Genomic DNA, 109,685 nt, shown 5'->3' with positions numbered 1-109,685 from the left:
CACGAGCTACACGACGTCGATGGCGTACTGCGTCGCGACGGCGGTGCTGCAGATGGGCCTCACCGTCGAGGAGGCGGTGCGCGCGGCCACCCTCGGCGGTGCGGCGGCCCTCGACCGCGACGCGCCCCGCACGGGCCGCGACGGCCGGCCGCTCGCGCCCCTCGGGCGCATCCGCCCCGGTGCCCGCGCCGACCTGCAGGTGCTCGACGCGCCCTCGATCACCCACCTCGCCTACCGCCCGGGCGTGCCGCTCGTGCACGCCGTCTGGCGCGCGGGCGACCTCGTCGTGGAGCCTCCCCGGCTGCCGTAGCGACGCACAGGCGCCGCCACTACGCTCGCCGCATGACGGTGACGCTGAGGGGCCTGTCCACTGCCGTGCCGCCCACGCGGCTCGTCCAGACCGAGGTGGCGGAGGTGTTCGGCGCGCAGCCGGGCCTGTCGAGGCTCGGCCAGCGCATCGTCTCGACCTCGTTCGGCGTCTCGGGCATCGACCACCGCTACACGGTCGTCGACGAGCTGACGCTCTCGGGCGACGGGCCCGAGGAGCCCGCGTTCTTCGACCGCAGCACCGGCCTCCTGCTCGACCCCGGCACGCGGCTGCGCAACGATCGCTACGCCGAGCACGCGAGCCGCCTCTACGTCGAGGCGGGCGGCGCGGCGCTCGCGGCAGCGCCCGACCTCGAGGCCGCCGACGTCACGCACGTCATCACCGTCTCGTGCACCGGCTTCTACGCGCCGGGGCCGGACTTCGTGCTCGCGCGCGACCTGGGCCTGCCGGCGGGCGTGCAGCGCTACCACCTGGGCTTCATGGGCTGCTACGCGGCGATGCCGGCGCTGCGGCTCGCGGCGCAGCTGTGCGAGGCCGACGCGTCGGCGGTCGTGCTCGTGGTGAGCGTCGAGCTCTGCACGCTGCACCTGCGCACCTCCAACGACCCCGACACGATCGTCGCGACGTCGCTCTTCGGCGACGGCGCGGGCGCGGGCGTCGTGACCGCGCGGCCCACGGCCGAGGGTGAGCGCGCGCTGCGGCTCGACGCGTTCGCGACCCGCACGACGCCGCAGGGGGAGGGCGACATGGCCTGGCGGATCGGCGACCACGGCTTCGAGATGGTGCTCTCGAACGCGGTGCCGTCGCTCATCGGCGAGCACATCGTCGGCGCGATCGAGCCGCTGCTGTCGCAGGAGCCGGCGCTCGGCGCCGCGCTCGGCGAGGGCCGCGCGGGCGACGCGGTCGAGCACTGGGCCATCCACCCCGGCGGGCGCAGCATCCTCGACAAGGTCGAGTCGACGCTGCGGCTGTCCGAGGCGCAGCTCGTGCCGGCGCGCGAGACGCTGCGCGACTTCGGCAACATGTCGAGCGCCACCGTGCTGTTCGTGCTCGACCGGATCCTGCGCTCGGACGCCGCCGACGGCGAGCGCGTCGCGGCGATGGCGTTCGGCCCCGGCCTCACGGTCGAGTCGGCGCTGCTCACCGTCCAGGGATGAGCGTGCCGCGCTGGGCGCTGCGCGATCGTGACCCGGATGCGCGCGAGGCGATGGACGACCCGGGCTGCGACCCAGAGGTGCTCGCGCGCACCTACGCGAGGTTCGACCTCGTCAACGCGGCGGTGTCGGGCCGCGGGGCGCTCTACCGCCGCTGGATCCGGCCGCGGCTGCGCGCAGGACGGCACGTGCGGCTCCTCGACGTCGGCACGGGCGGCGCCGACCTGCCGCGCCGGCTGCTGCGCTGGGCGGCGCGCGACGGCGGCGGGCTGCGGGTGGTGGCGATCGATCCGGATGCGCGCGCGATGGCCTACGCGCGCGGGCTGGACCCCGTGCCCGGTCTCGAGCTGCGCCAGGCGACGACGGGCGACCTGGTCGCCAAGGGCGAGCGCTTCGACGTCGTCGTGTCGAACCACGTGCTGCACCACCTGTCGCCCGCCGAGCTCGGCGCGGTGCTCGCCGACTCCGAGCGGCTGACGGCGCCGGGCGGCGTCGCCGTCCACGGCGACATCGCCCGCTCGCCGCTCGCGTACGCGGCCTTCGCCGCCGCCACCTGGCCGCTGCAGCCGACGCTCCTGCGCGGCACGCTCATCCGCCCCGACGGCCTCGCCTCGATCCGCCGCAGCAGCACGCCCGCCGAGCTCGCGGCCGCGGCGCCGCCCGGGTGGAGCGTGCGGCGCGGCCTGCCGTCGCGGCTCGAGCTCGTGCGGGAGGCCCCGTGAGCGCCCGCCACGACGTCGCGGTCGTCGGAGCGGGCGCCGTCGGCCTGCACCTCGCGTGCCTCCTGGCGCAGCGGGGGCTCGACGTCGTCGTGCTCGAGCGGCGCACCGAGCCGTCGGCGGCGTCGCGCGCGTTCGGCATCCACCCGCCGGGGCTCGCGGCCCTCGACGCGGCGGGCGTCGGCGACGTCGTGCGCGCGGAGTCGGCCGCCATCACCGCGGGCGCGGCGCTCCGCGGCGGGCGGGAGCTCGCGCGGCTGCGCTTCGACGAGGCGCCGATCCGCGCGCTGCCGCAGCACCGCACCGAGGCGCTGCTGCGCGAGCGGCTCGCGGCGCTCGCGCCCGAGGCGCTGCGCACCGGCGCGCGCGTCGTGGCGCTGACGCAGCGGGCGGACGCCGTCGGGCTCGGGATCGAGGGGAGCGCCCCGGTCGAGGCGCGCTGGGCGGTGGGCGCCGACGGCGTGCGCAGCGCGGTGCGGGCGATGCTCGGCGTGCGCTGGCGGCTCCGCCACGGCTGGGGCGCGTACGCGATGGTCGACGTCGACGAGCCGGAGGGCGCCGGCGCTCGCCCGGATGCGCAGCACGGCGAGGCGCACCTGCACCTCGAGCCCGGCGGCATCGTCGAGTCGTTCCCGCTCCCGGGCGGCCGGCGGCGCTGGGTGGTGCGGCTGCGGGAGCCGGAGCCCGGCATCGGCCTCGCTCGGTTCCAGCGCCTCCTCGACGAGCGGCTCGTCGACCCGCCGCGGCTGCCCGCAGGCGCGGAGCCGAGCGCGTTCGTGGCGCGCCAGCACCTCGCGGAGCGCGCGGCGGTCGGGCGCGCGGCGCTCGTCGGCGACGCGGCGCACGAGGTGAGCCCGATCGGCGGCCAGGGCATGAGCCTCGGCTGGCTCGACGCGCTGGCCCTCGACGCGGCGCTCGCCCGGGCGCTCGCCGACGAGCGGCGCGGCGCCGAGGCCCTCGCGGCCTACGCCCTCGCGCGCGGCGAGGCGGCGAAGCGCGCGATGCGCCGCGCCGCCTGGAACATGGGGATGGGCTCGCCCGCGAGCGGCACGGAGCTCGCGGCGCGGATGCTGCTCGTGAGGGCGCTCGCGCTGCCGCCGGGGCGGGCAGCCGTGGCGCGCGCGTTCACGATGCGGGGGCTCTGAGCGCCAGGCCCGCGAGCGCCTCGAGGATCCCGAGCGCCACGAGCCGCACGGTGCGCCCGTCGGGGGCGTCGGCGGATGCGTCGACCTCGGTGAAGTCGATCGACGTCACCTCGGGCGCGGCCGCGAGGGCGCGCACGAGCTGCCGCAGCTGCCAGGCGCTGAGCCCCCCGGGGGTGGAGGCGGGGCAGCCGGGCGCGACGGCGCGGTCGCAGGCGTCGACGTCGACGTCGACGTGCACCGGCCCGCCCGCGGCCGCGGCGATCGCGACGGCGCGAGCGGCGATCTCGTGCATCGGCGCCGCCTCGCACGCGTCACGGGGGATCACCGTGATGCCCGCCGCCTCGGCCCGCTCGGCGTAGGCCGCGGAGTTTGCGAAGTCCTGGATCCCGATCTGCACGACCCGGCGCCCGTCGAGGCCCGCCTCGAGCAGCCGGCGCACGGGAGAGCCGTTGCTGCGGCCGTCGCGCAGGTCGTGGTGCGCGTCGATCGTGATGAGGCCGGCGGAGCCGACGGATGCGCCCCAGGCGCCGAGGGCGGCGGGCACGGTCGCGGCGTTGTCGCCGCCGATCGCGAGCACGAGCCGCGCGCGGGCCGCGGCCCCCGCGACGAGCGCCGCAGCGCCTGCCTCGTCGCCGTCGGGGTCGGCCGCGTCGCCGGCGTCGGCGATCCGCAGCCCCGCGAGCGGCGCCGCCGCGGCGTGCGGCGAGTAGCGGCGCAGCGCCTCGCGCACCGCGGGCGGCGTCGAGTGCGCGGCGGTGGGGCTCAGCGACGTCGCGTGGGTGCCGAGCCCGACGAGCACCGCGTCGACGGACCCCTCGGCCTCGGCGAGCTGCGGCCATCCGCCCGCGCGGGGCCAGCTGGGGTCGTGGGGGAGCGCCATGCCGCGAGCGTAGCGATCGGGCCGGAGCACTGGCGCGATCGCCGCGGGTGTGGTTCGGTGGTGGGCACGCCGCGACCCGCGCGACGAGACAGGAGGCATGCATGGGCATCGATGACTTCGTGAACAAGGCGAAGGACGCGCTCGACAACGAGCAGGGCGAGCAGCACAGCGACCAGGGCATCCAGGCCGCCGGCGACGGCTTCGACCGGCTCTCGGGCGGGCGCTTCGCCGAGCACACCGACGGCGTGCAGGAGCACGCCGACGGCTTCCTCGGCCACTCCGACGCAGACGCTGCCGGAGCGCAGCCGCAGGACGACGAGCCGCGCCAGTAGCGCGGGAGCACCGAGGGGCGGGGAGCGATCCCCGCCCCTCCGCCGTGCGTGGGAGGATGGCGGCGCGGTCGGCCGCAGCCGCGGAACGACGCGGCAGAAGGCGCGACACGCCCGGGTTGCACGGACATCCTGATCCGTGCGAGAATCGACAGGTTGCAAACGCGGCGTCTCACGCCGCTCACTGCCCTGGCAGTGCACAGGACGATCACGATCCTGGGCCGCGGGCAGCCGACAAGAACTTCGCCGAAGCCGAGCGCGGCATGACCGTGCTCAGCGGCGGTGCGCGCCCTCCGGGGCATTGACAGAAGAACAGCGGTGCACTGACAGGTGTGTTGCGAGCAGTCCGAGCGGCTGCGTCGACAGGAAAGAGAGTCAGCCATGGCGGGACAGAAGATCCGCATCCGACTGAAGTCGTACGACCACGAGGTCATCGACTCGTCGGCGCGCAAGATCGTCGACACCGTGACCCGAGCGGGCGCGACGGTGGTGGGCCCTGTGCCGCTGCCGACGGAGAAGAACGTGGTCGTGGTGATCCGTTCTCCCCACAAGTACAAGGACAGCCGCGAGCACTTCGAGAAGCGCACGCACAAGCGACTCATCGACATCATCGATCCGACGCCCAAGGCCGTCGACTCGCTCATGCGCCTCGACCTGCCCGCTGACGTCAACATCGAGATCAAGCTCTAAGGAACGCCATGTCGAAGATCACGACGACTCGCGGCCTGCTCGGCAAGAAGCTCGGGATGACCCAGGTGTGGGATGAGCAGAACAAGCTCGTCCCCGTCACGGTGCTCGAGATCACGCCGAACGTGGTCACGCAGATCCGCACGCACGAGAAGGACGGCTACGCGGCCATCCAGATCGCTGCCGGCCAGGTCGACCCGCGCAAGGTCAACAAGCCCGCCGCCGGCCACTTCGACGCCGCCGGCGTCACCCCCCGCCGCCACCTCGCAGAGGTGCGCACCGACAACGCCGGCGAGTACGAGCTCGGCCAGGAGCTGGCCGTCGACCTGTTCGCCGCAGGCCAGAAGGTCGACGTCGTCGGCACCTCCAAGGGCAAGGGCTTCGCCGGTGTCATGAAGCGCCACAACTTCGCCGGCGTCTCCGCCTCGCACGGTGCCCACCGCAACCACCGCAAGCCGGGCTCCATCGGTGCCTCGTCCACGCCCAGCCGCGTCTTCCGCGGCATGCGCATGGCCGGCCGCATGGGTGGCGAGCGCGTGTCGGTGCTGAACCTCACGGTCCACTCGATCGACGTCGAGCAGGGCCTCATGCTCGTCAAGGGCGCCGTCCCCGGTGCCCGCGGCCGACTCGTCTTCGTCCGCAACGCTGTGAAGGGAGCCTGAGCATGACCGCACAGGTCGCCATCGTCGACGCGAAGGGCAAGCAGGCAGGCTCGGTCGAGCTGCCCGCCAGCATCTTCGACGTCCAGACGAACGTTCCGCTGATCCACCAGGTCGTGGTCGCGCAGCTCGCTGCCGCACGCCAGGGCACGCACTCGACCAAGGGTCGCGGCGAGGTCTCCGGCGCCGGCCGCAAGCCGTTCAAGCAGAAGGGCACCGGCCGCGCGCGCCAGGGCTCGATCCGCGCGCCCCAGATGACCGGCGGTGGCATCGTCCACGGCCCGACGCCGCGCGACTACTCGCAGCGCACCCCCAAGAAGATGATCGCCGCGGCCCTGCTGGGCTCGCTGTCCGACCGCGCTCGCGGCGGCCGCCTGCACGTCGTCGAGACCTTCGGCTCCGCCGAGGCCCCGAAGACGCGCGCAGCCGTCGAGATGCTCGCGGCGCTCGGCGTCGTCAAGAACGTGCTCATCGTGCTCGACCGCTCCGAGGAGACCGCGTTCCTCTCGGTGCGCAACCTCACCGAGGTGCACGTCCTGTCGTGGGACCAGCTCAACGCGTACGACGTGCTCGTGAGCGACGACATCGTCTTCTCGAAGACCGCCTACGAGGCGTTCGTCGCCGCGAAGACGAAGGGCGAGGCCGTCGTGGCCGCCGCTCCCGTCGAGCAGCCGGCGACGGCCGACGAGGCCGCCCCTGCCGCTGAGGCAGAGGTCGCCGAGGGCGACTTCGGCGCCGACTCGGCCGCACCGCTGGCCGACGGCTCCGCCCCCGAGGGCTTCCCGATCAAGGGCAACGCGAACTCGATGAAGTTCCACCGCCCCGAGGGTCGCTGGTTCGAGCAGACCGAGGCCGAGGTGTGGTTCCGCACTGCCGAGGCCGCTGAGGCCGCTGGCTTCGTCGAGGCCGGCAAGGGCTCGAAGGCCGCTGCGGCAGACAAGGACGAGAACTGATGAGCGGTTACAACAAGGACCCTCGCGACATCATCATCCGCCCGATCGTGTCCGAGAAGAGCTACGCGCTCATCGACATGGGCAGCTACACCTTCGAGGTCGACCCGCGCGCCTCGAAGACCGAGATCAAGCTCGCGATCGAGAAGATCTTCGGCGTCAAGGTGGAGCGCGTCAACACCCTCAACCGCGTCGGCAAGACGCGCCGCACCCGCTTCGGCATCGGCAAGCGCAAGGACACCAAGCGCGCGATCGTGAAGCTGAAGTCCGGCTCGATCGACATCTTCACGGCTGTCGGCTGAGGACGGAAGGAACAAGCACATGGCAATCCGCAAGTACAAGCCGACGACCCCCGGTCGTCGCGGCTCCTCCGTCGCAGACTTCGCTGAGATCACCCGGTCGACGCCCGAGAAGTCGCTGCTGCGCCCGCTGCCCAAGACGGGTGGCCGCAACAACGCCGGTCGCATCACGACCCGCCACATCGGCGGCGGCCACAAGCGCCAGTACCGCGTCATCGACTTCCGTCGCAACGACAAGGACGGCGTCAACGCCCGCGTCGCGCACATCGAGTACGACCCCAACCGCACGGCGCGCATCGCGCTGCTGCACTTCGAGGACGGCACGAAGCGCTACATCCTGGCCCCCAACAAGCTCGGCCAGGGCGACATCGTCGAGTCGGGCGCAGGCGCCGACATCAAGCCCGGCAACAACCTGCCGCTGCGCAACATCCCGACGGGAACGGTCGTCCACGCGATCGAGCTCCGTCCGGGCGGCGGCGCCAAGCTGGCCCGCTCGGCCGGCGCATCGGTCCGCCTCGTCGCCAAGGACGGCCCCTACGCGCAGCTCCGCCTGCCGTCGGGCGAGATCCGCAACGTCGACGCGCGCTGCCGCGCCACGATCGGCGAGGTCGGCAACGCCGAGCAGTCGAACATCAACTGGGGCAAGGCTGGCCGCAAGCGCTGGCTCGGCGTCCGTCCGACCGTCCGCGGTGTCGCGATGAACCCGGTCGACCACCCGCACGGTGGTGGCGAGGGCAAGACGAGCGGTGGCCGCCACCCCGTCAGCCCGTGGGGTCAGGCCGAGGGCCGCACCCGCCGGCCGAACAAGCCGAGCGACAAGCTCATCGTCCGCCGCCGCCCGACCGGCAAGAAGAAGCGCTAGTAGGAGAGTCCGATGCCCCGCAGCCTCAAGAAGGGTCCGTTCGTCGACGACCACCTCCTCACCAAGGTGGTTCGCCAGAACGAGGCCGGCAGCAAGAACGTCATCAAGACGTGGTCGCGCCGCTCGATGATCGTCCCGGCCATGCTCGGCCACACGATCGCCGTGCACGACGGCCGCAAGCACATCCCGGTCTTCGTCACCGAGACGATGGTCGGCCACAAGCTGGGCGAGTTCGCGCCCACCCGCACCTTCCGCGGTCACGTGAAGGACGACAAGAAGGGTCGTCGCCGCTAAGCGCGGCGACGGAAGGAGAAGGCAATGGTTGAGTCGATCGCTCGCGTTCGTCACATCCGCGTGACCCCTCAGAAGGCCCGCCGCGTCGTCGACATGATCCGCGGCAAGCAGGCCGAGGAGGCCCTCGCGATCCTGAAGTTCGCCCCGCAGGGCGCCTCGGAGCCGGTCTACAAGCTCGTCGCCTCGGCGATGGCGAACGCCCGGGTCAAGGCCGACGCGACGAACGAGTTCCTCGACGACGCCGACCTGTACGTGTCGCGCGCATTCGTCGACGAGGGCACCACGCTCAAGCGGTTCCAGCCGCGTGCACAGGGTCGCGCGTTCCGCATCAACAAGCGGACGAGCCACATCACCGTCGTGCTCGCGACGCCGACCACGGAGGACGAGAAGTAATGGGACAGAAGGTCAACCCGTACGGCTTCCGCCTCGGCATCACCACCGACCACGTGTCGCGCTGGTTCGCCGAGTCGACCAAGCCGGGGCAGCGCTACGCCGACTACGTGGCCGAGGACGTGCGCATCCGCAGGATGCTCGCGACGAGCCTCGACCGCGCCGGCGTCGCCCGCATCGAGATCGAGCGCACCCGCGACCGCGTCCGCGTCGACATCCACACCGCCCGTCCGGGCATCGTGATCGGTCGCCGCGGCGCCGAGGCCGAGCGCATCCGCGCCGACCTCGAGAAGCTCACCGGCAAGCAGATCCAGCTGAACATCCTCGAGGTCAAGAACCCCGAGGCCTCGGCTCAGCTCGTCGCGCAGGGCATCGCCGAGCAGCTCAGCGCTCGCGTGGCATTCCGCCGCGCGATGCGCAAGGGCCTGCAGTCGGCGCAGCGCGCCGGTGCCAAGGGCGTCAAGATCAAGGTCTCGGGCCGCCTCGGCGGCGCCGAGATGAGCCGCAGCGAGTCGTACCGCGAGGGTCGTGTGCCCCTGCACACGCTCCGGTCGAACATCGACTACGGCTTCTACGAGGCCCGCACCACCTTCGGCCGCATCGGCGTGAAGGTCTGGATCTACAACGGTGAGCTCACCAACCGCGAGCTGGCTCGCGAGCAGGCGAACCAGAAGCCGCAGCGCGAGCGTCGGGGCCCCCGTCGCGACGCGCCGGCAGCAGCAGGAGTCGAGGCGTAATCATGCTCATTCCCCGTCGAGTCAAGCACCGCAAGCAGCACCACCCGAAGCGCCGCGGTCAGGCCACCGGTGGCACGAAGGTCAGCTTCGGCGAGTTCGGCATCCAGGCGCTCACGCCTGCGTATGTCACGAACCGCCAGATCGAGGCCGCTCGTATCGCCATGACGCGCCACATCAAGCGCGGCGGCAAGGTGTGGATCAACATCTACCCCGACCGTCCGCTCACGAAGAAGCCCGCCGAGACCCGCATGGGCTCCGGCAAGGGCTCGCCCGAGTGGTGGGTCGCGAACGTCAAGCCGGGCCGCGTCCTGTTCGAGGTCGCCGGCGTCAACGAGGAGCTCGCACGCGAGGCGATGATGCGAGCCATTCACAAGCTGCCGCTCAAGGCACGCATCATCAAGCGCGAGGAGGCTGACGCATAATGGCGATCGGTTCCAAGGAGCTCCTGCCCGCCGAGCTCGCCAGCATGGACGACGAGCGTCTCGTCGTCGAGCTGAAGCGGGCCAAGGAGGAGCTGTTCAACCTGCGGTTCCAGTCGGCCACCGGCCAGCTGGACTCGCACGGCCGCCTGCGCGCCGTCAAGCGCGACATCGCGCGGCTGTACACCGTGATCCGCGAGCGCGAGCTCGGCATCAGCGCCTCCCCGGCGCCGGTCGAGAAGGCTGCGGACAAGAAGAAGTCGAAGAAGGCCGACGAGGCCGCGAAGGCCCCTGAGGCCCAGGCTTCTGAGGACCAGAAGGCTGAGGACAACTGATGGCTACCACTGAGCAGCCCAAGGACGAGACCGTCCAGCGCGGCTACCGCAAGTCGCGCATCGGCTACGTCGTCTCCGACAAGATGGAGAAGACCGTCGTCGTCGAGGTCGAGGACCGCGTCAAGCACCCCCTCTACGGCAAGGTCCTGCGCAAGTCCTCGAAGGTCAAGGCGCACGACGAGCAGAACGCCGCCGGCATCGGCGACCGCGTCCTGATCGCAGAGACCCGCCCGACGAGCGCCACCAAGCGCTGGCGCCTCGTCGAGATCCTCGAGAAGGCCAAGTAGGCCTCGGCCTCGAAGGAGATCCAGACATGATCCAGCAGGAATCCCGCGTCAAGGTCGCCGACAACACCGGCGCCAAGCAGCTCCTGACCATCCGCGTCCTCGGCGGCTCCGGCCGTCGGTACGCGGGCCTCGGCGACACCATCGTCGCCACGGTCAAGGACGCCATCCCCGGCGGTGCCGTCAAGAAGGGCGATGTGGTCAAGGCCGTCATCGTCCGCACCGTGAAGTCCACCCGCCGTCCCGACGGCTCGTACATCAAGTTCGACGAGAACGCAGCGGTCATCCTGAAGAACGACGGAGACCCCCGCGGCACGCGCATCTTCGGCCCCGTCGGTCGCGAGCTCCGCGACAAGCGCTTCATGAAGATCGTCTCGCTCGCACCGGAGGTGATCTGACCCATGGCCAGCATCAAGAAGGGCGACCTCGTGCAGGTCATCGCCGGCGCGCGCGAGTCGCGCGGCGGCGACCGGGGGAAGACCGGTCGCGTGATCGAGGTCCTGCCCGAGCAGAACCGCGTGATCGTCGAGGGCGTCAACCTCGTCACCAAGCACATCAAGGTCGGCCAGACCAACCGCGGCACCCGCACGGGCGGCATCGAGACCCACGAGGCCCCGATCCACGTGTCGAACGTCGCGCTGATCGACCCCGAGACCAAGAAGCCCACCCGCGTCCGCCGCGAGGTCAAGACCGTCGAGAAGAACGGCGTCACGACCACGACGAAGGTCCGCGTCGCGAGCAAGTCGGGCAAGGAGATCAAGAGCAATGACTGACACCGCTGTGCGCCTGCCCCGGCTCAAGCAGCAGTACCGCGAGACGATCGTGCCGCAGCTCCGCGAGGACTTCGGCTACGGCAACGTCATGCAGGTGCCGGGCCTGACCAAGATCGTCGTCAACACCGGCGTCGGCGAGGCCGCGCGCGACTCGAAGGTGATCGAGGGCGCGATCCGCGACCTCACGCAGATCACCGGACAGAAGCCGATGGTGACCGCCGCACGCAAGTCGATCGCGCAGTTCAAGCTGCGCGACGGCATGCCGATCGGTGCGCACGTGACGCTCCGCGGCGACCGCATGTGGGAGTTCCTCGACCGTCTGCTGACGCTCGCGCTGCCCCGCATCCGCGACTTCCGCGGCCTGAGCCCGAAGCAGTTCGACGGCAACGGCAACTACACGTTCGGCCTCCAGGAGCAGTCCGTGTTCCACGAGATCGACCAGGACAAGATCGACCGCGTCCGCGGATTCGACATCACCGTCGTCACGACGGCGAAGTCGGACGACGAGGGTCGCGCGCTGCTCAAGGCGCTCGGCTTCCCCTTCCAGTCCTGACCCCATCGGCGCCGCCGGCGCCGAGCAGCTTCAAGGTCGCTGTCCGCGGAACGGGCAGCGAAACCAGAACGGAGAACCACCCATGACGATGACCGATCCGGTCGCCGACATGCTGACGCGTCTGCGCAACGCCAACACGGCGATGCACGACGAGGTCACGCTGCCGTCGTCGACCCTGAAGGCGAGCATCGCCGAGATCCTCGAGCGCGAGGGCTTCATCTCGGCCTGGAAGGTCGAGGACGCACGCGTCGGCAAGACGCTGACCCTCAGCCTGAAGTACGGCCCGAACCGCGAGCGCGCGATCGTCGGCCTCAAGCGCGTGTCGAAGCCCGGCCTCCGGGTGTACGCACGCTCGGCCGAGATCCCTCAGGTCCACGGCGGCCTCGGCGTCGCCATCCTGTCCACGAGCTCGGGCCTCCTCACGGACCGTGAGGCCGAGCAGAAGGGCGTCGGCGGGGAAGTCCTCGCCTACGTGTGGTGAGCTGACATGTCACGAATCGGACGTCTTCCCATCGACATCCCCTCGGGTGTCGACATCACGGTGCACGGCGACGTCGTCACCGTCAAGGGCCCCAAGGGCGAGCTCCAGGTCCCGATCGCCAAGCCCATCCAGGTCGAGGTGGCCGACGGCCAGATCCAGGTCACGCGCCCGGACGACGAGCGCGAGTCGCGCTCGCTGCACGGCCTGACCCGCACGCTGATCGCCAACGACATCCTCGGCGTCACGGAGGGCTACTCCAAGTCGCTCGAGGTCGTCGGCACCGGCTACCGCGTGGCGGCGAAGGGCACGGGCATCGAGTTCGCGCTCGGCTACTCGCACCCGATCAACGTCGAGCCGCCCGCCGGCATCACGTTCACGGTCGAGGGCAACAACAAGGTCACCGTCAGCGGCATCTCGAAGCAGGCCGTCGGCGAGGTGGCCGCGAACCTCCGCAAGCTGCGCAAGCCGGAGCCCTACAAGGGCAAGGGCGTCCGCTACGCGGGCGAGCAGATCCGCCGCAAGGCTGGAAAGGCTGGTAAGTGATGGGCATCGGTACCCGAGGCAAGAGCAAGTCGGCTGCCCGCGGTCGTCGCCACGCACGCCTCCGCAAGAAGATCGTCGGCACCGCGTCGGTGCCGCGCCTGGTCGTCACCCGCTCGGCACGCCACGTGTTCGTGCAGGTCGTCGACGACTCGAAGGGCGTCACCGTGGCGTCCGCATCCACGATGGAGGCTGACCTCCGCGGCTTCGACGGCGACAAGACCGCCAAGGCGAAGCGCGTCGGCGAGCTCGTCGCGGAGCGCGCCAAGGCGGCCGGCATCGAGTCGGTCGTGTTCGACCGCGGCGGCAACCGCTACGCCGGTCGCGTCGCCGCGATCGCCGACGGCGCACGAGAGGCAGGGCTGGGACTGTGAGCGAAGAGAACAAGGACACGCAGGTGACGGACACCACGCAGCAGGCTGCGCCCGCTGAGGCCGGCCAGGGCGGCGACCACCGCGACGAGCCTCGCGAGCAGCGCCGCGGCAGCCGCGACCGCGGCACGCGCGGCGAGCGCGGGCGTCGTGACGACCGCGGCACGGAGAACCAGTTCCTCGAGCGCGTCGTGACGATCAACCGCGTCTCGAAGGTCGTCAAGGGCGGCCGCCGCTTCAGCTTCACGGCGCTCGTCGTCGTGGGCGACGGCGACGGCATGGTCGGCGTCGGCTACGGCAAGGCCCGCGAGGTCCCCACGGCCATCTCGAAGGGCGTCGAGGAGGCGAAGAAGAACTTCTTCCGCGTCCCCCGCATCGCCAAGACGATCCCGCACCCGGTGCAGGGCGAGGCCGCTGCCGGCGTCGTGCTGCTCCGTCCCGCTGCCGCCGGTACCGGTGTCATCGCGGGCGGCCCCGTGCGCGCCGTCCTCGAGTGCGCCGGCATCCACGACGTCCTGAGCAAGTCGCTCGGCTCGTCGAACTCCATCAACATCGTCCACGCGACGGTGGCAGCGCTGCGCCAGCTCGAGGAGCCCCGCGCAGTGGCCGCCCGTCGCGGCCTCGATGTCGACCGCGTCGTGCCGGAGCGCCTGCTCCGCGCCGAGGCGGAGCACACCAAGCACGAGGCTGAGATCGCGAAGGCGGCATCCAAGTGAGCAAGCTGAAGATCACGCAGATCAAGTCCGTGATCAGCGAGAAGCAGTACCAGCGCGAGACGCTGCGCTCGCTGGGCCTCAAGCGCATCGGCCAGTCGGTCGAGCGCGAGGACAACGAGCAGAACCGTGGGTACGTCAACACGGTCCGGCACCTCGTCAAGGTCGAGGAGATCCAGAATGACTGAGAAGAACGAGTCGGCCGAGCTGCCGTCGCTCAAGGTGCACCACCTCCGGCCCGCGCCGGGCGCGAAGACCGCCCGCACGCGCGTCGGTCGCGGTGAGGCGTCGAAGGGCAAGACGGCCGGTCGAGGCACGAAGGGCACGAAGGCCCGCTACTCGGTGCGTCCCGGCTTCGAGGGCGGCCAGCTGAACAGCGTCATGCGCGCTCCGAAGCTGCGCGGCTTCAAGAACCCGTTCCGCACGGAGTACCAGGTCGTCAACGTCGGCCAGCTGCAGGCGCTGTTCCCGAACGGGGGCGACGTCACCGTCGCCGACCTGGTCGCCAAGGGCGCCGTCCGCAAGAACGAGCTCGTCAAGGTGCTCGCCGGCGGCGAGCTGACGGTCGCGCTGACCGTCGCCGTCGACAAGGTCTCGGCAGCGGCTGAGCAGAAGATCGTGGCCGCAGGCGGCTCGGTCAAGTAAGTAGGCTGAGGGGCGGTCCGTGCGCGGGCCGCCCCACTTGCCATTCTCGGAAGGTTGCACGTGTTCAGTGCCATCGCACGCATCTTCAGGACGCGCGACCTGCGTCGGAAGATCCTCTTCACGCTCGCCATCGTGGCGGTGTTCCGGCTCGGGTCGTTCATCCCCGCGCCGTTCGTCGACTACGGCAACGTGCAGGAGTGCATCGCAGCGAACCAGACGGCCACCGGGCTCTACCAGCTGGTGAACCTGTTCTCCGGCGGCGCCCTGCTGCAGCTGAGCATCTTCGCGCTGGGCATCATGCCCTACATCACCGCGGCGATCATCGTGCAGCTGCTCCGCGTGGTGATCCCGCACTTCGAGGCGCTCTACAAGGAGGGCCAGTCGGGGCAGGCGAAGCTCACGCAGTACACGCGCTACCTCACGATCGCGCTCGGCGTGCTGCAGTCGACGACCCTCATCACCGTCGCGCGCTCCGGCGCGCTGTTCTCGGCCACCGGCGGCCCCGCGCTGCCGCAGTGCCAGAACCTCCTGACGAACGACTCGTGGTGGGCCATCTCGCTCATGATCCTCACCATGACGGCCGGCACCGGCCTCATCATGTGGCTCGGCGAGCTCATCACCGAGCGCGGCGTCGGCAACGGCATGTCGCTCCTCATCTTCACGTCGATCGCCGCGACGTTCCCCGGCGCCCTCGGCATCATCCTCGAGACGCAGGGCTTCAACACCTTCGTCATGGTGCTGCTCGTCGGCGTGCTCATCATGGGCCTCGTGGTCTTCGTCGAGCAGTCCCAGCGGCGCATCCCCGTCCAGTACGCGAAGCGCATGGTCGGCAGGCGGATGTACGGCGGCCAGTCCACCTACATCCCGATCAAGGTGAACATGGCCGGCGTCGTGCCCGTCATCTTCGCCTCGTCGCTGCTGTACCTGCCCGCGCTCGTCGCGCAGTTCAACATGCCCGCCGACGGCTCCGCGCCGGCCGACTGGGTGCTGTGGGTGCAGGCCAACTTCACGACCGGCGACCACCCGCTCTACATGCTGGTGTTCTTCCTGCTGATCGTCGGCTTCACCTACTTCTACGTCGCCATCACCTTCAACCCGGAGGACGTGGCCGACAACATGAAGAAGTACGGCGGCTTCATCCCGGGCATCCGCGCGGGACGGCCGACCGCCGAGTACCTGGACTACGTGCTCACCCGCATCACGTTCCCCGGATCGATCTACCTGGGCCTGATCGCGCTCATCCCGCTGATCGCGCTCGCCACGGTCGGCGCCAACCAGAACTTCCCGTTCGGCGGCGCCTCGATCCTCATCATCGTCGGCGTCGGCCTCGAGACGGTCCGCCAGATCGACGCGCAGCTGCAGCAGCGCCACTACGAAGGGCTCATCCGCTAGATGCCGAACCTCCTCATCGTCGGCCCGCCCGGTGCGGGCAAGGGCACGCAGGCAGCCAGGATCGCGACCGCGCTCGGCGTGCCCGCGGTGTCGACCGGAGACATCTTCCGGCAGAACATCAAGGAGCAGACCGAGCTCGGCCAGCGCGTGACGGCGATCCTCGACGCGGGGGACTACGTGCCCGACGAGCTCACGAACGAGCTCGTCGACGACCGGCTCGCGCAGGACGACGCCGCTGAGGGCTACCTGCTCGACGGCTACCCGCGCACTGCGGGGCAGGTCGAGTTCCTCGACGGCGTGAACCTGCGCCGCGGCGAGCAGCTCGACGCGGTGATCCGGCTCGTCGCCGACACCGAGGAGGTCGTCCGCCGCCTGCTCGCGCGCGCCGAGCAGCAGGGCCGCAGCGACGACACCGAAGCGGTCATCCGCCGTCGGCTCGAGGTGTACGAGCGCGAGACCGCGCCGCTGATCGCGATCTTCGGCGACCGCGACCTCGTGGTGGAGGTCGACGGCATCGGCGCCGTCGACGAGGTGACCGACCGCATCCTCGCCGGCCTCGCCGAGCGCGGCATCCGCGCCTGATGCGCGGGCGCGGGCCGTACAAGTCGCGGCGCGAGCTCGCCGGCATGCGCGAGCCGGGCCGCATCACCGCGCTCGCCCTCGAGGCGGTGGAGGCGGCGATCGCCCCGGGCGTCACGACGCTCGAGCTCGACGCGATCGCCGAGCGCGTGATCCGCGAGCACGGCGCGGTGCCGAACTTCCAGCTCGAGCCCGGGTACGAGCACACGCTCTGCGTCAACGTCAACGACGTCGTCGTGCACGGCATCCCCGACGACGAGCCGCTGCAGCCGGGCGACCTCATCACCGTCGACTGCGGCGCGACGATCGGCGGCTTCCACGGCGACGCCGCCATCTCGGTCGTCGTGCCCGGCGGCGACCCGGAGACCGCGGCCGCGAGGCAGCGGCTCAGCGACGTCACGCGCGGCGCGCTCTGGGCGGGCGTCGCCGCGCTCGCCGGCGCGAAGCAGCTCGGCGAGGTCGGCATCGCGATCGAGGAGCACATCGAGGCGCACAGCGACTACGGCATCAGCGAGGACTACATCGGCCACGGCATCGGCGCGAGCATGCACGAGGACCCGCCGGTGTTCAACTACCGCACCCGCGTCATGGGGCCGGCCGTGAAGCCGGGCCTGTGCGTTGCGATCGAGCCCATCATCCACGCCGGCAGCATCGAGACCACGGTCGACGACGACGGCTGGAGCGTGCGCAGCGCCGACGGCGCCGACGCGTGCCAGTGGGAGCACTCCGTCGCGGTCCATTCGGGTGGCATCTGGGTGCTCACGGCGCTCGACGGCGGTGCCGCGGGCCTCGCCCCGTTCGGCATCGAGCCGACCCCCATCCCCGACCGCTGAGGCCGTCTGCCCGCTCTCGGGAGCCGGTGGTAGCGTGACTGCACCCGGGCCGGCCGCGGCCCCGTCGCGGAGGAGCAGCATGGCCGAGCGCACCGTCACCGTCGAGTCGTCGCACGGGCTGCACGCGCGGCCCGCCTCCCTCTTCGCGCAGGCCGCCGGGCGCGCATCCGCGCCCGTCACGGTCACGAAGGGCGACAAGCAGGTGAACGCCGCGAGCATCCTGTCGGTCATCTCGCTCGGCGTGAACAAGGGCGACACCGTCACGATCACGACCGACGACGAGACGGCGCTCGACGAGCTCGAGCAGCTGCTCGCCACCGACCACGACGCCTGATCCCCTTCCCAGCACGGAGTCGACGATGACCACCACCGCACCCGCCGGACAGAGGGGCGGGGCGCGCGTCGCCGTCCAGAGGTTCGGCACCTTCCTCTCCGGCATGATCATGCCGAACATCCCGGCGCTCATCGCGTGGGGCATCCTGACCGCGCTCTTCATCCCGGTCGGGCCCCTCCCGAACGAGAGCCTCGCGAGCATCGTCGGTCCGACGATCCACTACCTGCTGCCCATCCTCATCGCCGGCACCGGCGGGCGGATGGTCTACGGCACGCGCGGCGCGGTGGTCGGCGCGTTCGCGGTCATGGGCGCGATCGCCGGCTCCGACTGGCTCATCGCGCAATTCAACGCCGCGCAGCCCGAGGGCAGCGGCGAGCTCGGCGAGGTGCACATGTTCATCGGCGCGATGATCCTCGGCCCGCTCTCGGCCTGGGTCATGCAGCAGCTCGACAAGCTCTGGGACGGCAAGGTCAAGGCCGGCTTCGAGATGCTCGTCAACATGTTCTCGGCCGGCATCGTCGCGTTCGTGATGGGCCTCGTCGGCTTCTACGTCGTCGCGCCGGTCGTGAACTGGATCATGTCGGTCGTCGGCGGCGCCGTCGGCTGGCTCGTCGAGACGGGCCTGCTGCCGATCGCCTCGCTGCTCATCGAGCCGGCGAAGGTCTTCTTCCTCAACAACGCCATCAACCACGGCGTGCTCACGCCGCTCGGCACCACCGAGGTGGCCGCCGACGGCAGCTCGATCCTCTTCCTGCTCGAGGCGAACCCCGGTCCGGGCCTCGGCCTGCTGCTGGCGTTCTCGGTCTTCGGCGTCGGCGCCGCGCGCGCCACCGCCCCCGGTGCCGCCATCATCCAGTTCCTGGGCGGCATCCACGAGGTCTACTTCCCCTACGCGCTCATGAAGCCGATCCTCATCGCCGCGCTCGTGCTCGGCGGCGCCTCGGGCGTCGCGACGAACATGCTGCTCGGCACGGGCCTCGCCGGTCCCGCGGCGCCCGGCAGCATCTTCGCCGTCGGCGCGCAGGCGCTGCTCGTCGGCGGCGGCAACCTCATCGGCGTGCTGCTGTCGGTCGTGATCGCGGCCGCGGTGACCTTCGCCGTCGCCGCCGTCATCCTGCGCGCGAGCCGCAAGCGCGACCTCGAGCGCGAGGCCGCCGGCGACGACGCGCTCGGCGCCGCGGTCGCGCAGACGCAGGCCAACAAGGGCAAGCCGTCCGAGGCGCTGTCGGGCCTCACGGCCGCGGGCGCAGCGGGCGCCGCGACCGCCACCGCGACCGACCGCACCGCACCCTCGGAGGCGCACGAGCCCATCCACCGCATCGTCTTCGCCTGCGACGCGGGCATGGGGTCGAGCGCGATGGGCGCGAGCGTGCTGCGCAGCAAGTTCAAGAAGGCGGGCCTCGAGGACGTCGACGTGAAGAACGTCGCGATCGCCAACCTCGACGGCGGCGAGGACCTCATCATCACGCACCAGGACCTCACCGCCCGCGCGCAGCAGCGCAACCCGCACGCGACGCACGTGTCGGTCGAGAACTTCATGAACAGCCCGAAGTACGACGACGTCGTCAGGCTCGTCGCCGAAGCCAACGCCACCGACTGAGGAGTCCCATGCCCGTCCTGTCCGTCGACCAGATCACCACCAGCCCTCGCGCCACCACGAAGGACGAGGCGATCCAGGAGGCGGCAGACATGCTCGTCGCCGCCGGGGCCGTGACGCCCGACTACGCCGAGGCGATGCGCGAGCGCGAGCGGAGCGTCTCGACCTACATGGGCAACCTCCTGGCCATCCCGCACGGCACGAACGAGTCGAAGGACGCGATCCTCGACTCCGCGCTGTCGGTCGCGCGCTACGAGACGCCGCTCGACTGGGACGGCAACCCCGTGCGGTTCGTCGTCGGCATCGCCGGCAAGGACGGCGGGCACCTCGAGATCCTGTCGAAGATCGCGGTGGTGTTCGCCGACGAGGACGAGGTGGCCAAGCTCGAGGCGGCGCCCGACGCGGCGGCGATCCTCGAGCTGCTCGGCGACGTCAACGAGTGATGCGCGCCGTCCACTTCGGGGCCGGCAACATCGGCCGCGGCTTCGTCGGGCTGATCCTGCACCGCGCCGGCTACGAGGTGGCGTTCGTCGACGTCAACGCCGAGCTCATCGCGATGCTCCAGGCGGCGGATGCGTACCAGGTGCGCGAGGTCGGGCCCGAGGCTCGCGTGCACACGGTCACGGGCTTCACCGGCATCGACTCGAGGGCCGACCCCGACGCGGCCGCGCGGGCGGTCGCCGAGGCCGACGTCGTCACGTGCGCGGTCGGGCCGAACGCGATGCGCTTCATCGCGCCGGTGATCCGCGCGGGGCTCGCGCTCCGCTCCGGCGCCCCGGTGACGGTGATGGCGTGCGAGAACGCGATCGGCGCCTCCGACACGCTCCGCGAGCACGTGCTCGAGGGCGCGCCCGAGCTCGCAGACCGCGCGGTCTTCGCGAACACGGCCGTCGATCGCATCATCCCGCCGCAGGACCCGCACGGGCTCGACGTGGTCGTCGAGGACTTCTTCGAGTGGTCGATCGACCGGCGGCCGTTCGCGGGCCGCGAGCCGAGCATCCCCGACGCCCACTTCGTCGACGACCTGGCGCCCTTCGTCGAGCGCAAGCTCTTCACCGTCAACACCGGGCACGCGACCACCGCCTACGCGGGGTGGATGCGCGGCATCCCGACCATCGCCGAGGCGCTCGAGCACCCCGGGATCCGGCACGCGGTCGAGGCGGCGCTCGCCGACACGTCGCGGCTGCTGGTCGCGAGGTTCGGCTTCGACGCCGCGCAGCACGGCGCATACGTCGAGCGCGCGCTCGCGCGGTTCGAGAACCCGGCGCTGCCCGACACGTGCGAGCGCATCGGCCGGCAGCCGCTGCGCAAGCTCTCGCGCCACGAGCGGTTCGTGGAGCCCGCGGCGCAGCTGCTCGAGCGGGGCGAGCCGGCCGACGCGCTCGTCGCGGCGATCGGCACGGCGCTGCGCTTCGACGCGCCCGGCGACGAGGAGGCGGTCGAGCTGCAGCGGCTGCTCGCCGAGCTCGAGCCGGCGGCCCTCGTCGCGCAGGTGATGGGCATCGAGGCGGGGCACCCGCTCGCGCCGCAGCTCGTGGCCGCGGTCGCCGACGCGCAGGCGCGCTGAGGGGCGCCGGCCGGCTCGCCTCGGCCGGTCGCGCTGACCGGTCGTCCTGCCCGGTCGCCCTGGCCGGGCGCTCCGGGCCGCCGCTAGCGTGAGGCCATGAGCCTCGTCGCGCTGCTGCGCCGGTACCCGCTCGTGGCGGCGACGCTCGCCGTCGCCGCCGCGGGGGGCCTGCTCGCGCTCACGCCCGCGGCGTGGCTCGTGCCGTGGGTCGTCGGCGGCTGGGCGGCCGCGATGGCGGCGCGCGCTGCTGTCGGCATGGTGCGCGACCTGCTCGCCGGGCACGCCGGCATCGACCTGCTCGCGATCGTGGCCGTCACCGCGACCGTGCTGGTGGGGGAACACTGGGCCGCGCTCATCGTCGTGCTCATGCTCACCGGCGGCGAGGCGCTCGAGGACTACGCCGCCCACCGGGCGCGCGCCGACCTGTCGCGGCTGCTCGAGCGCGCCCCGTCGCGGGCGCACATCGAGCGCGAGGGGCGGCTCGACACCGTCGACGTCGGCGAGGTCGCGATCGGCGACGTGGTCGTCGTGAAGCCGAACGAGATCGTGCCGGTCGACGCCGTGCTGCTCGACGTGCCGGCCGAGCTCGACCTGTCGTCGCTCACGGGGGAGTCGCTGCCGGTCGAGGTGGCGGTCGGCGGCGCGGTGCCCTCCGGCGCGGTCAACGGCGCGGCGGCGGTGCGGATGCGCGCCGAGCGCGCCGCCGTCGACAGCCAGTACCAGGCCATCGTGCGGCTCGTCGAGCAGGCGAGCGAGCAGAAGGCGCGCACGGTGCGGCTCGCCGACCGCTACGCGGTGCCCTTCACCGTCGGCGCGCTCGCGATCGCCGGCGCCGCCTGGTGGCTCTCGGGCGACGCCACGCGCTTCGCGGAGGTGCTCGTCGTCGCCACCCCGTGCCCGCTGCTCATCGCGGCACCGGTGGCGTTCATGGCCGGCATGAGCCGCGCCGCCCGCGCGGGCGTGGTCGTGAAGGGCGGCGACGTGCTCGAGCGGCTCGCGCGCGCCCAGACGTTCGTCTTCGACAAGACCGGCACGCTGACCGGCGGCGAGCCGCAGCTCGAGGAGGTGCGCGCCGCGGACCCGTCGCGCACGCTGTCGCTCGCGGCGGCCGCGGAGCGCTACTCGACGCACGCGCTCTCGGGGGCCGTGCTGCGCGCGGCCGAAGCCCGCGCGCTCGCGGTGCCCGACGCATCCGACGCCCGGGAGACGGCGACGAACGGCGTCGAGGCGACGGTCGCGGGGCAGCTCGTCGTCGTGGGCAAGCGCGCCTACGTCGAGCGGTTCGCGGGCGCCGTGCCCGAGCAGCGGCTCGAGCCCGGGCAGGTCGCCGTGTACGTGGCGATCGGCGGCGAGGACGGCGGCGCGCTCGTGCTGCGCGACCGGCTGCGGCCGGAGGCGGCCGCGACCGTGGCGGCGCTGCGCGCGTGCGGCGCCGAGCTGCTCATGCTCACGGGCGACGCGCGCGCGACGGCCGAGCACGTCGGGCGCGAGGTCGGCATCGACCGCGTGCAGGCCGACTGCCTGCCGGCCGACAAGGTCGAGGCGGTGCGCGGCGCGACCCGGCGCCCGGTGGTGATGGTCGGCGACGGCATCAACGACGCACCCGTGCTCGCGGTCGCCGACGTGGGCATCGCGATGGGCGCGCGGGGCGCGACGGCGGCGAGCGACTCGGCGGATGCGGTCGTGCTCGTCGAGGACGTCGGCGCGGTCGAGCGCGTGGCCCGCATCGCGCGCGACACGGTGCGCATCGCGCTCCAGAGCATCTGGCTCGGCATCGCGATCTCGGTCGGCCTGATGGCGGTCGCGGCGCTCGGGCACCTGCCGGCGATCGCGGGCGCGTGGCTGCAGGAGCTCGTCGACCTCATCGCGATCCTCGGGGCGCTGCGCGCCCTCGGGCCGCGCCGTGAGCGGCACCCGGGGCCGGCGGTCGAGCGCCCGGGCGCTCCGGCGGCGAGGTCTGTGAGGATGGAGCCGTGACGATCGGGACGGGGCCGCGATGCTGACGGCGGGGCCGCGATGCTGACGCGCGGCGCGCGCCGCCAGGGGCGCTCGAGCGCGAACCCCCGCCAGCGGCTGCTGCACGGCTGGGACTGGGCGGATGCGGCCATCGAGCTCGAGGAGATCGCGCCCGGGAGCCGGGTGCTCGCGTCGGCGGGCGCGGGCGAGCTCGTCGCGGCCCTCGCGGACGCCGGGCACCGGGTGACCGCGATCGGCGCCAACCGCGAGCAGACCGACTACGCGCGGCGCAGGGTCGCGGGCGGTGCGTTCGAGCCCGGGTCGGCGGAGCGGCTCATGGACGTGGGGCGCGGCATGGTGCGCGCCGCGAGCCCCGCGTGGAGCCGTCGCCGCGTGCGCGCGTTCCTGCAGGAGACGGACCCGATGCGTGCCGAGGCGCACTGGAAGGAGCGGCTCGACAACCGCACGCTCGCCTCGATCCTGAAGACGATGCTCGGCCCGGCCGGGGCGCTGTCGGCCCTCGTGCTGCGCGACTTCGCCACGCCCATCCCACCCCACTTCGACGAGGCGATCCGCGGCCGCATCGCTCGCGCGCTGCGCAAGCACGCGCCCGCCGGCAACCCCTTCGCGTGGCGGCTGCTGCTGGGGGAGGAGCTGCCCGAGCACCGCGCGCCGGCCGTCGACCCGGCGTCGGTCGCGTGGACCGCCGAGCCTGTGCTCGACCACCTCGAGCGGATCGCCCCGGGCACGTACGACGCCATCTCGCTCTCGAACGTCATCGACGGCGCGAACGAGCGGTGGGTGCGCGACCTCCGGAAGGCGGCGCTGCGCGCGGTCGTGCCGGGCGGACCCGTCATCGCGCGCACCTTCGCGACCACGATGGACGACGAGGCGGCGAAGCGGGCGCGGCGCGACCGCTCGATGCTGTGGGGCGCGATCGTCGTGCAACGCGCTGGAGCGTGAGGCGCGGCGACACGCCCGGCTTGCGCGAGCGGGCACTTCCCGCGTAGAGTCGACCGTTGGTGTCATGCGCGCTCTGCGCGTGCCACTCGCACGACCGGCAACCAGTATTGAAGAGGCTATGGCCAAGAAAGACGGCGTCATCGAGATCGAAGGCTCGGTGAACGAGGCGCTCCCCAACGCGATGTTCCGCGTGGAGCTCTCGAACGGGCACATCGTGCTCGCACACATCTCCGGCAAGATGCGGCAGAACTACATCCGCATCCTGCAGGGCGATCGGGTGATCGTGGAGCTCAGCCCCTACGACCTCACCCGCGGGCGCATCGTCTACCGCTACAAGTAACCGGCTGCCGGGCAAGGAACGGCTCGCGCGACCGCGCGAGCACGAGGCCAGCGAGGAAACGAACACATGAAGGTCAACCCCAGCGTCAAGAAGATCTGCGACAAGTGCAAGGTGATCCGCCGGCACGGTCGCGTGATGGTCATCTGCGACAACCCGCGCCACAAGCAGCGCCAGGGCTGAGCCCCGGCTCGCTCGCTGAGCGGCACGCACAACTGAACACGATCCTGCAGCGGTAAGAGCTCTCTTCGAGAGGGACACCTTGGGGGGAGGCCCAGGCACCTCCGCTGCACCACACCTCCCATACTCCTTAGGAGACACACGATGGCACGCATCGCAGGTGTCGACATCCCGCGCGAGAAGCGCGTGGAGATCGCACTGACGTACATCTTCGGCGTCGGCCGCACCCGGTCGGTCGCAACGCTCGAGGCCCTCGGCATCGACCGCAGCATCCGCGTCAAGGACCTGACCGACGAGCAGCTGGTCGCTCTGCGCGACCACATCGAGGGCACGTTCAAGGTGGAGGGCGACCTGCGCCGCGAGGTGGCAGCAGACATCCGCCGCAAGGTCGAGATCGGCTCGTACGAGGGCATCCGCCACCGTCGCGGCCTCCCCGTGCGCGGTCAGCGCACCAAGACGAACGCGCGCACCCGCAAGGGCAAGAAGCAGACGGTCGCCGGCAAGAAGAAGGCCGGCCGCTAGGCCGCTCGGAGGGTAGAGGAACATGGCAGCTCCCAAGTCCGCGGTTCGCAAGCCGCGCAAGAAGGACAAGAAGAACATCGCGGTGGGCCAGGCCCACATCAAGTCGACGTTCAACAACACGATCGTCTCGATCACCGACATCACCGGCGCCGTCGTCACGCAGGCCTCGGGTGGCGCTGTCGGCATGAAGGGCTCGCGCAAGTCGACGCCCTACGCCGCGCAGCTCGCCGCCGAGTCGGCCGCGCGCCAGGCGCAGGACCACGGCATGAAGAAGGTCGACGTCTTCGTCAAGGGCGCGGGCTCCGGCCGCGAGACGGCCATCCGCTCGCTCCAGGCCGCAGGCCTCGAGATCGGCGCGATCCACGACGTGACGCCGCAGGCGCACAACGGCGTTCGCCCGCCGAAGCCGCGCCGCAACTAGTCGCTCCTGCCGGGCAGGCGAATCACGCCTGCCCGGCATTCCGCCGTCACTGAACACGCGAGTCATATAGCGGACTCGCGACCGAAAGGAACCGACACGTGCTGATCGCCCAGCGCCCCACTGTCACCGAGGAGTCCATCGCCGAGCACCGCTCGCGATTCACGATCGAGCCGCTCGAGCCCGGCTTCGGCTACACCCTCGGCAACTCCCTCCGCCGCACCCTGCTGTCGTCCATCCCGGGCGCCGCCGTCACGAGCATCCGCCTCGACGGCGTGCTGCACGAGTTCTCGACGATCGCCGGTGTCAAGGAGGACGTCACCGAGATGATCCTCAACATCAAGCAGCTCGTGGTCTCGTCGGAGCACGACGAGCCCGTGGTCGCCTACCTCTCGCGCCAGGGCGCGGGCACGGTGACGGCCGCCGACATCACGGCTCCGGCCGGTGTCGAGATCCACAACCCCGAGCTCGTGCTCGCGACGCTGAACGACTCGGCGAAGCTGCAGCTCGAGCTGACGATCGAGCGCGGCCGCGGCTACGTCTCGGCGGCGCAGAACCGCGACGAGTTCGCCGAGGCCGGGGTCATCCCGATCGACTCGATCTACTCGCCCGTGCTCAAGGTCACCTACCGCGTCGAGGCGACGCGTGCCGGTGAGCGCACCGACTTCGACTCGCTCGTCGTCGACGTGGAGTCGAAGCCGGCCATCACGCCGCGCGACGCGATCGCATCGGCCGGCCGCACGCTCGTCGAGCTCTTCGGCCTGACGCGCGACCTGAACGCCGAGGCCGAGGGCATCGAGATCGGCCAGGCGCCGGCGGAGGCCATCGGCTCCGGCGAGCTCGCCACGCCGATCGAGGAGCTCGACCTGTCGGTCCGCTCGTACAACTGCCTCAAGCGCGAGGGCATCAACACGGTGTCCGAGCTCGTGGCGCTGAGCGAGACGCAGCTGATGAACATCCGCAACTTCGGCCAGAAGTCGGTCGATGAGGTCAAGGACAAGCTCGTCGAGCTCGGCCTGTCGCTCAAGGACGCCGTGCCCGGCTTCGACGGCGCGCACTTCTACAGCGGTTACGACGAGGACGCTCGCTGAACGCGGGCCGACTGAAGAACTAGAGGGATACGAACCATGCCCAAGCCCACCAAGGGTCCCCGCCTCGGAGGCGGCCCGGCGCACGAGCGCCTGCTGCTCGCGAACCTCGCGGCCGCGCTGTTCACGCACAAGTCGATCAAGACGACCGAGACGAAGGCCAAGCGCCTGCGTCCGATCGCCGAGCGACTCATCACGTTCGCGAAGCGCGGCGACCTGCACGCGCGCCGTCGCGTGCTCGCCGTGATCGGCGACAAGGGCGTCGTGCACGAGCTCTTCACCGAGATCGCTCCGCTCGTCGCCGAGCGCGAGGGCGGCTACACCCGCATCACGAAGCTCGGCTTCCGCAAGGGCGACAACGCCCCCATGGCGCAGATCGAGCTCGTGCTCGAGCCGGTCTCGAAGAAGCCGTCGAAGTCGAAGGCCGCCGCTGCCGCGTCGACCGCCGCCGCCGACCAGGAGGCCGCGGAGGCCAAGGCAGCCGAGGCCGACGAGGCTGAGGTCGACCCGACGGAGGCCGCCGAGGCCGACGCCGCCGCGGCCGATGTCGAGACGACCGAGGCGCCCGAGTCGGGCGACGAGGCTGTCGAGGCCGAGCCCGAGGGCGACGACGCCAAGTAGTCCGTCCGCTCGAGAGGGGGTTCCGCATGCGCGGGGCCCCCTCTCGTCATGCGCCGCAGCGGCCGCGGCTCAGCGGTGCTGCGCGGCCGCGATCTCGGTCGCCGCGAGCACGAGGCCGAGGTGCGAGAACGCCTGCGGGAAGTTGCCCCAGTGGTGGCCGGTGGCCGGGTCGATCTCCTCGGCGAGGAGGCCCACGTCGTTGCGCAGCGCGACGAGGCGGTCCATGAGCGCAGTGGCGTCGTCGAGGCGCCCGCACTGGGCGTAGGCGATCACGAGCCAGAAGCCGCAGAGCACGAACGGATGCTCGTCGCCGGCGAGGCCGTCGAGGCCCGTCGTGCGGTAGCGCAGCGGCAGCCCGTCGAAGAGCAGCTCCTGCTCGATGCGCGCGACGGTGCCGAGGAACCGGGGGTCGTCGGCGTCGACGATCCCGATCGTCGGCAGCTGCAGCAGCGAGGCGTCGACGTCGCTCGTGCCGTAGTGCTGGCGGAACGAGCCGGTCGTCTCGTCGAACCCCTCCGTGAGCACCTCCTCGCGCAGCGCGTCGCGCAGCGCGATCCAGCGCGTCGGGTCGCCGTCGCATCCTCCCTCCTGCACGGCGCGCACGCCGCAGTCGAACGCGGCCCACATCATGGCGCGCGAGTGCGTGAAGCGCTGGGGCTGGCCGCGCATCTCCCACAGGCCGTGGTCGGGTCGCTCCCAGTGCGTCGCGAGCTCGTCGAGCAGCGCCCGCTGCAGGTGCCACGAGTCGTGGGTGTCGTCGAGCCCGATCGCGCGGAGGCGCTGGAGCGTGAGCATCACCTGGCCGAGCACGTCGTGCTGGCGCTGGTCGGCGGCCCCGTTCCCGATGCGGACGGGCGCCGCGCCGCCGTAGCCCGGCAGGTGCGGCAGCTCGCGCTCGAGCAGGTCGCGGCCGCCGTCGCGCCGGTACATGATGCGCATGTCCTCCGGGTCGCCGGCGATCGCCCGCAGCAGCCAGTCGCGCCAGAGCCCCACCCTGCCGGTGAGCCGCACGGCGAGCATCGCGTCGACGGTGAGGGATGCGTCGCGCAGCCAGGTGAAGCGGTAGTCCCAGTTGCGCTCGCCGCCGGGGTCCTCCGGCAGCGAGGTGGTGGGCGCGGCGAGGATGCCGCCGGTCGTCTGGTCGGTGAGTGCGCGGAGCACGAGCACGCTCGTCTGCACGGCCTCGAGGTAGGGGCCCTCGTAGTCGAGCTCGGCGAGCCACTCGGCCGACTCCGCGACCGTCGTCTCGAGCACCTCGGGCTCGCCGACCGGCGCCGCGATCGGCAGCCAGGAGTGCTGCCAGCACAGGTCGAGCACGAAGCGCTCGCCCTCGCGCACGGTGAAGGCCGCGCGGTGCGCGTGCTCGTGCGCCCGCGGCAGCGGGGCGCCGCGCAGCACGAGGCGGTCGGGGCCGGCGACGGCGACGAGCACCTCCTCGCCGCGGTCGTGCTCGCGCCGGAACCAGGGCGGCACGGCGCCGTAGCCGAAGCGCACGACGAGCTCCTGCTCGAGCTCGACCTCGCCCGCGACCCCCTCGATCACGCGCACGACGTCGGCCCGGTCGTCGCCGGTGGGCATCGCATCCGTCACGCGCACCGTGCCCGTCGCCGTCTCGTGCGTCGTCTCGAGCACGAGGCTGCCCGGCAGGTAGCGGCGCGTGGAGGTCGCCTCGCCCGCAGGGCCGATGCGCCAGTGCCCGTGCTCGCGATCGCCGAGGATCGCGGCGAAGCACGCGTGGGAGTCGAAGTGGGGCAGGCAGAGCCAGTCGATCGCGCCGTCGCGGCCGACGAGCGCCGCCGTGCTCCGGTCGCCGATCATGGCGTAGTCCTCGATGGGCTGGGGCATGCGGCGAGGCTATCGAGCGCGCCTCGGCGTCCCGTCCACGCGGCTCCTGCATAGGCTTGCCGCATGCCGCGCATCCGCCTCGACCTCGCGTACGACGGCGGCGGCTTCGCAGGCTGGGCGGCGCAGCCGGGGCTGCGCACCTGCCAGGGCGAGCTCGAGCGGGCGCTCGCGACCGTGGCGCGCGAGCCGGTGCGGGTGACGGTCGCCGGGCGCACGGATGCGGGGGTGCACGCGAGCGGGCAGGTCGCGCACGCCGACGTGCCGGCCGCGCTCGCGCCCGCGACCGCCCAGGAGGGCGAGCGGCTCGCGCTGCGGCTGTCGCGGCTCGCGTCGCGCGAGGGCGACCTCGTGGTGCGGGGCGTCTCGCTCGCGCCCGCCGGCTTCGACGCGCGCTTCTCGGCGGTCTCCCGCTCGTACCGCTACCGGATCGTGACGGGGCCTGCCGACCCGCTCGAGCGGCGCACGGCCGCCCACGTGCCGCAGCCGCTCGACGCCGACGCGATGGCGCGCTGCGCCGAGGCGCTCGTGGGGCTGCGCGACTTCGCCGCCTTCTGCCGCCCGCGCGAGGGCGCGACCACGATCCGCGAGCTGCGCGAGTTCACCTGGCGGCGCGACGGGCAGCTGCTGACCGCGTCGCTCACGGCCGACGCCTTCTGCCACTCGATGGTGCGGGCGCTCGTCGCCGCGTGCGTGCGGGTGGGCGAGGGCCGGCTCGGGCTCGCGCAGGCAGCGGCGCTGCTGCAGGAGCGCCGCCGCTCGGCGCTCACGGGCCTCATGCCCGCGCGCGGCCTCACGCTCGTCGCGGTCGGCTACCCGCCCGACGCCGAGCTCGCGGCGCAGGCCGATCGCGCGCGGGCGCGGCGGAGCGAGGCCGACCTCGACGCCTGAGCGTCGTGCTCGAGCCGGCGTCAGGCGGCGAGGGCCTCGCGCAGCTCGTCGACGGAGTCGACGATCCGGTCGGCGCCGGCCTCGGCGAGCTCGGCGTGGCCGCCGTAGCCGTAGGCGACGCCGATCGAGCGGATGCCGAGCTCGCGCGCCGACGCGATGTCGTTGACGCGGTCGCCGACCATCACGACGGCATCCGCGGGCAGCCCGATCGAGTCGATCGCGCGCGCGATCACCTCGGCCTTCGAATGGCCGGCCTCCCCGTCGATGCGCCCGTGCACGCCGCGGAAGCGGTGGCGCAGGGCGTAGTGCTCGATCACCGCCTCGGCGTCGCGCTGGATCTTGTGGGTCGCGACCGCGAGCTGCCGTCCGGCGCCGTGCAGGTCGGCGATGAGCGCATCCACGCCCGGGTAGAGGGTCGAGTCGACGAGGCCGCCGTCGGCCATCCGAGCTCGGAACGCCGTCAGCGCAGCGTCGATCTCGGCGGGCGAGCGGCCCGACTCCGCGAGCACGGTGACGAGCGGCGGGCCGAGCCAGCGCATGAGCTCGGTCTCGCTCGGCACCTCCCAACCGACGGCCTCGTGCATGTGCCGCAGGCTCGCGAGGAGGCCCTGCTTGGAGTCGGTGAGGGTGCCGTCGAGGTCGAAGATGATGCCGCTGGGAGTCATGTCCCTCCATCATCCCAGAGATCAGATCTCGCCGTCCCGATCCCGCTCGACGCCTAGGATGGAGGGCGGCCGAGGCAGAGCTCGGCAGGAGCCGGAGCGCAGTCATGGCCGAGCAGCCGCACGCATTCGATCAGGCCTTCCGCGGCTACGACCGCGAGCAGGTCGACGCCGCCCTCGCGCAGCTGCGCGAGGCGCTCGCCGAGGTCGAGCGGGGCCGCGAGCAGGCGGCGCTCGACAGCGAGGCGCGGCTGCAGCACCTCACCGAGGACCTCGACGCGGCCGTCGCGCGCGCCGACCAGGCCGAGTCGCGCATGCTGCGCCTCGCCCAGCAGGTGCAGACCCTCGACGACGACGCGGCCTCCGACGACGACGAGGGCGCCGACGCCGCCGACGGGCGGCAGACCCGCGTGCGCTTCGCCGAGATCCTGCGCGTCGCCGAGGACCAGGCGTCGACGCTCGTCACCAACGCCTCGACCTCCGCGCAGCGCGTGCTCGACGACGCGAACGCCGAGCGGGACCGCATCCGCCGCGACGCGCAGGAGGAGGCGCAGCGCGTGCTGCAGGAGGCCCAGCACGAGGCCGAGCTCGCCCGCCGCCGCAGCGAGACCGAGCAGACCGCGCACCGCGCGCGGATCGAGGCCGAGCTCGGCTCGCTCGACGAGAAGGTCGCACAGGCCGATCGCGAGGCGCAGGTGCTGCTCGGCGAGGCCGAGCGGGCCGCCGCCGCGCTGCGCGCCCAGGTCACGCGCGAGACCGACGACCTGAAGCTCGACGCCGACCGCATCGTGCGGGAGGCGAAGGCGCGCAGGGTCGAGCTCGACGCGGCGCTCACCCGGCGGCAGGACGACGCCCAGCAGGAGTTCCTGCGCCTGCACAACCAGGCCGTCTCGCACGCCGAGCGCATCACCGCCGACGCGAACGACAAGGTCGCCTCCGCGCTCGCGCACGCGAAGCACGTCGCCGAGCAGTCGGAGGCCTACGAGCAGCTGTCGAAGGCGCAGGCGGCGCAGATCGAGGCGAGCGCGAAGGCGCGCGCCTCGGCGATGCTCGACGAGGCGCGCCGTCGCGCGCAGTCGATCGTCGAGACCGTCGCGACGCACACGAAGGACGTGCTGCGCGAGGCCGAGGACCGCGCGCGGGGCCTGCGCTACCAGCAGTCGCAGCTGTCGGGCTTCATGGCCGAGGTGCAGTCGCTCATGCACGTCGCCGACGCCGCCGACCCGCGCACCTGGAGCTCGGCCGGCGCCGAGCGCGACGAGCGCCCCGCCGCCGACGCGCGCGATGCGGAGGAGGCGGATGCGCCGTCGGCGGCGCTGCCGACGGTCGCCGCGGAGGACCGGGCCGTCGTGCCCGACGCCTTCACCGCATCCGCTCCGGGCGGCGACCCGCTCGACGACCTGACGCTCGACGTCGACGCGCCCGCCGGCGACCAGGCCGCGGACGAGCCGGTCGAGGGGGAGGCGCTCGAGGAGCCCGCCACGCGCGAGGAGGTCGTCGACGTCGTGTGGCACGAGGAGCGGGACGAGTACGACCCGTCGATCGACCGCTGAGCGGCGGCGCGCCGACGGCTTGACCGCGCGGCCCCGTGCCGCGTATGCTCGATCCTTGGTGCGTGCAGCCTGCGCGTGCCCGAATGAGCCCTCCACCGGATGGTTCGCGCGCATCGCGCCGGCGAACGCCTCGGAGTGGGATTCACGACCATCCATTCGATCAGTGAGGCACCAATGACTCGCACCTACTCGCCCAAGGCGAGTGACGTCCAGCACGACTGGGTCGTCATCGACGCCACCGACGTGGTCCTCGGCCGGCTGGCCAGCCACGCCGCCGCCATGCTCCGCGGCAAGCACAAGCCGACGTTCGCCCCCCACATGGACATGGGCGACTACGTCATCGTCGTGAACGCCGAGAAGGTGGCGCTCACCGGGCAGAAGCTCGCCAAGAAGGTCGCCTACCGCCACTCCGGCTACCCGGGCGGCCTCAAGGCCACCGGCTACGAGGAGATGCTCGCGCGGTTCCCCGTCCGCACCGTCGAGAAGGCCATCCGCGGCATGCTCCCGAAGAACTCGCTCGGCCGCGCCCAGATCAAGAAGCTCAAGGTCTACGCAGGCCCCGAGCACCCGCACGCGGCGCAGCAGCCGACCCCCTACACGTTCGACCAGGTCGCCCAGTAGGGCGCGAGGAGACACCAGACATGGCGAAGATCGCAGACTCCATCGAGGCTCCCGAGAGCTTCTCGACCGAGACGCCGGCAGCTGAGGCTCCCAAGGCGCCCCGCGTCGTCAACATCGGCGGCCAGGCCGTCGGCCGTCGCAAGCAGGCCATCGCCCGCGTGCGCCTCATCCCCGGCTCCGGCTCGTTCACCGTGAACGGCCGCACGCTCGAGGACTACTTCCCGAACAAGCTGCACCAGCAGCTCATCAACGACCCGTTCACGCTGCTCGAGCTCGCCGGCAGCTACGACGTGATCGCCCGCATCTCCGGCGGCGGCCCCTCGGGCCAGGCCGGTGCGCTGCGCCTGGGCATCGCTCGTGCGCTCAACGAGATCGACGTCGAGAACAACCGACCGGAGCTCAAGAAGGCCGGCTTCCTCTCGCGCGACGCTCGCGTCATCGAGCGCAAGAAGGCCGGTCTCAAGAAGGCCCGCAAGGCGCCGCAGTACTCGAAGCGCTGATCCATGTCGCGCCTCTTCGGCACAGACGGGGTTCGAGGTCTCGCAGGCCTCGACATCACGGCGGAGTCGGCGCTGGCGCTCGCACAGGGCGCCGCACTCGTGCTCGGGCGAACAGCCCGGCAGGAGGGGCGGCGCCCTGTCGCCGTCGTGGCGCGGGATCCTCGCATCTCGGGTGAGTTCATCGTCGCCGCGGTGTCGGCGGGGCTCGCCTCGAGCGGCGTCGACGTGCTCGACGCGGGCGTCATCCCGACGCCCGCGGCCGCGTACCTGATCGGCGACATCGACGCCGACTTCGGCGTGATGGTCTCGGCGTCGCACAACCCCGCGCCCGACAACGGCATCAAGTTCTTCGCCAAGGGCGGGCGCAAGCTGCCCGATGCGGTCGAGGACGAGATCGAGGCTGCGCTGGGCGCGCCGCCGTTGCGCCCCATCGGCGCCGAGGTGGGCACGGTCCGCCGCTTCTCCGACGCCGAGGACCGCTACCTCGTGCACCTGCTCGGCACGCTCGAGGTGAGCCTCCAGGGCCTGCACGTCGCGCTCGACTGCGCCCACGGCGCGGCCGCCGGCGTCAGCCCGCGCGCCTTCGCCGACGCGGGCGCGAAGGTGACCGTCATGGGCAACGACCCTGACGGCACGAACATCAACCGCGAGGTCGGCTCGACCCACCTCGAGCAGCTGCGCGACCTCGTGCTCTCGTCGGGCGCCGACCTCGGCATCGCCCACGACGGCGACGCCGACCGCTGCCTCGCGATCGACGCGAACGGCGACGTCGTCGACGGCGACCAGATCATGGCGCTGCTCGCGCTCTCCGGCAAGCGCCGGGGCCTGCTCACCGACGACACCCTGGTCGCGACCGTGATGTCGAACCTGGGCCTCAAGGTCGCGATGGACGAGCACGGCATCCAGCTCGTGCAGACGGCCGTCGGCGACCGCTACGTGCTCGAGGCGCTCGGCGAGTACGGCCTCGCGCTCGGCGGCGAGCAGTCGGGCCACATCATCTTCTCCCGCTACGCCACCACCGGCGACGGCGTGCTCACCGGCCTGCAGATCGCGGCCGAGATGGTGCGCACCGGCAAGACGCTCGCCGAGCTCGCCTCGGTGATGGAGGTCTACCCGCAGGTGCTCGTGAACGTGCCGGGCGTCGACAGGCTGGGCCTGCGCGGCAACCGGCCGATCGCCGAGGCCGTCGCGCGCGCCGAGCACGAGCTCGGCAGCAACGGCCGCGTGCTGCTGCGCCCGTCGGGCACCGAGAAGATGGTGCGCGTCATGGTCGAGGCGCACGAGCGCCACATCGCCCAGACGATCGCCGACGAGCTCGCCGACCTCGTGCGACAGGAGCTGTCGGTCACGTCCTGACGTCGGCCGCGTGGCGGCTGCGGAACGCCGCGACGTTGGTGCGCGACTGGCACGTCGTCGAGCAGAAGCGCCGCGACCGGTTGCGCGACAGGTCGAGGTGCATGCGGTCGCAGCGGCTGTCCGCGCAGCGCCGGCAGCGCTCGAGGTCGTCGGCGCGCACGAGGTCGGCGATCGCCATCGCGGCGTCGACCGCGATCCGGTCGGCGATCGGCGAGCCCGAGGGCAGGCCGTGCAGGTGCCAGTCGGAGCCGTCGTGCCGCACGAGGTGCGGCCGGGCGCCGGTCTCGTCGAAGACGCGGTTCACGAGGCCCGCGACCGCGTCGCGCTCGCCGTCCCACATCCGCTCGACGGCCGGCAGGTGCGCCCACGTCGCCTCGGCGTCCGCGCGCGTCGCGGAGCTCGCGCCGGGGAAGCCCCACTCCGCGCAGATCGCGCGCAGGCTGGCCGCCGAGTCGAGCTCGCCGGCGCGCCTGCGGTTGCAGACGTCGGCGATGAACTCCAGGGAGCGGATCAGCTCTCGGGGGTAGGGGAGCGACACGGTCACCTCGGCTACGATCACGACTGTCAGGGCCAACGGCCGTGACGTGTGCCCGCCGTGGTGAGCACGATGCTAGCCCTTCGCACCCCTGTGAGCCGCCCATGCAGCCCCGTCGCCCCATCGGGCTCGCGTTCGCCCTCGCGAGCTCGGCCTCCTTCGGCCTCTCCGGCATCTTCGCCTCCGCGCTGCTCGCGGGCGGCTGGAGCCCGGGCGCCGTCACGACCGCCCGCATCGCGGGCGGCGCGCTCGTGCTGCTCGTGCCGACGCTGTGGCTGCTGCGCGGCCGGTGGGGCGCGGTGCTGCGGTCGTGGCGGGAGGTGCTCGTGCTGGGGCTCCTCGCGGTCGCGCTGTGCCAGCTCGCGTTCTTCAGCGCCGTCGCCTACATCGAGCCGTCGCTCGCGCTGCTCATCGAGTTCCTGGGGCCGGTGCTGCTCGTCTTCTTCACGTGGGCGGTGAGCCGCCGCGCGCCGGCGATGCTCACGCTCGCGGGCGCGGGCGTGGCGCTCGTCGGCCTCGCGCTCGTCTCGGGCGTCGGCGGTGAGGCGCTGCACCCGCTCGGGGTGCTGCTCGCGCTCGGCGCCGCGGTCGGCAACGCCGGCTACTGGATCGCCGCGTCGAAGGCCGACTCCGAGCTGCCGCCGATCGCGCTCGCCGGCCTCGGGCTCATCGTCGGCGCCATCGTGCTCGTCGCGGCCTCGGCGAGCGGCCTGCTGCCGTTCGTCGCCACGGCTCGGCCCGTCGTCCTCGCGGGCGCCACCCTGCCCGCGTGGACGGTGCTGCTCCTGCTCGTGCTCGTCGCGACCGCCGCCGCCTACGTGCTCGGCATCCTCGGCGCGCGGCGGCTCGGCGCGACGCTCGCGAGCTTCGTCGGCTACTCCGAGCCGATGTTCGGCATCCTCTGGACCGCCGTGCTGCTGTGGCTGCTGCCGAGCGGCATGCAGTGGCTGGGCGCGGCGGCGATCATCGCGGGCGTCGTGCTCGTGAAGCTCGGCCAGGTCGACCGCCCGCGCGTCTCCGACTCCCCGGCGATCGTCGAGGGCATCCCCAGCCCCTAGCCCGACCCGTGAGTGGCGCCTCCCGACATCGAGTGGCGCCGCTGGCGATCGAGTGGCGCCACTCGATGCTGGGACGCGCCGCTCGATGCTGGGACGCGCCGCTCGATCGCGGGAGCCGCCACTCGATGCTGGGAGGCGCCACTCGATGCTGGGAGCCACCGCTCGGGCGCGGGGTCAGACCTTGCGGAGGAGCACCGAGCGGATGGTGTGGTCGTCGTCCTTGCGCAGCACCAGGTCGGCGCGCGGCCGGGTCGGCAGGATGTGCTCGACGAGGTTCGGGCCGTTGATGGAGTCCCAGACGTCGGTCGAGTAGGCCCTCGCCCGCGCATCCGACATGTCCGCGAAGCGGTGGAAGTACGACTGCGGATCCTGGAAGGCGCTCGCCTTGAGCGCGAAGAAGCGGTCGACGTACCACTGGCGGATCGCGCTCGTGCGCGCGTCGACGTAGATCGAGAAGTCGAACAGGTCCGACACGGCCAGGTGCGACCCCGACGGCGGCGGCTGCAGCACGTTGAGCCCCTCGACGATGAGCACGTCGGGCCGCCGCACCACGATCTCCTCGCCCGGCACGATGTCGTACGACAGGTGCGAGTAGACGGGCGCGCGCACCTCGGCCTCGCCCGACTTCACGCGCGAGACGAAGCCGAGCAGCGCCCGCCGGTCGTACGACTCGGGGAAGCCCTTGCGCTGCATGAGCCCGCGCTCCTCGAGCACGCGGTTCGGGTGCAGGAAGCCGTCCGTGGTGATGAGGTCGACCTTCGGCGACCCCTCCCAGCGGCTCAGCAGCTCCTTGAGCAGGCGGGCGGTCGTGGACTTGCCGACCGCGACGCTGCCGGCCACACCGATGACGAAGGGGGTCGGATGCGCCGTGGCGCCGAGGAACTCGGTGGTCTCGCGGTGCAGGCGGGCGGCCGACTCCTGGTAGAGGCTCACGAGCCGCGACAGCGGCAGGTACACCTCGGCCACCTCGCGCAGCTCGAGCCGGTCGCCGGTGCCGCGGAGTCGCCGCACCTCGGCCTCGGTGAGCGGGTTGGGCATGCGGGGCGCGAGGCGCGCCCAATCGCGGCGCTCGATCTCGACGAACGGCGACTGGATCGGCTGGGACATCGCACGGAGCCTACCGCCGGTAGGATCGGAGGCATGTGCGGCATCGTGGGCTATACCGGTGAGCGCAGCACGGTCGACGTGCTGCTCGAGGGTCTCAGCAGGCTCGAGTACCGGGGCTACGACAGCGCCGGCGTCTCGGTGATCGACGGCGACCGCGTCGCGCTGCGCAAGAAGGGCGGCAAGCTCAAGGTCCTCCGCGACAGCCTCTCGGACGCGCCGCTGCCCGAGTCGTCGACCGGCATCGGCCACACGCGCTGGGCGACGCACGGCGGGCCGACCGACGAGAACGCGCACCCGCACCTCGGCGACGAGGGCCGGCTGTCGCTCATCCACAACGGCATCATCGAGAACTTCGCCGAGCTGCGCGCCGAGCTCGAGGCCGCGGGCGAGGTGTTCGCGAGCGAGACCGACACCGAGGCCGCGGCGAAGCTGCTCGGCCGCGCCTACCGCGAGACGGGCGACCTCACGCTCGCGATGCGTCAGGTCGTGCGCCGGCTCGAGGGCCAGTTCACGCTGCTCGCGATGCACGCCGAGCAGCCGGGCGTCGTCGTCGGCGCTTCGCACAACTCGCCGCTGCTCGTCGGCTACGGCAAGGGCGAGCACTTCCTCGGCAGCGACGTGAGCGCGTTCGTGAAGTTCACGCCCGACGCGGCCGCGCTCGACAACGACCAGATCGTCACGATCACCGCCGACAGCGCATCCGTCACCGACTTCGACGGCACCCCGACCGAGCCGAAGCGCTTCGAGGTCAACTGGGACGCCTCGGCCGCCGACAAGGGCGGCTGGCCGTCGTTCATGGCGAAGGAGGTCTCGGAGGGGCCGGAGGCCGTCGAGAACACCATGCGCGGCCGCCTGACCGACCACGGCGTCGACCTGGGCGAGCTGGGCGTGCTCACCGACGAGGTGCTGCAGGGCATCCACCGCATCGTCATCGTCGCGTGCGGCACAGCGAGCTACTCGGGCCTCGTGGGCAAGTACGCGATCGAGACGTGGGCGCGCGTGCCCGTCGAGGTCGACCTCGCGCACGAGTTCCGCTACCGCGACCCGGTGCTCGACGAGCACACGCTCGTCATCTCGATCTCGCAGTCGGGCGAGACGATGGACACGAAGATGGCCGTGCAGCACGCGGTCGCGCAGGGCGCCCGCACGCTCTCGATCTGCAACACGCAGGGCGCCACCATCCCGCGCGAGTCGGAGGCGGTGCTCTACACGCACGCCGGCCCCGAGGTCGCGGTCGCGTCGACGAAGGCGTTCCTCGCGCAGGTGATCGGCCAGCTGCTCTTCGGCCTGCACCTCGCGCGCGTGCGCGGCACGATGACGGAGGAGCAGATCGCCGAGGTCGTCGGAGAGCTCCGCGAGCTGCCCGACGAGCTGCGCCAGGTGCTCGCCGAACAGGAGTCGGTGCACGAGCTCGCGCACTGGATGAGCGACACCCGCTCGGTGCTCTTCCTCGGCCGCCACGTCGGCTACCCGGTGGCGCTCGAGGGCGCGCTGAAGCTCAAGGAGATCAGCTACATCCACGCCGAGGGCTTCGCGGGCGGCGAGCTGAAGCACGGCCCCATCGCGCTCATCGAGCCCGGCCAGGTCGTGTTCGTCGTGGTGCCGAGCCCGCGCAACGAGCCGCTGCTGCACTCGAAGATCGTCTCGAACATCCAGGAGATCCGGGCGCGCGGCGCCCGCGTGATCGCGGTCGCCGAGGCGGGCGACGCCGCGGTGCTGCCGTACGCCGACGTGGTGCTGCGCGTGCCGCTGACGCTGCCGATGCTCGAGCCCGTGCTGCAGGTCGTGCCGCTGCACATCTTCGCGCTCGAGCTCGCCACCGCGAAGGGCCTCGACGTCGACCAGCCGCGCAACCTCGCGAAGTCGGTCACGGTCGAGTGATCCGGCTCGTCGGCGAATGACCGGGGTCGGCTCGTGATCGTGGGGCTCGGCGTCGACGTCGTCGACCTGGCGCGCTTCGAGCGCGCCGTCACGCGCACGCCGCGGCTCAAGCAGCGGCTCTTCGCGCCCGACGAGCTGCTCGTCGACGGCCGCGAGCGGTCGCTGCCGTCGCTCGCGGCGCGCTTCGCCGCGAAGGAGGCCGCGTTCAAGGCGCTCGGCGCGAACTCGGGGATGCGCTGGGTCGACCTGGTGGTCGTGCAGGGCCCGGGCGGCGAGCCGAGCCTCGACCTGCGCGGCACCGCCGCCGAGCGCGCGGCCGCGATCGGCGCGACGCGCGTGCACGTCTCGATGAGCCACGACGCGGGCGTCGCCACGGCGACGGTCATCGCGGAGTCCTGATGCGCATCGAGGTCGACACGGCGGCCATCGCCGCGAACGTGCGCGCGCTCGCCGCGCGGGCGGCGACGCCCGTGTGCGGCGTCGTGAAGGCCGACGGCTACGGCCACGGGGCCGTCGCATCCGCCCGCGCGATGCTCGACGGCGGTGCCGCCATGCTCGGCGTCGTCGACCTCGCGGAGGCGCTGCAGCTGCGCGCCGCCGGCATCGACGCGCCGATCCTCGCCTGGCTGCACGGGCCGGGCGTCGACTTCTCGCTCGCGGCGCGCCACGGCGTCGACGTGGCAGTGAGCTCGATCGCGCAGCTCGAGGCGGCTGCCGCCGCGGGCGCCGTCATCCACCTGAAGCTCGACACGGGCCTCGGCCGCAACGGCATCGCGCGCGGCGACCGCAGCGCGGCGATCGCGCGCGCGATCGCGCTCGCCGCCGACGGCGCGCGCATCCGCGGCGCGATGTCGCACCTCGCCGGCACGAGCCGCGAGGCCGACCTCGCGCAGGTGCGCGACTTCGCGTCGGCGCTCGCCGAGGCCGAGCCGCTCGGCCTGGAGCTCCGGCACCTCGCGAGCTCGGCGGCCGCGATCGGGCTGCCGGAGGCCCGCTTCGACCTCGTGCGCATCGGCATGGCCGCGTACGGCGTCGACCCGAGCGGCCCGGGCGCCGGCGACGGGTCGGAGGCCGCGGCGCTGGGCCTCAGGCCCGCGATGCGCGCGAGCGCCGCCTTCGTCGACGGCGTCGCCGAGGTCGGGCTCGACGACGGGCTGCTGCCCGCGGTCGGCGCGCCCGTGCTGCTCGGCGGCGAGCTCGCGCACGTCGCCGCGGTCGGCGCGCGCAGCCTCAGGATCGAGCCGCCGCGCACCGGCGACGGCGTGCTCTGGGGCGACCCGGCGGCGGGCGAGCCGAGCGCCGACGCGTGGGCGCGCGCGGCGCGCACGATCACCTACGAGGTCGTGACCCGGATGGGCGCGGCCGGCCGGGGCGCGGGCGTCGTCGCCGCGGGACCAGAGACGGCGCCGCGGCGCGTGCTCGAGCTCGGGCTCGACGGCGAGCCCCGCCGCCTCGTCGGCGAGCTCGTCGGCGTCAAGCGGGTGGAGCCCGGCCTCGGCGTCTCCTACGGCGGCGAGTACGTCACGCCGAGCGCGACGACGCTCGCGCTCGTCGGCCTCGGCTACGCCGACGGCGTCACGCGCAGCGCCACCGGCCGCCCGGCCGTCGTCGCCGGCGACGGCGCGCACCCGATCCGCGGGCGGGTGGCGATGGACCAGGTCGTGCTCGACGTCGGCGACCGCCCTGCCCGCGTCGGCGACCCGGTCGTGCTCGAGCACGCATCCGCCCCCGAGCTCACCGGCATGATCGGCCCGCGCGTGGCGGTCGAAGTCGCCGGCTCGGTCGCCGACGCCGATGCGATGGAGCTGCTCGGCGAGCGCATCGGCGCGGTGCTGCGCGCCGGCGACGCCGTGCTGCTCATCGGCCCGCTCGGCGCGGGCAAGACCACCCTCACGCGCGGCATCGGCCGGGCGCTCGGCGCGCGCGGCACCGTGCAGAGCCCCACGTTCGTCATCGCCCGCACGCACCGCACCGCCGCCGGCCCCGACCTGCAGCACGTCGACGCGTACCGGCTGGGCGACGAGGCCGAGCTCGACGACCTCGACCTCGACCTCGACGGCGCCATCACGGTCGCCGAGTGGGGCGCGCCGCTCGAGCACGCGCTCGAGAGCTGGCTGCGCGTCGAGATCGACCGCGGCGAGGCCGACGGCGACGACGAGTCGCCGCGCTCGGTGCGCCTGCGCGGGCACGGCCCCGGCTGGGACGCCGCGCGCGTGCGCTCGCTCACCGCCCCGGGCCCGACGGAGGAGGCACCGTGATCCTGGCCATCGACACCTCGCTCGGCACCTCGGTCGCCGTCGTCGACGGCGACGACGTCGTCTTCCGCGCGCACCAGGGCGACGCGCGGCGCCACGCCGAGCACCTCGGGCCCATGCTCGAGCGCGCCCTCGCGGGCCGCCGCGACCGCATCGAGCTCGTCGTCGCCGGCATGGGGCCGGGCGCCTTCACGGGCCTGCGCGTCGGCATCGCGGCGGCGCGCGCGGCGGCGATGGGCCTCGGGGTGCGGTGCGTCGGCATCGCGAGCCACGCGGGCATCACCGAGGGCACGGCGCAGGTGACGACGGATGTGCGGCGCCGGGAGCGCGCGTGGAGCTCGGTCGTCGACGGCCTGGTCGTCGACGGCCCGCACCTCGCGCCCGCCGACGCGGTGCCGCCGCCCGCCGCCGCGCACGCCGGCGCGCCCCGCCTCGACGCCGAAGCGGTCGACGCCGCGCTGCTCGCCCGCGCCGCGGTGCGCGGGGCGGCCGAGGTGGAGCAGGCGCTGTACCTGCGCGACGCCGACGCGACGCCGTCGGCCGGCCCGAAGCGGGTGAGCCAGTGAGCGTCGTCATCCGCACCGCGGGCGCCGGCGACCTCGACGCGATCATGGCGATCGAGCAGGCGTCGTTCGGCGCGAGCGCGTGGGAGCGCGGCACCATGCAGCAGGAGATCGCGAGCGACTGGGGCCGCTACGTCATCGCCGTCGACGAGGACGACGACGGCCGCACGGTCGGCTACGCGGGCCTGCGCGCCGTGGGCGTCGAGGGCGACGTGCAGACGATCGCCGTCGCCGCCGGCGCCCGCGGGCGCGGCATCGGGCGCGCACTGCTCGCCGAGCTGCTCGCCGAGGCCGGGCGGCGCGGCGTGCGCGAGCTGTTCCTCGAGGTGCGGGCCGACAACCCGGTCGCGCGCGGCCTCTACGAGTCGGTCGGGTTCCGCGAGATCGGCGTGCGGCCGCGCTACTACCAGCCGGAGGACGTGGATGCGGTGGTCATGAAGCGGGAGTCGGCGTGATGGTGCAGGGGCAGCGGCCGCCGGTGGTGCTCGGCATCGAGACGAGCTGCGACGAGACGGGCGTCGGCATCGTGCGCGGCACCGAGCTGCTCGCGAACCGGATCGCCTCGTCGATGGAGCTGCACGCGCGCTTCGGCGGCGTCGTGCCCGAGATCGCCGCGCGCGCCCACCTCGAGGAGCTGCAGCCGACGATCCTCGCGGCGCTCGCCGACGCATCCCTCACCCTCGACGACCTCGACGCGGTCGCCGTCACCGCCGGGCCCGGCCTCGCCGGCGCCCTCATGGTGGGCATCGGGGCCGCGAAGGGCCTCGCCGCCGCGCGCGACCTGCCGCTGTACGGCGTCAACCACCTCGTCGGCCACGTCGCCGCCGACGTGCTCTCGGGCGAGCCGCTCGAGCTGCCGACCGTCGCGCTGCTCGTCTCGGGCGGCCACACCTCGCTGCTGCTCGTGCGCGACCTCGCGGGCGACGTCGAGCTGCTGGGCGAGACCATCGACGACGCGGCGGGCGAGGCCTTCGACAAGACGGCGCGGCTGCTCGGGCTCTCGTACCCGGGCGGGCCTTCGATCGACAGCGCCGCCGTGGGCGGCGACCCGGCGGCGATCCGCTTCCCGCGCGGGCTCACGGCACCGAAGGACCGCGACCGCCATCGCTTCGACTTCTCGTTCTCGGGCCTGAAGACGGCCGTCGCGCGCCACGTCGAGCGGGCCGAGGCCGCGGGGGAGCCGCTGCCGGTGGCGGATGTCGCGGCGAGCTTCCGCGAGGCGGTCGTCGATGTGCTCGTGGCGAAGGCGCTCGACGCGTGCGCGGCGCACGGCATCCCGCGCCTGCTGCTCGGCGGCGGCGTGGTCGCCAACCGGCGCCTGCGCGAGGTCGCGGCCGAGCGCTGCGAGCAGGCGGGCGTCGCGCTGCGGATCCCGCCGCTCGACCTGTGCACCGACAACGGGGCGATGATCGCGGCCGTCGGGGCGATGCTCGTCGCGCGCGGCGACGCTCCGAGCCCCGCCGGCTTCGCGGCCGAGTCGACGCTCGACGCGAGCACCGTGCAGGTCACGGCGTGAGCGGCGCGACCGGGCGGATGCACAGGTCGGCCTGGCAGGATCGCCCTGCGCCGCGCGCCGATCGGCTCGCGCGGCCGCGAGCCGACGAGGAGCGGGCATGAGCATGGCGGGGCAGCAGCCGGGATGGGGCCCGCCGCCCGCGCCGCCGGCGCTCGCGCCCTTCCGCTCGCCCACGCATCCGGGCCCGAGGACCGACGCGCTCGCGATCTGGGCGATCGCCTCGGCGGCCGCCGGCACGACGATCCTCGTCGGCCTCGGCTCGATCGCCGCGATCGTGCTCGGGCTCATCGCGCTGTCGCGCATCCGGCGCTCGGGCGACGACGGCAGGCTGCTCGCCGTCTGGGCCGTGATCCTGGGCGCCGTGACGCTCGTCGCCCTGATCGCCGCGACGGTCGCGGGCATCGCGATGATCGTCACGGTCGTCGGGGGACTGCAGGGGATGCCCGGGGTCTGAGCCGGGGTCTGAGCCCCGACGCGCCGAGCTGCCGTTCGGCCCGCTTCCAGGCTTCGCGCCTCGGCGGCAGGGTACGGTGAACCACGCGCGCAGTCGCGCATCGCAAGGAGGATCCCGTGAGCGACCAGTACCCGCCCGCCGACGACCGCTTCCGTCGCCCCGACCAGGAGGGCGCCGCACAGCCCGGCGATGCCGACACCGCCCAGCCCGCGGCCGACTTCGGGCAGCAGCCCGAGCAGGCCCCGTCGTTCGGCCAGCCGCACGACGCAGCCCAGGGCCAGGGCGACCACGCCCAGCCGCCCGCCTACGGCCAGCAGCCGGGTTACGGCCAGCAGGCTCCGCAGGACGGCCAGGCCGGCTACGGCCAGCAGCCCGCCTACGGCGGCAGCGCCCCCTCCTACGGCGCGAGCGCGCCGTCCTACGGCCAGCAGCCCGGCTACGGCCAGCAGCCCGGCGGCGACCAGGCCTACGGCCAGCAGCCCGGGTACGGCCAGCAGCAGCCGGCCTACGGGCAGTCGACCCCCGAGCAGGGCTACGGCCAGCAGGCCGCCTACGGGCAGTCGGCGCCGGCCGAGCAGGGCTACGGGCAGCAGCCCGGCTACGGCCAGCAGGCCGCCTACGGCCAGCAGGCGCCGGGCTACGGCCAGCAGCCGGCGTACGGCTCGAGCGCTCCCGCCGACGCCGCCTACGGCCAGCAGCCCTCGTACTCGCAGTCCTACGGCGACGCGGCCGCCACCGGCTACGCCCAGCAGCAGCCGTTCGGCGCGGCGCCGGCGGGCGAGAAGAAGCTCAAGGGCATCACGATCGCCGCGCTCGTGCTCACGGGCCTCGGCTTCCTCGGCATGTGGTTCGCCGGCTCCGGCTGGCTGTTCGCGCTCATCGGCGCGATCCTCGGCTTCGTCGCGATGAAGAAGAACCCCGAGGCGAAGCCGTGGCCGATGATCGCCGCGATCGCCGGCTCGATCATCTTCATCATCTGCCTCGTGATCGGCATCATCATGGCCGTGAACTGGATCCCGTACCTCATGGAGATCAGCTCGATGTGAGCCCGGAGCGCTCACCCTCGCGGTGAGCGCGGAGGGCTCAGGTCGAGGAGCGCGCCGCACGCGGCGCGCGTCACGAGACCTCGTCGTCCAGCGAAGCCCCCGGCCCCAGCGGCCGGGGGCTTCGTCGTGCTCAGGCTTCGTCGGGCTCAGGCCCGGTCGGCGAGCACCGCGCGATGCCGCCCGGCGATCCGCGTGAGGATGAGCGTGGCGCGCGCGTCGCCGCGCAGCTTGAGCCGCCTCCGCAGCGCCGCGGGATCGATGTCGGCGCCGCGCTTCTTGATCTCGAGCTCGCCGATGCCGAGCTCGCGCAGGCGCTGCGCGATGCGGCGCTCGTCGAGCGGCAGCGTCTCGCGCACCCGGAACGCCTGCGCGAGCGGCGTCCCGACGTGGCGCGCGGCCGTCAGGTAGGCGATGCCGTCGCTCACCGCGCGGGCATCGAGCCGCTCGGCGAGCGCGCCGATGAGCTCGGCGCGGATGACCGCGCCGGCCGGCTCGTACAGCCACGCGTCGAGCTCGCCGGGCTCGGGGTGGCTCGGGTCGCCGGTGAGCTCCTCGGCGACGCCGTCGCCGAGGACGAGCGCGCTGCGCGCGACGCCGGGCCGGGCGAGCCGGCCGGTCCACACCACCGCCTCGACGGTCTCGAGCCCGTCGGTGACCCACTGGTGCTCCGCGTCCGGCGGCAGCAGGTCGCGGTCGATGCCCGGCGCGAGCTTCACGCCCGCCGGCTGCGCGGCGGCGCGCGCGAAGACGGCGTCGAGCGGCGGCGACCAGTCGGCGGGGTCGCTGAGGCGCCGCGCGCCGTCGCGGCGGGCGGGGTCGAACCACAGCGCCTCCGCGTCGACGGGGGTGTCGAGCGCGTCGCCGTGCACGACGGATGCGTGCCACGCGGCGAGGTTGTACGTCGCGATCGCGGCGGTCACCTCGTCGCGCTCGACGGCCGTGACCTCGAGCCCGAGCGTCGCGAACGCGAGCGCGTCGGCGCCGATGCCGCACCCGAGGTCGGCCACCGAGACGATGCCGGCCCGGCGCATCCGCCCCGCGTGGTGCGCGGCGACGCGCAGGCGCGTGGCCTGCTCGAGCCCGGCCTCGGTGAAGAGCATGCCGCTCGCGAACTCCCCGAACTTCGCCCTGGCGCGGCGGCGCAGGCGGGCCTGGGTGAGCACGGCGGCGACGAGCCGGGGGTCGTGCCCCTCGGCGCGGAGCCGCGTCACCTCGCGCACGACGTCGCCGTCGAGGCCCGCCTCCGCGCGCTCGAGCAGCGCGAGGCCGTCCTTCGACAGCAGCAGTCGCAGCTCCTCGGCATCCATCGCACTCATCCAAGCACCCGCGGCGCGGCTGGCACTCATGTTGACCGAGTGCCAGCCGACCGCCTAGGCTTGCTCAGGTGCCCGGCACTGCCGGGCGCACCCCAGGATCTGACAGAAAGAGGCAACCGTGTCGGTTTCCATCAAGCCGCTCGAGGACCGCATCGTCATCAAGCAGGTCGAGGCAGAGACGACCACCGCCAGCGGTCTCGTCATCCCTGACACCGCCAAGGAGAAGCCCCAGGAGGGCGAGGTCGTGGCCGTGGGTCCGGGTCGTGTCGACGACAACGGCAACCGCGTCCCGATCGACGTCGCCGTGGGCGACAAGGTGCTGTACTCCAAGTACGGCGGCACCGAGGTCAAGTTCGGCGCCGACGAGTACCTGGTGCTCTCGGCTCGCGACGTGCTCGCGATCGTCGAGCGCTGACGCTCCGCTGAGATCGACGGCGGCGCCCCCTCGCGGGGCGCCGCCGTCGCAGTTCCACCACGGATCACGGGCCTCGGGAGGGTCGGATGGGTGAGCACCCGGGCGGGCGCACGCGCGCCGGCATCTGGTACGCGGTCTTCGCGTACGCCTTCTGGGGCGTCGTCCCCGTCTACCTGCAGCTGACGAAGGGCATCGACGGCTTCGAGCTCATCGGCTGGCGGGTGATCGCCTCGGTGGTCGTCGGGTTCGCGCTCGTCGCGGCCACCCGCGGCTGGAGCAGGCTCGCCGGCGTGCTGCGCAGCCGCCGCGACACCGTCTCGCTCGTGCTCGCCGGCTGCGCCGTGCTCGTCAACTGGACGGCCTTCTTCATCGGCGTGCTGAGCGACCGCGTGCTCGAGACGAGCCTCGGCTACTTCCTCAACCCGCTCGTGAGCGTCGTGCTCGCCGTCGCCTTCCTGGGCGAGCGGCTGCGGCCCGTGCAGTGGGTCGCGGTCGGGCTCGGCGCGCTCGGCGTGCTCGTGATGGTCGTCGGCTACGGCGAGGTGCCCTGGATCGGCCTGACGGTCGCGCTCTCGTTCGGCGTCTACGGGCTCATCAAGAAGCGGGTCGGCGGCTCGGTCGACGCGCTCTCGGGCTTCACGATCGAGACGGTCGCGGCGCTGCCGGCCGCGCTCGTGATGATGGGCATCGCGATCTCGCTGCAGGGCGTGACGGTCGGCGCGAACGGCGCCGCCGGCATCTGGGGCACCGTCGGGCTCGGCGTCATCACGGCGGTGCCGCTGCTCGCCTTCGCCGCCGCCGCCCGCCGCATCTCGCTCACGGCGCTCGCGTTCACGCAGTACCTCGCGCCGATCATCTCGTTCCTCTTCGGCGCCTTCGTGATGCTCGAGCCCATGCCGCTCGAGCGCTGGATCGGCTTCGCGCTCGTCTGGGCGTCGCTCGCGCTCGTGTCGCTCGACCTGCTGGGCCGCCACGCGCGCCGCCCGCGGCCCGAGCCCGCCGCGGCCTGACGCGGAGCGCGGGCCCGGGCGCGCAGCGAGCGGCTACGCCGGCTCCGGCCGCTTCTGCCGGAACATCCTGGCCGGGCGGTCCTCGCCGTCCCACACCTGCACGATGCCCCACGCGACGGCCGCGATCGGCACCGAGAGCACGGCGCCGACGATGCCGCCGAGCACCGTGCCGACGGTCAGGGCGATGAGGATGACGAGCTCGTGGATCTGCAGCGAGCGCCCCATCACGACCGGCTGGAGGAAGTTGCCCTCGAGCTGGTTCACGAGCACGACGGCCGCGAGGACCACGAGCGCCACGACGGGGCCGTTCGCGACGAGCGCCACCAGGGTCGCGAGCGCGCCGGCGACGGTGGCGCCCACGAGCGGGATGAACGCGAGCAGGAACACGAGCACCGAGAGCGGGAGGGCGAGCGGCACCTGCGCGAAGGCGAGCACGACGCCGATGCCGACCGCGTCGACGAGCGCGACCGTCGCCGTGCCGCGCACGTAGCCGCCGAGGGTGTCGACGGTGCGGCGGCCGATGCGCTTGCCGCGGGCGTAGCGCTCGCCCTCGAGCGGCCGCAGCAGGAACTCCCAGATGCGCGGGCCGTCCTTGAGGAAGAAGAACAGCACCACCAGCATGAGCACGAGGCCGGTGAGGAAGTTGGCCGCGGCGGCGGCGCCGGCGACGGCGCCCGAGCCGAACTGCGAGCTCGTGAGGAAGTCGACGACGGCGTCGCGGCCCTGCTGGATCTGCTCGTCGGTGGGCGCGAAGGGGAGGGTCGAGACCCAGTCGATCACCTGGTCGATGCCCTCGGACGTCTGCGCCACGAGCTCGTCGAGCTGCGAGCGCACGGCGTTCACGACGAGCCACACCACGCCGCCGAGCGCGAGCGCGATCGCGAGCATCGCCCCCGCGGTCGCGAGCCCGCTCGGCACGCCCTTGCGGCGCATCCAGCGCATCACGGGCGCGAACGCCGAGGCGAGGATGAGCGCGATGGTCACCGGGATGATGACGAGCGTCAGCTGCGTCATCGCGAACACGACGCCGGCGACCGCGACGACGACGATGATGCCCTGCAGCGCCCGCGTCGCGAACCGGCCGAAGGTGTCACCCCACAGCCGTGCCCGATCGCTCCGGTCGGCCAGCTCGACCTCGGTGGCGGTCCTCTGCCTGAACAGTCCCATGTCGCGCTCCTCGCCGTCGCGGCAACGCTACCCGCGCGTGCCTGCGTGCGGGTCGCGAGGCGGCGGGGGAGGGCCGCGCGCACCTGCGTCCCTCAGGGCCGCCCGAGGATAGCCCGAGCGGGGGTCGGATGCGCCAAGACCGTTACCAGGACGTAACGCGGATCGGCCGAAAACGGTCCGCCGCTCGCCTACTGTTGTGCCAATGCACGCGTCAGCGCGCACCTCCAGAGGAATTAGGAGCACAGTGCAGTCCTTCCTTCGCACCACCGGGCACCCCCGTCGTGCCGCGGCGCTCGGCGCCGCGACCGCCGGCGTCCTGCTGCTCGCAGCCTGCGCCGGCGGCGGCACCACGCCGGCGCCGTCCGGATCCGCAGGGCCCGACGAGGGCGGCGAGGTCGACACCTCGTTCGTCGTCGGCACGATCCTGCCCCAGACCGGCAACCTCGCGTTCCTCGGCCCGCCCGAGTTCGCGGGCGTCGACCTGGCGGCGGCCGACCTCGAGGCCGCTGGCTTCGAGTTCGAGGTCGACGTGCAGCACCGCGACTCCGGCGACACCACGACCGACATCGCCACCGCCTCGGCGGGCGAGCTCGTCTCGGCCGGTGCCGACGTCGTCATCGGCGCCGCGTCGTCGGGCGTGTCCTTCACGTTCATCGACCAGCTGATCGACGCGCAGGTCGTGCAGATCTCGCCGGCCAACACGTCGCCCGACTTCTCCGACTACGAGGACGACGGGTTCTACTGGCGCACCGCGCCCTCCGACGTGCTGCAGGGCCGCGTGCTCGGCAACCTCATGACGGGCGACGGCGCCGCGAGCGTCGGGTTCATCACGATCAACGACCCGTACGGCACGGGCCTGCAGGAGAACGCGGCGATGGCGGTCGAGGCCGCCGGCGGCACGGTCACCGGCAACGTGCTCTACAACCCGGGCGACACGAACTTCACGTCGCAGGTGTCGGAGCTCATGCAGGGCGACCCCGACGCGATCGCGATCATCGCGTTCGCCGAGACGGCGCAGATCGTGCCCGAGCTCGCGACGCAGGGCTTCCCGTCCTCCGGCATGTACTTCGTCGACGGCAACCTGTCGAACGACTACAACTTCCCGGAGGGCACGCTCGAGGGCGCCAAGGGCACGCTGCCCGGCAACCCCGCCGACGAGGGCTTCAAGGACCGCCTGCTGGAGCAGGACCCCGAGCTGGGCGACTTCTCCTACGGCCCCGAGTCGTACGACGCCGTGATCCTGGCAGCCCTCGCGGCCGCGCAGGGCGGCAGCGCCGACCCGATCACGATCCGCGACAACATGCAGGCGGTCTCCACCGAGGGCACGAAGTGCACCGACGTGGCCGAGTGCCTGGAGCTGATCGAGGCCGGCGAGGACATCGACTACGACGGCCCCTCGGGTCCGATCGAGTTCGACGAGAACGGCGACCCGACGGAGGCCTTCATCGGCATCTACCAGTACGGCGCCGACAACAAGTACACCTTCCTGAACGCCGAGGAGGGCTCGCTCAACGAGTGACCCGCCCCTGCGACGAGAGGGCCCCGCTCCGGCGGGGCCCTCTTCCGTCCCCCGCCGGTCGAGCCGTGCAGCGCCCGCAGGCGCCGCACCTCCCCGCCCCCGCCGGTCGAGCCGTGCAGCGCCCGCAGGGCCCCGCGATTCCCCCGCCCCGCCGGTCGAGCCGTGCAGCGCCCGCAGGGCGCCGCACGAGTCGAGACCACCACTCCACGAGGAAGGGCCCCGCTCTCTCGAGCGGGGCCCTTCCTCGTGCCGCCGTCCCGGCGCCTCAGACGCCTGGGTCGACCGTCGGCTGCGACGTCGTGCGCGCCTTCTCCTCGACGTCGGTCGCGAGCGTGCCGAGGTAGAGCTGGATGACCTTCGGGTCGTTGAGCATCTCGCGGCCGGTGCCCGTGTAGGCGTCCTTGCCCTGGTCGAGCACGTAGGCGCGGTGCGCGATCTGCAGGCAGCGGCGCGCGTTCTGCTCGACCATGACGATCGTCACGCCGTGGCTGTTGATCTCGGCGACGCGCAGGAACGTCTCGTCCTGGCGCACGGGGCTGAGGCCCGCGCTCGGCTCGTCGAGCAGCAGCACCGCCGGGTCCATCATGAGCGCGCGGCCCATCGCGACCATCTGCCGCTCGCCGCCCGAGAGGCTGCCGGCGCGCTGCTTGCGACGCTTCACGAGCTCGGGGAAGAGGCCGCCGACGAACTCGAAGCGCTCCTTGAACATTCGCGGCTGCTGGAACAGGCCCATCTCGAGGTTCTCCTCGATGGTGAGCGACGGGAACACGTTGTTGTTCTGCGGCACCATGCCGACGCCCTTGCCGACCAGCCGGTCGGCCTTGAGGCCGGTGATGTCGTCGCCGTTCAGCAGCACGCTGCCCTCGCGGATGTTCACCTGGCCGAACACCGCCTTCAGCAGCGTCGACTTGCCGGCGCCGTTCGGGCCGATGATGCCGATCAGGTCGCCCTGGTTGGCGACGATCGAGCAGCCGTTGAGGATGTTGACGCCCGGCAGGTAGCCGGCCACCAGCTCCTTGGTCTCGAGCACGGGGGTCGCGGTCATCGCCTGCCCTCCTCCTGGTCGGCGTCCGTCGTGGACGCGGCCGACGCATCCGTCGTCGGCGCGGATGCGTCGTCGGCGTCGACGTCCGCGTCGGCGTCGTGGTGGATCTGCGCCACCTGCTGGTTCGTGAGCGTGCCGAGGTCGGTGTCGTGGTGGGCGCCCAGGTAGGCGTCGACCACGGCCTGGTTCTGCATGATCGTCTCGGGCGGGCCCTCGGCGACGACCCGGCCCTCGGCCATCACGATCACCCAGTCCGAGATGTGGCGCACCATGTGCATGTCGTGCTCGACGAAGAGCACCGTCATGCCGTCGTCCTTGAGGCCCTTCACGTGGTCGAGCAGCGACTGGGTGAGCGCGGGGTTCACGCCGGCCATCGGCTCGTCGAGCATGACGAGCGTCGGCTCGCTCATGAGCGCGCGCGCCATCTCGAGCAGCTTGCGCTGGCCGCCCGAGAGCGACGCCGCGTAGTCCTCGCGCTTCGTGTCGAGCTTGAAGCGGGCGAGCAGCTTGTCGGCCCGCTCGGTGTTGGCCTGCTCCTGCGCCTTCCACAGCGGCTTCACGAGCGCCGCGAACATCCCCTCGCCCCGCTGGTCGCGCGCACCGAGCAGCATGTTCTGCAGCACCGTCAGGCGGCCGAGCGACTTCGTCAGCTGGAAGGTGCGCACCATGCCGCGCCGTGCCACCTTGTGGCTCGGCACGTGGGCGAGCGACTGCCCCTCGAACGACCAGGTGCCCTTGTTGGGGCGGTCGAAGCCGGTGAGCAGGTTGAAGAAGGTCGTCTTGCCGGCGCCGTTCGGGCCGATGAGCGCGGTGATCATGCCGCGCGGGATCTCGACGTGCTCGACGTCGACGGCCGTGAGGCCGCCGAACTGCCGCACGACGCCGTCGGCGACGACGATCGCGTCGACCTTCTTGCAGCCGGGGGCCACCTCGCCCTCGACGAGCGGATGCGTGCGGGGAGGTGTGGTCGTGTCAGACATGGAACGACAGCTCCTTCTTGTTGCCGAGGATGCCCTGTGGTCGGAAGACCACCAGCAGCATCAGTGCGACGCCGATGAGCACGAAGCGGATCTGGCCGGCCTGCGAGCCGGACATGTCGCCGAAGAGGCCCATGCCGTGGAGCACGTTGATGACGCCGCCGGTGAACGACAGCAGCACCCAGAAGAGGATCGAGCCGAGCAGCGGCCCGAACACCGTGGCCGCGCCGCCGAGCAGCAGCGCCGTCCAGATGTAGAAGGTCATCGTCGTCGCGAAGTTGTCGGGCTGCACCGCGCGGGGCAGCACGAACATCACGCCGGCGATCGCGCCGATCGTGCCGCCGAGCACGAGCGCCTGCATCTTGTAGCTGTAGACGTTCTTGCCGAGCGAGCGCACCGCATCCTCGTCCTCGCGGATGCCCTTGATGACGCGGCCCCACGGGCTGCGCATGAGCAGCCACACGAGCACGAGCGCGACGATCACGAGCGACCACGCGATGATGCGCACCCAGGTGTCGTAGGCGGTCGCCGTCCACGGGCCGAAGCCGTAGGTCGTGCCGGTCAGGGGGTTCATGGCGTCGAAGTCGCCCTTGTAGTCCTGACCGCGCAGGCCCTGCGAGCCGCCGGTGACGGCGGTGAGGTCCTGCGTGCGCACGGTGAAGCGGATGATCTCGGCGGCCGCGATCGTGACGATCGCGAGGTAGTCGCCGCGCAGCCGCAGCGTCGGGATGCCGAGGATGAGCGCGAACACCACCGCCGCCACGATCGCGACGATCACCGCGGTGAGGGACGACAGCCACGCGGGCCAGCCGAGCGTCGCGGTCGGGTCGGCCATCATCGTGAAGATCGCGAACGCGTACGCGCCGATCGCCATGAAACCGGCCTGGCCGAAGTTCAGCAGGCCCGAGTAGCCGAAGTGGATGTTCAGGCCGATGGTCGCGAGCGCGAAGGCGGCCGTGGTGGGGGAGAGGATCTCGCCCGCAGCGGTGTTGAGGATGCTGAGGAAGTCCATGTCAGCCGATCCTTTCCCGTCGACCCAGGATGCCCTGCGGTCGGAAGAGCAGCACGAGGATGAGCACCAGCAGCGCGATCGCGTAGCGCAGGTCGGGTGCGATGAACAGCGTCGAGATCTCGGTGACGAGGCCGATGATCACCGCGCCGACGAGCGCGCCGAAGGCGCTGCCGAGGCCGCCGAGGGTGACGCCGGCGAAGAGCAGCAGCAGGATCGTGAAGCCCACGTCCCACTTGATGTTCGCGCCGATGAAGTAGGTGTAGAGGATGCCCGCGCCGCCGGTGAGGAGGCCCGCGAGCACCCAGACGATGCGGATGACCCGGTCGACGTCGATGCCGGATGCGGCGGCGAGGCTCGCGTTGTCGCTCACCGCGCGCGTGGCCTTGCCGATGCGCGTGCGGGTGAGGAAGAGGCCCACGGCGATGAGCACGACGATCGCGATGACGGTGCTGACGACGTTCGACGTCGTCATGAGCACGGGGCCGATCTGCAGGACCGGGCCGCGGTCGACCGAGAGGCCGTACGTGCCGCCGCCGATGAGGAACTGGTAGAAGTACCGCAGCGCGATGGAGAGGCCGATCGTCACGATCAGCACCTGCACGAGCCCCACGCGGCGGCGCCGCAGCGGCTTGAAGATGCCCCAGTCGTGCAGCCAGCCGAAGGCCGCGGAGGCGGCGAGCGTGAAGACGATCGCGATCCAGGCCGGCCAGTTCACGAGCGTCGTCGTGACGTAGAAGACGATGCCGCCGAAGGTCAGCAGCTCGCCGTGCGCGAAGTTGTTGACGCCGGTGGTGCCGAAGATGAGCGTGATGCCGATCGCGGCGAGGGCCAGCAGCAGGCCGAAGTTGAGGCCCGAGATGATGCGCGAGAGCAGCTGCGAGCCGAAGTCGTTCGAGGAGGTGCCCGTGGAGGTCTCGCCGCCCGGCGAACCCTCGCCGCCGGTCGCGGGCTCTCCGCCCGTGCCGCCCTCGCCGCCCGTGCCCGTGTTGCCGCCGGTGCCGGTGTTGCCACCGGTGCCGCCGGAGCCGCCCGAGGACTCGCCGAACGGGAACAGCACGCCCACCGAGCTCGAGCCGCCGATCTCGAACTCGCGGCTCTCGAACGACGGATCGCGGAGGGTCAGCCCCTCGGGCAGCGTCGACGTGTCGATCGAGACGGTGTAGGTGCCGCGCTCGGGCACGCCGACCGACCACCGGCCGTCCGCGCCCGTCTCGGCCGTCTCATCCACCCCGTTGCCGGTGACGGTGATCGCGACGCCCTCGACCGGCTCCTGGCCGTCCCGGATGATGCCGTTGAAGCTGAACGGGCTGGGCTGCTCGGTCGCGGGGAGGGGAGCGGCGGCGACCGCGGTCGCGCCTCCTGCCACCATCCCCATGACGGCCAGGGCAACGGCGATCGCTCGCCGCAGCCCGCTCCGTCGCGGTCTGCTGGACGTCTTCACATGTCCTCCATGCTGTGGGGCGGGCGGGGCCGCAGGAATGCGGTTCGCAGGATGCCCGTTACATCGGTGGTGACACAGTAGCGGCCGCCTGGACCGCCGATCGTCCAATTGCAGAGCCCTGCGCCGTTCTTCACCGGGATGCCGCTGGACCGTAACCGAATCGATACGATGGAGGCGATGGAGATGCGCAACCCGTTCGGGCCGATCGGCCTCACCTACGACGACGTCATGCTGCTGCCGGGCCGCACGGATGTGATCCCGAGCGAGGCCGACACCGGCACGCGGCTCTCCCGCCGCATCCGCCTCGCCATCCCGCTCGTGTCGAGCGCGATGGACACCGTGACCGAGGACCGCATGGCCATCGCGATGGCCCGCCAGGGCGGCATCGGCATCGTGCACCGCAACCTCTCGATCGCCGACCAGGCCGGGATGGTCGACCGCGTGAAGCGGTCGGAGTCGGGCATGATCACCGATCCCGTCACAACGCACGCCGACGCGACGATCGAGGAGGTCGACCGCATCTGCGGCGAGTTCAAGGTCTCGGGCCTGCCGGTCGTCGACGAGACGGGCGTGCTCGTCGGCATCGTCACGAACCGCGACATGCGCTTCGTGCCCCGCGACGAGTTCGCGACGACGCTCGTGCGCGACGTGATGACCCCGTCGCCGCTCAAGACCGCGAAGGTCGGCATCTCCCGCGAGGACGCCTTCGAGATCTTCCACCAGACGAAGCTCGAGAAGCTGCCGCTCATCGACGAGGACGGGCGCCTCGGCGGCCTCATCACGGTGAAGGACTTCGACAAGGTCGAGCAGTACCCGAACGCCACGAAGGACGCCCACGGGCGGCTCCGCGTCGGCGCCGCGATCGGCTTCTTCGGCGACGCGTTCGAGCGGGCCGAGGCGCTCGCGGAGGCCGGCGTCGACGTGATCGTCGTCGACACGGCCAACGGCGAGAGCCAGGGCGTGCTCGACATGGTGGCGCGCCTGAAGGTCGACGCGCGCTTCGCCGAGATCGACATCATCGGCGGCAACGTCGCGACCTACGAGGGCGCCGCGGCGCTCATCGAGGCGGGCGTCGACGCCGTGAAGGTCGGCGTCGGACCGGGCTCGATCTGCACCACCCGCGTCGTCTCGGGCGTCGGGGTGCCGCAGGTCTCGGCCATCTACGACGCCGCGCGCGCCGCGCACGACGCGGGCACCGGCATCCCGATCATCGCCGACGGCGGCCTGCAGTACTCGGGCGACATCGCGAAGGCGCTCGTCGCCGGCGGCTCGTCGGTCATGCTCGGCTCGCTGCTCGCCGGCACCAACGAGAGCCCGGGCGACCTGGTGCTCGTGAACGGCAAGCAGTTCAAGACGTACCGCGGCATGGGCTCGCTCGGCGCGATGCAGACGCGCGGCAAGAAGACGTCGTACTCGCGCGACCGCTACTTCCAGGCCGACGTGCCGAGCGACGAGCAGCTGATCGCCGAGGGCATCGAGGGCCAGGTGCCGTACCGCGGCCCGCTCGGCTCGGTCGCGTACCAGCTCGTCGGCGGCCTGCGGCAGTCGATGTTCTACACGGGCGCGCGCACGATCGAGGAGCTGCAGCAGAAGGGCCGCTTCGTGCAGATCACCGCCGCGGGGCTCAAGGAGTCGCACCCCCACGACATCCAGATGGTGGTCGAGGCGCCGAACTACCGCCGCTAGCCCGGCGCGCTCGGGCTGCCGCCTCGGCGAGTGGGGCGCTCGCGCCCGAGCGGGGTCGGCGCGCCCGCCCCAGCGGTGCGCAGCCGCCCCAGTCGGCGGCGCCGACGCGGCGCGGGCTCACCAGCCGGGCAGCAGGGCGCCGCCCACGGGCAGGTGCGCCTGCGCGAGCATCGCGCGCAGCAGCTCCGGGCGCTGCGCCGCGTCCCACATCCAGTGCAGCGTGTCGATGTGCTCGCGCAGCGCGTCGTCGCGGCGCTTCTCGGCGATCACCGCGTCGACCGCCTGCACGCCGTTCGACTCCGCGATCACGCCGTACTTCCACGCGCCGTCGAACTCCCCGCCCAGCGGCCGCATCCCGGGCCGCTCCCAGAGGAAGTCGGGGTAGCGGGAGCCGAGCCGCGTCGCGACCTCGACCTGCAGCTGCGGTGCCGGCGCGCCGATGCGGTGGATCGCCACGCGGCTCCACGACTCGCCGACCGACTGCGAGCGCGGGTCGGCGAACGCGACCACCCAGGATGCGCGTCGCCGGCCCCGCGCGCCCTGGCGGCCGAGCGCATCCGTCACCTCGTCCTTCGTGACCGCCTCGAGCCGGAGCGCCTCGTCGAGCGCGCTCACCGCGTCGACCTGGCGTCCGACCCGCGCGAGGTGCGCGAGCGCGTAGGCGGTGGTGCAGCGCGCGATGCCGTCCTCGACGATGACGTCGTCGTCGGCGATGGCGACGCGTGCGCTGACCACGCCGTGGCGGCGACCCGAGGCGCCGGGGTCGCCGATCGTGAACACCTCGCGCGGTCGCCCGTGCGGCAGGCCCGCGAGCGCGAGCGCCGACTCGCGGGCGAATACGGCGCCGGGACGCGTGAGGGCGACGGCGCGCACCGCGACCGCGTGCCGGCCGTGCTCGGGGAGCGCCGCGTACGCCGCCCGGTCGACGTAGGCGCCGCGCCGGATGCGCCGCAGCTCCGGAGCGCGCCGGAGGCGCATCGGCTCCCCGGCGTCGACGGCGAGGATGTCGAGGTCCATGCGCGGCACCATGCCGCATCCGTTCACGCGCGTCGCCGGCTGAGCGCCGCGCTGTGCACAACCGCTGTCTCGCCCCGCGACGACCATCGCTGCCCGGGAGCCCGCCCGGCTCGCCGAGTGGGGCGGCTGCGCCCGAGCGGGGCCGGCGCGCCAGCCCCGCTCGGGCGCACCTGCCCCACTCGCTGCCGCAGGGGCGCGGCGAGAGGCGCATGGCGGATGGGCGCGGGCACGTCTGCGAACTCGGGGTTGTGCGGCGCGAAAACGCGATATATCGTGTGTTGCAGCAGACGCGATATATCGCGAGTGAGCGGGAGGAGCTCAGCATGGAGCAGCAGTGGGAGAGCGGCGACACGAGGCCGCGCAGCGCATCGGGCGCGGGCGCCTCGGGCGCCGACGCGATCACCGAGCGGTGGACGATCGCCGAGGGCCAGAGCCGCGTGATCGACCTCGACGCGGTGCAGTCGCTGCGCGTCGGCGTGGTCGGCGGCAGCGTCGACATCGTCGGGCACGACGAGCCGACGGCGCGCGTCGAGGTGCACCGGGTCGAGGGGCGCGACCTCACCGTCACGCTCGAGCAGGGGCGGCTCTCGATCGCGCACCCGCGCGTGAGCTGGGACGACGTGTGGGAGTCGGTGAAGGCCCTCGTGGGCGTGCGCGCCCGGGTCGAGCTGAGCATCCTCGTGCCCCGGCAGGTGGCGCTGTCGCTCGGCCAGGTGAGCGCATCCGCCCTCGTCTCGGGCCTCAGCGGCCAGGCGACCCTCAGCACCGTGTCGGGCCCGCTGCAGGTCGAGTCGCACCGCGGCGACCTCGACCTCAACACCGTCTCCGGCGACGTCGAGGTCTCGGGCGGCGCGGGCTCCCTCTCGGTGCACGCGGTCTCGGCCGACGTCACCGCGAGCGGCGCCCTCACCGACATCGGCGTCGACACCGTCAGTGGCGAGGTGCTGCTCGACGTGCATGGCTCGCCCCGCAGCATCTCGGCCAACACCGTCTCGGCCGACGTGACGCTGCGGCTCGACGCCGGCCAGGGCGTGCGCGCCACCACGCGCACCGTCTCGGGCCGCGGCAGCGTCGTCGGCCGCTCGCTGCCGAAGCGCGGCGGCAGCGAGACGATCGACGGCGCGAGCGCCTTCGGCTTCTCGGCCAACACCGTCTCGGGCGACATCACCGTCGTGCGGAGGGACGCATGACGCCCGTCTTCGGCCACGGGGCGCTCCGCCTCTACCTGCTGAGCCTGCTCGCCGAGGCGCCGCGCCACGGCTACGAGCTCATGCAGGCGCTCGAGCAGCGCTTCGGCGGCACGTACTCGCCGAGCGCGGGCACCATCTACCCGCGGCTCGCGAAGCTCGAGGAGGAGGGGCTGCTGACGAAGACCGCCGACGGCCGCAAGACCACCTACGAGATCACCGACGCGGGCCGCGCCGAGCTCGCCGCCCGGCAGGGCGAGCTGCGCGACCTCGAGGGCGAGATCACCGACTCGGTGCGGCGGATGGCCTCCGACGTGCGGGCGGGCGTCAAGAGCGCCATGCAGGCGCTGCGGGCCGACCTCGCCGCGGCCGAGCGCGAAGCGCGCAGCGCGCCGAGCGCGCCCTCGTGGTCGAGCGCGCCGCGGCCTCCCGAGCCCGCCCGGCCCGACGCATCCGCGCCCCCCGAGCGGCCGGTGCAGAACCCGTGGAGCGCACCGCGGCCGGAGCCGGAGGAGCGGGCGGATGCGCCGTCGGCGCCCGGGCGGGCGGCCGCGCGCATCGCGATCCACGACGTCGACCTCGCGCTCAACGACTTCCGGCAGCAGGTGCGCGACGCGGTGCGCGCCGACCGCGGCGAGCGCATGTCGGCCGCGGCCGCGACCCGGGTGCGCGACGAGCTGGAGGCGGCGCTGCTGCGCATCAAGAGCGTGCTCTGACCATCGGGCGGCGCTGGGGGCGCTCCCGGGCGGCTCTGGGTCGGCTCCGGGGCGGCCCGGGATAGGCTGGGGAGCGTGACGGAGATCGAGATCGGCCGCAGCAAGCGCGCCCGGATGGGCTACGGCTTCGACGACATCAGCATCGTGCCGTCGCGGCGCACGCGCGACAGCGACCTCGTGTCGCTGCAGTGGCAGATCGACGCCTTCAAGTTCGACATCCCGGTGCTCGGCGCACCCACCGACTCGGTGATGAGCCCCGCCACCGCGATCGCGCTCGGCAGGGCCGGCGGGCTCGGCGTGCTCAACCTCGAGGGCGTCTGGACCCGCTACGACGACCCCGAGCCGCTGCTCGCCGAGATCGCAGGGCTCCCCGCCGACCTCGCGACGAACCGCATGCGCGAGATCTACGCCGAGCCCATCAAGCCCGAGCTCATCCGCGACCGCCTCGCGCAGATCCGCGACGCCGGCGTGGTCGTCTCCGGCAGCCTGAGCCCGCAGGCGGTGCAGGAGCACTACGAGACCGTGCTCGCCGCGGGCGTCGAGCTCATGGTCATCCGCGGCGCGACGGTGAGCGCCGAGCACGTCTCGGCCGAGTCGGGCGCGCCCCTCAACCTCAAGCGCTTCATCTACGAGCTCGACGTGCCGGTCGTGGTCGGCGGCGTCGTGACCTACACGGCGGCGCTGCACCTCATGCGCACCGGCGCCGCGGGCGTGCTCGTCGGCTTCGGCGGCGGCGCCGCCTCGACGAGCGAGAAGGTGCTCGGCGTCGCCGCGCCCATGGCGACCGCGGTGAGCGACGTCGCCGCCGCGCGCCGCGACTACCTCGACGAGTCGGGCGGCCGCTACGTGCACGTCATCGCCGACGGCTCGCTCGGCACGTCGGGCCAGATCGTGAAGTCGCTCGCGTGCGGCGCCGACGCCGTGATGCTCGGCACCGCGCTCGCGCGGGCGACGGATGCGCCGGGCCGGGGCTGGCACTGGGGCCCTGAGGCGCACAACCAGAAGCTGCCTCGCGGCAACCGCGTGCAGGTCGACCAGGTCGGCCAGCTCGACGTCGTGCTGAACGGCCCGTCGCCGTCGGCCGACGGCACCGCCAACATCATGGGCGCCCTGCGCAAGGCCATGTCGACGACCGGCTACAAGGACCTCAAGGAGTTCCAGCGGATCGACGTGGTCGTGGAGGCCAACCCGCCGCGCTAGATCCGCCCGGCACTCGGGCGAGCAACCAAGGAGGAGCCATGTCGGAGACCACCAACAGCGTCAGTCGGTCGAGGAAGCTCGGCCCGGAGGAGCGCGCCGCCGCGATCGCCACCATGCGCGACCGCGAGGTCGACGTGCTCGTGATCGGCGGCGGCATCGTTGGCACGGGCGCCGCGCTCGACGCGGTCACCCGCGGCCTGCGCGTGGGCCTGATCGAGGCGCGCGACTTCGCGTCGGGCACGTCGAGCCGCTCGTCGAAGCTCATCCACGGCGGCATCCGCTACCTCGAGCAGCTGAACTTCGGCCTCGTGCGCGAGGCGCTCATCGAGCGGGGCCTGCTGCTGCAGCGCATCGCGCCGCACCTCGCGAAGCCGGTGCGGTTCCTGTACCCGCTCGAGAAGCCGCTCATCGAGCGCGCCTACATCGGCGCAGGCATGGCGCTGTACGACATCTTCAGCTACACGGGCTTCATGAAGCCGGGCGTGCCCATCCACCGGCACCTCACGAAGAAGCAGGTGCTCAAGCAGATCCCGTCGCTCGACCCCGACGCCTTCGTCGGCGGGCTCACGTACTACGACGCCCAGGTCGACGACGCCCGCTACGTCGCCGAGCTCGCGCGCACCGCATCCTTCTACGGCGCCCACGTCGCGAGCCGCGTGCGGGCGGAGGGGTTCCTGAAGGTCGGCGAGCGGGTCGTGGGCGTGCAGGCGCACGACTACGAGACCGGCGAGCAGTTCGAGATCCGCGCGAAGCAGGTCGTGAACGCGACCGGCGTCTGGACGGGCGAGACGCAGGCGATGGTCGGGGAGCGCGGCGAGTTCAAGGTGCGCGCCTCGAAGGGCGTGCACCTCGTGGTGCCGCGCGACCGCTTCCACTCCGAGATGGGGCTGCTGCTGCGCACCGAGAAGAGCGTGCTCTTCGTCATCCCGTGGGGCCGCCACTGGATCCTCGGCACGACCGACACCGACTGGAACCTCGACAAGGCGCACCCGGCGGCGACCGCGGCCGACATCGACTACATCCTCGACAACGTCAACACGGTGCTGGCGACGAAGCTCACCCGCGCCGACGTCGAGGGCGTCTACGCGGGGCTGCGGCCGCTGCTCGCGGCGGGCGACGGCTCGTCGACCGCCAACCTGTCGCGCGAGCACCACGTCTCGCACACGGTGCCGGGCCTCGTGCTCGTCGCCGGCGGCAAGTGGACCACCTACCGCGTGATGGCCAAGGATGCGATCGACGAGGCCGTGAGCGCCATCGACGGCAAGGTGCCCGAGTCGTGCACCGAGCAGATCCCGCTGCTCGGCGCGACCGGCTACCGCGCCGCCTGGAACAAGCGCGCGAAGATCGCGCGCGCGTTCGGCCTGCACAAGGCGCGCGTCGAGCACCTGCTCAACCGCTACGGCGTGCTCACCGACGAGCTGCTCGACATGATCAAGCAGGAGCCGCAGCTCGCCGAGCCGCTGCCCGGGGCCGACGACTACATCGGCGCCGAGGTGCGCTACGCCTGCACCCACGAGGGCGCGCTGCACCTCGACGACGTGCTCGCCCGCCGCACCCGCATCTCGATCGAGTCGTGGGACCGCGGCGTCGCGGCGGCGCCCGTCGCCGCGCGCATCATGGCGGAGGTGCTGGGCTGGGACGAGGCGCGCATCGAGAAGGAGATCAACACCTACAACAAGCGGGTGGCGGCCGAGCTCGCGAGCCAGCAGCTGCCGGACGACGAGTCGGCCGACCGCGCGCGCACCGAGGCGCCCGAGATCATCCCGCTGAGCGCCCTGCCGACGGCCGACACCGTGGGCACGCGGAAGGAGCCGGCGGCCTGATCCGCCGGTAGGATGGGCGTGCCTATGAGCGCCCCCATCCCCACCTTCCGGCAGGTCGCCGTGCGGCCGCGCTGGATCGCCGCGCTGCTGGGCTGCCTCGCGGTCGCGGCCGTCTTCGCGCTCCTCGGCCAGTGGCAGATCGAGCGGGCCGTCGAGCAGGGCCAGGCCGACGAGCGCGACACCGAGACCGCGGTGCCGCTCACGAGCGTGGCCGAGCCGAACGCATCCCTCACCACCGAGGCGGGCGGCCGCATGGTGTCGTTCTCGGGCGCGTGGGCGCCGGGCGACTTCGACACCCTCGCCGGGCGCACGCAGCACGACGCGCAGGGCACGTGGGTGATCGGCCGCGTGCTCGCCGAGCAGCCCTCGGGGGAGCCCGTCTCGCTGCCGGTCGCGGTCGCGTGGTTCGCCGAGCCGGCGGCGGCCGAGGCGCACGCCGCCGCGCTCGCGGCGGGAGCGGCGGATGCGCCGGCCGAGCTGGTCGGGCGGCTGATGCCGACCGAGGCGCCCACGATGGGCGACATCCAGGGCGACACCCGCGAGGCGATGAGCGTCGCGGCGCTCATCAACGAGTGGGAGGGCTGGGACGGCCGCGTCTACGGCACGTACGCGATCCTCGACGAGCCGTCGGCAGCCGCATCCGGGGCCCTCGACGCGGGCGGCGAGCCGATCGTGTCGATGCGGCCCGTCGTCGACACCCAGCTGAACGCGCTCAACATCTTCTACGCCGTCGAGTGGATCGCCTTCATGCTCTTCGCCTTCTACCTCTGGTACCGGCTCGTCAAGGACGCCCTCGAGCGCGAGGTCGAGGCGATCGAGGACGCGGAGGCAGCCGCTGCCGCCGCCGGCGGCGCACCCGCGCGCGGATAGGCTGGACACCGTGCCGCGCCCCATCGACCAGCTCCCGCAGATCCGCTCCGCGGTCACCTTCTACCGCGTCATGTCGTGGGTGACGGGCGTCTTCCTGCTGCTGCTCGTGGCCGAGATGGTGCTGAAGTACGCGCCGAGCCACGTCGAGGTCTTCTCGGGCGGCTCCGGCGGCCCGCTGTCGCTGCAGCCGGTCGTGCCCGGCGACGGGTGCCAGTGGTACTCGCTGTTCGTGCCCGGCGGCATGGGCTGCGAGATCGTCTCGCTCGGCGACGGGTTCAACATCTCGCTCGCGATCCTCATCGTGCACGGCTGGATCTACGTCGTCTACCTGCTCGCGTCGTTCCGCCTCTGGAGCCTGCTGCGCTGGCCGTTCGCGCGCCTGCTCGCCATGGCCGCCGGCGGCGTCGTGCCGTTCCTCTCCTTCTTCGTCGAGCGCCGCATGCACCGCATCGCGCTCGCCGACGTCGCTCGCCTGGAGGCCGAGAGGGCCGCCCGGGACAGCGCATCCGCCACCGCCTCCGCCCACCGGGAGTCCTGATGTCCGACACCGCCCAGCGTCCCGTGCTCGTCGTCGACTTCGGCGCGCAGTACGCGCAGCTCATCGCGCGCCGCGTGCGCGAGGCCGACGTCTACAGCGAGATCGTGCCCTCGACGATCACCGCCGAGGAGGTGCGCGCCAAGGATCCGGCGGCGATCGTGCTCTCGGGCGGCCCGTCGAGCGTCTACGAGCCGGGCGCGCCCCGCCTCGACGAGGGCATCCTCGAGCTCGGGGTGCCCACGTTCGGCATCTGCTACGGCTTCCAGGTGATGGCGGCGCAGCTCGGCGGCACGGTCGCCCGCACCGGCAACCGCGAGTACGGCTCGACGGCGGTCACCGTCGACGCGCCCGGCACGCTGCTGCACGGCCAGCCCGAGGCGCAGACGGTGTGGATGAGCCACGGCGACTCGGTCTCCGAGGCGCCGGAGGGCTTCACGGTGCTCGCGACGACCGTCGACACCCCGGTCGCGGCGTTCGAGCACCGCGAGCGGAGGATGGCCGGCGTGCAGTGGCACCCGGAGGTCAAGCACTCCGAGCACGGCCAGCGCGTGCTGTCGTCGTTCCTGCACGAGATCGCCGGGCTCCCGGGCGACTGGGACTCGGGGAACATCATCGAGGAGCAGGTCGCGCGCATCCGCGAGCAGGTCGGCTCCGACAAGGTCCTGTGCGCCCTCTCGGGCGGCGTCGACTCGGCCGTGGCCGCCGCGCTCGTGCACGAGGCGATCGGCGACCAGCTCGTCTGCGTCTTCGTCGACCACGGCCTGCTGCGGCAGGACGAGCGCCGCCAGGTCGAGGAGGACTACGTCGCCTCGACGGGCGTCAGGCTCGTGACGGTGGATGCGCGGGAGCGGTTCATGCAGGCCCTGAAGGGCGTGACGGACCCGGAGGAGAAGCGCAAGATCATCGGGCGCGAGTTCATCCGCGTCTTCGAGCAGGCCGAGCGCGACCTCGCCGCGGAGGCGGCCGCCGACGGCGAGCCGATCCGCTGGCTCGTGCAGGGCACGCTCTACCCCGACGTCGTCGAGTCGGGCGGCGGCACGGGCGCGGCCAACATCAAGAGCCACCACAACGTCGGCGGCCTGCCCGACGACCTGCAGTTCCAGCTCATCGAGCCGCTGCGCGCGCTGTTCAAGGACGAGGTGCGCGCGATCGGCCGCGAGCTGGGCCTGCCCGAGGCGATCGTCGGCCGACAGCCGTTCCCCGGCCCGGGCCTCGGCATCCGCATCATCGGCGAGGTCACCGAGGAGCGCCTCGACACGCTGCGACGGGCGGATGCGATCGCGCGCGCCGAGCTGTCGGCCGCCGGCCTCGACGGCGAGATCTGGCAGTGCCCCGTGGTGCTGCTCGCCGACGTGCGCTCGGTGGGCGTGCAGGGCGACGGCCGCACCTACGGCCACCCCGTCGTGCTGCGCCCGGTCTCGAGCGAGGACGCGATGACCGCCGACTGGACGCGGCTGCCCTACGACGTGCTCGCGCGCATCTCGAACCGCATCACGAACGAGGTGCCCGAGGTCAACCGGGTCGTGCTCGACGTCACGTCGAAGCCGCCGGGCACCATCGAGTGGGAGTAGCGCCGACAGGAGCATGATGGGCGCATGACCCGGGACACCGCGCGCACGCGCGCGGCTCGCGCCACGGCGCTGTGGACGCTCGTGATCGGCTTCGTCGCCAGCGTGCTCGTCGGGCTGTCGCCGGCCAGCTACCTGCAGGCGCGGCTGCGCTTCGGCTGCGCGTTCGTCGGCGAGGACTGGGTCTGCGACGACCAGGCGGCGCTCCTGTGGCCCGCGATCGGGATCGTCGCGCTCGGCGCGCTCGCGCTCGGCTGGGCGGCGCTCATCGTGCGCGCCACCTGGGATGCGCCGCGCGAGCGCGCGGGCCAGCTGGCGGCGATCGGCATCATCGCGGTCGCGCCCACGATCATGCTCTTCGCGCTGCTGCTCGTCGACGCGCTCGTGCACGACGCGGGCGGCGTCAGCTACGAGGCGTCGCGCGTCGCCATGTGGGCCGAGCGCGCCATGGTCCCCGCGCTCAGCACCGCCCTCGCGGGCGCGCTCGCGTTCGTGGGCCTGCGCGTGCGGGCGGTCGGCGCGCTCCCGCGCCTCGCGACGCTGCAGCTCGCCGGCGCCATGCTGCTGCTGCTCGGCGCTGCGGCGATGTCGTCGCTCGGCACCCTGCCTTCGGGCATCGTCGCGGCGTCGGCCATCGCCGCGGGGTGGACCGTGGCGGCGGCGACCGGACCCGACCGCCGGGCCCGCCGGAGCGCATCCGCCACCGATGTCGATCCGAGCCGTTCCCGTTCGACGCAGTGAGTGAGAGGGTCGGACGACGGCCCCCGGATCACAGGAGGAACCATGCAGTACATGCTCATCATGCGCGCGGACGACGACGCCGTCGCCACGTATCGCGAGATCCCCTTCGAGCAGGTCATCGAGGCGATGGGGAAGTACAACGAGTCGATGATGGAGGCGGGGGTGCTCATCGCCGGCGAGGGCCTGTCGGATGCCTCGGAGGGCTTCGTCGTCGACTTCTCGGCCGACCCGCCGCTCGTCACCGACGGCCCGTACGGGGAGACGAAGGAGCTGTTCAACGGCTTCTGGATCCTCGAGGTGTCGTCGAAGGAGGAGGCCGCGGAGTGGGCGAGCCGCTGCCCGCTCGGCCCCGGCGCGAAGCTCGAGGTGCGACGCGTGACCGGCCCCGAGGACTTCCCGGCCGACAACGAGTGGGTGCAGAAGGAGGAGGGCTGGCGCGAGGAGCAGGCCGCCCGCAAGGCCGCGGACGCGCCCGGCGGCGTCGCGGGCTGAGCGGCGGGCGAGGAGCGGCTCATGCAGTTCATGCTCATCATGCGCGACGAGGACGCCGCGGCCGTCGAGCGACGCCACGCGCCCTTCGAGGCGATGCTCGAGCGGATGGGCCGGTACAACCGGGCCATGGCCGACGCGGGCGTGCTCGTCAGCGCGCAGGGCCTCGCGAGCCCCGGCACCGGCATCGTCGTCGACTTCTCCGCCGACCCGCCGCTCGTCACCGACGGCCCCTACGGCGAGACGAAGGAGCTCTGCAACGGCTTCTGGGTGATCGACGTGCCCTCGCGCGACGCGGCGGTCGAGTGGGCGAGCCGGGCACCGCTCGGGCCCGGCACGAAGCTCGAGCTGCGGCGGGTGCACGGCGAGGAGGACCTGCGCCGGTGACGGAGCCGGTGATGGAGCCGGCGACCGGCGACGACCGGGCGCGGCGGGCCGACGACTCGGCCCGCCGCGCTGTCGTCGCCGTCTGGCGCATCGAGTCGGCGCGCATCGTCGCGACGCTCACGCGCTTCACGGGCGACTTCGCGCTCGCGGAGGACCTCGCGCAGGAGGCGCTCGCGGATGCGCTCGTGCAGTGGCCGGCGCAGGGTGCGCCGCGGAACGGCGCGGCCTGGCTCACCGCCGTCGCGAAGCGCAAGGCGATCGACCACTGGCGCCGGCGCGAGCGCTACGACGAGCGCCTCGCCGCGATCGCGCACGACCTCGAGCGCGCCGAGCACGAGGCGGCGGATGCGGTGCCCTGGGATCCGGACGCGATCGACGACGACGTGCTGCGGCTCGTGCTCACCGCGTGCCATCCGGTGCTGAGCCCGCAGGCGCGCGTCGCCCTGACCCTGCGCGTCGTCGCGGGCCTCGAGACGGCCGAGATCGCGCGCGCCTTCCTCGTGCCCGTGGCGACGATCCAGCAGCGGATCGTGCGCGCGAAGCAGGCGCTCGCCGAGGCGCGCGTGCCGTTCGAGACGCCGGCTCGCGCCGAGCGGGCGCAGCGGCTGGGGGCGGTGCTCGGCGTCGTCTACCTCATCTTCACCGAGGGGCACGCCGCGACCGCCGGCGACGAGTGGATGCGGCCCGACCTCGCCCGCGAGGCGGTGCGGCTCGCGCGCGTCCTCGCCGCGCTGCAGCCGGAGGAGCCCGAGGTGCACGCGCTGCTGGCGCTGCTCGAGCTCACCGCCGCCCGCTTCCCGGCGCGCGTGGGCGCCGACGGGGAGCCGGTGCTGCTCACCGACCAGGACCGGCGCCGCTGGGATCGCGCGGCGATCCGCCGCGGGCGGGCGGCGCTGCGCCGGGCGGAGGGGTTCGGCCGCGGCCTCGGCCCGTACGGGCTGCAGGCGGCCATCGCCGAGTGCCACGCCGTCGCATCCGACGTCGCCTCGACCGACTGGGCGCGCATCGTCGCCGCCTACGACGGGCTGCTGCAGCTGTCGCCGTCGCCGGTCGTGGCCCTCAACCGGGCCGTCGCCGTGTCGATGGCGGACGGGCCGGCGGCGGCGCTCGCGATCGTCGACGCGCTCGCGGGGGAGCGGGCGCTCAGGGCCGGCCACCTGCTGCCGTCGGTGCGCGGCGAGCTGCTCGCGCGCCTCGGGCGCGACGCGGAGGCGCGTGAGGCGTTCGCGCTCGCGGCCGAGCGGCCGCAGAACGCCCGCGAGCGCGCCGTGCTGCTCGCGCGGGCGGCCGCGGGGCGCTGAGCCCGGGCCGTCCGCCGAGGGCCGCCCTCGCCAGCCCGCCCGCGGCGGCCGGGGCGGCGGCGACTACCCTGGGAGCGTGACGATCGGAACCCAGCCCGCCCTGACCGAGGAGCGCATCCAGCAGCTCCGCGGCGACTTCCCGATCCTCGCCGAGCAGCCCGCGGGCGTGCCGCTCGTCTACCTCGACTCCGGCGCGACGAGCCAGCAGCCGCGGCAGGTGCTCGAGGCCGAGTGGGCCTTCCGCACCCGGCACAACGCGGCCGTGCACCGCGGCGCGCACACCCTCGCGTCGCTCGCGACCGACGACTACGAGTCGGCCCGCGACCGCGTCGCGCGCTTCGTCGGCGCCCGCCCGACCGAGATCTCCTGGGCGATGAACGCCACCGACGCGCTCAACACGGTCGCGCTGTCGCTCGCCGAGGCCAACCGGGCCGGCGACGTCGACCCGGCGCTGCGCATCCACGAGGGCGACGAGATCCTCGTCACCGAGGCCGAGCACCACGCCAACCTGCTGCCCTGGCAGCGGCTCGCCGACGAGACCGGCGCGCGGCTGCGCTGGGTGGAGGTCGACGACGACGGGGTGTGGACGGCGGATGCGGCGCTCGCGCTCATCACGGAGCGCACGCGGGTCGTCGCGGTCGCGCACGTCTCGAACGTGACGGGCCTCGTCGCGCCGGTCGAGCCGATCGTCGCCGCCGCGCACGCGGTCGGCGCGCTCGTCGTGCTCGACGCGTGCCAGTCGGTGCCGCACCGCCCGGTCGACCTCGGCGCCCTCGGCGTCGACGCCGCCGCGTTCAGCGGCCACAAGATGCTCGGCCCCGGCGGCATCGGCGTGCTCTACCTCGCCGAGCGCCTCGGCGCCGCGCTGCCGCCGGCGCGCGTCGGCGGCTCGATGATCACCACCGTCACGATGACCGAGCGCGAGTTCCTCCCCGCGCCGCAGCGCTTCGAGGCCGGCACGCAGCCGGTGTCGGCGATCGTGGGCCTCGCCGCAGCGGTCGACTACCTCGAGGGCGTCGGCATGGCGGCGATCGAGGCGCACGAGGTCGCGCTCGGCGAACGGCTCGCGGCCGGTGCCGCCGCGATCGAGGGCGTGCGGCTCGTGGGGCCGCCGCCCGGCGTCGAGCGCGCCGGGCTCGCGAGCGTCGTCGTCGACGGCGTGCACGCGCACGACGTCGGCCAGGTGCTCGACGCCGCGGGCATCGCGGCGCGCGTCGGCCACCACTGCGCCCAGCCCCTGCACCGCCGCCTCGGCGTCGCGGCGACGACCCGCGCATCCACCTACCTCCACACCACGGAGGCCGAGGTCGACCGGTTCCTCGACGTGCTCTCGACCGTGCGCGGCTACTTCGGGGCGGGGCGAGCATGAGCGATCCGCTGGCGGGGCTCTACCAGGAGCTCATCCTCGAGCACGCGAAGCGGCGCGAGGGGGAGGGCGCGCTCGAGCCGTTCGATGGCGAGCGCTTCCTGCGCAACCCCACGTGCGGCGACGAGATCCGGCTGCGCGTGCGGCTCGACGGCGACGCGATCGGCGCGCTCGGCTGGGAGGGGCAGGGCTGCTCGATCTCGCAGGCGTCGGCGTCGGTGCTCGCCGAGCTCGCGCCCGGCCTCACGATCGCCGACGTGCGCTCGCGCATCGAGGCGCTGCGCGAGCTGCTGCGCTCGCGCGGCGCGGTCGAGCCCGACGAGGCGGTGCTCGGCGACGCGGTCGCGTTCGCCGGGGTCGCGAGGTTCCCGATGCGGGTGAAGTGCGCGATGCTCGCGTGGGTCGCGCTCGAGGAGGCGCTCACCGAGCTCGGGCGCTGACGCCGAAGCCTCCTGCGCGCGAGCGGCATGCATGCTGTGGTTCGCTGTCTGATAGCACCATAGGAGGTCTGCCATGTCCCGCACCATGACGATCGGCGAGCGCGTGGGGCGCGTCGCCGGCACCTGGTTCCCGCTCATCGTCCTCGCCGCCGGCGCGATCGCGATCCTCGTCCCGCAGGTCTTCCTGCCGATCGGGCCGTGGATCAACACGCTGCTCGGCATCATCATGCTCGGCATGGGCCTCACGCTGCAGCCGGTCGACTTCGCCGTCATCGCCAAGAAGCCCAAGGCCTTCGCCGTCGGCGTCGTGGCGCAGTACGTCGTCATGCCGCTCGCCGCGATCGGGCTCGCGCTCGCCTTCCAGCTGCCGCCCGAGCTGCTCGTCGGCGTCGTGCTCGTCGGCTCGGCGCCCGGCGGCACCGCCTCCAACGTGATGGTCTACCTCGCCAAGGGCGACACCGCGCTCTCGGTGGCGATGACGACCGCCTCCACGCTGCTCGCGCCGGTGCTCACGCCGCTGCTCGTGCTGTGGCTGGCCGGCTCCTACCTGCCGGTCGACGCGTGGGGCCTGTTCCAGTCGATCATCATGATCGTGCTGCTGCCGGTGATCGCCGGCCTCGTGCTGCGGATGCTGCTGCCGAAGGTCGTGCGGGCCATCCTGCCGTGGCTGCCGCTCGTGTCGGTCGTCGGCATCACCCTCGTCGTGCTCGCGGTCGTCGCCGGCTCCGCCGCGACGATCCTCTCGGTCGGCCTGCTCGTCGCGCTCGTCGTCATCCTCCACAACGGCATCGGCTACGGCCTGGGCTTCCTCGCCGCGAAGGCCGTGGGCCTCGACGAGAGCGCCCGCCGCGCCGTCGCGATCGAGGTCGGCATGCAGAACTCGGGCCTCGCCGCTGGCCTCGCCCGCACGCACTTCACGCCCGAGTCGGCGCTGCCGGCGGCCATCTTCTCCGTCTGGCACAACGTGTCGGGCTCGCTGCTGGCCTCGTACTGGTCGCGGCGCCCGCCGAAGGGCACGGCCGCGACGGCGCCCGCGCTCGACGACCAGCCGGTCGCCAGCTGAGGCATCCGCTCGGCGTCCCGCGCGCTCCCGCCCCGCCCCGTCGCCCCGTTGTGGGCGGCGGGGCGTAGCGTTGCCCCATCGACTCCGAGGAGGCTGCGATGGCGCTGCGCTGGTATTCGAACGTGATCGAGACGACCGATGTCGTGCGGCTGGCCCGTTGGTGGGCCGACGCGCTCGACTGGGACGTCATCTACGAGACCGACGACGAGTCGGTGGTGATCCCGAAGTGGGCGCAGGAGCTCGGCGAGCGGCTGACGTTCCACCAGTTCCCGCCCGGGCTCGTCTTCGTGCGCGTCGACCATGAGAAGGCGACGAAGAACCGCATCCACATGGATCTCGCGCCGCACACGAGCGACGACCGCGACGCCGAGATCGCCCGGCTCGAGGCGCTCGGCGCACGTCGCATCGACGTCGGCCAGGGGCCGGATGTGTCGTGGACGGTGCTCGCCGACATCGACGGCGACGAGTCTGCCTGCTGTCGTCGCGGGAGCAGTGAGGGCATGAGGAAGGGCCCCCGGGGTGTGCCGGGGGCCCTTCCTGCGGAGCGAGAGATCTCGCTACGCGTGCGACTTCGTCGCGCGCTACTCGATCTAGCGTCCTCCGGGCTCAACGCGGCTGCGCCGCATTGAGCCCTCCGGACGCTAGTTGTTGCCGCGGAGGATCGCGATGATGCGCAGGATCTCGACGTAGAGCCAGATGATCGTCATCGTCAGGCCGAACGCCGCCGACCAGCCGTACTTCTTGTGCACGCCGCGCTTCACGCCCAGCTCGATGCCCTCGAAGTCCATGACGAGCGAGTACGCGCCGAGCAGCACCGCGAGGCCGCCGAGCAGCACGCCCCACGGGATGCCGAAGATCGGGCTCGGCGCCGAGCGCATGCCGAAGGCGAGGTCGCCCGTGGCGCCGAAGAGCATCATGCCGAAGTTGACCAGCGAGAACAGGCCGTAGCCGATCAGCACGATGAAGAAGATCTTGTTCATCCGCGGCGACGTGCGCACGATGCGGAACGCGTAGAGCGCGAGCGTCGCGGCGATCACGCAGGCGGTCGCGAGCAGCGCCTGGAAGATGATTCCGTCGAGGCCCATGCCGAACTCGAGCAGGCCCGAGAAGCCGCCGAGGAAGAGGCCCTGGGCGCCGGCGTAGGCGAGCACGAGCGCCGGGCTCGGCTCCTTCTTGAAGATGTTGACGAGCGCCAGCACGAAGCCGACGAGCGCGCCGCCGTACGTGAGCACGTAGAAGGGCAGCGAGGTGCCCGTCATCAGCAGCATGCCGAGCGTCACGATGAAGCCGAGCGCGGTGACGCCGAGCGTGACCACGGTCTTCGTGATGACGCCCTCGTAGGTCAGCCGCTCGGTCTCGAGCGGCGACGCCGCCGGCCGGTTGAACTGCTGGTCGAGCTGGTCGGGCGAGGGCTGGCCGTAAGGGGCCTGGCCGTACTGCATCGGCTGCCCGTAGGGCTGCTGGCCGTACTGCTGCTGACCGAAGGGCTGCTGGCCGTACTGCTGCTGGCCGTAGGGCGCCTGCTGGCCACCGGGAGCAGCCTGCGCGGCGCGCTGGGTGTTCTCGGTGAACGCGGGCGAGTTGCGGAACGCCGGGTTGCCTGCCAAGGGAAGGTCTCCTGTTCGAGAAGGTCGAGCTGCCGCCGCATGGGCGGACGCGTTCAGCGTAGCGACGGATGCCCAGATCTCCCTGTGGATCCGGGCATGTTCGCGCCAGGCGCAGGCCGTTCACCCGCACCGCGCCGATCGTTCACCCGCGCGCCCTAGCCTGGCGCCGTGCAGCCCACTCGACTCATCGCCCACCGGGGCGCGTCCGGCTGGGCGCCCGAGCACACCGAGACGGCCGTGCGGCTGGCCGCGCGGCTCGGCGCCGACGCGGTCGAGCCCGACCTCGTCGCCACCCGCGACGGCGTGCTCGTCGTGCGGCACGACAGCGAGCTCGGCTCCACCACCGACATCGCCGACCGGCCGGAGCTCGCCGACCGGCGCCGCACGCAGACGATCGACGGCGAGGAGGTCGCCGGCTGGTTCGTCGAGGACTGCACCTGGGCCGAGGTCGCCACGCTCCGCGCCCGCGAGCGCCTGCCGCGGCTGCGCCCGCTCGGCGCGCTGCGCGACGGCCGCGAGGGCGTGCTCCGCTTCACCGACCTGCTCGCGATCGCCGACGAGACGGGGCTCGACGTGGTGGCCGAGCTCAAGCACGCGAGCCACCACGCCGCGCTCGGGCTCCCGCTCGACGCGCTGCTGGCGGATGCGGTGGCCGGCACCCACTGGGCGGGCGACGGGCGGCTGACGGTCGAGTCGTTCGAGGAGGCCGTCCTGCACGAGGTGCGCGACCGCGGCGTCGAGGCGCGCCTCGTCTACCTGATGGGGGAGGGCGGCACCGCCGCCGACCTCGTCGGCCGCGACGGCGCATCCGCCCCCACGTACGCCGAGCAGCGCGGCGACGCGTCGCTCGCCGAGCTCGCCCGGCGCGTCGACGCGATCAGCGTCGACAAGGCGGTGCTCTTCGACCGGTCGGACGGCGCGCTGCGCGCGAGCGACCTCGTCGAGCGCGCCCGCGCCGTCGGCCTCGGCACCATCGCCTGGACGCTGCGGCCCGAGAACGCCTTCCTCGAGCCCGAGCACCGGCTCGGCGAGCACCCGGCCGCGTGGGGCGACTGGACGACCGAGTGGCGCATGCTCGCATCGCTCGGCCTCGAGGCGGTCTTCGCCGACCACCCCGACCTCTGGCGCCGCCTCGAGGCGTAGCCGGCGCATCCGACGACGCCGGCCCGGCCCGGCGCGTCACCGGCCCCTCGTAGACTGGTCTGCTGATGAGCGATCTCTGGGGATTGGGCGACGAAGGCTTCGACTCGGTCCAGCGACCCTCGCCGATCGGGCCGCGCGGCGACGCCGTGCCCGAGCACCTGCTCGAGGGGCTGAACCCGCCGCAGCGCGAGGCCGTGCTGCACCGCGGGCCCGCCCTCCTCATCGTCGCCGGCGCCGGCTCCGGCAAGACGCGCGTGCTCACCCACCGCATCGCCGGCCTGCTCGCGACCCGTGAGGCGTGGCCGAGCCAGATCCTCGCGATCACCTTCACGAACAAGGCCGCCGCCGAGATGCGCGAGCGCGTGCACAGCCTCATCGGCGAGGAGGCGAGCGGCATGTGGATCCGCACGTTCCACTCCGCGTGCGTGCGCATCCTGCGCCGCGAGGCCGAGGAGTTCGGCTTCAAGCAGTCGTTCACGATCTACGACTCGGGCGACGTGCGGGCGCTGATCAAGCGGCTCATCAAGGAGCGCGGCGCCGACATCCAGGGCCTCACGCCCGGCGGCGTCTCGGCGCGCATCTCGAAGGCCAAGAACGAGCTGCACGACGTCGACTCGTGGGCGCGCACGGCCAACCTCGAGAACCCGCTCGACCAGGCGTTCCTCGAGCTCTGGCGCGACTACGACCGCGAGCTGCGGCGGGCCAACGCCTTCGACTTCGACGACCTCATCTCGCAGACGGTCTTCCTCTTCCGCGCGTTCCCGCACGTCGCGGCGCAGTACCGCAAGCGCTTCCGGCACATCCTCGTCGACGAGTACCAGGACACCAACGCGGCGCAGTACGCGCTCATCCGCGAGCTGACGCAGCCCGTCACGCGCGCCGACCTGCCCGACCTGCGCAGCGACCTGCCGGGCGCCTCGCTCACCGTCGTGGGCGACTCCGACCAGTCGATCTACGCCTTCCGCGGCGCCGACATCCGCAACATCACCGACTTCGAGCGCGACTTCGCCGGCGCCCGCGCGATCCTGCTCGAGCAGAACTACCGCTCGACGCAGAACATCCTCTCGGCCGCCAACGCCGTCATCGGCAACAACTTCGACCGGCGCGAGAAGCGGCTCTGGACCGATTCGGGCGACGGGGCCAAGATCGTCGGCTTCACCGGCTACTCGGGCCACGACGAGGCGCAGTTCGTCGCCGACGAGATCGTCGAGCTCACCTCGGGCGGCATGGCCTACAGCGACATCGCCGTGTTCTACCGCACCAACGCCCAGACGCGCGCGCTCGAGGAGGTGCTCATCCGCACCGCCATCCCCTACAAGGTGATCGGCGGCACGAAGTTCTACGAGCGCGCCGAGATCAAGGACGCGATGGCGTACCTGATCACCGTCGCGAACCCCGCCGATCCGCTGAGCCTGCGGCGCATCATGAACGTGCCGAAGCGCGGCATCGGCCCCGCGACCGAGGCGGCGCTGCAGGCGTTCGCCGACGAGCACGGCATCACGCTGCGGGATGCGCTGCGGCGCGTCGACGAGATCGCCCTCGGCCCGAAGGTGGCCGCGGCCATCAAGGATCTGGCGGCGCTGCTCGACCACTGGAGCGAGCGGCCCGAGGCCGACCCGGGAGAGGTGCTGCGGGATCTGCTCAGCCGCTCCGGCTACACCGACCAGCTGCGCCGCTCGCCCGACCCGCAGGACGCCGCGCGGCTCGAGAACGTCGAGGAGCTCGTCGCGGTGACGCGCGAGTACCGCCGCCAGAACCCGGGCGGCAACCTCATCGACTTCCTCACCGAGACGGCGCTCGTCGCCGCCGCCGACGAGCTCGACGACTCGGGCGGCCAGGTCTCGCTCATGACGCTGCACACGGCGAAGGGGCTCGAGTTCGACGCGGTGTTCATCACCGGCGTCGAGGAGGATCTGCTGCCGCACCGCATCTCGGCGAACGAGCCCGGCGGGCCCGCCGAGGAGCGGCGGCTGTTCTACGTCGGCATCACGCGCGCGCGGCAGCGGCTGCACCTGTCGCTCGCGATGACGCGCGCGCAGTTCGGCGAGGTCAACCCCGCGGTGCCGAGCCGCTTCCTCGAGGAGATCCCGGCCGAGCTGGTCGACTGGCGCACGCTGCCGACGACGATGCGGCCGGCGCCCGCGCAGCGCGCCGTGGGGCGCTGGAGCGACGGGCCGCGCGAGTCGTTCGTGACGGGCTTCCGCGACCCGAAGCCGCTCCCGAAGGGCAAGGGCACCTTCGCCAACACCATCACCGAGGTGCGCGACAACTCGGCCCTCGAGCTCTCGCCCGGGGACCGCATCCGCCACAAGGACTTCGGTGAAGGGCGCGTGCAGGCGGTCTCGGGCGCGGGCGCGAAGCGCATCGCCGAGGTGCAGTTCGACCAGGTGGGGCGCAAGCGGCTGCTGGTCAAGATCGCGCCGATCGAGCTGCTCTGAACCATGGTCTCGACTCGGGCGGCCGCCTCCGGCGGCAGCCCGGCTCGACCAGCGGGAGGGCGGCGGCGGCCCGGCTCGACCGGCGGGAGGGCGGCGGCAGCCCGGCTCGACCGGCGGGAGGGCGGCGGCGGCCCGGCTCGACCGGCGGGAGGGCGGCGGCTACAGCGCCTGCGTCACCAGCAGCACCATCGCCACGAGGGTGAGCGCCGCGGCGCCAACGATGAGCGGGCGGAACCGGCGCGCCATCGTGCGCGGCGGCCGGTCGTCGTCGAAGCGCTCGAAGTAGGGGTCGAGCTCGGGCGGGACGCGGTCGTGCTCGTGGCGCTGCTCCTGCATGCGCCCCAGCCTCCCACGAGACGATCAGCGACGCACAGGCAGGGCCGGACTATGGTGCGGAGCATGCGTCGACTGGTCGGAGCGAGCGGCATCGCAGCGCTCGCGCTCGCCCTCGCGGGCTGCGGCCTCACCGTGCCCTCCGACCCCGACGGCACCCTCGAGACCGTCTCGGGCGGCGTGCTCGAGGTGGGCGTGACGCCCAACCCGCCGTTCACCGAGATCGACGACGCCGACGACGAGCAGCCGTCGGGCACCGAGGTGACGCTCGTCGAGTCGTTCGCGGCGTCGATCGACGCCGAGCTCTCGTGGACGGTCGGCAGCGAGGAGGACCTCGTGCGCCAGCTCGAGGAGGGCGACCTCGACCTCGTCATCGGCGGCATCACCGAGCAGACGCCCTGGGCGGCGCACGCCGCGCCGACGCGCGCCTACGCGCAGGCGCTGCAGCCCGACGGCTCGACCACCGGCGTCGTCATGCTCACGCCGATGGGCGAGAACGCCTTCCTCGCCGCGCTCGAGCAGCACCTCGACGAGGCGGCGCCATGAAGCGCATCGGCCGCACCGAGCTGCCCCCGGCCCAGGAGCAGGCGCTCCGCAAGGCGCGCCTCGTCGAGTGGCTGAGCCTCGGCTACGCCGCGATCGCGATCACGCTCGTCGGCCTCGTGATGGGCGGCTCGCAGGCGATGCGCACGGCGTGGATCGAGGACATGCTCTCGACCGTCCCGCAGCTCGCGTTCCTCATCGCCCTCGCGGTCATCCGCCGCCCGCCGAGCCAGAAGCATCCGTACGGGTACCACCGGGCGATGGGCATCGGCCACCTCGTCGCCGGCGTCGCGCTCTTCGCCGTCGGCGCGACCCTCGCGTTCGACGCGATCAGCGGGCTCGCCTCGCTCGAGCACCCGTCGATCGGCACGGTGCGGCTCTTCGGCACCACGATCTGGCTCGGCTGGCTCATGGTCGGCACGATGCTGCTCATCTCGGCGCCGCCCGTGATCCTCGGCATCGTCAAGATGCGGCTCGCGAAGCAGCTGCACAGCAAGCTGCTGCACGCCGACGCCGACATGATGCGCGCCGACTGGACGACGCACGCCGGCTCGATCGTGGGCGTGCTGGGCGTCGGCCTCGGCATCTGGTGGCTCGACGGCGCCGCCGCCCTGTTCATCTCGGCCGGCATCATCTGGGACGGCGTGAAGAACACCCGCGCCTCGGTGCTCGACCTCATGGACATGCGCGCGACGACCGTCGACCAGTCGGAGTCCGACCCGCTCATCGACCGCATCGAGGACACGCTGCGGCGGCTGCCGTGGGTGCGGGATGCGGCCAGTCGCGTGCGCGACGAGGGGCACGTGTTCCATGTGGAGGCGTACGTCGTGCCGCTGCGGCGCAAGGTCAAGGTGGAGGACGTCGACCGCGCGGTCGCGCAGGTCACCGCGCTCGACTGGCGCGTGCAGGACGTCACGATCGCGGTCATGGGCCGGCTGCCGTCGCCGGAGGCCGAGCGGCGCGACGACGACCGCGCCGACGACGGAGCCGCCGCGCCGGAGTGATCCGGGCGGCGGCTCCGATGCGGCTCGCTACGCGTCGCGGCCGCGATCCGGGTCGCGACCCGGGCCGGGCTCCGCGTCCGGGTCGGCGCCGCCGCGCTGCAGCGGCACCGCGCGGGTCGACAGCCGGCCGCGGTCGAGCTCGGGGTGCGGCTCGTGCGACTCGATCTCCTCGTCGACCGCGGCGATCGTGGTCGTGTCGATCGACGGCAGCGCGGCCTCGAAGCGCGCGCGGCGGCGCTTGAGCCACAGCGCGAGCGCGATGATGAGCGCGAGCAGCGCGTAGGCGACGATCGAGAACGGGCTGTGCACGAGGTAGGCGGGGTCGCCCTGGCCGATCTGCATGGCCTTGCGCAGCTGCTCCTCGGCCATCGGGCCCAGGATCGCGCCCACGACGAGCGGCGCGATCGGGAAGCCGAGCCGCCGCATGAAGAAGCCGAGCACGCCGAGCACGAGCAGCACCGCGATGTCGAAGACCGTGAAGTTCGCAGCGTAGGCGCCCAGCCCGGCGAAGACGAGGATGCCCGCGTAGAGGTACGGGCGGGGGATCTGCAGGAGCTTCACCCACATGCCCACGAGCGGCAGGTTGAGCACGAGCAGCATCGCGTTGCCGATGAAGAGGCTCGCGATGAGCGCCCACACGAGCGCCGGCTGCGTGTCGAACAGGCGCGGGCCCGGCTGGATCCCGTACGTCTGGAAGGCGCTCAGGATGATCGCCGCGGTCGCCGTGGTCGGGATGCCGAGCGTCAGCAGCGGCACGAGCACGCCCGCGGCCGCCGCGTTGTTGGCCGACTCCGGACCCGCGACGCCCTCGATCGCGCCCTTGCCGAACTGCTTCCGGTACTCGCCCTTCGCGAGGCTCCGCTCGGTCGCGTAGGAGAGGAAGGTCGCGACGTCGGCGCCGCCGGCGGGGATCGAGCCGATCGGGAAGCCGATGCCGGCGCCCCGCAGCCACGGCTTCCACGACCTCGCCCAGTCGGAGCGGCGCATCCACGTGCGCCATCCGCGCGTGATGGGGATGATCGGGATCTCGCCGCCCCGCAGGCGGGAGCCCACGTACAGGGCCTCGCCGAGCGCGAAGAGGCCGACCGCGACGAGCACGACGTCGATGCCGTCGCCGAGCTGCGGGATGCCGAGCGTGAAGCGCGCCTGCCCGGTGAGCGAGTCGACGCCGATGAGGCCGATGAACAGGCCGATCGACAGCGACACCATGCCGCGCCAGGCACTGTCGCCGAGCAGCGCGCCGACCGTGAGGAACGCGATCACCATGAGCGCGAAGTAGTCGGATGGGCCGAGGCTGACTGCGAGGCGGGCGACGGTGGGCGCGAGGAGCGTCAGCAGCACCGTGGCGATCGTGCCCGCGACGAACGAGCCGATCGCGGCGGTGGCGAGCGCCGCCGCGCCGCGGCCGGCGCGCGCCATCTTGTTGCCCTCGAGCGCGGTGACGATCGACGCGGACTCGCCGGGGGTGTTGAGCAGGATCGACGTGGTCGAGCCGCCGTACATGCCGCCGTAGTAGATGCCGGCGAAGACGATGAACGCCGCGGTCGGCTCGAGCGCGTACGTGATCGGCAGCAGGAGCGCGACCGTCATCGCCGGCCCGATGCCGGGTAGCACGCCCACGGCGGTGCCGAGCAGCACGCCGAGCAGCGCGTACAGCAGGTAGACGGGCTGGAGCGCGGTCGCGAAGCCCTCGAGCAGCAGGGTCCAGGTGTCCATCAGAGGCCGATCCAGGAGGTCAGGGTGCCGGTGGCGGGCAGCGAGAGGCCGAGCAGCGTGCCGAACACGAGCTGCGTGACGACGCCGAGGGCGAGGCCGATCGCGGTGGCGAGCCACCAGCGCTTCGCGCCGAGGGCGAGCGAGGCGCCGGTGAAGAGGATGGCGACGCCGAGGGGCCAGCCGAGGTGGGGGATGGTGAGCATGAGCGACAGGAAGCTCAGCACGACGATGCCGGTCGAGCCCCACGAGGTGCCGTGCTCGAGGTCGATGTCCTCGCCCTCCTCGGCGTGCCCGAAGCGGCCGCGGAGCTGGCCGACGAGCACCACGAGCGACGAGAGCAGCAGCAGGCCGCCGACGGCGTACGGCACGACGCGCGCGCCGAGCGTGTTGGTCGATCCCGGGGGCTCGCGGATGGTGGTGGTCGAGATGAGCACGGCGATCGCCAGCACCACGAGCAGCCCGACGAAGACCATCGCCTCGATGCGGGCCGAGCGCGCCGCGGCCGACGCACCCGTGGGTGCGCCGGCCGGGGCGGTGCTCATTCGATCAGGCCGATCGTGCGCAGCGTCTCCTGGGTGAGCGTGATGTCGTCGGCGAGGAACGCGTCGAACTCGTCGCCCGGCATGAACGCATCCGTCCAGCCGTTGGTCTCGAGCGTCTCGGTCCACGCGTCCTGCTCGTGCAGCTGCGTGACGAGGTCGACGAGCGCCGTGCGCTCCTCGTCGGTGATGCCGCCCGGGGCGATCACGCCGCGCCAGTTCGTGAGCGTCACGTCGATGCCCTCGTCCTGGATCGTCGGCACGTCGGGCAGCGCCTGCGCGGGCTCCTCGCTCGAGACGGCCAGGGCGCGCAGGTCGCCCGAGAGCACGGACTCCGAGAACTCGCCGACGCCCGAGATGCCTGCCTGCACGGTGCCGCCGAGCAGCATCGTGAGCGCCTCGCCGCCGCCGGAGTTGGCGACGTAGTTGAGCGTGGTCGGGACCTCTGCCGCGTCGACGCCGGCCTCGGTGAGGAGCAGGCCCGCGAGGATGTGGTCGATGCCGCCGGCGGAGCCGCCGGTGACGGCGAGGCCCTGGCCCTCGGCGACGATCGCGTCGACCAGGTCCTGCAGGCTCTCGTAGGGAGAGTCGGCCGGCACGACGATGACGAGCGGCTCCTCGGTGAGCTTCGCGATCGGCGTCATGTCCTCGATGCGCACCTCGGAGGCGTTCGTCTCCACGGCGCCGACCATGACGGAGCCGGTGATCATGAGCGTGTTGGGGTCGGTCTCGGTCGCGAGGCTCGCGAGGCCGACGGTGCCGCCGGCGCCGCCGATGTTCTCGACCGGCGCCGAGCTGACGAGGTCGGTGTCGGTCAGCACCTGGCCGATGGCGCGGGCGGTCTGGTCCCAGCCGCCGCCCGGGTCGGCGGGAGCGATGACGCTGACCTCGGTGACGGCGGCCGGCGCCTCGCCCTCGGCGCCGCCGGTCGAGGCGGGGGCGCCGCCGGACGAGCAGGCGGCGAGCGCGAGCGCTGCAGCCCCCGCGAGGCCGATGCGGACGATGGTGCTGGTGCGCGTGCTGTGCGCGGTGCGTGGGTGCATGGATCGCACGTCTCCTCCTTGAGCGCCCGGCGCCGTGCCGGGTCGCGATCTGGGGGTGACGCTAGCGGCGCCGGATGCCCGGTGCGCGGTTGTGGTCGATGTGCACGTTTCGGTCGTTTCGGTCGCCCGCCGCGGGGGCCCGCGCGCGCCTATCCTGAGGGCATGGGGCGGGCGATGACGCTGCGGACGCAGCTGGTGCTGCTGCAGAGCGCCATCATGCTCGTCGTCATTGTCGGCTCCGGCGTCGCCGCCGCCTGGGTGCAGGAGCGCGCGATCCGCGACGCCTACCTCGACCGCATGGTGGGCGTCGCCTCGTCGGTGGCCCAGCTGCCGTCGGTGGTCGACGCGTTCGACGATCCCGACCCCGCCGAGGTCATCCAGCCGATCGCCGAGACGGTGCGCGTCGCATCCGCCGTCACCTACGTCGTCGTCACCGACGTCGCGGGCGTGCGCTACTCGCATCCGAACCCCGACCGCATCGGCGAGGTCGTCTCGACCGACCCGACCGCCGCGCAGTCCGGCGAGCGGTTCGTCGGCACGCAGACCGGCACGCTCGGCACCTCGTGGCGCGTGAAGGTGCCCGTGCACGACGCCGACGGTCAGGTGATCGGCCAGGTCTCGGTGGGCATCCTCGAGGCCGAGCTGCACGCCGACTGGCTCGGCAGCATCTGGGTGCTCGCGCTGTGCCTCGCCGCGGCCGCCGTCGTCGGCGTGCTGCTCGCGAGCTGGGCCGCGTCGCTGGTGCGCCGGCGCATCCACGGCGTCGAGCCCGACGAGATCAAGTCGATGCTCGAGACCCGCAACGCGACCCTGCACGGCATCGGCGAGGGCCTCGTGGTGCTCGACGAGCGGGCGACGATCGCGCTCTGCAACGACGCGGCGCTGCGGCTGCTGGGGCGGGAGGGCGACGAGCTCGCGGGCGTGCCGGTCGCCGAGGTGCTCGACGCGCGGCTCGAGCCGCTGCTGACCGACGCGGGCGAGCAGCAGCTCGTGCTCGCGGGCGAGCGGGTGCTCGTCGCGCGCGCCGACCCCGTGGTCGTCGACGGCCGCACGGTCGGCACCGTGCTCATCCTGCGCGACCGCACCGAGCTCGACGCGGCGCTGCGCGACCTCGCGGGCGCGCAGGGCATGACCGAGACGCTGCGGGCGCAGCAGCACGAGTTCGCCAACACGCTGCACACGCTCGGCGGCCTGCTCGAGCTCGGCGAGGCCGACGCGGCGATGCAGGTCATCGCTCGCGCCGGCGCCGGCGGGGCGCTGTCGTCGCTCGCGCCCGCCGAGGGCGTGCTCGACCTCGAGGTCGCGGCGCTGCTGCTCGCCAAGCGGGCGCAGGCGCGCGAGCACGGCGTCGAGCTCGCCGTCGCGCCCGGGTCGACGCTGCGCCCCGCCGCGTCGACGGCGGGCTCGAGCGACTGGGTGACGGTGCTCGGCAACCTCATCGACAACGCGGTGGATGCGTCGGGCGGCGGGCGCGTGCAGGTCGCGATCGCCGACGACGACACCGACGCCGGCCGGGTCGTCACGATGGCGGTCGACGACGACGGCCCCGGCGTGCCCGAGGAGCGGCGGCAGCGCATCTTCGACCTCGCCGTCTCGACGAAGACGCACGCCGCCGGCCTCACCCGGGGCTACGGGCTGACGCTCGTGCGCCGCGTCGCCGAGCGGCTCGGCGGCGACGTGCGGGTCGAGACGTCGCCGCTCGGCGGCGCGCGCTTCGTCGCGACGCTGCCGGTCGACCGCAGCGAGGTGCCCGCGTGAGGCCGCTGCGCGCACTGATCGTCGAGGACGACAAGGCGGTCGCGATCGTCACCCGCGGCTTCGTCGAGCGCCACGGCGGGTTCGTCGTCGCGGGGGAGGCCGCCACCGGGCGCGACGCGCTCGAGGCGATCGAGGCCGTGCGCCCCGACCTCGTGCTGCTCGACGTGCACCTGCCCGACGCATCCGGCATCGAGGTGCTGCGCGTCGCCCGCGCGCGCGGCTTCGCGGGCGAGGTGGTCGCGGTCACCGCTGCGCGCGACCTCGAGACCGTGCGCGCGGCGCGCGCGTTCGGCGTGCGCCACTACCTCGTGAAGCCGTTCGGGCTCGAGGCGATGCGGGAGCGGCTCGAGGCGATCCGCGCCGAGATCGAGCGGGCGGAGGCGCACGGGCCGCGCGCGCTCGACCAGCGCGCGGTCGACGCGATGCTGCAGCCGTCCGAGCGCTCGGCGAAGCCGGCGCCGGCGGGGTCGCAGCTCACCCTCGACCGCGTCGCGGCGCTGCTCGAGTCGATCGGCGCCGACGTGAGCGCGGCGGAGGTGGGGGAGCGGCTCGGGATGTCGCGGGTGAGCGCCCGCCGCTACCTCGAGCGGCTCGTCGTCGACGGCGCGGCCGAGGTCGCGCCCCGCTACGGCGGCACCGGGCGCCCCGAGCTGCGGTACACCGCGCGCCGCTGAGCGGCGGCGGCCCGCCGCGCTAGTGCACGGGCGTGCCGACGAGCGTGCCGATCAGCCACGTCGCGGCGAGCGCGAGGATGCCGCCGAGCAGCACCCGCAGCATGCCGATGCGCTTGCCGGAGCCGCCGATCCGTGCCGAGACGACGCCCGTGACGAGCAGCGCCAGCACCGTCGCGACGACGATCGGCCAGGGCATCCACGCCGCGGGCGCGACGAGCGCCGCGACGAGCGGCACGAGCGAGCCGAGCGTGAACGCGACCGCCGAGGACGCCGCTGCAGACCAGGGGTTGTTGAGGTCGTCGGGGTCGAGCTTGTACTCGACGTCGAGGTGCGCGCGCAGCGGATCGGCCTCGGTGAGCTCGACCGCCACCTGGTGCGCGGTCGCCGGGGCGAGGCCGCGCGCCTCGTACATGTGGGCGAGCTGGTCGATCTGCCCCTCGGGGTTGCTCTCGAGCTCGGCGAGCTCGCGGCGGATCGCCGCGCGCTCGCTGTCGCGCTGCGACGAGACCGAGACGTACTCGCCGACCGCCATCGAGAAGGCGCCCGCGACGAGCGCGGCGACGCCCGCCGTGAGGATGCCGCCGATGCCCGTGCCGGCGCCGGCGACGCCGACCATGAGCGCCGACGTCGACACGATGCCGTCGTTCGCGCCCAGCACGCCGGCGCGCAGCCAGTTGAGCTTCGACGCCATCGACTCGACCGGCGGGGGCAGGTCGGGACGGCGCTGCATCGCGGGATCCATGGTTCCTCCTGGGTCCATCGTCGGCGGTCGCCGGGACCCCCGCAAGCAAGGCGAGGCTCGTGCGATTCCGGCAAGAAACCCGAATCTTCGGGCTTCGGCGGGCCGAAAGCGGCGGGGGCGGCATCCGCCGGAGGGCTAGGCTTGCCCAGGCGAATCCCCCACCCACACACGGATTGGATGACGCGTGGATCTCTACGAGTACCAGGCAAGGGACCTGTTCGAGCAGCACGGCGTGCCCGTGCTGCGAGGCATCACCGCCGACACCCCCGAGCAGGCCGAGGCAGCAGCCACGGAGCTCGGCGGCGGTGTCGTCGTGGTGAAGGCGCAGGTCAAGACCGGAGGCCGCGGCAAGGCCGGCGGCGTGAAGCTCGCGAAGAGCCCCGCCGAGGCGAAGGCGGCGGCGGAGGCCATCCTCGGCCTCGACATCAAGGGGCACACCGTGCACCGCGTGATGGTCGCCGAGGGTGCATCGATCGAGGAGGAGTACTACTTCTCCGTGCTGCTCGACCGCGCCAACCGCTCGTACCTCGCCATGTGCTCGTACGAGGGCGGCATGGAGATCGAGCAGCTCGCCGAGGAGCGCCCCGAGGCGCTCGCGAAGGTCGAGGTCGACCCCGCCGTCGGCATCGACGCCGCCAAGGCCGAGGAGATCGTGCGCGCCGCGAGCTTCCCCGAGGAGCTCGTCGCCAAGGTCGCCCCCGTGCTCGTGCAGCTCTACGGCGTCTTCGCCGCCGAGGACGCCACGCTCGTCGAGGTCAACCCGCTCGTGCTCACCGCGGGCGGCGACGTCATCGCGCTCGACGGCAAGGTCACGCTCGACGAGAACGCCGCGTTCCGGCACCCCGCGCACGCCGACCTCGAGGACAAGGCCGAGGCCAACCCGCTCGAGGCGAAGGCCAAGGCCGCCGACCTCAACTACGTCAAGCTCGACGGCCAGGTCGGCATCATCGGCAACGGCGCGGGCCTCGTCATGTCGACGCTCGACGTCGTCGCGTACGCCGGCGAGCAGTTCGGCGGCGTGAAGCCCGCGAACTTCCTCGACATCGGCGGCGGCGCATCCGCCCAGGTCATGGCGGCGGGCCTCGACGTGATCCTGGGAGACGCGGACGTCAAGAGCGTCTTCGTCAACGTCTTCGGGGGCATCACGGCGTGCGACGAGGTCGCCAACGGCATCGTGAAGGCGCTCGAGATCCTCGGCGACGAGGCCTCGAAGCCGCTCGTCGTCCGACTGGACGGCAACAACGTCGAGGAGGGCCGACGCATCCTCGCCGAGGCGAACCACCCGCTGGTGACCGTCGTCGGCACCATGGACGAGGCAGCGGCCAAGGCCGCCGAGCTGGCTGCGGCATAGGAGAGCAGAAGATGTCGATCTACCTCAACAAGGACAGCAAGGTCATCGTCCAGGGCATCACCGGCGGCGAGGGCTCCAAGCACACCGCCCGCATGCTCGCGGCCGGCACCCAGGTCGTCGGCGGCGTCAACGCGCGCAAGGCCGGCACGACCGTGACGCACACCGCGAAGGACGGCTCCGAGGTCTCGCTGCCGGTCTTCGGCTCGGTCGCGGAGGCGATGGCCGAGACCGGCGCCGACGTCTCGATCGTCTTCGTGCCGCCGGCCTTCGCCAAGGACGCCGTCATCGAGGCCATCGACGCGGGCATCGGCCTGCTCGTGGTCATCACCGAGGGCATCCCCGTGCAGGACTCCGCCGAGTTCTGGGCGCACGCGAAGGCGAAGGGCACGACCCGCATCATCGGCCCGAACTGCCCCGGCATCATCACGCCGGAGGAGTCGCTCGTCGGCATCACGCCGGCGAACATCACCGGCAAGGGCCCGATCGGCCTGGTGTCGAAGTCGGGCACGCTGACGTACCAGATGATGTTCGAGCTGCGCGACCTCGGCTTCTCGACCGCCATCGGCATCGGCGGCGACCCGGTCATCGGCACGACGCACATCGACGCGCTCGAGGCCTTCGAGGCCGACCCCGAGACGAAGGCGATCGTGATGATCGGCGAGATCGGCGGCGACGCCGAGGAGCGCGCAGCCGACTACATCAAGGCGCATGTGACGAAGCCGGTCGTCGGCTACGTCGCCGGCTTCACCGCGCCCGAGGGCAAGACGATGGGCCACGCCGGCGCGATCGTCTCGGGCTCGTCGGGCACCGCCGAGGCGAAGAAGGTGGCCCTCGAGGCCGCCGGCGTGAAGGTCGGCAAGACGCCGTCCGAGACCGCCCGCCTCATGCGCGAGGTCATCGAGTCGCTCTGACGTGAGCGCTCGCGGGGGGCCCCGGCTGCGGCCGGGGCCCTCCGTCATGCCGGCGTGCGGATGCGGGGGCTAGGGTGGGCGCACCTGACGCGAGCACGGAGGACGACATGAGCCATCACGACGACCACCAGCACGACCACCAGCACGACGCGGGCGACGACGGCACGAGGAAGCCCGGCGGCCTCGGCGACGAGGGCACCATCCCGAACGACCCGGACGGCCTCGGCGCGACGACGACCGATGAGGAGTCGACGTTCGAGCCCGAGGAGGACGAGCAGGCCGACCCCGACCTGCCCTCGCGCTAGCGCCGGCGGGATCGGGCGCTCGCGCGAGCGCCGGGTGCGGGTGCAGAGTGGGCGCATGACCATCCTCTGCGCGACGTGCGGTGTCGAGACCGGCGAGCCGCTCCCCGAGACCTGCGCCATCTGCGCCGACGAGCGGCAGTGGGTGCCGCTGCACGGGCAGATCTGGACGAGCACAGGCGAGCACGCGGAGCGCGGGATGCGCATCGACCTCGTCGAGGACGAGCCGGGCCTGTGGGCGCTCACCTCCGACCCGGCTGTCGGCATCGGGCAGCGGTCGCTGCTCGTGCAGACGCCCGAGGGCAACCTGCTGTGGGATCCGCTCGGCACGATCACGGATGCGGCGGTCGAGCAGGTGCAGGAGCTCGGCGGCCTCGCGGTCGTCGCAGCCTCGCACCCGCACATGTTCGGCGTGCAGTGCGCGTGGGCCGACGCGCTCGACGCGCGCGTGCTCGTGAACGCGCGCGACGCGTCCTGGGTGCAGCGCGAGCTTCCGCGCGTCGAGCAGTGGGATGACGAGCTCGAGGTGCTGCCCGGCGTGCGGCTCATCCGCATGGGCGGGCACTTCCCCGGCGCGGCGGTCGCGCTGTGGGAGCAGGGCAGCGACGGGCACGGCTCGCTGCTGGCGGGCGACACGATGCAGCCGAAGCCCGACCGCGCGAGCGTCGGCTTCATGCGGTCGTACCCGAACAACATCCCGCTGTCGGCCGGCGTCGTGCGGCGGCTGGCCGACCAGGCGGCGACGCTGCGCTTCCGGCGCATCTACGGCAACATCGGCGGGCAGGTGATCGACGACGGCCCCGCCGCGATCGCCCGCAGCGCCGAGCGGCACATCGCCTGGGTGACGGGCGAGCACGACGACCTCACGTAGGGCCCGCGCTGCACCCGCCGCGTCGACCGGGGCGGATGCGCCCGTCTGGGGCCGGCGCGCCCGCCCCGCTCGGGCGCATCCGCCCCACTCGACGACGAAGGGCCCGGCCGGAGCCGGGCCCTTCGAGCGCTGCGTCAGCGCAGCGGCGCGAGGATCGCGTTCAGCGACGCGCTCGGACGCATCGCCGCGTCGGCGAGCTCGGCGTCGACGCGGTAGTAGCCGCCCAGCTCGACCGGGCTGCCCTGCACGTCGAGCAGCTCCTGCTCGATCGTCGCCGTCTGCGCGACGAGCTGCTCGGCGACCGGCCCGAACGTGGCCGCGAGGTCGGCGTCCTCGGTCTGCGCCGCGAGCTCCTCGGCCCAGTAGCGCGCGAGCCAGAAGTGGCTGCCGCGGTTGTCGAGCTCGCCGACCTTGCGCGACGGCGACTTGTTCTCGTCGAGGAACGTGCCGGTCGCCGCGTCGAGCGTCTCGGCGAGCACGCCCGCGCGGGCGTTGCCGGTCGTCTCGGACAGGTGGCGGAACGACTCCGCGAGCGCCATGAACTCGCCGAGCGAGTCCCAGCGCAGGTGGTTCTCCTCGACGAGCTGCTGCACGTGCTTCGGGGCCGAGCCGCCGGCGCCGGTCTCGAACAGGCCGCCGCCGTTGAGCAGCGGCACGACCGACAGCATCTTCGCGCTCGTGCCGAGCTCGAGGATGGGGAACAGGTCGGTGTTGTAGTCGCGCAGCACGTTGCCCGTGACCGAGATGGTGTCCTCGCCGCGCCGGATGCGCTCGATCGAGAGCTTCGTCGCCTCGACCGGGCTGAGGATCGTGATCTGGAGCCCGTCGGTGTCGTGCTTCGCGAGCTCCTCCTCGACCTTCCTGATCAGCTCGGCGTCGTGCGCGCGCGCCTTGTCGAGCCAGAAGACCGCGGGGGTCGACGAGGCGCGGGCGCGCGTCACCGCGAGCTTCACCCAGTCGCGCACCGGCACATCCTTCGTCTGGCAGGCGCGCCAGATGTCGCCGGCCTCGACGTCGTGCGCCATGAGCACCTCGCCGGAGGAGCTCACGACCTCGACCCGGCCGTCGCGCTCGATGCGGAACGTCTTGTCGTGCGAGCCGTACTCCTCGGCCTTCTGCGCCATGAGGCCCACGTTCGGCACCGAGCCCATGGTGGTGGGGTCGAAGGCGCCGTTGGCCTGGCAGTCCTCGATGACGACCTGGTAGATGCCGGCGTAGGAGGAGTCGGGGATCACGGCGAGCGTGTCGGCCTCCTCGCCGTCCGGGCCCCACATGTGGCCGGACTGGCGGATCATCGCCGGCATCGACGCATCCACGATCACGTCGGAGGGCACGTGCAGGTTGGTGATGCCGCGGTCGGAGTTCACCATCGCGAGGCGGGGGCCGTCGGCGAGGCCCTGCTCGATCGCCTGGCGGACGCCCGCGGCGGTCGACTCGTCGAGCTCCGACAGGCCGGAGAGGATCGAGGCGAGGCCGTTCTCGGCCGAGAGGCCCGCGGCCTCGAGCTGGGCGCCGTAGCGCTCGAAGACGGCGGGCAGGAACGCGCGCACGACGTGGCCGAAGATGATCGGGTCGGAGACCTTCATCATCGTCGCCTTCAGGTGCGCCGAGAACAGCACGTGCTCGTCGCGGGCGCGCTGCACCTGCTCGGCGAGGAACGCGTCGAGCGCCTTCGCGCTCATGAACGTCGCGTCGACGATCTCGCCCTCGAGCACCGCGAGGCCGTCCTTCAGCACCGTCGTCTCGCCGTCGGCGACGAGGCGGATCTGGAGGGTGTCGGCGGCCGGCATCGTGACCGACTGCTCGTTGGCGCGGAAGTCGTCGGCGCCCATCGTGGCGACGGCGGTCTTCGAGTCGTCGGCCCACGCGCCCATCGAGTGGGGGTGCTTGCGGGCGTACTCCTTCACCGAGCGGGGCGCGCGGCGGTCGGAGTTGCCCTCGCGCAGCACGGGGTTGACGGCGGAGCCCTTGACGGAGTCGTAGCGGGCGCGGATGTCGCGCTCGTCGTCGGTCGTGACCTCGTCCGGGTAGTCGGGGAGGGCGATGCCCTGCGACTGCAGCTCGGCGATCGCGGCCTTCAGCTGCGGCACCGATGCCGAGATGTTGGGCAGCTTGATGATGTTGGCCTCGGGCGTCTTGGCGAGCTCGCCGAGCTCTGCCAGCGCATCCGCCTCCTGCTGGTCGGCAGGCAGGCGGTCGGCGAACGACGCGACGATGCGCCCGGCGAGCGAGATGTCGCGGCGCTCGACCTCGACGTCGGCCGCGGCGGCGAACGCCTCGACGATCGGGAGGAACGAGTGCGTCGCGAGCATCGGCGCCTCGTCGGTGTACGTGTAGATGATCTTGGCCATGCGGCTCGAACCCCTCGCGGTCTCGGAATGGCGGCGGCCGCGAGTGCGTGCGCGGGCCGCGCCGTGCGGCTCCAACCTACCGCGACCTCGCTCGGGCGGCGCGCGGCGGGGCAGCCCCGACGAGGGCGGATGCGTCGATACAGTTGCCAGCCGTGAGAACAGGGCCCGCAGTGCGCCGCCTGTGGGCCGGGATCGGCCAGGCGGTGGAGTCGGCCGCCATCGTGGCGGTCGGCATCGTGCTGTGCGCGCTCGTGCTGCTCGCCGTCTGGGGCATCGACCAGGGCTTCGCCGGCGACCCGTCCGCGCAGTGGCGCGTCGCGGTGGACGCGTGGCTGCTCGGCCACGGCGTCGCGATCGGCGTGACGCTCGGCACCGACGCGATCGTCGCCGTGGGCATCGAGGAGGCCGGGAGGCCCTTCGTGCTCAGCCTCGGCGCGTGGGGGATCGGGCTCATCACCTTCTGGCTCCACTGGCGCAGCGGCCGCCGGCTCGCGGAGCTGCCGCTGATCGAGACCGGCATCGCCGTGGCGTCGGGCGCCGTCGCGACGGGCCTCGTGGGCCTCGGCGCCGCCGCGACGGCGACGCACGGCATCGCCGCGCCCAACCTCGGTCAGGCGTTCGCCCACCCGGCGCTCGTGGCGCTCGCGGGCATGCTCGCCGCGGTCCTCGCGGTGCACGGCCACGACTGGCTCGCCGCCGCCGCGCGCGGGCTCACGATCGAGGAGGGGTGGATGCGCGCCATCCGCACCGCGATCCGGTCGGGCCTCGGCGGGGCGGCCGGGGTGCTCGGCGCCGGCGCGCTCGTGCTCGGAGCGGGCCTCGTGCTGCGCTTCACCGACGGCATCCTGCTGATGGAGGCGCTGCAGGTCTCGCACGTGGGCGTCGTCGTGCTGTTCCTCGTGCAGCTGGCGCTCCTGCCCGTCGCGGTCGTGTGGGCCGCGTCATGGGCGATCGGGCCGGGCTTCATGATCGGCACCGGCTCGAGCATCTCGCCGCTCGGCACCGACCTGGGGCCGGTGCCGTCGCTGCCGCTCCTCGCCGCGATCGACCCCGAGGCGGCGCCCTGGATGCTCGCGGTGGTGGCGCTGCCCGTGCTCGCGGGCGTGCTCGTCGGGGTGCTCGCGCGCCAGACGATGCTCGCCGGCACGGCCGAGCGCCCGGTGCACTGGTGGGAGCTCGCGATCGCCGGCGTCGGCGGCGGCGCGCTCGCGGGGGCGCTGCTCGGCGTCGCGGCCATGCTCGCCACGGGCTCGGCGGGGCCCGGCCGCCTCGCCGAGACGGGGCCCGACGCGGTGCTCGTCGCGGCGTGGGGCGCGCTCGAGGTGGGCGCCGGGCTGCTGGTCGGCATGGCCGCGGGCGGCCGCGGCGCCGGGGCGCTCGCAGGCATCGCGCTGCCGCTCGCCGGCGAGCGCGAGGGCTCGCGGGTGCGTGACTTCCTCGGCTTGGGCGCGGCGGATGCGCCCGACGGTCGGGAGGCGGCGGCGGATGCGGCCGACGGGCGCGAGGGCGAGGCCGAGTCCGAGGCGGCGGATGCGTCGGCGGACGACGCGCCGGTCGTCGCGCCGAGCGCCGACGACCAGGAGACCGCCGCGATCGCGCCGCTCGCGGACGCGCAGGAGACCGCGGCGATCGCGCCGCTCGCCGACGCCCGGGCCGAGCGCGCGGCCGGGGCCGAGCCGACCCATCCGGAGCCCGCGCCCGAGCAGGGTCGTCCTGCGACGTAGGATGGAGCGCGTGCTGCGCCTCGTCGTCCTCGTCTCCGGCAGCGGCACCAACTTCGCGGATCTGCTCGAGCGCACGCGCGCGGGGCGGGTGCCCGCCGAGATCATCGCCGTCGGCGCCGACCGCGAGTGCGGCGGCCTCGAGATCGCCCGCGCCGCAGGGATCCCCACCTTCGTCGAGCCGTTCCAGCCGCCGCGCGAGGCGTGGTCGATGCGGATCGCCGACCGGATGGCGGCGTTCGAGCCCGACGTGGTCGTGCTCTCGGGCTTCATGCGGCTGCTGTCGGCCGCCGCGGTCGCCCGCTTCGAGCCGGCGATCCTCAACACGCACCCCGCGTTCCTGCCCGAGTTCCCGGGCGCCCACGGCGTGCGCGACGCGCTCGCGGCCGGCGCGACCGAGACCGGCGCCTCCGTCATCATCGTCGACAGCGGCGTCGACACCGGTCCGATCCTCGCCCAGCAGCGCGTGCCCGTGCTGCCCGACGACACGCAGGACTCGCTGCACGAGCGCATCAAGCTCGTCGAGCGCGACCTGCTCGCGCAGGTGATCGGCGACATCGCCGACGGCACGTGCGACCTCGCCGAGCACTGCAGCGAGCGCGGGCGCCACCGACCGACGCACCCCGACCCGAGACCAGAGGAAGCACAGTGAGCGGACCCCAGCACGACCCGAGCCTCTACCGCGAGCGCGACGCGGTGCCCTTCCGCCGGGCGCTGCTGTCGGTGAGCGACAAGACCGGCATCGTCGAGCTCGGCCGCGCCCTGTCCGACGCGGGCGTCGAGCTCGTCTCGACCGGCTCGACCGCGCGCATGCTCGCGGACGCGGGCCTCGCGGTCACCGAGGTGGCCGAGGTCACCGGGTTCCAGGAGGCGCTCGACGGGCGCGTGAAGACGCTGCACCCGGCGATCCACGCGGGCCTGCTCGCCGACCTGCGGCTCGAGCACCACGAGGCGCAGCTGGCCGAGCTCGGCATCGCGCCGTTCGAGCTCGTCGTCGTGAACCTCTACCCGTTCGTCGAGACCGTGCGCTCGGGCGCCGCCGACGCCGACGTCGTCGAGCAGATCGACATCGGCGGACCGGCGATGGTGCGCGCCTCGGCCAAGAACCACGCCAACGTCGCGATCGTCACCGACCCGCGCATCTACCCGCTCATCGCGAAGGCCGCCGCCACCGGGCTGTCGCTCATGCAGCGCCGCGCGCTCGCCCGCGACGCGTTCGCCCACACCGCCGCCTACGACCGCGCCGTCGCGCGCTGGTTCGCCGGCGAGCCGGTCGACGAGGCGGCCGCCGCGCAGCCGGCCGCTGCCGCGGCAGGCGATGCGGCCGCGGCGCCGGCGCAGGAGGCGGCGCCCGCTGCCGCCTCGCCCGCGGCGACCCGCGCGCCCGAGCCGGCCGAGGCATCCGCCCCCGACACCTCGAGCGCGACGGGCCTGCTGCAGGCCGTCGGCCGGGCGACGCTCGTCGCCGGCCTGCGCTACGGCGAGAACAGCCACCAGCAGGCGGGCATCTTCGCGCTGCCCGGCGGCCGCGGGATCACGCAGGCCGAGCTGCTGCACGGCAAGCCGATGTCGTTCAACAACTACGTCGACGCCGACGCCGCCCTGCGCGCCGCCTTCGACTTCACCGAGCCGGCGGTCGCGATCATCAAGCACGCGAACCCCTGCGGCATCGCCATCGCCGCGCCGCGTGCCGACGACCCGATCGCCTCGGCGCACGAGCGCGCCCACGCGTGCGACCCGGTCTCGGCCTTCGGCGGCGTGATCGCCGCGAACCGGCCGGTCACGCGCGCGATGGCCGAGACGGTCAAGGACATCTTCACCGAGGTCGTCGTCGCGCCCGACTTCGAGCCCGAGGCGCTCGAGCTGCTGACGCAGAAGAAGAACATCCGCCTGCTGCGCCTGCCCGAGGGCTACGCGCGCGAGGGCTCCGAGCTGCGGCAGGTCTCGGGCGGCGTGCTCGTGCAGCAGCCCGACACGTTCGAGGGCTTCTCGTCGCACACCTGGCGCCGCGTCTCGGGCTCCCACGTGCCGGATGCGGTGCTCACCGACCTGGAGTTCGCGTGGCGGGCCGTGCGGTCGGTGAAGTCGAACGCGATCCTGCTCGCCTCGGGCGGCGCCTCCGTCGGCGTCGGCATGGGCCAGGTCAACCGGGTCGACTCGTGCCGGCTCGCGGTGACGCGCGCGGGGGAGCGGGCCGCGGGCTCGGTCGCCGCGTCGGACGCCTTCTTCCCATTCGCCGACGGCCTGCAGATCCTGCTCGACGCCGGCGTGACCGCGGTCGTGCAGCCGGGCGGGTCGGTGCGCGACGAGGAGGTCATCGCGGCCGCGAACGCCGCCGGCATCACGATGTACTTCACGGGGGAGCGCCACTTCGCCCATTGACCGGGCGCCTCGGTAGGGTCGCCGGGTGAGCGCGGGGACCATCGACGACGTGCGGCGGGCGCGCCGCGTGCTGTGCTTCGGCGCGACCGGGTCGGGCAAGTCGACCATGGCGACCCGGCTCGGCGAGCGGCTCGGGCTCCCCGTCACGCTCGTCGACGACCTGTGCTGGGATCCGGGCTGGCGGGAGCCGTCGCAGGAGGAGCGCGACCGGCGCGTGCTGCCGCTGCTGGAGCGCGAGGCGTACGTCTTCGACTCGGTCTACGGCCCGCACAACGCGGTGGCGCTCGAGCGCGTCGACGCGATCGTCGCGCTCGACTACCCCCGGCACGTCTCGCTCGCGCGGCTCATCCGCCGCACGGCCCGCCGCATCCGCACGGGCGAGCTCGTCTGCAACGGCAACGTCGAGACCCTGCGCCTCGCCCTCGCGCGCGACTCGATCATCGTGTGGCACTTCCGCTCGTGGCGCTCGAAGCGCGAGCGGATGCGCCGGTGGCACGCGGATGCGTCGGCGCCGCCCGTGCTGCTGCTGCGCCGGCCCGCCGAGGCCGACGCCCTGCTCGCGCAACTCGGCTGAGCCGGCTTCGCCGACCCGCTCCACCCCGGGCGACCCGGTGCACCGGGTCGCGTCGGGTCGATCGGGTCGGGAACCGCGGTGAGGACTGCTCGAGGAAGTGATCGGGAAACGCCGATGGGGGCTGGACGCGGCGCTGTGAGCCTGCTTAGAATCGAAGGCTGTCCGCGCCACCAGGGAGCGGCTGACCTGGAGGATGCCATGAGCACGACGACGACCGCCCCGATCGCTGCCGGCCGTGCCCTCCGCGTCCGCCTCGTCCCCGCCGGACGCCGGTAGCGAGCGGGGCCTCCCGCCCGCCGCGAGCACCGCTCGCCCCGTCGTGTCGGCAGCACCGCCGACGATCGACGCAGCACCACCATCGCGACCCACCCGTCGCACCGCACCATCGCCGATGCACGACGTCGGCGACCTCGAAGGATCCCCTCCCATGTCCTCGACGCCTCCCGATCCCACTCCCACGAAGGTCGCCGGGCACCTGCCCGCGCTCGCGCGCCTGCTGCCGTTCCTGCGCCCGGTGCTGCCGCGGCTGCTCTGGGGCACCGCCGCCGCGCTCGTCTCGGCGCTGCTGAGCCTCGCCACCCCGATCGCGATGCGCGCGCTCGTCGACGGCCCGCTCGCCGAGCGCGACTCCGCCGCCGTGTGGCCCGTCGCGATCGCGATCCTGGCACTCGCGCTCGGCGAGGCGTTCTTCGTCTACATGCGCCGGTTCCTCGTGACGCTGCCGTCGACGCAGGTCGAGGCGTCGATGCGCCGCACCCTCTACGCGAAGCTGCAGGCGCTGCCGGTCGCCTTCCACGACCGCTGGCAGTCCGGCCAGCTGCTCAGCCGCGCCGTGCAGGACCTCGGCATGATCCGCCGCTTCAGCGCCTTCGGCGCGCCGCTGCTGGTCGTGAACGCGATCACGCTCGTCGTGGGCATCGTCATCCTGTTCTTCTGGAGCCCGCTGCTCGCATCCGTCTTCGTCGTGCTCTCGGCGCCGGTCGTGTTCGTGGCGCTGCGCTTCGAGCGCCGCTACTTCGTCGTCTCGCGCGCCGCGCAGGACCAGGCGGGCGACCTCGCCACGACCGTCGAGCAGTCGATCCACGGCATCCGCGTGCTGAAGGCCTTCGGTCGCGGCCGCCACGCGCTCGAGGGCTTCACCGACCAGGCGTCGACGCTGCGCGAGACCGAGATCGACAAGGCCCGCATGGACGGGTACCTGTGGATGTGGCTGACGATCGTGCCGTACATCTCGTACGCCGTCTGCCTCTTCCTGGGCGTCTGGCTGGCCGCGAGCGACCAGATCTCCGTCGGCACGCTCTTCGCGTTCTTCGCCGTCGCGATGGTGCTGAACTGGCCGATCGAGTCGATCGGGTTCCTCTTCGCGTTCCTCATCGACGCGTCGAACGCCTCGCGCCGCTTCCACGAGATCCTCGACGCCGAGAACACGATCGTCGACCCCGAGCGGCCGACGACGATCCCCGCGCCGAAGGGGCGGCTCGTGTTCGACGACGTGCACTTCCGCTACCAGGACGCGCAGCCGCACGAGCGCGACCTCGTCGACGGCGCGAGCCTCGTGCTCGAGCCGGGCGAGACGATGGCGCTCATCGGCGTCACCGGCTCCGGCAAGACGACGCTCACCGCGCTGCCCGCGCGCCTGTACGACGTCACCGGCGGCCGCGTGCTGCTCGACGGCGTCGACGTGCGCGACCTGTCGCTCCAGGAGCTGCGCACGCACGTCGCGATGGCCTTCGAGGACGCCACGCTCTTCTCGGCCTCCGTGCGCGACAACGTGCTCATGGGCGCCCCGGATGCGTCGGAGGATGCCCTCGACCGCGCGCTCGCGATCGCGCAGGCCGACTTCGCGCGCGACCTGCCGGACGGCCTCGACACGCAGATCGGCGAGGAGGGCCTCTCGCTCTCCGGCGGCCAGCGGCAGCGCCTCGCGCTCGCCCGCGCGGTCGCCGCCGACCCCGCGGTGCTCGTGCTCGACGACCCGCTCTCGGCGCTCGACGTCGAGACGGAGGCGCAGGTCGAGGCCGCGCTGCGGCACGTGCTCGAGCGCACGACGGCGCTGATCGTCGCGCACCGCCCGAGCACGGTGCAGCTCGCCGACCGGGTGGCGCTCATGCGCGACGGCCGGATCGACGACGTCGGCACCCACTCCGAGCTGCTCGCGCGCAGCGAGCACTACCGCTACGTGATCTCGAGCCTCGAGGAGGCCGAGCGCGACAGGACGAGCATCGAGGCCGTCACCGGCTCGATGCAGCGCGTCGACCTCGACGACCTCGACGGTCTCGACGCACAGACCGAGGAGGTGTCCCGATGACCGTCCAGGGCGTCGCGGGCGAGGACCGCACCGACTACACGAAGGCCGAGTCGAAGGCCATCCGAGCGCGCTCGCGGAAGCTGCTCGGCGCGCTGCTGCGGCCGCACATCGGCCGCGTCGTCGTGACGATGATCCTGGTGGTGATCGCGGTCGCCGCGAACATCGCCGGTCCCATGCTCATCGCGTACGGCATCGACCACGGCCTGCCGGCGATCGTCGAGCGCGCCGACTGGATGCCGCTGTGGGCGGCGACGCTCGCCTACATCGTCGCGGCGATCCTCGGCGGCGTGCTCATGTACGTCTACACGGTGAGCATCGCGCGCATCAGCCAGACGGTGCTGTTCGAGCTGCGCCGCCGGCTCTTCGACCACGCGCAGCGCCTGAGCCTCGAGTTCCACGAGTCCTACACGTCGGGCCGCATCATCGCGCGCCAGACGAGCGACCTGGAGTCGATCCGCGACCTGCTCGACCAGGGCCTCAACGAGCTCGTGCGCGGCGTGCTGTTCATGTCGTTCACGGGCATCGCGATGGCGATCCTCGACCCGCTGTCGGGCCTCATCATCGGCATCGCGCTCATCCCGGCGATCATCCTCACGCGCTGGTTCCAGGTGCGCTCGACGGTGCTGTTCCGCGAGACGCGCACGACGAGCGCGCGCATGATCGTGCACTTCGTCGAGACGATGACCGGCATCCGCGCCGTGAAGGCGTTCCGCAAGGAGCCCGCCAACCAGCGCGACTTCGACGAGCGGGTCGACGACTACCGCGACGCGAACTTCCGCACCATCAACATCTTCGGCATCTACGAGCCGGGCATCATGGCGATCGGCGCGATCACGGTCGCGACGCTCGTGCTCGTCGGCGGCCTGCGGGTCGTGGATGGGTCGCTGCAGATCGGCGCGCTGCTCGCGATCGCGCTCTACGCCCGCAACTTCTTCCAGCCCATCCAGGGCATCGGCATGTTCTTCAACGGCTACCAGTCGGCCTCGGCCGCGCTCGAGAAGATCTCGGGCGTGCTCGAGGAGGAGCCGACGGTCAAGGAGCCGGTCGCCGCGCAGGCGCTGCCCGCCTCGCGCGGCCAGATCGACTTCGACCGCGTCGAGTTCTCGTACGGCAGCGGCAAGGTCGTGCTGCCCGACTTCGACCTGCACATCCCGTCCGGCCAGACGATCGCGCTCGTCGGCACCACCGGCGCCGGCAAGTCGACGCTCGCGAAGCTCGTCTCGCGGTTCTACGACCCGACGGCGGGCAGCGTCAAGCTCGACGGCGTCGACCTGCGCCAGCTGTCGAACGACGACCTGCGGCGCGCGGTCGTGATGGTGACGCAGGAGGCGTACCTGTTCTCGGGCACCGTCGCCGACAACATCGCGCTCGGGAAGCCCGGCGCGACCGACGACGAGATCGAGGCGGCCGCCCGCGCGGTGGGCGCGCACGAGTTCATCGAGGCGCTGCCCGACGGCTACGACACCGACGTGAACAAGCGCGGCGGGCGCGTGAGCGCGGGGCAGCGGCAGCTGCTGTCGTTCGCGCGCGCGTTCCTCGCCGACCCGCGGGTGCTCATCCTCGACGAGGCGACCGCCTCGCTCGACATCCCCTCGGAGCGGCTCGTGCAGGAGGGCCTCACGACCCTGCTCGCCGACCGCACGGCGATCATCATCGCGCACCGCCTGTCGACGGTCGCCATCGCCGACCGTGTGCTCGTGATGGAGCACGGCCGCATCATCGAGGACGGCTCGCCCGACGAGCTGATCGAGGCGGGCGGCAAGTTCGCGTCGCTGCACCGCGCGTGGCGGGAGTCGCTGGTCTAGCGCCCCAGCTGGTCGAGCCGCCGGCCGGAGGCCGGCGAGTCGAGACCACCCCGCTGCTGCAGGATGCGGGGTGGTCTCGAGACGCCCGCGGCCTGCGGCCGCGGACTCCTCGACCAGCGGAGGGGGCGGACGCGGGGTGGTCTCGAGACGCCCGCGGCCTGCGGCCGCAGGCTCCTCGACCAGCGGAGGGGCGGCCGCGGGCTCCTCGACCAGCGGAGGGGGCGGCGGCCGGCTCCTCGACCAGCGGCGGCCGGAGGGTTACGGCCGCGTGAAGCGGTCGAGCGCGACCGCCTGCCACGGGCCCAGCTCGAGGGCTGCGACACCGTCGACGACCTCGACGACGGATGCGCAGTCGGGCACCACGACGTCGCAGTAGCGGCCGTCGGGCAGCTCGACCGGCACCTCGACGGTCGTCGGCTCGTCGTCGAGCTGCACCGCGAACGCCGCCGTCTCGCCGCGCAGCTGCGCGAGCGCGGTGCCCATGGGCTCGGTCGCCGTCACCGGCGCATCCACGACCCGCGTGCGCCACGCGACGAGCTCCAGCGTGCCGGGCCAGCGGTGCTGGCACACCCACGCGCCGTCGGCCCACTCGGCGTCGGCGGCCTCGTCGCCCGTGCACGACGCATCCGTCACCGAGCCGTCGGCCTCGAGCGCGGGCCCCGCGTCGCGGTCGCTGAAGGCGTAGCCCGAGTAGAGCGTCGGCGGCCCGTAGTCGCTCGCGAGCATCACCGCGGTCGCCGCCGCGAACGCGCCGCCGTCGCGGTAGGCGAGCGTCGAGCCGTTGCGCTCGGTGTCGTGGTTCGCGACGAAGGTGCGCGCCTGCTCGTCGAGCAGCCCGTACGCCTCGGGGGAGAGGTCGGCGAGCGCCCGCGCGGCGCCCGAGCGCACGAACGCGCCGACCCGGTCGGCCCATCCGAACTCCCACACGGTCGAGGAGGCCGTGTACTGCTCGGGCTGCACCGGCTCGCCCGTGCCGCGGATCACCTCGCTGATGACGGGCGTGCCCTCGGGGAGCGCCGCCACGATCGCGGCGACGTCGTCGGGGTCGATGTGCTTCGCCGCGTCGATGCGGAAGCCCGCCACGCCGAGCGCGAGCAGGTCGTCGAGGTAGGCGCCGATCGTCGCGCGCACCCGCTCGGACTCGGTCGCGAGGTCGGCGAGGTTCTCGAGCTCGCAGTGCTGGATCACGAAGGGCTCGCGGTACGCGTCGATGTCGTCGTCGGGCGTGCGGTCGCAGTCGTGGAAGTCGTCGGGCGCGTAGAGCCCGGGATACGCGTAGTGGGTGAAGTCGGTGCCCGCCCAGCCCCTGCCAGACTCGACGCCCGCCATGTGGTTGACCACCGCATCCGCGTAGACGTCGACGCCCGCCTCGGCGCACGCGGCGGTCATCGCGGCGAACTCGTCGCGCGTGCCGAGCCGCGACTCGACGGCGTACGAGACCGGCTGGTACGACCACCACCACTCGGAGCCGTCGGCACCCGCGAGGCCGGCGGTCGCGCCGTCGACGTGCTCCTGCGGCGGCGACGTCAGCACCCAGGCGACGCCCGCCTCGCCGAGCGCGGGGCACTCGGCGGCGATCGCGTCCCACGTCCACTGGAACATCGCGAGCCCCGTGTCGCGGCGCTCGGGGGCGGCGGATGCGCAGCCGGCGACGGCGAGGACGGCGGCGGTGGCGACGGCTGCCGTCAGGCGGCGCGCGGTGCGACTCGCTGGCACGGCAGGCTCGGCGCTCGCCGCGTCAGAGGCTCTTGCGGCCGATGGCCTCGCCGTACTCGTTCTCGCCGATCACCTCGAAGCCGACGGCCTCGAAGAACTTGCCGGGGCCGAGGTCGCCCTCCTCCCAGACGGCGTAGACGCTGTCGAAGCCGAGCCGGCGCGCCTCCTCGCACACCTGGTCGACGGTGAAGCTGCCGACGCCCCTGCGCTGCGCGTCGCCTGCGACGTACATGCGCAGGATGCTCGAGCGGTACTCCTCGCGGTCGACCTCGGGGTCGAAGTTCGCCATCACGAACGCGACCGGGTCGTCGCCGTCGAAGATCACGCGCTGCCAGGCGCTCTGCGTGTTGACGAACTCCTCGAGCCGCGCGTTGCCGGCGAGGAAGGCCTCCTGGCCCCGCTTGAGCGTCATGCCGTTGGCGGCGACGATGTTGGCCGCGTTCAGCTCTTCGAGGCGCAGGTTCTCCATGCGCACACCGTACCAGCGCGCCCACGGATGCCCAGGGGCCTGGGGATGAACGTTCGGCGTCAGCCGATGGGCGTGATGCGGATGTGCCGAGCGAGCTCGCGCGGGTCGGCGATCGTGCCCGCCTGGGCCGCCAGCACGGCCGAGGCCGACCACGCGGTGGCCCGCGCCAGCTGCTCCTCGAGGGTCGCGCCCTCGGGGATCGCCTGCGCGAGCGCGGCGACGGCGGCGTCGCCCGCGCCGGTCGGGTTGCCGTCGAGCACCTGGTGGATGCGCGCGTGCCAGGCCCGTCCGTCGGGCAGCACCGCGAGCATCCCCTCGACGTCGAGCGACGCGAAGACGGTGCCGGTGCCGAGGGCGGCGAGCCTGCGGGCGGCGTCGAGCGGGTCGGCGCCACCCATGGCGTCGAAGAGCTCGTGCCGGTTGGGCTTGACGGCGGTGGCGCCCGCGGCGACCGCGTGGCGCAGCTGCTCGCCGCCGACGTCGACGATCACGGGCGTGCCGGCAGCGACGGCGATCTCGACGATGCTGGCGCACAGGTGCGCGGGCGTCTCGGGCGGCAGCGAGCCCGAGGAGGCGACCGCGCGGGCGCCGGGCGCCTCTTCGCGCAGGATGTCGAGCAGCTGCTCCCAGCCGCGCGCGTCGACCGCCTCGCCCGTCTCGTTGAGGTTGGTGGTGCCGGCGGGCGTGACGATCGCGGTGGTGCGGCGGGTGGGCGCGTCGACCTCGACGAGCCGGTGGCGGATGCCCGAGCGGTCGAGGTCGTGCACGAAGATCGCCTGCACCGGGCCGCCGATCGGGGCGATGACCATGGCGTCCTCGTGCTGCTGGTGCAGCACGCGCGCGACGTTGACGCCCTTGCCGCCGGCGCGGGCGAGGCCCGTGGGCACGCGGTGGCTGACGCCCGGTCGCAGCTCGTCGATCGTGTACGTGATGTCGATCGCGGGGTTGGTGGTGACGCAGAGGATCGGGCCGCGAGGGGCCGAGTCAGCGGTCGGTGCGACGCTTCGGGCATCGGCGTCGGTCGCCATCTGGCCTCCTCGTCGCGGTCGCCCCCGCAGCGGGCGGGGTGGCTCGATCATCCCACGCGGGCCGATCGTCGACACGCCGCCGCCGGTTGACCCGTTCGAACGTGTGTTCGAGAATGGAGGGATGGGGATGGCATCGACGAGGCTCGAGCGCCGCACGGGGAAGGACCGCACGGCGACGGTCGAGGCGCTGCGCGAGCGGCTGCGCGGCATGCAGCAGGCGGGTTCCCTGCAGGTCGAGCCCGCCCCGGTCGAGCCGGCCGCGGTGGGGCTCGCGGAGGTCGTGCGCGCGCTCCGGCCCGGCGCCGCGCACAGCATCGAGTCGCGCAGCCTCGCCCTCGCCTGCCTGGGCGCGGCGATGCCGGCCGGCGCGTGGGGCGCGATCGTGGGGATGCCCGACCTGGGCGTCGAGGCCGCCCGCGACCTGGGCGTGCCGATCGAGCGCATCGCGCTCGTGCCGCATCCGGGCCGCGCCTGGCTCGACGTGGTCGCGAGCCTCGCCGAGGCGATGCCGGTCGTGCTCGCCGCCTCGCCCGGTCGCGTGACCCACACCGACGCGGCCCGCATCGCGGCGCGGCTGCGCCAGGCGTCCTCGACGCTGCTGGTCGCCGGCCCGTGGCCCAACGCCGCGACCGTCGTGCGGTCGCTGCGCGCCGAGTGGGAGGGGCTCGCCGACGGCGACGGCAGGATCGCCGGGGGCAGCCTGCTCGTCGAGGCGTCGTCGGGCGGAGCGCCGCGGCTCGCGCGCATCCCCATCGGCGGCCCGGCGGCCGAGGAGCAGCCGGCCGCGTGAGCCGGGGCGTCCGGCGTCGACACGGCATCCGGTGCCCTGTACGCTCGTCCCGAGCACGGGAGTCCGTACAGCGGGCTGAGAGGGAGTACTCCAACTCCGACCGTCGAACCTGATCTGGATCATGCCAGCGCAGGGAGCGATCAGCAGCCCCGTCGAGCGGGGCGTCCTCCCGAGCTGATGATCGCCCGGGAGGGGAACCATGACCGACACAGCCCAGCGAGCGCTCGCGCCGGAGGAGCTGCGGGAGGATCCGCTGCGGTTCGGCGTCGGCGCCCGCGTCACCGTCGCGGTGATGTCGGACCGCTTCGTCGAGGTCGTCCTCGACGCGCTCCGCCGCACCGACACCACCGGCCTCACGGTGCAGACCGGGGACGTGAGCACCTACCTCGGCGGGGCGGAGCCGCAGCTCCTGCGCGCGCTCACCGGCCTCGCCGAGACGGTCGCGGCCACCGGCCTGCACGCATCCATCACCATCCACCTCTCGCGCGGCTGCCCCGGCGAAGCCGTGTGCGAGCTGCCCGGGGGTGCCGGCCCGCGCGCGGTCGTCGTGCCCGAGGGCCGCCGCACCGGCCGGTTCGCGGCCGCCGAGTGGGCGCTCTACCCGCTCGCCGACACCGCCGGCGCGCAGGAGGCCGATCACATGCGAGACATCCTCGCCGCCATCGAGCTCGCGAAGTCGAACGGCACGTACCGGGCGTCGGAGCACTTCGTCACGCGGCTCGAGGGCGACCTCGGCGACGTCATCGCCACCGCGCTCGCCGGATGGGTCGTGGTCGGTCGCAGCGTGCAGCACGTCACGAGCCACCTCACGATCTCGGTCAACAGCCCGAGCCACGCCCGTGTCGGCTGAGCCGCGCGCCGCCCGCCCCCGGCTGGCGATGCGCGACATCGTGCTGATGGTGATGCTCGGGGCCGTCTTCGGCTTCCTCTACTGGGCGCTCGTGCAGGCGTGGACCGCGCTGTCGATCGCGATGGGGCCGGCGGGCGATCTCGCCCAGCACTTCCTGCTGGGCGGTTGGCTGCTCGTCGCGCCGATCGCCGTCGCGATCATCCGCCGCCCGTTCGTCGGCATCATCGCCGAGGTGATCGCCTCCGTCATCGAGGTGGTCTTCCTCGGCTCGCCCGTCGGGCCGCTGCTGCTCATCGCCGCGCTGCTGCAGGGCGCGGGCAGCGAGCTGCCCTTCGCGCTCGGGCGCTATCGCAGGTTCGGCTGGCTGACCTTCGCGCTCTCCGGGCTCGCCGGGGCGGGCCTGGTGTTCGTCTACTCGGCGTTCCGGTTCGCGTGGTGGGAGCAGGACATCCTGCTGCTGCGCCTGGGCATCCAGCTGGTCTCGGGGATCGTGCTCGGCGGCATCCTCGCCAAGCTGATCGTCGACGCGCTGCGGCGCACGGGGGTGCTGGATGCATTCCCGATCGTCCGCGAGACGGCCGAGGCCGCGCCCGTGCGGCGGCGTGGCTGAGGAGCCGCTGCTCGTCGCGAGCGCGCTCGAGGCGGTCTTCCCGAGCGGCGACGGGGTCGGTCCCATCGACCTCGTCGTCGAGCGGGGGGAGTCGCTGCTCGTGGTCGGGCCGTCCGGCTCGGGCAAGTCGACGCTGCTGCGCATGCTGCACGGCGCCGTGCCGCACGCGGTGCCGGCCCGGACGACCGGCCGCGTCGCCGTCGCCGGGCGCGAGGTGGGCGTCCATGGGATGGCGTCGCTCGCGGATGCGGTGGGCGTGCTCGCGCAGGACCCTGAGAGCGGCGTGTGCATGCCCGACGTCGAGGACGAGGTGGCCTTCCCGCTCGAGAACCTCGCCGTGCCACGCGATCGCATCGAGCCCGCGGTCGCCGCCGCCCTCGAGCGGGTCCGCGCGAGCGGCCTGCGGGCGCGCCGCACGACGGAGCTCTCCGGCGGCGAGCTGCAGCTGGTCGCGCTCGCGGCTGCGACGGCGGCGGATCCGCCGCTGCTGCTGCTGGACGAGCCGACGTCGATGCTCGACGGCGACGGCGTGCGCGCGGTGCGGGCCGCGATCGCCGAGCTGCGCACCCGCACCGGGGCCGCGCACGTGCTCGTCGAGCACCGCCTCGACGAGCTCGCGGGCGACGAGGGGCTGGTCGCGCTGCCGCCGCGCTGGCTCGTGCTCAGCCGCTCCGGGCGCGTGCTGCACGACGGGCCGCCCCGCGAGATGGGCGCGCCGCTGCTGCGGCGGCTGCTCGCCGAGGGGTGCTGGCTGCCGCTCGAGCTCGAGCTGCGCGCGCTGCTCGACGCCGACGCCGCCGAGGGAGCTGACGCGGTCGAGGGCCGGGCGATCGCGCTCGCGCTGTCGGACGCCGCTGCGGCCTCGGCCGCGCCGCCGCCCGCCGCGGCTCCCGTGCTGCGCGCCCGCGGACTCGCTGTCGCCCCGCGCGATCCCTTCGCGCGCCGCTCCGCCCGGCGTCCACCGGTGCTCGAGGGGATCGACCTCGACCTGCGCACCGGCGAGACCGCTGCGCTCGTCGGCGCGAACGGCAGCGGCAAGTCGACGCTGCTCACGTGCCTCGCCGGCATCGCACGGCCCCGGGCGGGCACGGTGGAGGGAGCGCGCGCGGGCCTGGTCTTCCAGCATCCCGAGCACCAGTTCGCAGCCCGGACCGTGCGCGCCGAGATCGCGCACGGCCTCGGCCCTGGTGCGCAGGGGCGCGTCGAGGCGATGCTCGCGCGCTTCGGGCTCGCGGAGCATGCCGATCGCGACCCCCACCGGCTCTCCGGCGGTCAGCAGCGGCGCTTGAGCCTCGCGGCGATGCTCGTGCACGAGCGGCAGCTGCTGCTCGCCGACGAGCCGACGTTCGGCCTCGACCGCCGCGGCACGATCGAGGCGCTGCGGGCGCTGCGCGAAGCGGCCGGCCGCCGCGCCGTCCTCTTCTCCAGCCACGATCTACGGGCCGTCGCCGGGTACGCCGACCGCGTCCTCGTCATCGCCCACGGGCGGCTCGCGGCCGACGTCGAGCCGTTGGCCCTGCTGCGCGATCCTGCGCTGCTCGCCGCCGCCGGCATGCGACCGTCCCGATCGCTGCGGCGGCTGGCGACTGCGGTGCGGCACCCGGCCCACCTGCAGCGGGCGCTCCGCGCGCTCGACGACCGGGCGATGCAGGCGTCCATGGCCGCTGCTGCGGAGGCGCCGCGGTGAAGGACTCCTGGCTCTCGGGCTGCGACCCGACCGTGAAGGCGGGCGTGCTCTTCGCCGCCTCGGTCGCACTGCAGCTCGTGTTCGAGCCGCTGCCGCTGCTCGCGCTCCACGCGCTCGTGCTCGTCGCCGTGCGCGCCGCGGCACGGGTGGGCTGGCGCACGCTCGCGCTCGCGCAGGCGCCCTTCGCGCTCTTCGGGCTCGGCCTCGTCGTGATCAACGCGCTCGCGCGCCCCGGCGAGCCGCTGCTGCCCGACGCGCCGCTGCGCGTCACGGTCGAGGGCCTGTCGGTCGGTGCGGCGCTCGCGCTCCGGGGCCTCGTCATCGGCGCACTCGCGGTCGGCTTCCTGGCGAGCACTCCCCCGAGGGAGCTGATGACGAGCCTCGTGGCGCACGCTCGGCTGAGCCCGCGCTACGCGTTCGCGCTGCTCGCGGGGCAGCGGATGCTCGCCGGGATGCCGCGCACGTGGTCGACGATCAGCGCTGCGCACGCGGTCCGCGCGCCGCTGCGCGCAGACGGCACGCCCCGTCGCGGCATCGTGGGGTTCGCGCGGCAGGCGTTCGGGCTCCTCGTCGCCGCGATCCGATCCGCCGAGCGCGTCGCCCTCGCGCTCGAGTCGCGCGGGCTCCGGGACGGCCCTCGCACCGCCTGGCGCCCTGCTCGCCTCGGGTCGCGCGACGCCGTGCTCGTGATCGTCGCGGTGCTCCTCGCCGCGGCCGTGCTGGCTGGAGACGAGCTGGTGTGAGCGGCGCCTCGGCGGCGAGGTGCGCCTGGCAAGGTCCTGGGAATCGCGGACTGCGCGGCACATCGGGAGTACCGTCTGCACGGTAGAGCCAGGAGATCGCAGCATCGGAGGCACGCATGGCCGAGTCGGGCGCACGTGCAGGCGGCCGCCGTCTGCTGCGCCTGGCCGTCGCCACCGGGGCGGCGTCGATCGGCACCATCGCGATCTCGCTCCTGGTGGGCGGTGCTGCTGCGAGCGCCGCCGAGGACGGCGTCGCGGGTGGTGCGGGCGCAGCCGGCAGCGCTGTCGGCGCAGCGATCCCCCTCTCGCCCGATCCCGACGTCGGACTCGCGGCCGCGATCACGGTGGTCGAGCCGGCCGGGCTGCCGGCACCCGAGCCCGCCGCTCCTGCAGCGGAGCTCGTCGAGACCGTAGCGGTCGCTGCCGAGGCCGTGCCGGCTGCTGTGGCTGAGGTCGTGCCGGCGTTGCCGGATCCACTCGCGTCGGTGACGGAACCGGTCGCATCGCTCGGCGGAGACGCCGTCGAGGTCGTCGCGTCCGCGCTCGAGCCCATCGCCGAGGGCATCGATCCGGCGGTCGATGCCGTGCCGGTCGCCGATGCGCTGCTCCAGGAGCGATCCACGATGGCCGTCCCGACATCCGCAGCCGCGGAGCCCAGCGCTCCGGAGCCTGCGGTCACCGGACTCGTGCTCCGGACCGCGGCCGGCGACGCATCCGTCGTCGCCGCATCGGGAGCGGTCCGCTGGTCGCCGTCGTCCGGGGCTGCCGTGCCTGGGCTGCCGGCGTCGGAGCTGCTCGTCGATCTGTCGCCGGATGCCGGTCCGGATCCTGGTCCCCCGGCGCTCGCGCCCTCCGGCGCGGGCGGCGGCGCCGCCGGGCAGCCGCCGGCGACCCTCGATGCCCGCTCCGAGCCCGAGCTGCCGGGCGGGAGCGCCGGCGCGGTCGAGCACGACCGCGTCCCCGCATCACTCGTGGAGGAGCTCGCCGCGAGCCCTGATTGAGCGATCCCCGGCCGCGCCATGCGCGCGGCACGCGGCCGTCCCGGAGCGGGGCGGCAGATCGACTCAATCAATGGAAGGGCAGAGCGATGAACAAGCTCATCATGCGAGCGCTGTGGACGACAGCGCTCGCGGGCGGCCTCTGGGCCGCTGGCACTGGCGTAGCCAGTGCCGTCGAGGCCGACGCGACAGTCGGCGTCGGAGACCAGGTGGCGGTCGTGACCGTGACCGATTCGGTGGCGGACACGACGGCGGATGCGGTGGTGGACGCGACAGCGGATGCCACGGCGGATGCCACGGTGGACGCCACGGTGGATGCCACGGTGGATGCGGTCGACACGACGGCGGATGCGGTGGTGGACGCGACAGCGGATACCACGGCGGATGCCACGGTGGATGCGGTTGACACGACGGCGGGTGCCACGGTGGATGCGGTCGACACGACGGCGGGTGCGGTGGTGGACGCGACAGCGGATGCCACGGTGGACGCCACGGTGGATGCGGCGACGGACACCACGGCCGATGCCGCAGTCGACCCCGTGCTGGTCGACGCTGCAGCAGCGACGACCACGGATGCCGCGACGGATGCGACGGCCGACGGCACTTCGGCGCCGACGGTGGAGGCGCTGGCCGTCGCGGATGCTGAGGTGCAGGCGGGCGATGCGCTCGCCGTCGACGCGGACGCCTGCCTGGCGGCCGCGATCAACGGCAGCCTGCCGAGCGGCTGCGACTCCGCGGTTGCAGCCGGTGAGGGCTCGACCGGCGACGCGCTCGCGCCGACGGTGGAGGCGCTGGCCGTCGCGGATGCTGAGGTGCAGGCGGGCGATGCGCTCGCCGTCGACGCGGACGCCTGCCTGGCGGCCGCGCTGGGCGGATCGGCGTCGGGCTGCGACACGGCCGCAGCTGGGGCTCCTGCTGAGGGCGGCGTCGATGTCGGAGCCGGAGGCGGCTTCGAGATCGATGGCGGTGTCGTCGTCGGCGACGTCGGGGCCGCTGGCGGCGGTGATGCCCTCGGTGGCGTCGAGGTCGGCGACGCCGGCGGCGACGCCGGGGCCGGCGGCAGCGGTGCCTTCGGTGATGTCGAGGTCGGCGATGCCGGCGGCGACGTCGGCGCCTCCCTCGAGATCGGGGCTGCTGTCGAGCGCGCCAAGGCGACCCGGCCGATGCCGGTGACCGCTGACGCGGGCACGCTGCCGCAGACCGGTGCAGGTGCGGGGGAGACGCTGCTCCCGGCCCTCGCGCTGCTCGCGGCGGGGATGCTGCTGCTGACCCGTCGGCGCATGGTCGCCGTGCAGTGATCCAGACCCGGGTGCGGGGCGCGCAGCGGCGCGTCCTGCACCTCGGCATGCCCCGCCCCGGCCGCCCCGCTCGACACGCCGCATCCGCTTGACGGCATTCGAACGTCTGTTCGATCATGGGGTGTGGCAGCCGAGACGACCAGCAGCAGCGCCCCGCCCCGCGCGCGGGTGGGCGGCGGTCGCGTGGGCGTGCTGCGGGTGCCCGACTGGCCGGTCGTCGTCGCGCGCCAGACGGGCGCGCTGCCCGCCGGCGGCGAGCAGGGCGCGCCCGGCGCGATCGTGCACGCGCTGCGCCTCGTCGCGTGCGACGAG

General features: G+C 73.2%; 118 protein-coding genes, 1 pseudogene and 1 riboswitch (2 of these 120 only partly in view). Of the genes and pseudogenes, 97 read left to right on the top strand and 22 right to left on the bottom strand.

All coding sequences use genetic code 11. The annotated features are described in order from the left end of the window. The 4 genes in view from hutI to J2X49_RS02700 are tightly spaced (at most 32 nt apart) and all read left to right on the top strand, a layout consistent with a single transcriptional unit that may run on beyond the window. On the top strand, window positions 1-310 hold the final stretch of the coding sequence (hutI, locus tag J2X49_RS02715) for an imidazolonepropionase (RefSeq protein ID WP_310122250.1). 905 nt of this gene lie to the left of the window's left edge; the window shows 310 of its 1,215 coding nt (coding positions 906-1,215); its start codon lies beyond the left edge, outside the window; it ends in the stop codon at window positions 308-310. Between the two features lie 32 nt (window positions 311-342). Then, entirely contained in the window at window positions 343-1,485 is a 1,143-nt protein-coding gene (locus tag J2X49_RS02710) for a type III polyketide synthase (RefSeq protein WP_310122247.1), read from the top strand. Next, complete coding sequence (locus tag J2X49_RS02705) at window positions 1,482-2,204, top strand: methyltransferase domain-containing protein (RefSeq protein ID WP_128190616.1); 723 nt, start codon at window positions 1,482-1,484, stop codon at window positions 2,202-2,204. The genes J2X49_RS02710 and J2X49_RS02705 overlap by 4 nt, the downstream gene beginning before the upstream one ends. Continuing rightward, entirely contained in the window at window positions 2,201-3,346 is a 1,146-nt protein-coding gene (locus J2X49_RS02700; RefSeq protein WP_310122242.1) for an NAD(P)/FAD-dependent oxidoreductase, read from the top strand. Before J2X49_RS02705 ends, J2X49_RS02700 begins: the two co-directional genes overlap by 4 nt. Here the strand turns inward: J2X49_RS02700 and J2X49_RS02695 are convergent. After that, window positions 3,327-4,226 (bottom strand): arginase family protein, encoded by a 900-nt coding sequence (locus J2X49_RS02695; protein WP_310122239.1) that lies wholly within the window; start codon window positions 4,224-4,226, stop codon window positions 3,327-3,329. The genes J2X49_RS02700 and J2X49_RS02695 overlap by 20 nt on opposite strands. Before the next feature lie 101 nt (window positions 4,227-4,327). Here J2X49_RS02695 and J2X49_RS02690 point away from each other — a divergent pair, with 101 nt between their 5' ends. The 36 genes and pseudogenes from J2X49_RS02690 to rplQ all read left to right on the top strand — a co-directional run bounded on the left by J2X49_RS02690 (window position 4,328) and on the right by rplQ (window position 26,934). Beyond that, window positions 4,328-4,558 (top strand): antitoxin, encoded by a 231-nt coding sequence (locus J2X49_RS02690; RefSeq protein ID WP_146355669.1) that lies wholly within the window; start codon window positions 4,328-4,330, stop codon window positions 4,556-4,558. A gap of 378 nt (window positions 4,559-4,936) precedes the next feature. Further along, entirely contained in the window at window positions 4,937-5,245 is a 309-nt protein-coding gene (gene rpsJ, locus J2X49_RS02685; RefSeq protein WP_021010896.1) for a 30S ribosomal protein S10, read from the top strand. Between the two features lie 8 nt (window positions 5,246-5,253). Beyond that, window positions 5,254-5,904 (top strand): 50S ribosomal protein L3, encoded by a 651-nt coding sequence (gene rplC, locus J2X49_RS02680; RefSeq protein WP_128189854.1) that lies wholly within the window; start codon window positions 5,254-5,256, stop codon window positions 5,902-5,904. A 2-nt stretch (window positions 5,905-5,906) separates the two neighbouring features. Next, window positions 5,907-6,545 (top strand): annotated as a pseudogene (gene rplD / locus J2X49_RS02675) (50S ribosomal protein L4); the annotation flags it as partial. A gap of 308 nt (window positions 6,546-6,853) precedes the next feature. Beyond that, entirely contained in the window at window positions 6,854-7,153 is a 300-nt protein-coding gene (gene rplW / locus J2X49_RS02670) for a 50S ribosomal protein L23 (protein WP_128189856.1), read from the top strand. A gap of 19 nt (window positions 7,154-7,172) precedes the next feature. After that, a complete protein-coding gene (gene rplB, locus J2X49_RS02665; RefSeq protein ID WP_128189857.1) occupies window positions 7,173-8,012 on the top strand; it encodes a 50S ribosomal protein L2 in 840 nt (279 codons plus the stop codon). Window positions 8,013-8,024: 12 nt separating this feature from the next. Next, on the top strand, window positions 8,025-8,306 hold the full coding sequence (gene rpsS, locus J2X49_RS02660; protein WP_021010891.1) for a 30S ribosomal protein S19: 282 nt from the start codon (window positions 8,025-8,027) through the stop codon (window positions 8,304-8,306). A gap of 24 nt (window positions 8,307-8,330) precedes the next feature. Beyond that, the gene (gene rplV / locus J2X49_RS02655; RefSeq protein WP_123697049.1) at window positions 8,331-8,699 is read left to right on the top strand and encodes a 50S ribosomal protein L22; all 369 of its coding nucleotides are present in this window, start codon (window positions 8,331-8,333) and stop codon (window positions 8,697-8,699) included. Further along, complete coding sequence (gene rpsC, locus J2X49_RS02650) at window positions 8,699-9,433, top strand: 30S ribosomal protein S3 (RefSeq protein WP_128189858.1); 735 nt, start codon at window positions 8,699-8,701, stop codon at window positions 9,431-9,433. Before rplV ends, rpsC begins: the two co-directional genes overlap by 1 nt. A gap of 2 nt (window positions 9,434-9,435) precedes the next feature. Next, window positions 9,436-9,855: a 50S ribosomal protein L16 gene (rplP, locus tag J2X49_RS02645; protein ID WP_128189859.1), complete on the top strand. Its 420-nt coding sequence runs from the start codon at window positions 9,436-9,438 to the stop codon at window positions 9,853-9,855. After that, the gene (gene rpmC, locus J2X49_RS02640) at window positions 9,855-10,187 is read left to right on the top strand and encodes a 50S ribosomal protein L29 (protein WP_128189860.1); all 333 of its coding nucleotides are present in this window, start codon (window positions 9,855-9,857) and stop codon (window positions 10,185-10,187) included. The genes rplP and rpmC overlap by 1 nt, the downstream gene beginning before the upstream one ends. Further along, window positions 10,187-10,474, top strand: a complete 288-nt coding sequence (rpsQ, locus tag J2X49_RS02635) for a 30S ribosomal protein S17 (protein WP_128189861.1) — start codon at window positions 10,187-10,189, stop codon at window positions 10,472-10,474. Before rpmC ends, rpsQ begins: the two co-directional genes overlap by 1 nt. A 26-nt stretch (window positions 10,475-10,500) precedes the next feature. Continuing rightward, the gene (rplN, locus tag J2X49_RS02630; protein WP_123697054.1) at window positions 10,501-10,869 is read left to right on the top strand and encodes a 50S ribosomal protein L14; all 369 of its coding nucleotides are present in this window, start codon (window positions 10,501-10,503) and stop codon (window positions 10,867-10,869) included. A 3-nt stretch (window positions 10,870-10,872) separates the two neighbouring features. Continuing rightward, on the top strand, window positions 10,873-11,244 hold the full coding sequence (rplX, locus tag J2X49_RS02625) for a 50S ribosomal protein L24 (RefSeq protein WP_128189862.1): 372 nt from the start codon (window positions 10,873-10,875) through the stop codon (window positions 11,242-11,244). Next, window positions 11,237-11,797 carry a 50S ribosomal protein L5 gene (rplE, locus tag J2X49_RS02620; protein WP_128189863.1) on the top strand — a complete coding sequence of 187 codons (561 nt, stop codon included), beginning with the start codon at window positions 11,237-11,239 and terminating at the stop codon, window positions 11,795-11,797. The genes rplX and rplE overlap by 8 nt, the downstream gene beginning before the upstream one ends. Window positions 11,798-11,879: 82 nt before the next feature. Beyond that, the gene (gene rpsH, locus J2X49_RS02615; RefSeq protein ID WP_128189864.1) at window positions 11,880-12,278 is read left to right on the top strand and encodes a 30S ribosomal protein S8; all 399 of its coding nucleotides are present in this window, start codon (window positions 11,880-11,882) and stop codon (window positions 12,276-12,278) included. Window positions 12,279-12,284: 6 nt separating this feature from the next. Then, window positions 12,285-12,821, top strand: coding sequence for a 50S ribosomal protein L6 (gene rplF, locus J2X49_RS02610; RefSeq protein WP_310122198.1), 537 nt, complete (start codon window positions 12,285-12,287; stop codon window positions 12,819-12,821). Continuing rightward, window positions 12,821-13,192, top strand: a complete 372-nt coding sequence (gene rplR / locus J2X49_RS02605; RefSeq protein ID WP_128189875.1) for a 50S ribosomal protein L18 — start codon at window positions 12,821-12,823, stop codon at window positions 13,190-13,192. Before rplF ends, rplR begins: the two co-directional genes overlap by 1 nt. After that, window positions 13,189-13,905, top strand: a complete 717-nt coding sequence (gene rpsE / locus J2X49_RS02600) for a 30S ribosomal protein S5 (RefSeq protein ID WP_225792692.1) — start codon at window positions 13,189-13,191, stop codon at window positions 13,903-13,905. Before rplR ends, rpsE begins: the two co-directional genes overlap by 4 nt. Beyond that, a complete protein-coding gene (gene rpmD, locus J2X49_RS02595) occupies window positions 13,902-14,090 on the top strand; it encodes a 50S ribosomal protein L30 (RefSeq protein ID WP_021010879.1) in 189 nt (62 codons plus the stop codon). Before rpsE ends, rpmD begins: the two co-directional genes overlap by 4 nt. Next, window positions 14,083-14,547, top strand: coding sequence for a 50S ribosomal protein L15 (gene rplO, locus J2X49_RS02590; protein ID WP_128189866.1), 465 nt, complete (start codon window positions 14,083-14,085; stop codon window positions 14,545-14,547). The genes rpmD and rplO overlap by 8 nt, the downstream gene beginning before the upstream one ends. Before the next feature lie 60 nt (window positions 14,548-14,607). Then, window positions 14,608-15,939 carry a preprotein translocase subunit SecY gene (secY, locus tag J2X49_RS02585; RefSeq protein ID WP_128189867.1) on the top strand — a complete coding sequence of 444 codons (1,332 nt, stop codon included), beginning with the start codon at window positions 14,608-14,610 and terminating at the stop codon, window positions 15,937-15,939. Then, window positions 15,940-16,521: an adenylate kinase gene (locus J2X49_RS02580; protein WP_128189868.1), complete on the top strand. Its 582-nt coding sequence runs from the start codon at window positions 15,940-15,942 to the stop codon at window positions 16,519-16,521. It abuts the gene before it with no gap. Continuing rightward, on the top strand, window positions 16,521-17,351 hold the full coding sequence (gene map, locus J2X49_RS02575; RefSeq protein WP_128189869.1) for a type I methionyl aminopeptidase: 831 nt from the start codon (window positions 16,521-16,523) through the stop codon (window positions 17,349-17,351). The genes J2X49_RS02580 and map overlap by 1 nt, the downstream gene beginning before the upstream one ends. 79 nt (window positions 17,352-17,430) lie before the next feature. Continuing rightward, window positions 17,431-17,685 (top strand): HPr family phosphocarrier protein, encoded by a 255-nt coding sequence (locus J2X49_RS02570; RefSeq protein ID WP_310122181.1) that lies wholly within the window; start codon window positions 17,431-17,433, stop codon window positions 17,683-17,685. 25 nt (window positions 17,686-17,710) lie between these two features. Further along, entirely contained in the window at window positions 17,711-19,285 is a 1,575-nt protein-coding gene (locus tag J2X49_RS02565; protein ID WP_310122179.1) for a PTS mannitol transporter subunit IICB, read from the top strand. An 8-nt stretch (window positions 19,286-19,293) separates the two neighbouring features. Then, window positions 19,294-19,725 (top strand): PTS sugar transporter subunit IIA, encoded by a 432-nt coding sequence (locus J2X49_RS02560; RefSeq protein WP_128189872.1) that lies wholly within the window; start codon window positions 19,294-19,296, stop codon window positions 19,723-19,725. Further along, entirely contained in the window at window positions 19,725-20,849 is a 1,125-nt protein-coding gene (locus tag J2X49_RS02555; RefSeq protein ID WP_310122175.1) for a mannitol-1-phosphate 5-dehydrogenase, read from the top strand. The genes J2X49_RS02560 and J2X49_RS02555 overlap by 1 nt, the downstream gene beginning before the upstream one ends. Before the next feature lie 96 nt (window positions 20,850-20,945). Next, a complete protein-coding gene (locus J2X49_RS02550; protein ID WP_310122171.1) occupies window positions 20,946-22,826 on the top strand; it encodes a heavy metal translocating P-type ATPase in 1,881 nt (626 codons plus the stop codon). 39 nt (window positions 22,827-22,865) lie between these two features. After that, the gene (locus tag J2X49_RS02545) at window positions 22,866-23,768 is read left to right on the top strand and encodes a hypothetical protein (protein ID WP_310122168.1); all 903 of its coding nucleotides are present in this window, start codon (window positions 22,866-22,868) and stop codon (window positions 23,766-23,768) included. A gap of 118 nt (window positions 23,769-23,886) precedes the next feature. Next, a complete protein-coding gene (gene infA, locus J2X49_RS02540) occupies window positions 23,887-24,108 on the top strand; it encodes a translation initiation factor IF-1 (RefSeq protein WP_128190174.1) in 222 nt (73 codons plus the stop codon). 66 nt (window positions 24,109-24,174) lie between these two features. Further along, complete coding sequence (gene rpmJ / locus J2X49_RS02535) at window positions 24,175-24,288, top strand: 50S ribosomal protein L36 (protein WP_038503151.1); 114 nt, start codon at window positions 24,175-24,177, stop codon at window positions 24,286-24,288. Between the two features lie 141 nt (window positions 24,289-24,429). Continuing rightward, complete coding sequence (rpsM, locus tag J2X49_RS02530; protein ID WP_310122149.1) at window positions 24,430-24,807, top strand: 30S ribosomal protein S13; 378 nt, start codon at window positions 24,430-24,432, stop codon at window positions 24,805-24,807. 22 nt (window positions 24,808-24,829) lie between these two features. Next, a complete protein-coding gene (rpsK, locus tag J2X49_RS02525) occupies window positions 24,830-25,228 on the top strand; it encodes a 30S ribosomal protein S11 (protein WP_128190176.1) in 399 nt (132 codons plus the stop codon). A 98-nt stretch (window positions 25,229-25,326) separates the two neighbouring features. Beyond that, the gene (locus tag J2X49_RS02520) at window positions 25,327-26,316 is read left to right on the top strand and encodes a DNA-directed RNA polymerase subunit alpha (RefSeq protein ID WP_128190177.1); all 990 of its coding nucleotides are present in this window, start codon (window positions 25,327-25,329) and stop codon (window positions 26,314-26,316) included. A 36-nt stretch (window positions 26,317-26,352) separates the two neighbouring features. Then, window positions 26,353-26,934, top strand: coding sequence for a 50S ribosomal protein L17 (gene rplQ, locus J2X49_RS02515; RefSeq protein ID WP_310122140.1), 582 nt, complete (start codon window positions 26,353-26,355; stop codon window positions 26,932-26,934). A gap of 69 nt (window positions 26,935-27,003) precedes the next feature. Here the strand turns inward: rplQ and J2X49_RS02510 are convergent, their stop codons facing one another. After that, window positions 27,004-28,779, bottom strand: coding sequence for a glycoside hydrolase family 15 protein (locus tag J2X49_RS02510; RefSeq protein WP_310122137.1), 1,776 nt, complete (start codon window positions 28,777-28,779; stop codon window positions 27,004-27,006). A 63-nt stretch (window positions 28,780-28,842) separates the two neighbouring features. Between J2X49_RS02510 and truA the strand changes: the two genes are divergently transcribed. Then, the gene (gene truA / locus J2X49_RS02505) at window positions 28,843-29,667 is read left to right on the top strand and encodes a tRNA pseudouridine(38-40) synthase TruA (protein WP_310122134.1); all 825 of its coding nucleotides are present in this window, start codon (window positions 28,843-28,845) and stop codon (window positions 29,665-29,667) included. Window positions 29,668-29,687: 20 nt separating this feature from the next. Here truA and J2X49_RS02500 read toward each other — a convergent pair whose 3' ends face one another. Next, entirely contained in the window at window positions 29,688-30,332 is a 645-nt protein-coding gene (locus J2X49_RS02500; protein WP_310122131.1) for an HAD hydrolase-like protein, read from the bottom strand. 104 nt (window positions 30,333-30,436) lie between these two features. Between J2X49_RS02500 and J2X49_RS02495 the strand changes: the two genes are divergently transcribed. The 4 genes from J2X49_RS02495 (at window position 30,437) to glmM (ending at window position 34,359) form a co-directional block, all read left to right on the top strand. After that, window positions 30,437-31,882 carry a DivIVA domain-containing protein gene (locus J2X49_RS02495; RefSeq protein ID WP_310122128.1) on the top strand — a complete coding sequence of 482 codons (1,446 nt, stop codon included), beginning with the start codon at window positions 30,437-30,439 and terminating at the stop codon, window positions 31,880-31,882. Window positions 31,883-32,056: 174 nt separating this feature from the next. After that, window positions 32,057-32,503 carry a 50S ribosomal protein L13 gene (rplM, locus tag J2X49_RS02490; RefSeq protein WP_128190183.1) on the top strand — a complete coding sequence of 149 codons (447 nt, stop codon included), beginning with the start codon at window positions 32,057-32,059 and terminating at the stop codon, window positions 32,501-32,503. Between the two features lie 20 nt (window positions 32,504-32,523). Beyond that, entirely contained in the window at window positions 32,524-33,003 is a 480-nt protein-coding gene (rpsI, locus tag J2X49_RS02485; RefSeq protein WP_128190184.1) for a 30S ribosomal protein S9, read from the top strand. A gap of 3 nt (window positions 33,004-33,006) precedes the next feature. Then, window positions 33,007-34,359 (top strand): phosphoglucosamine mutase, encoded by a 1,353-nt coding sequence (gene glmM / locus J2X49_RS02480; RefSeq protein WP_128190185.1) that lies wholly within the window; start codon window positions 33,007-33,009, stop codon window positions 34,357-34,359. On the opposite strand, the gene J2X49_RS02475 is transcribed toward glmM, so the two are convergent. Beyond that, window positions 34,349-34,903 carry a CGNR zinc finger domain-containing protein gene (locus J2X49_RS02475; RefSeq protein ID WP_310122119.1) on the bottom strand — a complete coding sequence of 185 codons (555 nt, stop codon included), beginning with the start codon at window positions 34,901-34,903 and terminating at the stop codon, window positions 34,349-34,351. The genes glmM and J2X49_RS02475 overlap by 11 nt on opposite strands. Window positions 34,904-34,998: 95 nt before the next feature. On the opposite strand from J2X49_RS02475, the gene J2X49_RS02470 reads away from it, so the two are divergent. Then, window positions 34,999-35,952 carry a DMT family transporter gene (locus J2X49_RS02470; protein WP_310122117.1) on the top strand — a complete coding sequence of 318 codons (954 nt, stop codon included), beginning with the start codon at window positions 34,999-35,001 and terminating at the stop codon, window positions 35,950-35,952. Window positions 35,953-36,126: 174 nt separating this feature from the next. On the opposite strand, the gene coaA is transcribed toward J2X49_RS02470, so the two are convergent. Next, complete coding sequence (gene coaA / locus J2X49_RS02465; protein ID WP_128190450.1) at window positions 36,127-37,059, bottom strand: type I pantothenate kinase; 933 nt, start codon at window positions 37,057-37,059, stop codon at window positions 36,127-36,129. Between the two features lie 33 nt (window positions 37,060-37,092). Between coaA and glmS the strand changes: the two genes are divergently transcribed. The 8 genes from glmS (at window position 37,093) to J2X49_RS02425 (ending at window position 44,774) form a co-directional block, all read left to right on the top strand. Then, a complete protein-coding gene (glmS, locus tag J2X49_RS02460) occupies window positions 37,093-38,940 on the top strand; it encodes a glutamine--fructose-6-phosphate transaminase (isomerizing) (RefSeq protein ID WP_310122112.1) in 1,848 nt (615 codons plus the stop codon). 33 nt (window positions 38,941-38,973) lie between these two features. Next, window positions 38,974-39,339, top strand: coding sequence for a holo-ACP synthase (locus J2X49_RS02455; protein ID WP_310122109.1), 366 nt, complete (start codon window positions 38,974-38,976; stop codon window positions 39,337-39,339). Beyond that, the gene (gene tsaE, locus J2X49_RS02450) at window positions 39,339-41,198 is read left to right on the top strand and encodes a tRNA (adenosine(37)-N6)-threonylcarbamoyltransferase complex ATPase subunit type 1 TsaE (RefSeq protein WP_310122107.1); all 1,860 of its coding nucleotides are present in this window, start codon (window positions 39,339-39,341) and stop codon (window positions 41,196-41,198) included. The genes J2X49_RS02455 and tsaE overlap by 1 nt, the downstream gene beginning before the upstream one ends. Beyond that, window positions 41,195-41,761, top strand: coding sequence for a tRNA (adenosine(37)-N6)-threonylcarbamoyltransferase complex dimerization subunit type 1 TsaB (tsaB, locus tag J2X49_RS02445; protein ID WP_310122104.1), 567 nt, complete (start codon window positions 41,195-41,197; stop codon window positions 41,759-41,761). Before tsaE ends, tsaB begins: the two co-directional genes overlap by 4 nt. Continuing rightward, window positions 41,758-42,213, top strand: coding sequence for a ribosomal protein S18-alanine N-acetyltransferase (gene rimI / locus J2X49_RS02440; protein ID WP_310122102.1), 456 nt, complete (start codon window positions 41,758-41,760; stop codon window positions 42,211-42,213). The genes tsaB and rimI overlap by 4 nt, the downstream gene beginning before the upstream one ends. After that, complete coding sequence (gene tsaD, locus J2X49_RS02435) at window positions 42,213-43,274, top strand: tRNA (adenosine(37)-N6)-threonylcarbamoyltransferase complex transferase subunit TsaD (RefSeq protein ID WP_310123914.1); 1,062 nt, start codon at window positions 42,213-42,215, stop codon at window positions 43,272-43,274. The genes rimI and tsaD overlap by 1 nt, the downstream gene beginning before the upstream one ends. 97 nt (window positions 43,275-43,371) lie before the next feature. Then, on the top strand, window positions 43,372-43,728 hold the full coding sequence (locus J2X49_RS02430; RefSeq protein WP_310122099.1) for a DUF4190 domain-containing protein: 357 nt from the start codon (window positions 43,372-43,374) through the stop codon (window positions 43,726-43,728). A gap of 116 nt (window positions 43,729-43,844) precedes the next feature. After that, complete coding sequence (locus J2X49_RS02425) at window positions 43,845-44,774, top strand: hypothetical protein (RefSeq protein ID WP_310122097.1); 930 nt, start codon at window positions 43,845-43,847, stop codon at window positions 44,772-44,774. Between the two features lie 146 nt (window positions 44,775-44,920). Here the strand turns inward: J2X49_RS02425 and J2X49_RS02420 are convergent, their stop codons facing one another. After that, window positions 44,921-46,081 (bottom strand): class I SAM-dependent methyltransferase, encoded by a 1,161-nt coding sequence (locus J2X49_RS02420; RefSeq protein WP_310122095.1) that lies wholly within the window; start codon window positions 46,079-46,081, stop codon window positions 44,921-44,923. Between the two features lie 127 nt (window positions 46,082-46,208). Between J2X49_RS02420 and groES the strand changes: the two genes are divergently transcribed. Beyond that, a complete protein-coding gene (gene groES / locus J2X49_RS02415; RefSeq protein ID WP_128190084.1) occupies window positions 46,209-46,505 on the top strand; it encodes a co-chaperone GroES in 297 nt (98 codons plus the stop codon). An 86-nt stretch (window positions 46,506-46,591) separates the two neighbouring features. Further along, window positions 46,592-47,515 carry an EamA family transporter RarD gene (gene rarD / locus J2X49_RS02410; RefSeq protein WP_128190085.1) on the top strand — a complete coding sequence of 308 codons (924 nt, stop codon included), beginning with the start codon at window positions 46,592-46,594 and terminating at the stop codon, window positions 47,513-47,515. 33 nt (window positions 47,516-47,548) lie between these two features. Here the strand turns inward: rarD and J2X49_RS02405 are convergent, their stop codons facing one another. Continuing rightward, window positions 47,549-48,682, bottom strand: a complete 1,134-nt coding sequence (locus J2X49_RS02405) for an AI-2E family transporter (RefSeq protein WP_128190086.1) — start codon at window positions 48,680-48,682, stop codon at window positions 47,549-47,551. A gap of 244 nt (window positions 48,683-48,926) precedes the next feature. On the opposite strand from J2X49_RS02405, the gene J2X49_RS02400 reads away from it, so the two are divergent. Further along, window positions 48,927-50,201, top strand: a complete 1,275-nt coding sequence (locus tag J2X49_RS02400) for an ABC transporter substrate-binding protein (protein ID WP_128190087.1) — start codon at window positions 48,927-48,929, stop codon at window positions 50,199-50,201. Between the two features lie 265 nt (window positions 50,202-50,466). Here the strand turns inward: J2X49_RS02400 and J2X49_RS02395 are convergent, their stop codons facing one another. Genes J2X49_RS02395 through J2X49_RS02380 form a run of 4 tightly spaced genes read right to left on the bottom strand, consistent with a single transcriptional unit; the run spans window position 50,467 to window position 54,610 of the window. After that, window positions 50,467-51,246, bottom strand: a complete 780-nt coding sequence (locus J2X49_RS02395) for an ABC transporter ATP-binding protein (RefSeq protein ID WP_146355630.1) — start codon at window positions 51,244-51,246, stop codon at window positions 50,467-50,469. Further along, window positions 51,243-52,226, bottom strand: coding sequence for an ABC transporter ATP-binding protein (locus J2X49_RS02390; protein ID WP_310122084.1), 984 nt, complete (start codon window positions 52,224-52,226; stop codon window positions 51,243-51,245). Before J2X49_RS02390 ends, J2X49_RS02395 begins: the two co-directional genes overlap by 4 nt. Beyond that, on the bottom strand, window positions 52,219-53,235 hold the full coding sequence (locus J2X49_RS02385) for a branched-chain amino acid ABC transporter permease (protein WP_310122081.1): 1,017 nt from the start codon (window positions 53,233-53,235) through the stop codon (window positions 52,219-52,221). The genes J2X49_RS02390 and J2X49_RS02385 overlap by 8 nt, the downstream gene beginning before the upstream one ends. A 1-nt stretch (window position 53,236) precedes the next feature. After that, entirely contained in the window at window positions 53,237-54,610 is a 1,374-nt protein-coding gene (locus tag J2X49_RS02380) for a branched-chain amino acid ABC transporter permease (protein ID WP_128190091.1), read from the bottom strand. A gap of 243 nt (window positions 54,611-54,853) precedes the next feature. Between J2X49_RS02380 and guaB the strand changes: the two genes are divergently transcribed. Beyond that, on the top strand, window positions 54,854-56,362 hold the full coding sequence (guaB, locus tag J2X49_RS02375) for an IMP dehydrogenase (protein WP_310122075.1): 1,509 nt from the start codon (window positions 54,854-54,856) through the stop codon (window positions 56,360-56,362). A 117-nt stretch (window positions 56,363-56,479) separates the two neighbouring features. Here guaB and J2X49_RS02370 read toward each other — a convergent pair whose 3' ends face one another. Beyond that, on the bottom strand, window positions 56,480-57,379 hold the full coding sequence (locus tag J2X49_RS02370; protein ID WP_310122072.1) for a hypothetical protein: 900 nt from the start codon (window positions 57,377-57,379) through the stop codon (window positions 56,480-56,482). A gap of 323 nt (window positions 57,380-57,702) precedes the next feature. On the opposite strand from J2X49_RS02370, the gene J2X49_RS02365 reads away from it, so the two are divergent. From J2X49_RS02365 to J2X49_RS02295, 15 genes are all read left to right on the top strand, one after another. Beyond that, window positions 57,703-58,569, top strand: coding sequence for a DUF4097 family beta strand repeat-containing protein (locus J2X49_RS02365; protein ID WP_246990369.1), 867 nt, complete (start codon window positions 57,703-57,705; stop codon window positions 58,567-58,569). Continuing rightward, on the top strand, window positions 58,566-59,282 hold the full coding sequence (locus tag J2X49_RS02360) for a PadR family transcriptional regulator (RefSeq protein WP_310122069.1): 717 nt from the start codon (window positions 58,566-58,568) through the stop codon (window positions 59,280-59,282). The genes J2X49_RS02365 and J2X49_RS02360 overlap by 4 nt, the downstream gene beginning before the upstream one ends. Before the next feature lie 75 nt (window positions 59,283-59,357). Continuing rightward, window positions 59,358-60,482, top strand: coding sequence for a GuaB3 family IMP dehydrogenase-related protein (locus J2X49_RS02355; RefSeq protein ID WP_146355622.1), 1,125 nt, complete (start codon window positions 59,358-59,360; stop codon window positions 60,480-60,482). A 38-nt stretch (window positions 60,483-60,520) separates the two neighbouring features. After that, the gene (locus J2X49_RS02350; protein WP_310122067.1) at window positions 60,521-62,305 is read left to right on the top strand and encodes a glycerol-3-phosphate dehydrogenase/oxidase; all 1,785 of its coding nucleotides are present in this window, start codon (window positions 60,521-60,523) and stop codon (window positions 62,303-62,305) included. Window positions 62,306-62,329: 24 nt separating this feature from the next. Then, window positions 62,330-63,175, top strand: coding sequence for an SURF1 family cytochrome oxidase biogenesis protein (locus J2X49_RS02345; RefSeq protein ID WP_310122062.1), 846 nt, complete (start codon window positions 62,330-62,332; stop codon window positions 63,173-63,175). Between the two features lie 10 nt (window positions 63,176-63,185). Beyond that, window positions 63,186-63,713, top strand: a complete 528-nt coding sequence (locus tag J2X49_RS02340) for a DUF3817 domain-containing protein (protein WP_310122059.1) — start codon at window positions 63,186-63,188, stop codon at window positions 63,711-63,713. Beyond that, the gene (guaA, locus tag J2X49_RS02335; RefSeq protein WP_310122056.1) at window positions 63,713-65,284 is read left to right on the top strand and encodes a glutamine-hydrolyzing GMP synthase; all 1,572 of its coding nucleotides are present in this window, start codon (window positions 63,713-63,715) and stop codon (window positions 65,282-65,284) included. The genes J2X49_RS02340 and guaA overlap by 1 nt, the downstream gene beginning before the upstream one ends. Window positions 65,285-65,308: 24 nt before the next feature. After that, complete coding sequence (locus tag J2X49_RS02330; RefSeq protein ID WP_310122054.1) at window positions 65,309-66,022, top strand: hypothetical protein; 714 nt, start codon at window positions 65,309-65,311, stop codon at window positions 66,020-66,022. Window positions 66,023-66,064: 42 nt separating this feature from the next. Next, on the top strand, window positions 66,065-66,514 hold the full coding sequence (locus J2X49_RS02325; protein WP_128190492.1) for a YciI family protein: 450 nt from the start codon (window positions 66,065-66,067) through the stop codon (window positions 66,512-66,514). Window positions 66,515-66,535: 21 nt separating this feature from the next. Continuing rightward, window positions 66,536-66,898, top strand: a complete 363-nt coding sequence (locus J2X49_RS02320) for a YciI family protein (protein WP_310122050.1) — start codon at window positions 66,536-66,538, stop codon at window positions 66,896-66,898. 11 nt (window positions 66,899-66,909) lie between these two features. Then, window positions 66,910-68,199 carry a sigma-70 family RNA polymerase sigma factor gene (locus J2X49_RS02315; RefSeq protein WP_310123912.1) on the top strand — a complete coding sequence of 430 codons (1,290 nt, stop codon included), beginning with the start codon at window positions 66,910-66,912 and terminating at the stop codon, window positions 68,197-68,199. Window positions 68,200-68,275: 76 nt separating this feature from the next. After that, window positions 68,276-69,568 (top strand): SufS family cysteine desulfurase, encoded by a 1,293-nt coding sequence (locus J2X49_RS02310; protein ID WP_310122045.1) that lies wholly within the window; start codon window positions 68,276-68,278, stop codon window positions 69,566-69,568. Continuing rightward, complete coding sequence (gene sufU, locus J2X49_RS02305) at window positions 69,565-70,005, top strand: Fe-S cluster assembly sulfur transfer protein SufU (protein ID WP_128190369.1); 441 nt, start codon at window positions 69,565-69,567, stop codon at window positions 70,003-70,005. The genes J2X49_RS02310 and sufU overlap by 4 nt, the downstream gene beginning before the upstream one ends. A 73-nt stretch (window positions 70,006-70,078) precedes the next feature. Next, window positions 70,079-71,068: a bile acid:sodium symporter family protein gene (locus J2X49_RS02300; protein ID WP_310122042.1), complete on the top strand. Its 990-nt coding sequence runs from the start codon at window positions 70,079-70,081 to the stop codon at window positions 71,066-71,068. Window positions 71,069-71,166: 98 nt separating this feature from the next. Further along, window positions 71,167-71,697, top strand: coding sequence for a VOC family protein (locus J2X49_RS02295; protein ID WP_310122039.1), 531 nt, complete (start codon window positions 71,167-71,169; stop codon window positions 71,695-71,697). 12 nt (window positions 71,698-71,709) lie between these two features. Here the strand turns inward: J2X49_RS02295 and J2X49_RS02290 are convergent, their stop codons facing one another. Then, a complete protein-coding gene (locus J2X49_RS02290; RefSeq protein WP_192575845.1) occupies window positions 71,710-72,675 on the bottom strand; it encodes a Bax inhibitor-1/YccA family protein in 966 nt (321 codons plus the stop codon). Between the two features lie 168 nt (window positions 72,676-72,843). Between J2X49_RS02290 and J2X49_RS02285 the strand changes: the two genes are divergently transcribed. Both J2X49_RS02285 and J2X49_RS02280 read left to right on the top strand, forming a co-directional pair. Beyond that, a complete protein-coding gene (locus J2X49_RS02285) occupies window positions 72,844-73,818 on the top strand; it encodes a glycerophosphodiester phosphodiesterase family protein (protein WP_310122036.1) in 975 nt (324 codons plus the stop codon). A 65-nt stretch (window positions 73,819-73,883) separates the two neighbouring features. Next, window positions 73,884-76,256, top strand: a complete 2,373-nt coding sequence (locus J2X49_RS02280; RefSeq protein WP_310122034.1) for a UvrD-helicase domain-containing protein — start codon at window positions 73,884-73,886, stop codon at window positions 76,254-76,256. Window positions 76,257-76,415: 159 nt separating this feature from the next. Here J2X49_RS02280 and J2X49_RS02275 read toward each other — a convergent pair whose 3' ends face one another. Next, window positions 76,416-76,592, bottom strand: a complete 177-nt coding sequence (locus tag J2X49_RS02275) for a hypothetical protein (RefSeq protein ID WP_164877197.1) — start codon at window positions 76,590-76,592, stop codon at window positions 76,416-76,418. A gap of 63 nt (window positions 76,593-76,655) precedes the next feature. Here J2X49_RS02275 and J2X49_RS02270 point away from each other — a divergent pair, with 63 nt between their 5' ends. Further along, window positions 76,656-77,135: a transporter substrate-binding domain-containing protein gene (locus J2X49_RS02270; protein WP_310122031.1), complete on the top strand. Its 480-nt coding sequence runs from the start codon at window positions 76,656-76,658 to the stop codon at window positions 77,133-77,135. After that, the gene (locus tag J2X49_RS02265) at window positions 77,132-78,136 is read left to right on the top strand and encodes a cation diffusion facilitator family transporter (protein WP_310122027.1); all 1,005 of its coding nucleotides are present in this window, start codon (window positions 77,132-77,134) and stop codon (window positions 78,134-78,136) included. Before J2X49_RS02270 ends, J2X49_RS02265 begins: the two co-directional genes overlap by 4 nt. A 27-nt stretch (window positions 78,137-78,163) precedes the next feature. On the opposite strand, the gene J2X49_RS02260 is transcribed toward J2X49_RS02265, so the two are convergent. The 3 genes from J2X49_RS02260 to J2X49_RS02250 are packed head-to-tail and all read right to left on the bottom strand — an operon-like array spanning window position 78,164 to window position 81,434. Next, window positions 78,164-79,852 (bottom strand): tripartite tricarboxylate transporter permease, encoded by a 1,689-nt coding sequence (locus J2X49_RS02260; protein WP_310122024.1) that lies wholly within the window; start codon window positions 79,850-79,852, stop codon window positions 78,164-78,166. Beyond that, entirely contained in the window at window positions 79,852-80,394 is a 543-nt protein-coding gene (locus J2X49_RS02255) for a tripartite tricarboxylate transporter TctB family protein (protein ID WP_128190432.1), read from the bottom strand. Before J2X49_RS02255 ends, J2X49_RS02260 begins: the two co-directional genes overlap by 1 nt. Beyond that, entirely contained in the window at window positions 80,391-81,434 is a 1,044-nt protein-coding gene (locus J2X49_RS02250; protein ID WP_310122021.1) for a tripartite tricarboxylate transporter substrate-binding protein, read from the bottom strand. Before J2X49_RS02250 ends, J2X49_RS02255 begins: the two co-directional genes overlap by 4 nt. 162 nt (window positions 81,435-81,596) lie before the next feature. Here J2X49_RS02250 and J2X49_RS02245 point away from each other — a divergent pair, with 162 nt between their 5' ends. Continuing rightward, window positions 81,597-83,192, top strand: coding sequence for a sensor histidine kinase (locus J2X49_RS02245; protein ID WP_310122019.1), 1,596 nt, complete (start codon window positions 81,597-81,599; stop codon window positions 83,190-83,192). Beyond that, window positions 83,189-83,866, top strand: a complete 678-nt coding sequence (locus tag J2X49_RS02240; protein ID WP_146355594.1) for a response regulator — start codon at window positions 83,189-83,191, stop codon at window positions 83,864-83,866. Before J2X49_RS02245 ends, J2X49_RS02240 begins: the two co-directional genes overlap by 4 nt. Window positions 83,867-83,885: 19 nt before the next feature. On the opposite strand, the gene J2X49_RS02235 is transcribed toward J2X49_RS02240, so the two are convergent. Then, a complete protein-coding gene (locus tag J2X49_RS02235; protein WP_310122013.1) occupies window positions 83,886-84,608 on the bottom strand; it encodes a VIT family protein in 723 nt (240 codons plus the stop codon). A gap of 184 nt (window positions 84,609-84,792) precedes the next feature. Between J2X49_RS02235 and sucC the strand changes: the two genes are divergently transcribed. From sucC to J2X49_RS02215, 4 genes are all read left to right on the top strand, one after another. After that, complete coding sequence (gene sucC, locus J2X49_RS02230) at window positions 84,793-85,959, top strand: ADP-forming succinate--CoA ligase subunit beta (protein WP_246990385.1); 1,167 nt, start codon at window positions 84,793-84,795, stop codon at window positions 85,957-85,959. Window positions 85,960-85,970: 11 nt separating this feature from the next. Further along, window positions 85,971-86,870 (top strand): succinate--CoA ligase subunit alpha, encoded by a 900-nt coding sequence (sucD, locus tag J2X49_RS02225; RefSeq protein WP_128190687.1) that lies wholly within the window; start codon window positions 85,971-85,973, stop codon window positions 86,868-86,870. Window positions 86,871-86,977: 107 nt separating this feature from the next. Beyond that, window positions 86,978-87,175 (top strand): hypothetical protein, encoded by a 198-nt coding sequence (locus J2X49_RS02220; protein ID WP_146355590.1) that lies wholly within the window; start codon window positions 86,978-86,980, stop codon window positions 87,173-87,175. Window positions 87,176-87,230: 55 nt separating this feature from the next. Beyond that, window positions 87,231-88,043: a hydrolase gene (locus J2X49_RS02215; RefSeq protein WP_310122009.1), complete on the top strand. Its 813-nt coding sequence runs from the start codon at window positions 87,231-87,233 to the stop codon at window positions 88,041-88,043. A 134-nt stretch (window positions 88,044-88,177) separates the two neighbouring features. Here J2X49_RS02215 and J2X49_RS02210 read toward each other — a convergent pair whose 3' ends face one another. Then, complete coding sequence (locus J2X49_RS02210; RefSeq protein ID WP_246990388.1) at window positions 88,178-90,394, bottom strand: NADP-dependent isocitrate dehydrogenase; 2,217 nt, start codon at window positions 90,392-90,394, stop codon at window positions 88,178-88,180. Window positions 90,395-90,546: 152 nt separating this feature from the next. On the opposite strand from J2X49_RS02210, the gene J2X49_RS02205 reads away from it, so the two are divergent. The 6 genes from J2X49_RS02205 to J2X49_RS02180 all read left to right on the top strand — a co-directional run bounded on the left by J2X49_RS02205 (window position 90,547) and on the right by J2X49_RS02180 (window position 99,184). After that, a complete protein-coding gene (locus J2X49_RS02205) occupies window positions 90,547-92,118 on the top strand; it encodes a DUF6350 family protein (protein ID WP_310122003.1) in 1,572 nt (523 codons plus the stop codon). A 10-nt stretch (window positions 92,119-92,128) separates the two neighbouring features. After that, the gene (purN, locus tag J2X49_RS02200; protein WP_310122001.1) at window positions 92,129-92,767 is read left to right on the top strand and encodes a phosphoribosylglycinamide formyltransferase; all 639 of its coding nucleotides are present in this window, start codon (window positions 92,129-92,131) and stop codon (window positions 92,765-92,767) included. Further along, entirely contained in the window at window positions 92,764-94,497 is a 1,734-nt protein-coding gene (gene purH / locus J2X49_RS02195; protein ID WP_310121999.1) for a bifunctional phosphoribosylaminoimidazolecarboxamide formyltransferase/IMP cyclohydrolase, read from the top strand. The genes purN and purH overlap by 4 nt, the downstream gene beginning before the upstream one ends. A gap of 25 nt (window positions 94,498-94,522) precedes the next feature. After that, on the top strand, window positions 94,523-95,071 hold the full coding sequence (locus J2X49_RS02190; protein WP_310121997.1) for an adenylate kinase: 549 nt from the start codon (window positions 94,523-94,525) through the stop codon (window positions 95,069-95,071). A 427-nt stretch (window positions 95,072-95,498) separates the two neighbouring features. Further along, window positions 95,499-97,379 (top strand): ABC transporter ATP-binding protein, encoded by a 1,881-nt coding sequence (locus tag J2X49_RS02185; protein WP_310121994.1) that lies wholly within the window; start codon window positions 95,499-95,501, stop codon window positions 97,377-97,379. Next, entirely contained in the window at window positions 97,376-99,184 is a 1,809-nt protein-coding gene (locus J2X49_RS02180; RefSeq protein WP_310121992.1) for an ABC transporter ATP-binding protein, read from the top strand. The genes J2X49_RS02185 and J2X49_RS02180 overlap by 4 nt, the downstream gene beginning before the upstream one ends. 258 nt (window positions 99,185-99,442) lie before the next feature. Here J2X49_RS02180 and J2X49_RS02175 read toward each other — a convergent pair whose 3' ends face one another. From J2X49_RS02175 to J2X49_RS02165, 3 genes are read right to left on the bottom strand one after another with little or no spacing between them, the layout of a single operon-like run. Continuing rightward, window positions 99,443-100,900, bottom strand: coding sequence for an alpha-amylase family glycosyl hydrolase (locus J2X49_RS02175; RefSeq protein WP_310121989.1), 1,458 nt, complete (start codon window positions 100,898-100,900; stop codon window positions 99,443-99,445). A gap of 22 nt (window positions 100,901-100,922) precedes the next feature. After that, window positions 100,923-101,369 carry a GNAT family N-acetyltransferase gene (locus J2X49_RS02170; RefSeq protein WP_310121987.1) on the bottom strand — a complete coding sequence of 149 codons (447 nt, stop codon included), beginning with the start codon at window positions 101,367-101,369 and terminating at the stop codon, window positions 100,923-100,925. Between the two features lie 59 nt (window positions 101,370-101,428). Then, the gene (locus tag J2X49_RS02165) at window positions 101,429-102,397 is read right to left on the bottom strand and encodes a hexose kinase (RefSeq protein ID WP_310121984.1); all 969 of its coding nucleotides are present in this window, start codon (window positions 102,395-102,397) and stop codon (window positions 101,429-101,431) included. Between the two features lie 121 nt (window positions 102,398-102,518). On the opposite strand from J2X49_RS02165, the gene J2X49_RS02160 reads away from it, so the two are divergent. The 8 genes from J2X49_RS02160 to J2X49_RS02125 all read left to right on the top strand — a co-directional run. Continuing rightward, a complete protein-coding gene (locus J2X49_RS02160) occupies window positions 102,519-103,187 on the top strand; it encodes a hypothetical protein (RefSeq protein ID WP_310121981.1) in 669 nt (222 codons plus the stop codon). Between the two features lie 45 nt (window positions 103,188-103,232). Continuing rightward, window positions 103,233-103,342, top strand: a riboswitch (TPP riboswitch). Between the two features lie 44 nt (window positions 103,343-103,386). Then, on the top strand, window positions 103,387-104,037 hold the full coding sequence (locus J2X49_RS02155) for a YkoF family thiamine/hydroxymethylpyrimidine-binding protein (protein ID WP_310121978.1): 651 nt from the start codon (window positions 103,387-103,389) through the stop codon (window positions 104,035-104,037). Continuing rightward, complete coding sequence (locus J2X49_RS02150) at window positions 104,027-104,647, top strand: ECF transporter S component (RefSeq protein WP_310121976.1); 621 nt, start codon at window positions 104,027-104,029, stop codon at window positions 104,645-104,647. Before J2X49_RS02155 ends, J2X49_RS02150 begins: the two co-directional genes overlap by 11 nt. Further along, window positions 104,640-106,334 (top strand): ATP-binding cassette domain-containing protein, encoded by a 1,695-nt coding sequence (locus J2X49_RS02145; RefSeq protein ID WP_310121973.1) that lies wholly within the window; start codon window positions 104,640-104,642, stop codon window positions 106,332-106,334. The genes J2X49_RS02150 and J2X49_RS02145 overlap by 8 nt, the downstream gene beginning before the upstream one ends. Beyond that, a complete protein-coding gene (locus J2X49_RS02140) occupies window positions 106,331-107,077 on the top strand; it encodes an energy-coupling factor transporter transmembrane component T (RefSeq protein WP_310121971.1) in 747 nt (248 codons plus the stop codon). Before J2X49_RS02145 ends, J2X49_RS02140 begins: the two co-directional genes overlap by 4 nt. Before the next feature lie 116 nt (window positions 107,078-107,193). Continuing rightward, a complete protein-coding gene (locus tag J2X49_RS02135) occupies window positions 107,194-108,078 on the top strand; it encodes a hypothetical protein (RefSeq protein WP_310121968.1) in 885 nt (294 codons plus the stop codon). Between the two features lie 86 nt (window positions 108,079-108,164). Beyond that, the gene (locus J2X49_RS02130; RefSeq protein WP_310121965.1) at window positions 108,165-109,373 is read left to right on the top strand and encodes an LPXTG cell wall anchor domain-containing protein; all 1,209 of its coding nucleotides are present in this window, start codon (window positions 108,165-108,167) and stop codon (window positions 109,371-109,373) included. Between the two features lie 123 nt (window positions 109,374-109,496). Beyond that, on the top strand, window positions 109,497-109,685 hold the beginning of the coding sequence (locus tag J2X49_RS02125) for a DNA polymerase Y family protein (protein ID WP_310121962.1). 1,368 nt of this gene lie beyond the right edge of the window; only the first 189 of its 1,557 coding nucleotides appear in the window; the start codon lies at window positions 109,497-109,499; the stop codon falls past the right edge of the window.

This window comes from Agrococcus sp. BE272 (assembly GCF_031457935.1).
Classification (GTDB): Bacteria; Actinomycetota; Actinomycetes; order Actinomycetales; family Microbacteriaceae; genus Agrococcus; species Agrococcus sediminis.
Note: the sequence above shows the minus strand (reverse complement) of the source record. Positions and strands in the feature narration are given on the sequence as shown.

What these genes read in the sequence shown, in the direction of transcription:
- J2X49_RS02430 (WP_310122099.1), top strand. Translation starts at nt 43,372, where the DNA reads ATGAGCATGGCGGGGCAGCAGCCGGGATGGGGCCCGCCGCCCGCGCCG.
- J2X49_RS02130 (WP_310121965.1), top strand. Translation starts at nt 108,165, where the DNA reads ATGAACAAGCTCATCATGCGAGCGCTGTGGACGACAGCGCTCGCGGGC.
- guaA (WP_310122056.1), top strand. Translation starts at nt 63,713, where the DNA reads ATGTCCGACACCGCCCAGCGTCCCGTGCTCGTCGTCGACTTCGGCGCG.
- rpsS (WP_021010891.1), top strand. Translation starts at nt 8,025, where the DNA reads ATGCCCCGCAGCCTCAAGAAGGGTCCGTTCGTCGACGACCACCTCCTC.
- rplE (WP_128189863.1), top strand. Translation starts at nt 11,237, where the DNA reads ATGACTGACACCGCTGTGCGCCTGCCCCGGCTCAAGCAGCAGTACCGC.
- J2X49_RS02160 (WP_310121981.1), top strand. Translation starts at nt 102,519, where the DNA reads ATGGGGATGGCATCGACGAGGCTCGAGCGCCGCACGGGGAAGGACCGC.
- rpsQ (WP_128189861.1), top strand. Translation starts at nt 10,187, where the DNA reads ATGGCTACCACTGAGCAGCCCAAGGACGAGACCGTCCAGCGCGGCTAC.
- glmS (WP_310122112.1), top strand. Translation starts at nt 37,093, where the DNA reads ATGTGCGGCATCGTGGGCTATACCGGTGAGCGCAGCACGGTCGACGTG.
- sufU (WP_128190369.1), top strand. Translation starts at nt 69,565, where the DNA reads ATGAGCGATCCGCTGGCGGGGCTCTACCAGGAGCTCATCCTCGAGCAC.
- J2X49_RS02170 (WP_310121987.1), bottom strand. Translation starts at nt 101,369, where the DNA reads ATGGAGAACCTGCGCCTCGAAGAGCTGAACGCGGCCAACATCGTCGCC.
- J2X49_RS02330 (WP_310122054.1), top strand. Translation starts at nt 65,309, where the DNA reads ATGACCCGGGACACCGCGCGCACGCGCGCGGCTCGCGCCACGGCGCTG.
- J2X49_RS02210 (WP_246990388.1), bottom strand. Translation starts at nt 90,394, where the DNA reads ATGGCCAAGATCATCTACACGTACACCGACGAGGCGCCGATGCTCGCG.
- J2X49_RS02320 (WP_310122050.1), top strand. Translation starts at nt 66,536, where the DNA reads ATGCAGTTCATGCTCATCATGCGCGACGAGGACGCCGCGGCCGTCGAG.
- rpmJ (WP_038503151.1), top strand. Translation starts at nt 24,175, where the DNA reads ATGAAGGTCAACCCCAGCGTCAAGAAGATCTGCGACAAGTGCAAGGTG.
- map (WP_128189869.1), top strand. Translation starts at nt 16,521, where the DNA reads ATGCGCGGGCGCGGGCCGTACAAGTCGCGGCGCGAGCTCGCCGGCATG.
- J2X49_RS02420 (WP_310122095.1), bottom strand. Translation starts at nt 46,081, where the DNA reads ATGGATGCCGAGGAGCTGCGACTGCTGCTGTCGAAGGACGGCCTCGCG.
- J2X49_RS02345 (WP_310122062.1), top strand. Translation starts at nt 62,330, where the DNA reads ATGAGCGCCCCCATCCCCACCTTCCGGCAGGTCGCCGTGCGGCCGCGC.
- sucD (WP_128190687.1), top strand. Translation starts at nt 85,971, where the DNA reads ATGTCGATCTACCTCAACAAGGACAGCAAGGTCATCGTCCAGGGCATC.
- rplX (WP_128189862.1), top strand. Translation starts at nt 10,873, where the DNA reads ATGGCCAGCATCAAGAAGGGCGACCTCGTGCAGGTCATCGCCGGCGCG.
- rarD (WP_128190085.1), top strand. Translation starts at nt 46,592, where the DNA reads ATGGGTGAGCACCCGGGCGGGCGCACGCGCGCCGGCATCTGGTACGCG.
- J2X49_RS02315 (WP_310123912.1), top strand. Translation starts at nt 66,910, where the DNA reads ATGGAGCCGGCGACCGGCGACGACCGGGCGCGGCGGGCCGACGACTCG.
- infA (WP_128190174.1), top strand. Translation starts at nt 23,887, where the DNA reads ATGGCCAAGAAAGACGGCGTCATCGAGATCGAAGGCTCGGTGAACGAG.
- tsaD (WP_310123914.1), top strand. Translation starts at nt 42,213, where the DNA reads ATGGTGCAGGGGCAGCGGCCGCCGGTGGTGCTCGGCATCGAGACGAGC.
- J2X49_RS02280 (WP_310122034.1), top strand. Translation starts at nt 73,884, where the DNA reads ATGAGCGATCTCTGGGGATTGGGCGACGAAGGCTTCGACTCGGTCCAG.
- J2X49_RS02705 (WP_128190616.1), top strand. Translation starts at nt 1,482, where the DNA reads ATGAGCGTGCCGCGCTGGGCGCTGCGCGATCGTGACCCGGATGCGCGC.
- rpsC (WP_128189858.1), top strand. Translation starts at nt 8,699, where the DNA reads ATGGGACAGAAGGTCAACCCGTACGGCTTCCGCCTCGGCATCACCACC.
- J2X49_RS02385 (WP_310122081.1), bottom strand. Translation starts at nt 53,235, where the DNA reads ATGGACTTCCTCAGCATCCTCAACACCGCTGCGGGCGAGATCCTCTCC.
- glmM (WP_128190185.1), top strand. Translation starts at nt 33,007, where the DNA reads ATGTCGCGCCTCTTCGGCACAGACGGGGTTCGAGGTCTCGCAGGCCTC.
- J2X49_RS02260 (WP_310122024.1), bottom strand. Translation starts at nt 79,852, where the DNA reads ATGGACACCTGGACCCTGCTGCTCGAGGGCTTCGCGACCGCGCTCCAG.
- J2X49_RS02695 (WP_310122239.1), bottom strand. Translation starts at nt 4,226, where the DNA reads ATGGCGCTCCCCCACGACCCCAGCTGGCCCCGCGCGGGCGGATGGCCG.
- J2X49_RS02560 (WP_128189872.1), top strand. Translation starts at nt 19,294, where the DNA reads ATGCCCGTCCTGTCCGTCGACCAGATCACCACCAGCCCTCGCGCCACC.
- J2X49_RS02550 (WP_310122171.1), top strand. Translation starts at nt 20,946, where the DNA reads ATGAGCCTCGTCGCGCTGCTGCGCCGGTACCCGCTCGTGGCGGCGACG.
- rplB (WP_128189857.1), top strand. Translation starts at nt 7,173, where the DNA reads ATGGCAATCCGCAAGTACAAGCCGACGACCCCCGGTCGTCGCGGCTCC.
- J2X49_RS02185 (WP_310121994.1), top strand. Translation starts at nt 95,499, where the DNA reads ATGTCCTCGACGCCTCCCGATCCCACTCCCACGAAGGTCGCCGGGCAC.
- rplR (WP_128189875.1), top strand. Translation starts at nt 12,821, where the DNA reads ATGGGCATCGGTACCCGAGGCAAGAGCAAGTCGGCTGCCCGCGGTCGT.
- J2X49_RS02275 (WP_164877197.1), bottom strand. Translation starts at nt 76,592, where the DNA reads ATGCAGGAGCAGCGCCACGAGCACGACCGCGTCCCGCCCGAGCTCGAC.
- J2X49_RS02300 (WP_310122042.1), top strand. Translation starts at nt 70,079, where the DNA reads ATGTCCCGCACCATGACGATCGGCGAGCGCGTGGGGCGCGTCGCCGGC.
- rplO (WP_128189866.1), top strand. Translation starts at nt 14,083, where the DNA reads ATGACTGAGAAGAACGAGTCGGCCGAGCTGCCGTCGCTCAAGGTGCAC.
- truA (WP_310122134.1), top strand. Translation starts at nt 28,843, where the DNA reads ATGCCGCGCATCCGCCTCGACCTCGCGTACGACGGCGGCGGCTTCGCA.
- J2X49_RS02255 (WP_128190432.1), bottom strand. Translation starts at nt 80,394, where the DNA reads ATGAGCACCGCCCCGGCCGGCGCACCCACGGGTGCGTCGGCCGCGGCG.
- J2X49_RS02390 (WP_310122084.1), bottom strand. Translation starts at nt 52,226, where the DNA reads ATGTCTGACACGACCACACCTCCCCGCACGCATCCGCTCGTCGAGGGC.
- rpmC (WP_128189860.1), top strand. Translation starts at nt 9,855, where the DNA reads ATGGCGATCGGTTCCAAGGAGCTCCTGCCCGCCGAGCTCGCCAGCATG.
- guaB (WP_310122075.1), top strand. Translation starts at nt 54,854, where the DNA reads ATGGAGATGCGCAACCCGTTCGGGCCGATCGGCCTCACCTACGACGAC.
- J2X49_RS02235 (WP_310122013.1), bottom strand. Translation starts at nt 84,608, where the DNA reads ATGGATCCCGCGATGCAGCGCCGTCCCGACCTGCCCCCGCCGGTCGAG.
- J2X49_RS02555 (WP_310122175.1), top strand. Translation starts at nt 19,725, where the DNA reads ATGCGCGCCGTCCACTTCGGGGCCGGCAACATCGGCCGCGGCTTCGTC.
- J2X49_RS02510 (WP_310122137.1), bottom strand. Translation starts at nt 28,779, where the DNA reads ATGCCCCAGCCCATCGAGGACTACGCCATGATCGGCGACCGGAGCACG.
- J2X49_RS02565 (WP_310122179.1), top strand. Translation starts at nt 17,711, where the DNA reads ATGACCACCACCGCACCCGCCGGACAGAGGGGCGGGGCGCGCGTCGCC.
- J2X49_RS02360 (WP_310122069.1), top strand. Translation starts at nt 58,566, where the DNA reads ATGACGCCCGTCTTCGGCCACGGGGCGCTCCGCCTCTACCTGCTGAGC.
- J2X49_RS02325 (WP_128190492.1), top strand. Translation starts at nt 66,065, where the DNA reads ATGCAGTACATGCTCATCATGCGCGCGGACGACGACGCCGTCGCCACG.
- J2X49_RS02245 (WP_310122019.1), top strand. Translation starts at nt 81,597, where the DNA reads ATGGGGCGGGCGATGACGCTGCGGACGCAGCTGGTGCTGCTGCAGAGC.
- J2X49_RS02495 (WP_310122128.1), top strand. Translation starts at nt 30,437, where the DNA reads ATGGCCGAGCAGCCGCACGCATTCGATCAGGCCTTCCGCGGCTACGAC.
- J2X49_RS02135 (WP_310121968.1), top strand. Translation starts at nt 107,194, where the DNA reads ATGGCCGAGTCGGGCGCACGTGCAGGCGGCCGCCGTCTGCTGCGCCTG.
- rplW (WP_128189856.1), top strand. Translation starts at nt 6,854, where the DNA reads ATGAGCGGTTACAACAAGGACCCTCGCGACATCATCATCCGCCCGATC.
- coaA (WP_128190450.1), bottom strand. Translation starts at nt 37,059, where the DNA reads ATGTCCCAGCCGATCCAGTCGCCGTTCGTCGAGATCGAGCGCCGCGAT.
- J2X49_RS02710 (WP_310122247.1), top strand. Translation starts at nt 343, where the DNA reads ATGACGGTGACGCTGAGGGGCCTGTCCACTGCCGTGCCGCCCACGCGG.
- J2X49_RS02500 (WP_310122131.1), bottom strand. Translation starts at nt 30,332, where the DNA reads ATGACTCCCAGCGGCATCATCTTCGACCTCGACGGCACCCTCACCGAC.
- rplF (WP_310122198.1), top strand. Translation starts at nt 12,285, where the DNA reads ATGTCACGAATCGGACGTCTTCCCATCGACATCCCCTCGGGTGTCGAC.
- J2X49_RS02165 (WP_310121984.1), bottom strand. Translation starts at nt 102,397, where the DNA reads ATGGCGACCGACGCCGATGCCCGAAGCGTCGCACCGACCGCTGACTCG.
- rpsK (WP_128190176.1), top strand. Translation starts at nt 24,830, where the DNA reads ATGGCAGCTCCCAAGTCCGCGGTTCGCAAGCCGCGCAAGAAGGACAAG.
- J2X49_RS02370 (WP_310122072.1), bottom strand. Translation starts at nt 57,379, where the DNA reads ATGGACCTCGACATCCTCGCCGTCGACGCCGGGGAGCCGATGCGCCTC.
- J2X49_RS02570 (WP_310122181.1), top strand. Translation starts at nt 17,431, where the DNA reads ATGGCCGAGCGCACCGTCACCGTCGAGTCGTCGCACGGGCTGCACGCG.
- J2X49_RS02215 (WP_310122009.1), top strand. Translation starts at nt 87,231, where the DNA reads ATGACCATCCTCTGCGCGACGTGCGGTGTCGAGACCGGCGAGCCGCTC.
- tsaE (WP_310122107.1), top strand. Translation starts at nt 39,339, where the DNA reads ATGCGCATCGAGGTCGACACGGCGGCCATCGCCGCGAACGTGCGCGCG.
- J2X49_RS02395 (WP_146355630.1), bottom strand. Translation starts at nt 51,246, where the DNA reads ATGACCGCGACCCCCGTGCTCGAGACCAAGGAGCTGGTGGCCGGCTAC.
- rplV (WP_123697049.1), top strand. Translation starts at nt 8,331, where the DNA reads ATGGTTGAGTCGATCGCTCGCGTTCGTCACATCCGCGTGACCCCTCAG.
- rplP (WP_128189859.1), top strand. Translation starts at nt 9,436, where the DNA reads ATGCTCATTCCCCGTCGAGTCAAGCACCGCAAGCAGCACCACCCGAAG.
- J2X49_RS02155 (WP_310121978.1), top strand. Translation starts at nt 103,387, where the DNA reads ATGACCGACACAGCCCAGCGAGCGCTCGCGCCGGAGGAGCTGCGGGAG.
- J2X49_RS02545 (WP_310122168.1), top strand. Translation starts at nt 22,866, where the DNA reads ATGCTGACGCGCGGCGCGCGCCGCCAGGGGCGCTCGAGCGCGAACCCC.
- J2X49_RS02470 (WP_310122117.1), top strand. Translation starts at nt 34,999, where the DNA reads ATGCAGCCCCGTCGCCCCATCGGGCTCGCGTTCGCCCTCGCGAGCTCG.
- rpsI (WP_128190184.1), top strand. Translation starts at nt 32,524, where the DNA reads ATGGCGAAGATCGCAGACTCCATCGAGGCTCCCGAGAGCTTCTCGACC.
- J2X49_RS02180 (WP_310121992.1), top strand. Translation starts at nt 97,376, where the DNA reads ATGACCGTCCAGGGCGTCGCGGGCGAGGACCGCACCGACTACACGAAG.
- rpsH (WP_128189864.1), top strand. Translation starts at nt 11,880, where the DNA reads ATGACGATGACCGATCCGGTCGCCGACATGCTGACGCGTCTGCGCAAC.
- J2X49_RS02220 (WP_146355590.1), top strand. Translation starts at nt 86,978, where the DNA reads ATGAGCCATCACGACGACCACCAGCACGACCACCAGCACGACGCGGGC.
- J2X49_RS02250 (WP_310122021.1), bottom strand. Translation starts at nt 81,434, where the DNA reads ATGCACCCACGCACCGCGCACAGCACGCGCACCAGCACCATCGTCCGC.
- J2X49_RS02690 (WP_146355669.1), top strand. Translation starts at nt 4,328, where the DNA reads ATGGGCATCGATGACTTCGTGAACAAGGCGAAGGACGCGCTCGACAAC.
- J2X49_RS02265 (WP_310122027.1), top strand. Translation starts at nt 77,132, where the DNA reads ATGAAGCGCATCGGCCGCACCGAGCTGCCCCCGGCCCAGGAGCAGGCG.
- rplM (WP_128190183.1), top strand. Translation starts at nt 32,057, where the DNA reads ATGACTCGCACCTACTCGCCCAAGGCGAGTGACGTCCAGCACGACTGG.
- J2X49_RS02380 (WP_128190091.1), bottom strand. Translation starts at nt 54,610, where the DNA reads ATGGGGATGGTGGCAGGAGGCGCGACCGCGGTCGCCGCCGCTCCCCTC.
- rpsJ (WP_021010896.1), top strand. Translation starts at nt 4,937, where the DNA reads ATGGCGGGACAGAAGATCCGCATCCGACTGAAGTCGTACGACCACGAG.
- J2X49_RS02350 (WP_310122067.1), top strand. Translation starts at nt 60,521, where the DNA reads ATGTCGGAGACCACCAACAGCGTCAGTCGGTCGAGGAAGCTCGGCCCG.
- J2X49_RS02405 (WP_128190086.1), bottom strand. Translation starts at nt 48,682, where the DNA reads ATGGGACTGTTCAGGCAGAGGACCGCCACCGAGGTCGAGCTGGCCGAC.
- rplC (WP_128189854.1), top strand. Translation starts at nt 5,254, where the DNA reads ATGTCGAAGATCACGACGACTCGCGGCCTGCTCGGCAAGAAGCTCGGG.
- J2X49_RS02365 (WP_246990369.1), top strand. Translation starts at nt 57,703, where the DNA reads ATGGAGCAGCAGTGGGAGAGCGGCGACACGAGGCCGCGCAGCGCATCG.
- rplN (WP_123697054.1), top strand. Translation starts at nt 10,501, where the DNA reads ATGATCCAGCAGGAATCCCGCGTCAAGGTCGCCGACAACACCGGCGCC.
- J2X49_RS02295 (WP_310122039.1), top strand. Translation starts at nt 71,167, where the DNA reads ATGGCGCTGCGCTGGTATTCGAACGTGATCGAGACGACCGATGTCGTG.
- rpsM (WP_310122149.1), top strand. Translation starts at nt 24,430, where the DNA reads ATGGCACGCATCGCAGGTGTCGACATCCCGCGCGAGAAGCGCGTGGAG.
- J2X49_RS02580 (WP_128189868.1), top strand. Translation starts at nt 15,940, where the DNA reads ATGCCGAACCTCCTCATCGTCGGCCCGCCCGGTGCGGGCAAGGGCACG.
- J2X49_RS02270 (WP_310122031.1), top strand. Translation starts at nt 76,656, where the DNA reads ATGCGTCGACTGGTCGGAGCGAGCGGCATCGCAGCGCTCGCGCTCGCC.
- rplQ (WP_310122140.1), top strand. Translation starts at nt 26,353, where the DNA reads ATGCCCAAGCCCACCAAGGGTCCCCGCCTCGGAGGCGGCCCGGCGCAC.